Origin of the sequence: Rhodococcus jostii RHA1, from assembly GCF_000014565.1 — a bacterium.
Lineage (GTDB): Bacteria > Actinomycetota > Actinomycetes > Mycobacteriales > Mycobacteriaceae > Rhodococcus_F > Rhodococcus_F jostii_A.
The window spans coordinates 173015-288357 of record NC_008270.1 but is presented as its reverse complement, the minus strand read 5'-3'; the positions used below and the strand labels follow the sequence as shown (position 1 = coordinate 288357).

At 64.9% G+C, this 115343-nt stretch carries 96 protein-coding genes and 17 pseudogenes (2 of these 113 running past the window's edge); 63 read left to right on the top strand and 50 right to left on the bottom strand.

The genetic code is table 11. The features are described from left to right. From RHA1_RS42125 to RHA1_RS51255, 10 genes and pseudogenes are all read left to right on the top strand, one after another. A protein-coding gene (locus RHA1_RS42125) for a phenylacetate--CoA ligase family protein (protein WP_011600128.1) crosses the window boundary here: on the top strand, positions 1–767 show its 3' portion. It extends 580 nt beyond the left edge of the window; the window shows 767 of its 1347 coding nt (coding positions 581–1347); its start codon lies off the left edge, out of view; its stop codon occupies positions 765–767. Beyond that, positions 764–1456 (top strand): hypothetical protein, encoded by a 693-nt coding sequence (locus RHA1_RS42120; RefSeq protein WP_011600127.1) that lies wholly within the window; start codon positions 764–766, stop codon positions 1454–1456. The genes RHA1_RS42125 and RHA1_RS42120 overlap by 4 nt, the downstream gene beginning before the upstream one ends. Positions 1457–1466: 10 nt before the next feature. Then, positions 1467–3167 (top strand): AMP-binding protein, encoded by a 1701-nt coding sequence (locus tag RHA1_RS42115; RefSeq protein WP_011600126.1) that lies wholly within the window; start codon positions 1467–1469, stop codon positions 3165–3167. Further along, positions 3158–4027, top strand: a complete 870-nt coding sequence (locus RHA1_RS42110; RefSeq protein ID WP_011600125.1) for an SDR family NAD(P)-dependent oxidoreductase — start codon at positions 3158–3160, stop codon at positions 4025–4027. Before RHA1_RS42115 ends, RHA1_RS42110 begins: the two co-directional genes overlap by 10 nt. Before the next feature lie 28 nt (positions 4028–4055). Beyond that, positions 4056–5600, top strand: a complete 1545-nt coding sequence (locus RHA1_RS42105) for an AMP-binding protein (RefSeq protein WP_011600124.1) — start codon at positions 4056–4058, stop codon at positions 5598–5600. A 136-nt stretch (positions 5601–5736) separates the two neighbouring features. Beyond that, positions 5737–6104: pseudogene (locus RHA1_RS48345) on the top strand (2-oxoacid:acceptor oxidoreductase subunit alpha); the annotation flags it as partial. Continuing rightward, a pseudogene (locus RHA1_RS42095) lies at positions 6104–6990 on the top strand (2-oxoacid:ferredoxin oxidoreductase subunit beta); the annotation flags it as partial. The pseudogenes RHA1_RS48345 and RHA1_RS42095, both read left to right, overlap by 1 nt. A 415-nt stretch (positions 6991–7405) precedes the next feature. Then, complete coding sequence (locus RHA1_RS53900; protein WP_011600122.1) at positions 7406–8104, top strand: SDR family NAD(P)-dependent oxidoreductase; 699 nt, start codon at positions 7406–7408, stop codon at positions 8102–8104. A gap of 108 nt (positions 8105–8212) precedes the next feature. Beyond that, positions 8213–9475, top strand: a complete 1263-nt coding sequence (locus tag RHA1_RS42085) for a D-arabinono-1,4-lactone oxidase (protein ID WP_011600121.1) — start codon at positions 8213–8215, stop codon at positions 9473–9475. An 8-nt stretch (positions 9476–9483) separates the two neighbouring features. Next, positions 9484–9696, top strand: a complete 213-nt coding sequence (locus RHA1_RS51255) for a Zn-binding dehydrogenase (RefSeq protein ID WP_011600120.1) — start codon at positions 9484–9486, stop codon at positions 9694–9696. A gap of 7 nt (positions 9697–9703) precedes the next feature. Here RHA1_RS51255 and RHA1_RS42075 read toward each other — a convergent pair whose 3' ends face one another. After that, positions 9704–10390 (bottom strand): FadR/GntR family transcriptional regulator, encoded by a 687-nt coding sequence (locus RHA1_RS42075; protein WP_011600119.1) that lies wholly within the window; start codon positions 10388–10390, stop codon positions 9704–9706. Between the two features lie 125 nt (positions 10391–10515). On the opposite strand from RHA1_RS42075, the gene RHA1_RS42070 reads away from it, so the two are divergent. The 10 genes and pseudogenes from RHA1_RS42070 to RHA1_RS42020 all read left to right on the top strand — a co-directional run. Next, entirely contained in the window at positions 10516–11790 is a 1275-nt protein-coding gene (locus RHA1_RS42070; protein ID WP_011600118.1) for an amidohydrolase family protein, read from the top strand. 12 nt (positions 11791–11802) lie between these two features. Next, positions 11803–12159 (top strand): Rieske (2Fe-2S) protein, encoded by a 357-nt coding sequence (locus RHA1_RS42065; RefSeq protein WP_237727106.1) that lies wholly within the window; start codon positions 11803–11805, stop codon positions 12157–12159. Between the two features lies 1 nt (position 12160). Beyond that, positions 12161–13279 (top strand): amidohydrolase family protein, encoded by a 1119-nt coding sequence (locus tag RHA1_RS42060; protein WP_011600116.1) that lies wholly within the window; start codon positions 12161–12163, stop codon positions 13277–13279. Next, positions 13276–14259, top strand: a complete 984-nt coding sequence (locus RHA1_RS42055) for a PDR/VanB family oxidoreductase (RefSeq protein ID WP_011600115.1) — start codon at positions 13276–13278, stop codon at positions 14257–14259. The genes RHA1_RS42060 and RHA1_RS42055 overlap by 4 nt, the downstream gene beginning before the upstream one ends. Before the next feature lie 45 nt (positions 14260–14304). After that, entirely contained in the window at positions 14305–15822 is a 1518-nt protein-coding gene (locus tag RHA1_RS42050) for an MFS transporter (RefSeq protein WP_011600114.1), read from the top strand. Then, positions 15819–16604 (top strand): HpcH/HpaI aldolase family protein, encoded by a 786-nt coding sequence (locus tag RHA1_RS42045; protein ID WP_011600113.1) that lies wholly within the window; start codon positions 15819–15821, stop codon positions 16602–16604. The genes RHA1_RS42050 and RHA1_RS42045 overlap by 4 nt, the downstream gene beginning before the upstream one ends. Then, positions 16605–17081 carry a YybH family protein gene (locus RHA1_RS42040; protein WP_011600112.1) on the top strand — a complete coding sequence of 159 codons (477 nt, stop codon included), beginning with the start codon at positions 16605–16607 and terminating at the stop codon, positions 17079–17081. It abuts the gene before it with no gap. A 292-nt stretch (positions 17082–17373) separates the two neighbouring features. After that, positions 17374–17906 (top strand): annotated as a pseudogene (locus RHA1_RS48330) (SDR family NAD(P)-dependent oxidoreductase). Positions 17907–17914: 8 nt separating this feature from the next. Beyond that, on the top strand, positions 17915–19195 hold the full coding sequence (locus RHA1_RS42025) for an alpha-hydroxy acid oxidase (RefSeq protein ID WP_011600110.1): 1281 nt from the start codon (positions 17915–17917) through the stop codon (positions 19193–19195). Between the two features lie 83 nt (positions 19196–19278). After that, positions 19279–19554: pseudogene (locus RHA1_RS42020) on the top strand (DoxX family protein); the annotation flags it as partial. 293 nt (positions 19555–19847) lie between these two features. Here RHA1_RS42020 and RHA1_RS42015 read toward each other — a convergent pair. The 4 genes and pseudogenes from RHA1_RS42015 to RHA1_RS42000 all read right to left on the bottom strand — a co-directional run. Continuing rightward, a pseudogene (locus RHA1_RS42015) lies at positions 19848–20484 on the bottom strand (transposase); the annotation flags it as partial. A gap of 91 nt (positions 20485–20575) precedes the next feature. Further along, positions 20576–21503: pseudogene (locus RHA1_RS52710) on the bottom strand (Mu transposase domain-containing protein); the annotation flags it as partial. A gap of 40 nt (positions 21504–21543) precedes the next feature. Next, complete coding sequence (locus RHA1_RS42005) at positions 21544–23991, bottom strand: site-specific integrase (protein ID WP_011600105.1); 2448 nt, start codon at positions 23989–23991, stop codon at positions 21544–21546. Further along, the gene (locus RHA1_RS42000) at positions 23988–25208 is read right to left on the bottom strand and encodes a tyrosine-type recombinase/integrase (protein WP_011600104.1); all 1221 of its coding nucleotides are present in this window, start codon (positions 25206–25208) and stop codon (positions 23988–23990) included. The genes RHA1_RS42005 and RHA1_RS42000 overlap by 4 nt, the downstream gene beginning before the upstream one ends. Before the next feature lie 107 nt (positions 25209–25315). Here RHA1_RS42000 and RHA1_RS41990 point away from each other — a divergent pair. Next, positions 25316–26538 (top strand): IS3-like element ISRhosp1 family transposase gene (locus tag RHA1_RS41990; RefSeq protein WP_085996104.1). Its coding sequence is split into 2 segments (ribosomal slippage): positions 25316–25571 and positions 25571–26538, totalling 1224 coding nucleotides; the frame shifts between segments, so codons are not numbered across the junction. 69 nt (positions 26539–26607) lie between these two features. Here the strand turns inward: RHA1_RS41990 and RHA1_RS41985 are convergent. Continuing rightward, positions 26608–27280: pseudogene (locus tag RHA1_RS41985) on the bottom strand (transposase); the annotation flags it as partial. Between the two features lie 694 nt (positions 27281–27974). Here RHA1_RS41985 and RHA1_RS41980 point away from each other — a divergent pair. Both RHA1_RS41980 and RHA1_RS51045 read left to right on the top strand, forming a co-directional pair. Continuing rightward, a complete protein-coding gene (locus RHA1_RS41980; RefSeq protein ID WP_011598806.1) occupies positions 27975–29219 on the top strand; it encodes an IS256 family transposase in 1245 nt (414 codons plus the stop codon). Positions 29220–29263: 44 nt separating this feature from the next. Next, entirely contained in the window at positions 29264–29476 is a 213-nt protein-coding gene (locus RHA1_RS51045) for a hypothetical protein (RefSeq protein WP_041813614.1), read from the top strand. A 257-nt stretch (positions 29477–29733) separates the two neighbouring features. On the opposite strand, the gene RHA1_RS53895 is transcribed toward RHA1_RS51045, so the two are convergent. Then, entirely contained in the window at positions 29734–29934 is a 201-nt protein-coding gene (locus RHA1_RS53895) for a WhiB family transcriptional regulator (protein WP_423816311.1), read from the bottom strand. Between the two features lie 215 nt (positions 29935–30149). Beyond that, positions 30150–31232 carry a 2,3-butanediol dehydrogenase gene (locus RHA1_RS41970; protein ID WP_237727105.1) on the bottom strand — a complete coding sequence of 361 codons (1083 nt, stop codon included), beginning with the start codon at positions 31230–31232 and terminating at the stop codon, positions 30150–30152. A gap of 264 nt (positions 31233–31496) precedes the next feature. Here RHA1_RS41970 and RHA1_RS48305 point away from each other — a divergent pair, with 264 nt between their 5' ends. After that, complete coding sequence (locus RHA1_RS48305) at positions 31497–31874, top strand: hypothetical protein (RefSeq protein WP_148228541.1); 378 nt, start codon at positions 31497–31499, stop codon at positions 31872–31874. A gap of 61 nt (positions 31875–31935) precedes the next feature. Here the strand turns inward: RHA1_RS48305 and RHA1_RS41965 are convergent, their stop codons facing one another. The 8 genes and pseudogenes from RHA1_RS41965 to RHA1_RS41930 form a co-directional block, all read right to left on the bottom strand. Further along, positions 31936–32799, bottom strand: a complete 864-nt coding sequence (locus RHA1_RS41965) for an SDR family NAD(P)-dependent oxidoreductase (RefSeq protein WP_011600099.1) — start codon at positions 32797–32799, stop codon at positions 31936–31938. Between the two features lie 190 nt (positions 32800–32989). Further along, a pseudogene (locus RHA1_RS41960) lies at positions 32990–33947 on the bottom strand (alpha/beta hydrolase fold domain-containing protein). Then, positions 33944–34840 carry an NAD(P)H-binding protein gene (locus RHA1_RS41955; protein WP_011600097.1) on the bottom strand — a complete coding sequence of 299 codons (897 nt, stop codon included), beginning with the start codon at positions 34838–34840 and terminating at the stop codon, positions 33944–33946. Before RHA1_RS41955 ends, RHA1_RS41960 begins: the two are co-directional and overlap by 4 nt. Positions 34841–34879: 39 nt before the next feature. Then, positions 34880–36511: a DHA2 family efflux MFS transporter permease subunit gene (locus RHA1_RS41950; RefSeq protein WP_011600096.1), complete on the bottom strand. Its 1632-nt coding sequence runs from the start codon at positions 36509–36511 to the stop codon at positions 34880–34882. A gap of 68 nt (positions 36512–36579) precedes the next feature. Next, positions 36580–37654, bottom strand: a pseudogene (locus tag RHA1_RS53890) (IS110 family transposase); the annotation flags it as partial. Positions 37655–37946: 292 nt separating this feature from the next. After that, positions 37947–38546, bottom strand: coding sequence for a TetR/AcrR family transcriptional regulator (locus tag RHA1_RS41940; protein WP_011600092.1), 600 nt, complete (start codon positions 38544–38546; stop codon positions 37947–37949). A 307-nt stretch (positions 38547–38853) separates the two neighbouring features. After that, positions 38854–39648, bottom strand: coding sequence for a transposase (locus tag RHA1_RS41935; protein WP_167541016.1), 795 nt, complete (start codon positions 39646–39648; stop codon positions 38854–38856). A 258-nt stretch (positions 39649–39906) separates the two neighbouring features. Beyond that, a complete protein-coding gene (locus tag RHA1_RS41930; RefSeq protein WP_167541015.1) occupies positions 39907–40365 on the bottom strand; it encodes a transposase in 459 nt (152 codons plus the stop codon). Between the two features lie 40 nt (positions 40366–40405). Between RHA1_RS41930 and RHA1_RS41920 the strand changes: the two genes are divergently transcribed. After that, positions 40406–41628 (top strand): IS3-like element ISRhosp1 family transposase gene (locus RHA1_RS41920; protein ID WP_085996104.1). Its coding sequence is split into 2 segments (ribosomal slippage): positions 40406–40661 and positions 40661–41628, totalling 1224 coding nucleotides; the frame shifts between segments, so codons are not numbered across the junction. Between the two features lie 32 nt (positions 41629–41660). Here RHA1_RS41920 and RHA1_RS41915 read toward each other — a convergent pair. Further along, positions 41661–42671, bottom strand: a pseudogene (locus tag RHA1_RS41915) (ISNCY family transposase); the annotation flags it as partial. Between the two features lie 1701 nt (positions 42672–44372). Between RHA1_RS41915 and RHA1_RS41910 the strand changes: the two are divergent. The 4 genes from RHA1_RS41910 to RHA1_RS41900 all read left to right on the top strand — a co-directional run bounded on the left by RHA1_RS41910 (position 44373) and on the right by RHA1_RS41900 (position 46342). Further along, positions 44373–44705 (top strand): hypothetical protein, encoded by a 333-nt coding sequence (locus RHA1_RS41910; protein WP_050787655.1) that lies wholly within the window; start codon positions 44373–44375, stop codon positions 44703–44705. 263 nt (positions 44706–44968) lie between these two features. Then, positions 44969–45163 (top strand): hypothetical protein, encoded by a 195-nt coding sequence (locus RHA1_RS45190; protein ID WP_050787654.1) that lies wholly within the window; start codon positions 44969–44971, stop codon positions 45161–45163. 5 nt (positions 45164–45168) lie between these two features. Beyond that, complete coding sequence (locus tag RHA1_RS52705; protein WP_237727104.1) at positions 45169–45522, top strand: hypothetical protein; 354 nt, start codon at positions 45169–45171, stop codon at positions 45520–45522. Between the two features lie 538 nt (positions 45523–46060). Then, positions 46061–46342: a hypothetical protein gene (locus tag RHA1_RS41900; protein ID WP_011600084.1), complete on the top strand. Its 282-nt coding sequence runs from the start codon at positions 46061–46063 to the stop codon at positions 46340–46342. A 601-nt stretch (positions 46343–46943) separates the two neighbouring features. Here the strand turns inward: RHA1_RS41900 and RHA1_RS41890 are convergent. Both RHA1_RS41890 and RHA1_RS48275 read right to left on the bottom strand, forming a co-directional pair. Beyond that, the gene (locus tag RHA1_RS41890; protein WP_011600082.1) at positions 46944–47639 is read right to left on the bottom strand and encodes a DUF8020 domain-containing protein; all 696 of its coding nucleotides are present in this window, start codon (positions 47637–47639) and stop codon (positions 46944–46946) included. 577 nt (positions 47640–48216) lie between these two features. Continuing rightward, positions 48217–48576 (bottom strand): Zn-ribbon domain-containing OB-fold protein, encoded by a 360-nt coding sequence (locus tag RHA1_RS48275; RefSeq protein ID WP_237727120.1) that lies wholly within the window; start codon positions 48574–48576, stop codon positions 48217–48219. 2399 nt (positions 48577–50975) lie between these two features. Between RHA1_RS48275 and RHA1_RS50080 the strand changes: the two genes are divergently transcribed. Further along, on the top strand, positions 50976–52259 hold the full coding sequence (locus RHA1_RS50080) for a polysaccharide deacetylase family protein (RefSeq protein WP_050787652.1): 1284 nt from the start codon (positions 50976–50978) through the stop codon (positions 52257–52259). A gap of 39 nt (positions 52260–52298) precedes the next feature. Here RHA1_RS50080 and RHA1_RS41875 read toward each other — a convergent pair whose 3' ends face one another. The 4 genes and pseudogenes from RHA1_RS41875 to RHA1_RS51035 all read right to left on the bottom strand — a co-directional run bounded on the left by RHA1_RS41875 (position 52299) and on the right by RHA1_RS51035 (position 55420). Further along, positions 52299–52916, bottom strand: a complete 618-nt coding sequence (locus RHA1_RS41875) for a cutinase family protein (RefSeq protein ID WP_050787651.1) — start codon at positions 52914–52916, stop codon at positions 52299–52301. Between the two features lie 373 nt (positions 52917–53289). Next, positions 53290–53832, bottom strand: a complete 543-nt coding sequence (locus RHA1_RS53090) for a M23 family metallopeptidase (protein ID WP_081437596.1) — start codon at positions 53830–53832, stop codon at positions 53290–53292. Positions 53833–54815: 983 nt separating this feature from the next. Next, a pseudogene (locus tag RHA1_RS53400) lies at positions 54816–55089 on the bottom strand (hypothetical protein). Between the two features lie 190 nt (positions 55090–55279). Further along, positions 55280–55420, bottom strand: a complete 141-nt coding sequence (locus RHA1_RS51035; protein ID WP_041813610.1) for a hypothetical protein — start codon at positions 55418–55420, stop codon at positions 55280–55282. 1164 nt (positions 55421–56584) lie between these two features. Here RHA1_RS51035 and RHA1_RS41855 point away from each other — a divergent pair. The 4 genes from RHA1_RS41855 (at position 56585) to RHA1_RS41840 (ending at position 60168) form a co-directional block, all read left to right on the top strand. Continuing rightward, positions 56585–56785, top strand: a complete 201-nt coding sequence (locus tag RHA1_RS41855) for a hypothetical protein (protein ID WP_081437595.1) — start codon at positions 56585–56587, stop codon at positions 56783–56785. Positions 56786–58007: 1222 nt separating this feature from the next. Beyond that, positions 58008–58802, top strand: coding sequence for an IS5 family transposase (locus RHA1_RS41845; protein WP_081437594.1), 795 nt, complete (start codon positions 58008–58010; stop codon positions 58800–58802). Between the two features lie 491 nt (positions 58803–59293). Continuing rightward, complete coding sequence (locus tag RHA1_RS53080) at positions 59294–59422, top strand: hypothetical protein (RefSeq protein WP_272942791.1); 129 nt, start codon at positions 59294–59296, stop codon at positions 59420–59422. After that, positions 59419–60168: an MBL fold metallo-hydrolase gene (locus RHA1_RS41840; protein WP_011600070.1), complete on the top strand. Its 750-nt coding sequence runs from the start codon at positions 59419–59421 to the stop codon at positions 60166–60168. The genes RHA1_RS53080 and RHA1_RS41840 overlap by 4 nt, the downstream gene beginning before the upstream one ends. A gap of 162 nt (positions 60169–60330) precedes the next feature. Here RHA1_RS41840 and RHA1_RS41835 read toward each other — a convergent pair. Further along, positions 60331–61580: pseudogene (locus tag RHA1_RS41835) on the bottom strand (saccharopine dehydrogenase family protein). 647 nt (positions 61581–62227) lie between these two features. Beyond that, the gene (locus RHA1_RS51030; RefSeq protein ID WP_050787650.1) at positions 62228–62458 is read right to left on the bottom strand and encodes a hypothetical protein; all 231 of its coding nucleotides are present in this window, start codon (positions 62456–62458) and stop codon (positions 62228–62230) included. A gap of 647 nt (positions 62459–63105) precedes the next feature. On the opposite strand from RHA1_RS51030, the gene RHA1_RS45165 reads away from it, so the two are divergent. Next, positions 63106–63306, top strand: coding sequence for a hypothetical protein (locus RHA1_RS45165; RefSeq protein WP_050787649.1), 201 nt, complete (start codon positions 63106–63108; stop codon positions 63304–63306). A gap of 326 nt (positions 63307–63632) precedes the next feature. On the opposite strand, the gene RHA1_RS41820 is transcribed toward RHA1_RS45165, so the two are convergent. Together RHA1_RS41820 and RHA1_RS41815 are read right to left on the bottom strand one after the other, a co-directional pair. Beyond that, positions 63633–66905, bottom strand: a complete 3273-nt coding sequence (locus tag RHA1_RS41820) for a protein kinase domain-containing protein (protein WP_011600066.1) — start codon at positions 66903–66905, stop codon at positions 63633–63635. Between the two features lie 379 nt (positions 66906–67284). Continuing rightward, a complete protein-coding gene (locus RHA1_RS41815) occupies positions 67285–68787 on the bottom strand; it encodes a long-chain-fatty-acid--CoA ligase (protein ID WP_011600065.1) in 1503 nt (500 codons plus the stop codon). A gap of 571 nt (positions 68788–69358) precedes the next feature. Between RHA1_RS41815 and RHA1_RS41810 the strand changes: the two genes are divergently transcribed. Beyond that, complete coding sequence (locus RHA1_RS41810) at positions 69359–70033, top strand: TetR/AcrR family transcriptional regulator (RefSeq protein ID WP_050787680.1); 675 nt, start codon at positions 69359–69361, stop codon at positions 70031–70033. A gap of 143 nt (positions 70034–70176) precedes the next feature. Here the strand turns inward: RHA1_RS41810 and RHA1_RS41805 are convergent, their stop codons facing one another. From RHA1_RS41805 to RHA1_RS41790, 4 genes are all read right to left on the bottom strand, one after another. Continuing rightward, entirely contained in the window at positions 70177–71046 is an 870-nt protein-coding gene (locus RHA1_RS41805) for a mycofactocin-coupled SDR family oxidoreductase (RefSeq protein WP_011600063.1), read from the bottom strand. Between the two features lie 177 nt (positions 71047–71223). Further along, positions 71224–71694, bottom strand: coding sequence for a VOC family protein (locus RHA1_RS41800; protein WP_011600062.1), 471 nt, complete (start codon positions 71692–71694; stop codon positions 71224–71226). Then, positions 71691–73196, bottom strand: coding sequence for a CoA-acylating methylmalonate-semialdehyde dehydrogenase (locus RHA1_RS41795; RefSeq protein WP_081437608.1), 1506 nt, complete (start codon positions 73194–73196; stop codon positions 71691–71693). Before RHA1_RS41795 ends, RHA1_RS41800 begins: the two co-directional genes overlap by 4 nt. 48 nt (positions 73197–73244) lie before the next feature. Next, the gene (locus RHA1_RS41790; RefSeq protein ID WP_050787647.1) at positions 73245–73808 is read right to left on the bottom strand and encodes a cupin domain-containing protein; all 564 of its coding nucleotides are present in this window, start codon (positions 73806–73808) and stop codon (positions 73245–73247) included. Positions 73809–74082: 274 nt separating this feature from the next. On the opposite strand from RHA1_RS41790, the gene RHA1_RS41785 reads away from it, so the two are divergent. Together RHA1_RS41785 and RHA1_RS53885 are read left to right on the top strand one after the other, a co-directional pair. Next, complete coding sequence (locus tag RHA1_RS41785; RefSeq protein WP_011600059.1) at positions 74083–75093, top strand: alpha/beta hydrolase; 1011 nt, start codon at positions 74083–74085, stop codon at positions 75091–75093. A 73-nt stretch (positions 75094–75166) separates the two neighbouring features. Continuing rightward, the gene (locus RHA1_RS53885) at positions 75167–75397 is read left to right on the top strand and encodes a hypothetical protein (protein ID WP_202715262.1); all 231 of its coding nucleotides are present in this window, start codon (positions 75167–75169) and stop codon (positions 75395–75397) included. Here the strand turns inward: RHA1_RS53885 and RHA1_RS41780 are convergent. The 3 genes and pseudogenes from RHA1_RS41780 to RHA1_RS48240 all read right to left on the bottom strand — a co-directional run. Further along, positions 75310–75847, bottom strand: a pseudogene (locus tag RHA1_RS41780) (IS1380 family transposase); the annotation flags it as partial. The gene RHA1_RS53885 and the pseudogene RHA1_RS41780 sit on opposite strands and share 88 nt — an antisense overlap. 235 nt (positions 75848–76082) lie before the next feature. Beyond that, positions 76083–76544: a DUF3237 domain-containing protein gene (locus tag RHA1_RS41775; protein WP_011600057.1), complete on the bottom strand. Its 462-nt coding sequence runs from the start codon at positions 76542–76544 to the stop codon at positions 76083–76085. Beyond that, complete coding sequence (locus tag RHA1_RS48240; RefSeq protein ID WP_193384960.1) at positions 76541–77023, bottom strand: nuclear transport factor 2 family protein; 483 nt, start codon at positions 77021–77023, stop codon at positions 76541–76543. The genes RHA1_RS41775 and RHA1_RS48240 overlap by 4 nt, the downstream gene beginning before the upstream one ends. A gap of 286 nt (positions 77024–77309) precedes the next feature. On the opposite strand from RHA1_RS48240, the gene RHA1_RS41765 reads away from it, so the two are divergent. Beyond that, positions 77310–78344 (top strand): NADP-dependent oxidoreductase, encoded by a 1035-nt coding sequence (locus RHA1_RS41765; RefSeq protein ID WP_011600055.1) that lies wholly within the window; start codon positions 77310–77312, stop codon positions 78342–78344. A 271-nt stretch (positions 78345–78615) separates the two neighbouring features. Beyond that, positions 78616–78954, top strand: coding sequence for a hypothetical protein (locus tag RHA1_RS45155; protein ID WP_237727101.1), 339 nt, complete (start codon positions 78616–78618; stop codon positions 78952–78954). Positions 78955–79072: 118 nt separating this feature from the next. Here the strand turns inward: RHA1_RS45155 and RHA1_RS41755 are convergent, their stop codons facing one another. Then, positions 79073–79771 (bottom strand): IS6 family transposase, encoded by a 699-nt coding sequence (locus RHA1_RS41755; protein WP_148228566.1) that lies wholly within the window; start codon positions 79769–79771, stop codon positions 79073–79075. Between the two features lie 375 nt (positions 79772–80146). Between RHA1_RS41755 and RHA1_RS41750 the strand changes: the two are divergent. Further along, positions 80147–80615, top strand: a pseudogene (locus RHA1_RS41750) (Hsp70 family protein); the annotation flags it as partial. A gap of 88 nt (positions 80616–80703) precedes the next feature. On the opposite strand, the gene phtC reads toward RHA1_RS41750, so the two are convergent. The 7 genes from phtC to RHA1_RS41715 all read right to left on the bottom strand — a co-directional run bounded on the left by phtC (position 80704) and on the right by RHA1_RS41715 (position 86069). Next, a complete protein-coding gene (phtC, locus tag RHA1_RS41745) occupies positions 80704–81435 on the bottom strand; it encodes a 3,4-dihydroxyphthalate decarboxylase (RefSeq protein WP_011599098.1) in 732 nt (243 codons plus the stop codon). Further along, a complete protein-coding gene (locus tag RHA1_RS41740) occupies positions 81432–82673 on the bottom strand; it encodes an NAD(P)/FAD-dependent oxidoreductase (protein WP_011599099.1) in 1242 nt (413 codons plus the stop codon). The genes phtC and RHA1_RS41740 overlap by 4 nt, the downstream gene beginning before the upstream one ends. After that, complete coding sequence (locus RHA1_RS41735) at positions 82673–82867, bottom strand: ferredoxin (RefSeq protein WP_005256000.1); 195 nt, start codon at positions 82865–82867, stop codon at positions 82673–82675. Before RHA1_RS41735 ends, RHA1_RS41740 begins: the two co-directional genes overlap by 1 nt. Before the next feature lie 37 nt (positions 82868–82904). Continuing rightward, the gene (gene hcaB / locus RHA1_RS41730) at positions 82905–83711 is read right to left on the bottom strand and encodes a 3-(cis-5,6-dihydroxycyclohexa-1,3-dien-1-yl)propanoate dehydrogenase (RefSeq protein ID WP_011599100.1); all 807 of its coding nucleotides are present in this window, start codon (positions 83709–83711) and stop codon (positions 82905–82907) included. After that, on the bottom strand, positions 83708–84019 hold the full coding sequence (locus RHA1_RS41725) for a hypothetical protein (RefSeq protein ID WP_007297300.1): 312 nt from the start codon (positions 84017–84019) through the stop codon (positions 83708–83710). Before RHA1_RS41725 ends, hcaB begins: the two co-directional genes overlap by 4 nt. Further along, positions 84016–84567, bottom strand: a complete 552-nt coding sequence (locus RHA1_RS41720) for a 3-phenylpropionate/cinnamic acid dioxygenase subunit beta (protein ID WP_007297301.1) — start codon at positions 84565–84567, stop codon at positions 84016–84018. The genes RHA1_RS41725 and RHA1_RS41720 overlap by 4 nt, the downstream gene beginning before the upstream one ends. A gap of 71 nt (positions 84568–84638) precedes the next feature. Continuing rightward, positions 84639–86069: an aromatic ring-hydroxylating dioxygenase subunit alpha gene (locus RHA1_RS41715; protein WP_007297302.1), complete on the bottom strand. Its 1431-nt coding sequence runs from the start codon at positions 86067–86069 to the stop codon at positions 84639–84641. 190 nt (positions 86070–86259) lie between these two features. Here RHA1_RS41715 and ophR point away from each other — a divergent pair, with 190 nt between their 5' ends. Then, a complete protein-coding gene (gene ophR, locus RHA1_RS41710) occupies positions 86260–87066 on the top strand; it encodes a transcriptional regulator OphR (protein ID WP_011599103.1) in 807 nt (268 codons plus the stop codon). A 47-nt stretch (positions 87067–87113) separates the two neighbouring features. Here the strand turns inward: ophR and RHA1_RS41705 are convergent, their stop codons facing one another. From RHA1_RS41705 to RHA1_RS41675, 6 genes are all read right to left on the bottom strand, one after another. Further along, on the bottom strand, positions 87114–87779 hold the full coding sequence (locus tag RHA1_RS41705; protein WP_011599104.1) for an N-carbamoylsarcosine amidohydrolase: 666 nt from the start codon (positions 87777–87779) through the stop codon (positions 87114–87116). A gap of 75 nt (positions 87780–87854) precedes the next feature. Continuing rightward, positions 87855–88670 carry an ABC transporter permease gene (locus tag RHA1_RS41700; protein ID WP_011599105.1) on the bottom strand — a complete coding sequence of 272 codons (816 nt, stop codon included), beginning with the start codon at positions 88668–88670 and terminating at the stop codon, positions 87855–87857. Beyond that, on the bottom strand, positions 88667–89368 hold the full coding sequence (locus RHA1_RS41695; protein ID WP_007297306.1) for an ABC transporter permease: 702 nt from the start codon (positions 89366–89368) through the stop codon (positions 88667–88669). Before RHA1_RS41695 ends, RHA1_RS41700 begins: the two co-directional genes overlap by 4 nt. Positions 89369–89472: 104 nt before the next feature. Next, positions 89473–90285, bottom strand: a complete 813-nt coding sequence (locus RHA1_RS41690; protein WP_007297307.1) for an ABC transporter ATP-binding protein — start codon at positions 90283–90285, stop codon at positions 89473–89475. Positions 90286–90299: 14 nt separating this feature from the next. Further along, the gene (locus RHA1_RS41685) at positions 90300–91286 is read right to left on the bottom strand and encodes an ABC transporter substrate-binding protein (RefSeq protein WP_011599107.1); all 987 of its coding nucleotides are present in this window, start codon (positions 91284–91286) and stop codon (positions 90300–90302) included. A 646-nt stretch (positions 91287–91932) separates the two neighbouring features. Next, positions 91933–92667: an IclR family transcriptional regulator domain-containing protein gene (locus tag RHA1_RS41675; protein ID WP_041813146.1), complete on the bottom strand. Its 735-nt coding sequence runs from the start codon at positions 92665–92667 to the stop codon at positions 91933–91935. A 164-nt stretch (positions 92668–92831) separates the two neighbouring features. Between RHA1_RS41675 and RHA1_RS41670 the strand changes: the two genes are divergently transcribed. Genes RHA1_RS41670 through RHA1_RS41650 form a run of 5 tightly spaced genes read left to right on the top strand, consistent with a single transcriptional unit; the run spans position 92832 to position 98021 of the window. After that, a complete protein-coding gene (locus RHA1_RS41670) occupies positions 92832–94097 on the top strand; it encodes an aromatic ring-hydroxylating dioxygenase subunit alpha (RefSeq protein ID WP_011599110.1) in 1266 nt (421 codons plus the stop codon). Then, the gene (locus RHA1_RS41665) at positions 94094–94564 is read left to right on the top strand and encodes an aromatic-ring-hydroxylating dioxygenase subunit beta (RefSeq protein WP_005256013.1); all 471 of its coding nucleotides are present in this window, start codon (positions 94094–94096) and stop codon (positions 94562–94564) included. The genes RHA1_RS41670 and RHA1_RS41665 overlap by 4 nt, the downstream gene beginning before the upstream one ends. Beyond that, positions 94561–95577: a PdxA family dehydrogenase gene (locus RHA1_RS41660; protein ID WP_011599111.1), complete on the top strand. Its 1017-nt coding sequence runs from the start codon at positions 94561–94563 to the stop codon at positions 95575–95577. Before RHA1_RS41665 ends, RHA1_RS41660 begins: the two co-directional genes overlap by 4 nt. After that, on the top strand, positions 95574–96584 hold the full coding sequence (locus tag RHA1_RS41655) for a 2Fe-2S iron-sulfur cluster-binding protein (RefSeq protein WP_011599112.1): 1011 nt from the start codon (positions 95574–95576) through the stop codon (positions 96582–96584). The genes RHA1_RS41660 and RHA1_RS41655 overlap by 4 nt, the downstream gene beginning before the upstream one ends. A 57-nt stretch (positions 96585–96641) precedes the next feature. Next, the gene (locus RHA1_RS41650) at positions 96642–98021 is read left to right on the top strand and encodes an MFS transporter (RefSeq protein WP_011599113.1); all 1380 of its coding nucleotides are present in this window, start codon (positions 96642–96644) and stop codon (positions 98019–98021) included. Positions 98022–98806: 785 nt separating this feature from the next. Here RHA1_RS41650 and RHA1_RS50065 read toward each other — a convergent pair. Then, a complete protein-coding gene (locus RHA1_RS50065; protein WP_007297316.1) occupies positions 98807–99010 on the bottom strand; it encodes a hypothetical protein in 204 nt (67 codons plus the stop codon). A 15-nt stretch (positions 99011–99025) separates the two neighbouring features. Between RHA1_RS50065 and RHA1_RS53075 the strand changes: the two genes are divergently transcribed. From RHA1_RS53075 to RHA1_RS41625, 5 genes and pseudogenes are all read left to right on the top strand, one after another. Next, positions 99026–99352, top strand: a complete 327-nt coding sequence (locus RHA1_RS53075; protein ID WP_337464745.1) for a pentapeptide repeat-containing protein — start codon at positions 99026–99028, stop codon at positions 99350–99352. A gap of 120 nt (positions 99353–99472) precedes the next feature. Next, entirely contained in the window at positions 99473–100516 is a 1044-nt protein-coding gene (locus tag RHA1_RS41640) for an IS1380 family transposase (RefSeq protein ID WP_011600048.1), read from the top strand. Between the two features lie 494 nt (positions 100517–101010). Continuing rightward, the gene (ltrA, locus tag RHA1_RS41635; protein WP_050787644.1) at positions 101011–102483 is read left to right on the top strand and encodes a group II intron reverse transcriptase/maturase; all 1473 of its coding nucleotides are present in this window, start codon (positions 101011–101013) and stop codon (positions 102481–102483) included. Positions 102484–102596: 113 nt separating this feature from the next. Next, positions 102597–103043, top strand: a pseudogene (locus RHA1_RS41630) (IS1380 family transposase); the annotation flags it as partial. A 329-nt stretch (positions 103044–103372) separates the two neighbouring features. Beyond that, complete coding sequence (locus RHA1_RS41625; RefSeq protein WP_050787678.1) at positions 103373–104188, top strand: IS5 family transposase; 816 nt, start codon at positions 103373–103375, stop codon at positions 104186–104188. A 143-nt stretch (positions 104189–104331) separates the two neighbouring features. Here the strand turns inward: RHA1_RS41625 and RHA1_RS41620 are convergent, their stop codons facing one another. Beyond that, complete coding sequence (locus RHA1_RS41620; protein ID WP_011600044.1) at positions 104332–105486, bottom strand: IS30 family transposase; 1155 nt, start codon at positions 105484–105486, stop codon at positions 104332–104334. A 208-nt stretch (positions 105487–105694) separates the two neighbouring features. Here RHA1_RS41620 and RHA1_RS41615 point away from each other — a divergent pair, with 208 nt between their 5' ends. The 11 genes and pseudogenes from RHA1_RS41615 to RHA1_RS41570 form a co-directional block, all read left to right on the top strand. Continuing rightward, a complete protein-coding gene (locus RHA1_RS41615) occupies positions 105695–107335 on the top strand; it encodes a flavin-containing monooxygenase (protein ID WP_007295824.1) in 1641 nt (546 codons plus the stop codon). A gap of 37 nt (positions 107336–107372) precedes the next feature. Then, a complete protein-coding gene (locus RHA1_RS41610; protein WP_011600043.1) occupies positions 107373–108434 on the top strand; it encodes an alpha/beta fold hydrolase in 1062 nt (353 codons plus the stop codon). A 116-nt stretch (positions 108435–108550) separates the two neighbouring features. Then, positions 108551–108862 (top strand): EthD family reductase, encoded by a 312-nt coding sequence (locus RHA1_RS41605; RefSeq protein ID WP_005564687.1) that lies wholly within the window; start codon positions 108551–108553, stop codon positions 108860–108862. A 93-nt stretch (positions 108863–108955) separates the two neighbouring features. After that, positions 108956–109884, top strand: a pseudogene (locus RHA1_RS52695) (AMP-binding enzyme); the annotation flags it as partial. A 177-nt stretch (positions 109885–110061) separates the two neighbouring features. Further along, entirely contained in the window at positions 110062–111795 is a 1734-nt protein-coding gene (locus RHA1_RS41595) for a sigma-54-dependent Fis family transcriptional regulator (RefSeq protein ID WP_230990389.1), read from the top strand. A gap of 186 nt (positions 111796–111981) precedes the next feature. Continuing rightward, entirely contained in the window at positions 111982–112203 is a 222-nt protein-coding gene (locus tag RHA1_RS50060) for a hypothetical protein (RefSeq protein WP_148228534.1), read from the top strand. Positions 112204–112409: 206 nt separating this feature from the next. Then, a complete protein-coding gene (locus RHA1_RS52690) occupies positions 112410–112730 on the top strand; it encodes a hypothetical protein (RefSeq protein ID WP_237727100.1) in 321 nt (106 codons plus the stop codon). Positions 112731–112759: 29 nt separating this feature from the next. After that, positions 112760–113068, top strand: a complete 309-nt coding sequence (locus RHA1_RS52685; RefSeq protein WP_328286579.1) for a helix-turn-helix domain-containing protein — start codon at positions 112760–112762, stop codon at positions 113066–113068. Positions 113069–113119: 51 nt separating this feature from the next. Beyond that, positions 113120–114020 (top strand): annotated as a pseudogene (locus tag RHA1_RS41580) (alpha/beta hydrolase). A 36-nt stretch (positions 114021–114056) separates the two neighbouring features. Then, positions 114057–114854: an SDR family NAD(P)-dependent oxidoreductase gene (locus RHA1_RS41575; protein WP_011600038.1), complete on the top strand. Its 798-nt coding sequence runs from the start codon at positions 114057–114059 to the stop codon at positions 114852–114854. Positions 114855–114864: 10 nt separating this feature from the next. After that, positions 114865–115343, top strand: partial view of an SDR family NAD(P)-dependent oxidoreductase gene (locus tag RHA1_RS41570; RefSeq protein WP_011600037.1) — the 5' portion only. 319 nt of this gene lie beyond the right edge of the window; only the first 479 of its 798 coding nucleotides appear in the window; the start codon lies at positions 114865–114867; the stop codon falls past the right edge of the window.

Genomic DNA, 115343 nt, shown 5'->3' with positions numbered 1-115343 from the left:
TCGAGAAGTACGACGTCAGCGCCATCTCGCTGATCGGGCCGGTCATGGGTGAGCTCGAGCGCATCGCTCAGCACCGCGACCTGACTAAGACTTTCGCCTCGCTCAAGTTCGCCACGTTCGCCGGCGAACCGCTCGGCAGCCGGATGAAGGCCACCGTGCAGAAAGAATGGGGCGTGCGCCTGGTCATGTGGTCCAGCGCCGGCGACACCGGCACCGCCTGGGAGTGCCGCGAACACGACGGTTACCACCTGTGGGAGGACACCGTCGTACCCGAGTCGCTCGACCCGGTCACCCGCGCCGCGGTTCCCGACAACGAGGTCGGGGAACTCGTGGTCACCGACATCGATAACCTCGTGGCACCGCTCGTGCGCTTCGGCGCCGAGGATCTCGTGCGGTCCTCCTCCGAGCAGTGCCGGTGTGGACGCCACCACTCCCGCATCTGGCCGCTCGGCCGTTCGGGGGACGTGACCGTTGTGCAGGGTCGCTCGGTCATGCCAGTGGAGGTCTGGTCGGCGATCGAACAGCACGACGAGACCCGGGCGGCCGTGTTCCAGATCGTGCGTCCGCAACGCGAGGTGGACGAACTGCAGATCCGCGTGGGTTACAACCACGCGCGGACGACCAGCCTCGACGAGCTGCGCGAGCGACTAGCGGCCTCCGTCGAGAGCCATGTCGGAGTTTCCCCCATCATCGAGTTGATCGAAGAGGGCGACCTGCTCGCTCGCTCCACCTCGGCCGCCAAGATCCCAAGGATTGTGAAGGCATGACACGTCAGTCCACCATCGAGCGCGCGGCCCGACTCACGGGCAAAGGGCCGGCCATGCTCGGCCGCTTCCAGGTCGACGGTGATCCCGTCGACTTCACCGTCGGTGAGGAGGACCTGGACCGCGACACGACGTTCTGGCGTGGGGTGCTCGCCGGATACGGGGTGGGGCCCGGTAGCCGGATCGTCGTCGTAGGTAGTGTGCCGGACTCGCCGTGGCTGGAGCCGCCCAGGATGGCCGCCAACGCACTGGGCGGTTCGTACTCCAACGTGGACGCCTGGTCCTGGGACGCGCGCCGGCTCGACATGTACTGCCGTCGCCTGCCGGTCTCGCTTGTTCTGGGTCTCGGGCCCGAGACCGTGCAGGCCCTTGCCTCGCTCACGAACGTACAGGAGCGCCTCGGGCCGGTGCCGACGCTGCTGGCGCGGCCGGACGCTCTCAAGCCGCTTCGGGGAGAGGGGGTTACCAACGCCGGTGTCCTCGTCCCTCTCGGACCGGCGTTGGCCGTGACCCTGGCAGACGGCAGGGGAATCGCATACGACGAGTCCGAGTGGCTGATCGAGGCCGCGGACGGCGAACTGGTCGTCAGCACGCGGGGTCCCCGGCACACCCGGTTCGACCGCCAGCGGACCGGCGTGGCCGGCGCAGTCGTCGCCGCGGACGGCGGTTCCCGCCTCGTCCTCGGTTCCTGAAGCAGTCACGATGAAATCCATCTCCACCGACCCGATCCTCCACGTCGGCACGCTGCTCGAGGATCTCGCCGCCGCCCGGCCGGCAGACGTCGCGCTCGTGCACGGCGACACACGCCGGACGTGGGCGGATTTCAACGAACGAGCGGGTCGGTTCGCTGCAGCCCTCCTCTCCCACGGCGTGGAACCCGGCGGGACGGTCGCGCTGAATCTCTACAACGCTCCCGAATACCTGGAGTGCTTTTTCGGCACGCTGAAGAGCCACACCAGGATGGCCAACGTCAACTACCGCTACCGACACACCGAGCTGCGTCAGATTCTGGAGCGGGCCCAGACACAGGCGGTCGTGTTCCACGCGAGCCTTGCCGATCGCGTCGTGCCTGTGCTCGACGAGCTCCCCGGGCTTCGGCTTGCGGTGCAGGTCGATGACCTGGGCGGGGCGGACCTGCCCACGGCCGTCGCAGACCTCGAAGCCCTCCTCGCGAGCGCGGACCCGGTGCGGCACACAGGGTCCGAGCCTGGGGACTGCTATCTCAGCTTCACTGGTGGGACGACGGGGCAACCCAAGGGTGTTATTTACGACATCCCGCGGATGACCCGCAACGCGCTCGTTACCCGGGCGACGATCACCGGCGAGGAGATCGATGGGTCCGAGTCGCCCATCGTGACGTTCTCCCGGTTGCGCGAACTCGGCCGCACTCCGGTCTGTGTCCCGGCATCCCCTCTGATGCACAGTACGGGCTTCACGTTCTCCGCCATCCCCGTGCTGCTCGCGGGCGGCACGGTGGTGACGCTGACCGGCCGCTCCTTCGACCCCCATGAGCTGCTCGCCACCATCGAGCGAGAGCAGGTGACCACCGTCTCGATCGTCGGGGACGCGTTCGGTAGGCCCCTCGTACAGGCCCTCGAAACCGGCAGCCCCAGCGGTAGACCATACGACGTGTCGAGCCTGCGTGTGGTGGTCTCAGCGGGGGTTGCGTGGAGCGCGACCACCAAGGCCGGATTGCTCGCGCATGCACCTCAGCTTGTTCTGACCGATGCATGTGGCGCCACCGAGGGCAACACCTACGGGGTGAGCCGTCAACGCCTGGGCGATGAGCTGACCAGCGCCCAATTCAGGGCGTGGCCCGGGGTTCGAATCATCGACGACGAGCGGCGACCGCTGCCGTTTGGAGAGACCGGGCTGATCGCCGGTCCGGTCGCAACGACAGGTTACTTCGAGGACCCAGCGGCCACGGCGAAGGCCTTCTTCACCGTTGGTGACGAGATTCACGCCTGCCCCGGCGACCACGGCAAGCTCGCGGCCGACGGAACACTCACGCTGCTCGGACGCGACTCGTCGACGATCAACACCGGCGGCGAGAAGGTTCACGCCGAGGAGATCGAACTGGTTCTCCTCCGTAATCCGGCGGTTCTCGATTGCCTCGTCGTGGGGGTGCCACACGAGCGCTTCGGTCAGCAGGTCGCAGCCGTGGTGGCCGCCGCGCCCGGTCACACCCTGACCCGGGAGGGGGTACGAGAGTGCGTCAGCAACGCGCTCGCCGGATACAAGGTCCCGCGGCTGGTGCGGCTCGCACCGGTACCTCGGATGCCCAACGGCAAGCCCGACCATCCCGCCGCGCGGGCTCTGCTCACCGAGCCGGCAGCGGGACCTCAACAAGTCACACCCAACCGAATCGACGCTACACATCGCCAGGAGGCATCATGCGACTGAAGGACAAGACCGTAGTTATCACCGGGGCGGGCTCCGGACTCGGTCGAGAGAGCGCGCTGCTGTTTGCCCGCGAGGGAGCGAACGTCGTCGTCACCGATCTCATCGAGGCGCGCACCAAGAAGGTGGCCGCCGAAGTCCAGAAGGCGGGCGGGAAAGCCGTGGCGCTGAAAGCGGACGTGACAGTGGAAGCCGACATGGATGCAGCCGTCGAACTTGCGGTCGCCGAATTCGGTCGACTGGACATCATGTTCGCGAACGCCGGGTGCGCGCCTGAGGGCTTCGGCGCCATCCCTCTTTGGGAGACCACACTCGAGCAGTTCAACGCGGTCAACGCCGTGGTGATGACGGGGGTGTTCCTGGCCTCGAAGGCCGCCACCAAGCAGTTCCTGCGCCAGGGCGAGGGCGGGAACATCGTGGTTACAGGCTCGGCGGGTGGCATCATGGCCTACCCCGGCTTCTTCTCCTACGGCGCGGGCAAGGCGGGCGCACACCACCTGGTCCGCGCTCTGGGAAATGATCTGGGCAAGTATGGAATTCGAGTTAATGCTATTGCTCCTTGCCACGGTATGTCCGCGAACTTAGCGATGCCGCCTGAGGCGGAGGTGCTCGGTAAGTCCTACGAGGAGCTCGCCGCGGCAGAAGCCGGGGGCTGGGACCCAGTGGGCTCGCCGATCCCCCTGCAGCTCTCGACCCCGCCGAACCTACTCGACAACGCCTACGCGGTCCTGTTCCTCGCCTCGGACGAATCGCGCTACATCAACGGGGTGATTCTGCCCGCGACCGACGGTGGCAGCCTGTCGAAGGTCTCCATCCCATTCGACGACAACTGGAAGTTGGACCAGGAGGTCCTGCAGAAATAGTCCAAGACCGCACAAAAAGGAGTTAGAGATGTATGGACTCACCTTCGGTGACCTCGTCGGTGAGCACCGCCGGACCCACGGATCCCGCACGGCAGCCGTATGCGGCCCGATCCGCTACACCTACGCCGATCTCGATGAGCGCACCGACCGGATGGCGAACGCCCTGGCGGGCGCGGGCGTCATGGCGGGCGAGCGGGTGCTCTGGCTCGGCCAGAACTGCCACCGCGTACTGGAATTGATCCTTGCAGCGGCGAAACTCGGCGCGATGGTATGCCCGGTGAACTGGCGCCAAAGCGCCGCTGAGCTGGCCTTCGTCATCGACGACATCCGGCCCGCCGTCGTGGTGTGGCAGCGCGAGGACCTCGGCGACGCGGTGACCGCCGCCCGGGCCGAAGCTCAGCACCGTTCCGCGCGCTGGCTCGTCCACGACGAGGACGGTCCCGACTCGTACGAAGCATTCCTCGCCGGAGGCGCGAGCGGGGCCCCGGCGGTCGACGTCGGCGACGGCGACCCGCTGGTCGTTATTTACACCGCGGCTTTCGGCGGACGTCCGAACGGCGCCCAGCTGACCCACCGCGGCATCCTGACCCAGAACGCGAACTTGATGCGACTGGCGGACATGTGGCGGGACTACATCTACCTCAACGTCGGCCCGCTGTTCCACATCGGGACGCTTAGCTTAATGATGGCCACGTTCCACATCGGCGGGACGAACGTGTTCACCCGCCGGGCGGATCCGACCGAGGTCATGAATCTCATCGCGCACGAGCGGTGTCGCTCCGGTATGGTGCTCCCCCCGACGATTGCACAAATCGTCGAGCTCAACGCCGACCGGCACGCAGACCTCTCGTCGTTCGAGTCGAGCCTCACGATCCCGGGATGGTCGGAGATGGTGTCACCGGACGAGACCCCACTGGGTCGAACGCGATTCGGCGGCTACGGCCAGACCGAGGTCAGCGGGCTCGACGCCTACTCGGCCTATGGCGGGAGCGACTCGCTATCCACCGCGGGTCTGCCCACCCCGTGGACACGGGTCCGCATCGTCGACGAGGACGGGGCGGAGGTCCCGGACGGCGAGACCGGCGAAATCGTCTTCCTCGGCCCCATGGTGCACGCGGGCTACTGGAACCGGCCCGAGCTCAACGCCGAGCGCACCCGCTCAGGCGGATGGCACACCAACGACATCGGCCGGCGGGAACCGGACGGCAGCGTCGCCTTCATCGGGCCGAAGGTGCAGATGATCAAGTCCGGGGTGGAAAACATCTACCCAGCCGAGGTCGAGGCCTGCCTGCGCGAGGCCCCCGGAGTCCGGGAGGCCGCGATCATCGGCATCCCAGACGACCAGTTTGTCCAATCGGTCAAGGCCGTCATCGTCCTCGAGGAGGGCGCCGTGCTCGTCGAGGACGAGATCATCGAGCACTGCCGGACGCGGATCGCGTCCTACAAGAAGCCGAAGTCGGTCGCCTTCCTCGACTCGCTTCCCCGCACCACCACGGGCGCCGTCGACTACGCCGCGCTCGACATGAAATTCGGCGGAGGAGGCTACCCGGGGGGTGCGACCCGAAGCCAGTAAGGCAATTTTTTCGTCAACCTGCTGCGCGAGGGCGGTCCTGCTGGCTCGTCGAACAACATCGGCGCTTTCGATGGGTGTTAGTAGCACCTGCACAAGCGGGCACATGCAGCGAGGACGGCGTATCACGCCCCTTTCGGAGCAGCGTGGTGGCCCGTCGACGGGTTTGCCGACTAAGACCGAGCAGTCGGACCTGTTGCAGGCGATTTTCGGGCGCAACGGTGAGTGCCGGTCGCGGTGATCGCCCCCAAGTCGCCGGCGGATTGTTTCGACGCGGCGGTGGAGGCCGCCCGCATCGCCCTGGTGTACCGCACCCCGGTGCTGCTGCTCGGTGATGGGGCGATCGCGAACGGGTCCGAGCCGTGGTCCATCCCGAATGTGTCCGATCTTCCGGCGATCGATCCGGGGTTCTAATCGGCGACCGATCCGGACGCGCACGGGTTCGCGCCGTATTCGCGGGAGCCGGAGACCCTGGCGCGGCCGTTGGCGGTGCCGGGTACTCCGGGGCCGGGATCGGCTGCTCGAGCCGGTTCCCGTACTACCTGGACACCTACGGCATCCACTCCATCCACGGCGCGCCCCGTCCATTGCGACCGGTTTAGCGGTGTCGCGCCCCGATTTGTCGGTGTGGGTCGTGACAGGTGACGGTGATGCGCTCTCATCGGTGGTAACCACCTGATCCACGCGCTGCGCCGCAATGTGAACATCACATTCCGTTGTTCAACAACCGAATCTATGGCCGCACCAGGGCCAATACTCCCCTACCAGTGAGGTCGGGAAGGTCACCAAGTCGACGCCGATGGGGTCACTCGGTCAGCCGTTCAACACCCTCTCGCGCGCACTGGGTGCCGAAGCGACGTTCGCCGGCCGCGCCCTCGACAGAGACCGCAAGGGCCTGACCGAAGTACTGCGGGCGGCGGCCGAGCATCGGGGCTCGTCGTTCGTGGAGATCCTGCAGGACTGCCCGATCTTCAGCGACGGTTCCTTCGACGTGCTGTGCAAGGAGGACGCCGAGAACCACCTGATCCGGCTCGCCCACGGTGAGCCGATTCGGTTCGGTGCCACAGAAGAGCAGCCCGAGGGCCAGTTCTGTGTCGTACGGGACGGGTTCGGTCTCGCGGTGGCGAATACCGCCGACGTGGCAACGGATCAGATCGTGGTGCACGACGCGTACACCGACAACCCCGAATACGCGTACGCGCTGTCGCGGCTCTCGGATCAGAACCTCGATCACGTCGTGACCGGCATCTTCCGCCAGGTTGCCCGCCCCACCTACGACGACGGCGCTCGCGCCCAACTCACCCAAGCCGCACAAACCAGGCCGGTCAACGCGGACTCGCTGCAGAATCTGTTCACCGGCAAGGAGACGTTCCGCATTCGGCGAAGTCGGTGATTTCAATAAATATTGTTGGCGGCCAATAACTTCGGAATGCGCGCACAATCCCATCGCGATAAGAGTTCAAGTGTATCCAGGGGATTCATAAATCGTGCGTACACGTCTTTCCAAAGGGGTCAGCTCGGACGAATTCACCAACGCGCCTTTCTCCCAGCCTTGTCGAGCTCAGGTTTCCGGGTGGACCTGCAGTCCGACACCAATTATTGGTGAGCGGACCGGCGAGACGAGGTGCCGCCACGACACCGGTAAGTGCATCGGCATTCCGTGTTGCGGTCTACCGCAACACATCCAGATGCTGCTGGCTTGGCGCAGCCGCATCCGCGATCGACGACAATGAACAGGGCACTAATTCCAGCAGGTCAGCGCGTAAAGTCAGTGCCACTGTGACGTACATCCCATTTAGAGAGTGAGCATGACCGACAGATCAGCGATTGTCACCAGCGCCGCGGATGGCATAGGACGGGCGACCGTTCCGCCCCTCGTAGAGGCAGGATTTGCGCTTGCCGCCGTCGACATCGATAGGGACGGCCTGGATGGCACCCTCGACCTCGTCCGTGAGGCGGGCGGCTCCTGCGACGTCGCCATGGCGGACGTGAGCGACGCGGAGGCAGTGTGGTTCTACTTCGACCTGACAATGCGTACCCACGGCCGGATCGACGGATTCTTCAACGATGCCGGGCTGCTCGGTGCCCCCGATCGGATTACCGCGTACGACGAGGACTTTTCCGACCGGGTCGTCGCGGGCAACCAGCGCGGGACAATCCTTGGGCTGAAGTACGTGCTGCGCGACAGGGTGCGCCAGGGCAGCGACTCGATGGTCAACACCGCGACAATGGGCGCGCACCGCGGCGCTCATCGACATCGCCACGCACCGCGGCGCTCGACATCGCCGCGTCCGGGTCAAACGCGCTCCTGCCCGGCAACATCCGGACGAAGAACGCCGCAGGCGGGACCACCGGCGAAGAATCTGAGTCAGCGACCCGCAGGCCGTGACGTTCGTCCCGCAGAGCCGAGCTGCGAGCCTCCCAGATCGCCGAGCGCGTCCGGTTCCTGCTCGGAGATGAGTCCGCTCACATCACCGGTACCGCCATTCCAGTCGGCGGCGGGATGACCGCCGTCTACGGCAACTCAGCTAACTGCAAGCCCCAACCCAAGCCAGCCAGGTCCCACTGACCAAATGGCCCAACTCACTACCTAAGAGGCGAGAGGAACACCAACAATGACGTTGACTGGGACCAAACAGTCCACCGAACACTACCGTCCATGGTCGAACTGGGCGGGCAACATCACGTCCACCCCGGCGATCACCGTCACCCCCTGCACCGACGACGACGCCGTTGCCGCCGTCCGTGACGCTCGCAGTCGCGGCATCGGCGTCCGGGTGTGCGGGAGCAGCCTGTCCTTCTCCCCCTTGGTCGCGACCGGCGGCATGCTGCTGGACCTGCGCCACCTGACCGGCATCACCGGCGTCGACCGGGACCGGCAGCGCGTGCGGGTCCGCGCCGGCACCGTGATCCGCGACTTCGCCGCCGAGCTATGGACTCACGGTTTCTCCCTCGCGAACCAGGGCATGATCTGGAACCAGACCGTCGGCGGTGCGGTCGGCACCTCGACTCACGGCACCGGGCGCACGCTGTGCGGGATGTCTTCCATGGTCACTTGGGTACGGCTCATCGACGGCCGCGGCGAGATCGTGGAGATCGGGGAGGACGAGCCAGACCGGCTGCACGCGGTGCAGACCGCGCTGGGGGTCATGGGGATCTTCCTCGAAGTCGAGATGGCGGTCGTGCCTGCGTTCTACGCAGAGGAGAAGTTCCGGTTCGAGGCCTGGGAGTCCGCGGAGAGGAACTGGCTGACGAATATCGACGCCCACCGCAACCTCTCGGTGATGTGGCTGCAGAGCAACGCGGCGGCCGAGGCCTACAGCGTGCCCGTGCCGCCCGGCATGTCGCTGGCGAACCAGGTCCTGCATTTCGCGATCGACGCCATCGACCCCCTCCCGGAGTCGGAATGGTGCCAGGACATCGGCGCTCGCCGCGGACCCGCGTACGGCGTGCTGTCGGGCGAGAACATCGTCGACACCTTCTGCGAGCTCGAGTACATGGTCCCCTTCGACGACGGTCTCGAGGCCGTGCAACGGGTCCAGGAGCTGCTGCTCGGCAAGCACGCCGACCAGCTGCACCCGATGTTCATCCGCTTCATCAAGGCGGACGAGGCCTGGATGTCGCCCTTCTACCAGCGCGACACCGTCACCGTCTCGGTCGCCGGGCACCCCGGGGCGGACTACTGGCCCTTCTTCACCGACGTCGACCAGATCCTGCGTGAGTACGACGCCCGGGCGCACTGGGGCAAGCTTCACCTATTCGACCGGGATTATCTGGCACGGGTGTACCCACGCCACGGGGACTTCGTGCGGCTGCGCAAGGAGATGGACCCCGACGGCATGTTCCTCAACGACCACACCCGGCGGTTATTCGGCTGAGAACGCCAATGCACACAGCAAGACGGTACGGACCCCGCGACTTGAGGCTGTCCGACATCGCCGTACTCGCGGTGGCGGACGGCACGGTCAAGGTCGAGATCGCGTGGGCCGGGATCTGTGGCAGCGACCTGTCCGCCTTCGCGACGAACCCGAATCCTCCCGACGTCCCGGGCGGACAAGCGGCCGAAGTCAAGGTTCTCGTCCGCCCAGACGCGCGATGACCGATGCTCACGACCGTTCGTCCACGTCGATGTAATAGCGCTTGGTGTGCTCGAGAGTCTTCTCGAACTCGGCCAGCGCCCGGGGAAGATCGCGGTCGATTAGTGCCTCGCCGACCCTGACGTGGAACCCATGGACCTCGGGTGCCTCCGCGCTGCTGAGGTGCAGGGCGTAGAAGCGCATGTGGACGAGGGACTCGAGGACGTGGGTGAAGAGCTTCAGCGCCGGGTTGCCGGTAAGGGCACCGAGCAGGGTGTGGAAACCCTTGGAAGCGTTCCCGGGCGAACTCGGCGGCTGCCCGGCCACCTCCTGGTCCAGATACTGCTGCAACTGGCGCGCGTTCTCGTTGTTCATGCGGTCGACAACAAGGGGGATCAGCGACAGCTCGATGATTCGCCGGGCCTCGAGCAGATGCTCGGGGCGCACCCGGCGGAACGTCAGGTAGCGCACCGCCGACGCGACGATCCCACTACCGTCCGGTGCACTGACGCGTAGTCCTCCACTCCGCCCGCGTCGCATCTCGACCACGCCTTGGTACTCGAGGATGCGAATAGCCTCGCGGAGCCCCGCCCTGCTCACGGTGAACCGCTCCATGAGTTCCAACTCGGTGCCCAAGTGCATCCCGACCGGCCAGCCCTCGGCAACGATCGCGCGCGCAATCCGATCGGCCGTCAAGGCGCCCACCTTGTCCAGCATCGCCAGGTCCTCCTCCGAGATTTAATAGGACGTTATTTACTGCGTTATCACAAGTATACGCTGGTCATTGATCCCAACAGGAGCGCTTTAAAGCGCCGATGTTTTACCCGGAAAGGAGGTAGATCATGACCTCGACCCAACGCGAGCAGCTCGTCTTAGGTGCCGAAAAGCGGGTGACGACCATCGACACTGACACCCACCCCGACGTCGCTATCGACGTGATGATCGATGACATCCCGGAGCCCTGGAAGTCTCGCTACTACAACGAACGGGCTCAGGAGGTCGAAAACACACGGCTCTTCTACGCCTCCCCGACCGCCGCCCGCACGGATGCCCTGGTCACCGGGATGCGGCCGGGCGAGGACAAGCAGCTGTACACGCAGCAGGTGCTCCAGGAGAGCGACACCGACTATGCGTTCCTGCTCCCGCTGAGCCGGGCGAAGTGGTGGGACCCGGAATGGGAGTCCGCACGCTGCACGGCGACCAACACTTATATCGCCCGGGAGTGGCTGGACTCCGGCCACAACGCGCAGGGCCGCTACCGTGCCGGCATCCGCGTGTCCCCTGGAGACCCGGACGGCGCCATCGCCGAGATGAACAAGTGGGCGGGCCATCCGTACTTCGCGCAGGTCCAGTTCGCTCCCGAGGTGTTGGTGCACCCGGTAGGGCACCCGCTCTACCGTCCGGTGCTGCGCGAGGCCGCCCGGCTGGGTCTGCCGGTGGCCATGCACATCACCCGCGAGAGCTCGATGCAGTCGATGACACCTGTCGGCTACAGCAGCTACCACATCGAGGTCATGGGTTCCTGGTCGCACTACTACCTCGCGCACCTGGCCAGCCTCGTCTTCGACGGCGTGCTCGCCGAGCTGCCGGATCTGCGGCTTGTGTTCGTCGAGGGCGGGTTCACCTGGCTCGCCCCGGCGATGTGGCGCTTCGACCGATACTGGAAGGAACTCGGCGCCGAGGTCCCGAACGTCACGCGCCGGCCGAGCGAGTCGATCCGCGAACAGCTGCGAGTCACGACCCAGCCGCTGGAGGAGCCACGCAATCCGCGCGACCTCATCGACCTGATCGAGGCCGCCCAGCTGCAAGACGTCCTGATGTTCTCCAGCGACTACCCGCACTGGGACTACGACGATCCGCGCCATGTACGCAACCGGGTGCCCGCCGCCTGGCGAGACAAAATCATGTACCGCAATGCCCAGGAGCTCTACGGCCTCCCCGAGACCCGCCCGGTGGACGCGATCGACCTCGCCGCCGACCCCATGACGCGCTACCGGCACAGCCCGGTCGAGAAGCGGCTGGACAGCAGCGGCCGGTTGCGGCCCGCCGCCGCGGGCACCGCAGTCACCCGAGTCGTCACCTCCCGCACTGAGCACGACTTCGTGGGGGCGGACTAGATGCCTCCATCGATGAAGAGCCGCACAGTCGTCGCGCGGGTCGACGAGCTGCCTCCCGGGTCGATGACCGTCGTCCCGGTCGGCAAGTTCGGCGTCGGCGTCTACAACATCGACGGCACCTACTCGGCGATCGCCAACTACTGCCCGCACCGAGGCGGCCCGATGTGCGTCGGCCAGCTGACCGGCGAGACCACGGCTGGAGCCGCACCGTACTCGCAGGTTTTCTCGCGGCAGAACGAGTTCATCAAGTGCCCGTGGCACGGCTGGGAGTTCGAGCTGGCCTCGGGCCAGGCTGCGGCCGCCAACGTCCGGGTGCGCACTTACGAGGTCGTCGTCGAGGACGGCGACGTGATCCTGTTGGGAGCCTGACATGACCGAGAACGCACTGGTCATCGACACCTGTATCACCCCGTTCTGGCGCACCGAGCTGGAGCCGCACAGCTGGATGCCCGAACCCTGGGCGAGCAAGCGCCACCTGCCGGGGATCCTGCGTCAGATGTACTCGGCCCCGACAGGCATCGCGCCCTACGGCGAGTACCGCGACGCCGCCCGCCCCGCGGATGACGCGGCGGCCCTGCCGGGTTCGAGCATCGAAAAGGTCGTCGCGAAGCTGGATGCCGACGGCGCGCGGCTCGGGGTACTGGTTCCGCTGACCCGCGGCCCGCAGCCCGATCAGGACATGTCCACCGTGCTGTGTGCCGCCACCAACGACTGGCTGGCCCAGACCTGGCTCGGCGACGAGGCCGCCGCCGGCCGGTTCCTCGGCACCATTCGGGTCAACCCGGGCGACCCGACGGCGGCCGTCGCCGAGATCGAGCGGTGGGGCGACGATCCGCGCTTCGTCCAGGTCGGAGTGCCGCTGGAGGCCCAGCGTCCATATGGGCAGCGCAACTACTTCCCGATCTGGGAGGCCGCGGCGCGCCACCGGCTCCCGGTCGTCGTGCATGCCGATGGCGGAGCGACTGCTGGCTTCAAGCCGACCATCGCGGGATACCCGCACAAACACATCGACTACGCATCGCAGGAGTCGGTCAGTGGGCTCTACCACCTGGCCAGCTTCATCCTCGAGGGCACGCTCGAGCGGCTGCCCGATCTGCGGGTCGTCTTCGGCGATGGCGTGCACGACCTGCTGATGCCGTTCATCTGGCGGATGGACGCGGACTTCGCGATCTCCCGCCATGAGGTGCCGTGGGTGCCCAAGGAGACCGTCGAGTATCTCGACCGCTTCCGCTTTCGCACCAGCAGACTCGAGGGTCCGGAGGAGGCTAACCCGGCATGGCTGCGGCTGAGCCGAGCCGCCGAGCTACTGGTCTATGGCAGCAACTACCCGCACTGGACCAGCGGTTCACCCAACGAACTTCCCCTCGGACTCGAGGGCGAAGCTCGCGAGCGGGTGCTGTGGCGCAACGCCGCGGATCTCATCCGGCCCCGCCTCGAGCGCGTCGGACGCACGGAACTGGTCCCGGCTGCAGCTGGAGCCGACTCGTGACGGCGGCCGAGCTGTCCCCCGCCGCCCAGGCGGGCGAGTGGACCAGGACGCTCGTGGTCCAAGAGCGTCGCGTGGTTGGCGATCGCGTCGTCGAGCTGTGCCTCGCCGCCGAGGACGGCTCGGCGCTGCCCGAATGGGAACCCGGCTCCCACGTCGATCTGCTGCTGGCCTCCGGGCTGGTCCGCCAATACTCGCTGGCGGGCAGCCCGCAGGACCGGTCGACATACCGGCTGGGAGTGCTGCGCGAGCTCGACGGACGCGGCGGATCGGCCGAGGTACACGACACCCTGACCGCTGGGACGCCGGTCACCGTCCGCGGCCCTCGCAACAACTTCCCGTTGCTTCCCTCACCGCGCTACGTGTTCATCGCGGGCGGTATCGGGATCACGCCGCTGATCCCGATGCTCGAGGCGGCGAGCGCAGACGAGGCGGACTGGACCCTGCACTACGGCGGGCGCAACCAGGCCTCCCTGGCGTTCGCCGACGAGCTGGTCGCGCGCTTCGGCGCCCGGATCATCCTGCACCCGCAGGACACCTGCGGGCTGTTGCCGGTCGCGGATCTCGTGGCCGGTGCAGACGGCGCGCTTGTTTACTGCTGCGGACCCGAGCCGCTGCTGCAAGCGGTTCAGGCGGCCGGGGACGCCATCGGTCTTCCGGCCAGGGACGTGCACATCGAGCGGTTTTCCGCCCGAGAGGTCGAGGCCGCGCGGGCGGGGGCGTTCGAGATCGAGTTGACCTCCACGGGCGACGTGCTGACGGTGCCCGACGGCGGCACCATCGTCGACGTCCTCCGCGACCACGAGGTGCTCGTATTCACCTCCTGCGAAGAAGGTATGTGCGGCACCTGCGAGACCCGAGTGCTCGCCGGCACTCCCGACCACCTCGACTCTTTCCGCTCACCCGAGGAGCACGACGAGGACGGCACCATGGCTGTCTGCGTCTCTCGCTCGCTATCGCCAAGACTCGTCCTAGACATCTGACTGTCTGACTGCAGCCCCCAAACCACCGCTCCTTAGGAGTGCACTATGGACAGAGACGTCCGCACCACCACACGGCGCGCCGGCGCCGGGTCCGTCATGCTGATCGCCGTACTGATGCTCGCCGAGACCAACCACGCGTTCGAACAGAACATGGTCTCGATCGCCCTGCCGCACCTGTACGCGGACTTCGGCGACCCCGTAGCCGTCGGTTGGTCGATCACCGGCTATGCGCTCGTCGCCGCCGCCACCGCTGCCACTGCGGGACGGCTCGGCGACGTCCTCGGCCGCAGGATGGTCCTCGCGGGCTCACTATTGCTCGGCACCGTCGGCTCGTTCGTCGTGGTGTTTTGGCCGACGCTCGCAGGGCTCATCACCGGCCGCGCCATCCAAGGTTTCACTGGAGCCATTCTCGGCCTCGCTTTCGGCATCGCCCGTGAGCGGATGGGCGAGGCCAGGGCGGGCCAGGCCATCAGCCTTCTCGCCGGCACTGCGCTCGTCGGCGGAACCCTCGGTCAGCTGATCGCGGGGACCATGCTCGACCGGTGGGGCTGGCACAGCATGTTCTACTTCAGCGCAGCGCTCGCACTGATCTCGACGATCCTCGCCGTGGTCGTGGTGCCGCCGTCGCCCCGTCGCGGAACACTTCGAGATGTCGACTTCCTCGGCGGGACACTCTTCGCGGTAATCATCACCCTGCTGCTGCTCGCCTTCACCGTCGCTCGGGCGGGCGCGACGGGCCGTGTTGTCGGCAGTCTCCTCGCAGCAGCGGTGGTGATCGGAGCGCTGTTCTCATCCTGGTCGCTGCGGCACCGCAACCCCGCCATCGACCTGCGCGCCTTCCGAGTCAAGCGGGTCGCCATCGCGCACGCAGCGATGTTGGTCGCTTCCCTCGGCGTGATGTCGACCTTCGTCTCATTTTCGGTAGCGTTGCAGACCCCCTCGGTCGTGGGCATCGGTTTCGGCGCAACAGCACTGGTCACCTCACTGTTCATGGGGATCCCGAGCCTCATCGGCGGCGGAGTATTCAGCCCGCTGTCCGGGCGACTCGCCCGGCGCTACGGCGCCGGGGTCTCGATGCTGCTGGGCGCCTCCATCGTCGCCGTCGGGAGTGTCACGCTGCTGCTCACGAGCCGAACAAGCATCGGGCTGCCGGTCGGTATCGCGTTCACGATCTTCGGCGTCGGGGCGCTCTACGCCGCCATTCCGGTCCTGCTGCTACGGGCCACCCCCGAGGAGCGAACCAGCGAGGCCGGCAACCTGAACCAGGTCGTGAAGGCCGTCGGGCTCGCGGTCGGTCCGATCCTAGTGTCCGCGCTGCTCGCGACGAACGTGGTGCAGGTTGGCCAACGGCCCTTCCCCGCTCCGAGCGCGCACACCGCAGTGTTCATGCTTTCGACCGTGGCAGCGGCGCTGCTGATCGTCCTCTCCCTGGTCGCCATCCGCGTCGAGCGCGGTATCCCGCGCCGGGAGGGCGGCACCGCGCCGGATCCGGTTACCGACACCGAACGCGGCACCACGGCGAATCCGGTCAGCGGCACCAAGCCCGGCGCGGTTCCCGCATGAGCTCGCTGCCCGCGCCATTGACCACCTACGAACGCCTGGGCAATGGCCGTCGCTTCGGGGTCTGGCTCACCCGCCCCTCCCGCCACCTGATCGATGTAGTCGCCGGCGCGGGCGTCGACTACATCGGCATCGACTGCCAGCACGGAGCGGTCGGCGAGGAGAGCCTGCCCGAGCTACTCGCGGGCACGTGCGCGGTACCGCGAATCGTGCGCGTCGCCGACGCCTCTGTTCCCCGCATCGCCCGCGCCCTCGACAGCGGCGCCGACGGAATCATCGTCCCGATGGTCGACTCGGCAACCGACGCAACGGCCGCCGTCGCCGCAGTCCGCTTCCCGCCTCACGGGATCCGCAGCTATGGACCACTCGCCCCGCACCTGTCACGGGATCCCGCCAGCCTGGGCTCGGTCCCCCTGGTTCTCGCGATGATCGAGACCCGATCCGGGGTCGCGGACGCAGCCGCCATCCTGGATGTCGACGGCATCGACGGCATCTACATCGGCCCCGCGGACCTCGGCATCTCACTCGGCCACGGCCCCGGCCAGTTCCCGCCCAGTGGAGAGCTCCGCCCCATGCTGGCCGAGATCGCCGAGGCAGCAACCAGCCGCGGCAAAGTCGCCGGGGTCCACGCCGCCGCGGGGGCCATCGCGCCGGCCTTCCTCGACCTGGGCTTCGACCTGCTGACCCTGGGCACCGAGGACGCCCTTGTCCGCGGCGGTATCGCGGCCGAGCTCGCCCAAGCGGGCCGGGAACAGGGCGTGGGAGTCCGGAACGGGACGTACTGAATGCAGCACAACATAGCCGCCGACCGCCCCTCCGCCGATCCAGCCGAAGAGTGCATCCGCGAGATGTTCTCCCGATGGGAATCCCTCGACGCCGAAGCAATCGCGGAGCTTTGGGAGGACTCCTCCGATGTCACCTACCTTGTCCCGGAGCTCGACGCAGTACTGGTCGGACGATCGGCGATCGCCGCGCACCTCGCCCGCACCAGCACCCGTTTGACCAGCGCTCAGGTCGACGTCCCAGTCCTGGCCTGCCGACTCCTCGGCCCGGACATCGCGCTCGGGGTGCTCGCGGTGCGCTGGCACACGACGAGCACCGACTCTCCCGAGGCCCGCAGCACCGGAGCGCGCATCACGGTCGTCGTGCGTCGCCGGGAGCTGGACTGGCGAGTCGTGCATTACATGGAGGAGGCTTATCACTTCTCCCCCGGCGTGGACCATTTCGAGTTCCTCGACGACATCGAAGCCCCCTTCCACTAAGCACCAACACGAGGAGGACGCCACTGGGCTGGCCGCCTACAGAACAAAGTCGCGTTCATCAGCGGCGTGGCACGCGGCCAGGGTCGCGCTCACGCGGTCCGTATGGCGGAGGAGGTGCGGATGTCATTTTGATGGACATCTGCGGTCCGGCAGCGGCGACCGACTACCCCCAAGCCCCGCCGGACGAGCTGAAGGAGACGGTTCGCCTGGTCGAGGCGCTCGACCGGCGCGCGGTGTCCGCCCAGGCGGAGTCCGGGATTTCGAAGCTCTCGAGGAACTGGTCGCGAAGGAGATGGACGTCTTCGGCCGGCTCGATGTAGTCGTCGCGAACGCAGGCATCGTGACACGGGGTCGGTTCTGGGAGCTCAGCGCCGAGCGGTGGGCTTCCATGCTGGACCTGAACCTGACCGGTGCCTACCACACCGTCCGGGCCGCGGTCCCCGCGACGATCGAGTCCGGCCGAGGCGGCTCCATCATCTGCACGAGCTCCACCGCCGGATCAAATCGCTGCCCGGTCAGGCCCACTACAGCGCGGCCAAGCACGGCGTGGTCGGCTTCGCCGAGTCGGCTGCCATCGAGCTGGCCCCGTACCGGATCCGCGTGACCATGCACCCCTGGGGACGTCGACACCGCGATGGGCGCGGAGGGCGCACCGGTGTTCGCCGAGAACCCGAGCGGGCGCGGCGGCATTGGGCCAGTACCTGTTCGAGCCTCCGATCTCCTCACCAGAGGACATATCGAACGCGTCCTGTTCCTGGCCTCGGACAAGTCCCGAACGGTCACCGGTACACAGCTGACCGTCGATCACGGCGCACAAAGATCTAGGAATCCATATGCAGCAACACGACATGATCCGCCTCGCCCGCAACCAGGTGCGCGCGGACTTGCAGGCGCTCCCCGCAACATTACGGGCCAGGTTCTCGTCCGACTCCGCCGCCCGCCGGGCGATCGCGATCGCCGACTTGCGACTCGTGGCCCGACAGAAGTTGCCCCGCCCGGTGTTCGACTTCGTCGACGGCGCCGCGGGCGACGAGCTGACCGCGAATTACAACCAGGCGGATCTGCGGGCGGTGCGTCTGATGCCCAAGGTGCTCACGGGCGCAGGCCCGGCGGACTTGACCACGAGGGTCCTCGGGCAGCACCTTGACGTGCCGCTGATCGGAGCGCCCACCGGAATGACCGCGATGATCCACCCGGACGCCGAGGTGGCCCTCGCCCGCGCACTTACTGCCGGAGGCGCGGGTTACACCCTCTCGACGGGTGCGTCGCGACCGATGGCGGAGGTTGCAGACGCGCGCTCACGCGGCCCGCTGTTCTTCCAGCTCTACCTCGGCAAAGATCGGCACCTCGCGAAGGCGCTCCTCGACCAGGCCAGCGCACTCGGCTTCGGCGCGCTCATGATCACCGTGGACACGCCTACGACCGGCAACCGGGAACGAGATCTCCGGCACAAGTTCGCCACGCAGCGGATCACCGCGCGCACGCTGTTCAGTGGCGCCGCACGGCCGCGCTGGTCCGCTCGGTTTCTCGCCAACCCGGACGTCCTCTCCACCCGCGTGCTCACCGAGGCTGCAGGCGGCGGCGCGAGCCCTGCCGAGACTGCCCGGCTGATCCAGGAGCAATTCACCCCACTCCTGGATTGGGACGACGTCGCCTGGGTGCGCGACAACTGGTCGGGGCCGATGGCGATCAAGGGGATCCTCCGCGCGGACGACGCGCTTAGGGCCACCGACGCAGGCCTCGACGGTGTGATCGTCTCGAACCACGGCGGCCGCCAACTCGACCACGCCTCGTCCGCCGTGAGTGCCCTGCCCGCGATCGTCGACGCGGTCGGTGACCGGGTCGACGTCCTGCTAGACGGTGGGATCCGCCGTGGCATCGACGTCCTGACCGCGCTCGCGTTGGGCGCCAAAGCGTGCCTCGTCGGTCGGCCATTCATCTTCGGTCTCGGCGCAGGCGGCCGCGGCGGAGTCACGCGGGCCCTGGAGATCCTGACCACCGAACTGCACCAGGCCGTGACTCTGGCCGGCGCCCCGTCGGTGAGGGACCTCGATCGGAGCTGGCTGGCAACTGATGGACCCACTCCATTTCGGATCACCGGCACCTCCAGATAACGGACCGGTCGGCCCGTTGAACCACGTCCGGAAAGGCACTACACCATATAACGCAAAGGCTAGCGAAGCACCGCAGCGAAAGCATCGCCGGACGCGAGGTCGCGGCGCTGTTGCTCCGCGCAGCAGTCGGCGGAACCATGATCGCGCACGGCGTGAAACACGGGCGATCCCTCCCGGACACCGCCGGGTGGTTCAGGTCGATCGGCTTCCGACAGTCACGGCTCCAGGCCCAGGCCAGTGCCGTCGCCGAGATCGGCTCTGGGGCCCTCCTCGTGGCGGGCGCGGCGACGCCGCTCGCCGCGGCAGCCGTGATCGGCACGATGGGCGTCGCGGCCCGCCCCGTACACGCCGCCAATGGCTCCGACGCCCCCGACGCCACCGAGCACCTTTTCACCACAACCTGGAGAACAGTCCTGTGACCGCTGTGGACGGGGCCGAGATCCTCGCCACCTCGCACCTTTCGATGAACCAGTCCCTGACGCCTTCCTCGGACGGTGTGCTGTCGATCACCGCTCGCTTAGAATCCCGTGCGTCGACCCTTCCCGCAACGGGGATACTCGAAATATGTTTCTGCACTTGCATTTTCATTTCCCCCGGACTGAGTGTCGATCCCATCAACGTTCGTCCGTTGCAGATCCCACACGGTAGAGTTCGTGCTCGGCGTATCCGGCGATGGTTCCGGCGTAATGTCGACCGGCCGTTCGAGGAGCCTGCCCTGGCGAAACAACGCGCCGGCCCGCACCAGCGCCACCACCTGCGGGTCGTTGACCGGCCGCCACCGCGACTAGGCCGCCTCAATCAGCTTGTAGGCCATCGCCACGCCGGCTGTTCGCGAGCCTGGGCCCTTCGTCACTCTGGTCCTCAAACGTACAGTCGCGAAGATCGATTCGATGGGGTTCGTCGTGCGGATATGGCTCCAGCGCTCGGCCGGATACATGAAGTACTCGCGCAGCACGCCGGGCGTCGTCGACGATCTTCACCGCCTTCGAATATTTCAGGCCATGGTCACGTTCGAACGTCGCGATCGCCAGCTGCGCCTTGTCCATGTCCTCAGCGCTCACGATGTCCTCATCACCGCCAACGCAGCCGGATTCGCGAACTTTGCTAGTGAGACAAGAACATTGGGTTGCTTGCGAACCGGCAGCGTTGCTCGCGGGTCTCGGGGATGACCTCCCGCAACGCCCGCCAGAATCCCAGTGCCCCGTCCCCACCGCGAGCACCGGCGCGCGCATTCCCCGCCGGCGGCAGTCCCATAGTAGATTGGCCCAGGATTCGACTGATTCACGGTAGCAGAACAGCCCTCCTGTGGTCGATTTTGCAAGACGATCCTTGATGCTGTTGCAGCACAGTGACTTTAGATAACACTGCGTGTGGTCGGTGCTAGCATTCGGTGGCGCCGGCGCCCTCGGTTCCCTCGGTTTCGGCGAGTTCGGTCGGGATCGGGGCACCGAACCGGGCCCACCCGGCGGTGCCCTGGGCCAGGGACCGCGATTCGTCGGCCCGGTGGGTGCGATCCGAGGCGGCGCCGGCGGGGTGGGCGTCGAGGATCGCCATCAGGTCGCCCTCGGCGAAGCGGCCGTAGGCGGCGGCGTGCCCGAGCGCCCAGTCGACCCGTTCGGCGCCGAGCAGCTTGGCCAGCGACACCGCGTGCTCCATCTTCACGCGGATCTTCCCGGTGCCGGCCTCGGCGGCCTCACACAACCACAGCCGGGCACCGGCACCGATGTCGCAGAAGGCGCGTTCGGCGTCGGTTCGCGGGATCGGCTGACGGTCGAGGATCCCGGCCGGGGGCGGCGGGAAGTGCTCGTCGCAGATCTGCGGGAGCCGGGGCGGGCCCGCCGGTGGCGCGCGACCTCGACCGGCCCACCCTCGCCGTGGTGGACGACGACGATCCGCTCGGACGCCCCGGCGCCGTGCGCGCGGACGAACACCGTCTGCCCGCGCAGGGTGTGCGGCACCGAGTACTGGCCGTTCTCGAACGCGATCATCGGTGTGTTGTCCGGGGACCGTGCGGGTCACACCGCAGGTCACGGTGTGTGCGGCGGCCGGGACGGGGTGCAGGTGGAGGCGTTCTTCGGCGAGCATCTCCGCCGGGATGCGGCGGGTGGTGCGGTGGATGCGGGTGTTGACCTCGTCGCAGAATTCGGTGCAGGCGGCCTCGAGGTCATCGAAGCTGTCATAGTGGGCGGCGAGGCCCAAGGTCGGTGGGCACCAGGTCGGCCTTGGCGAGTTTGACGGTGTTCTCCACTCCGCCCTTGGTGGCCGGATCGGCGGGCAGGCAGGTCTTCACGACCAGGCCGTATTCTCTGAACTTGACGGGGACGGCTAGTTGGCCGTCTCGCCCTGAGTCAGGAATCCTTGGGGAGGGTCGGGTTTCCGAGTTCGACGGTCCCGGTGTTGAGGGTGCGTTTGTCGATTTGGGCGAGTTTGTCTTCGGCGGCGGCGAGGCTGACTTGGAGTCCTTCGACTTCGCCGAGCCAGCCTTCGCGGTTGGCTTCGGTGATCCGGGCGGCGAGGTTGTCGCGGATCTCGGCCAGGCGGGGTCTTTGGTCGGGATCGGGCCAGAGCAGTGAACATCTGACGCAGGCGTGCTCGTGAATGCACGCCGATCCGAAGGCCCGGCCGCAGGTTCCGATGGAGACCTTGCGTCGCTCGAAGTGACCGAGGAATTCCTGCCATTCCTTGTCGGTGGGGACGCGGTATTCGTCGGTGGGGCGCAGTGCCCGCCGCCGGGCGAGGAAGGCCAGGTGGGATTGGATGGCCTCGTCGGGATAGACCGCCTTGTAGCCGAGGGTGACGTTGATGTCGCGGTGGCCTGCGATAATCTGGGCGATGTGTGGTGGCAGCCCGTTGAGGATGGCGTCGGTGATGAACATCCTTCGAAAATCGTGGGGAGTGAACCGGATTGGGTCACCGGTAGTGGGGTCGTCCAGGCCGGTGTGGGCGAGAGCCGCGGTGAGCATGTCACGAATGGTGCTGGCGCTGATCGCTCGGTGTTCGTAGCCGTAGCGGCGCTGGAACAGCAGCGGCAGTGGCGGCGACCAGGCGCGTTCCCTGTCGTCGTAGGCGCAGACGAGCGGGACCGCGCCGGTGGTGCCGCGGACCCGGCAGATGATCGCGGAGAGCACGTCGGCGAGTTCGGGGCTGACCACCAGCAGTCGTTCGGTGTCGGTCTTGGACGGGGCGATCTGCAGCAGCGGCACCACCTCTCCGGTGGTGGGAAGCCGGTATTGGACCAGGCTGTGGTGGGACAGTTCGGAGAGTTCCTCGATGCGGATGCCGGTGGCCCGCAGCACTTCCACGGCGGCGAACGTCCAGAACGCGTGCTCTTCCTCCCGGCCGAGGTCCCGGCGTTCGCCGTTCGCCGAATCCTGCGCCCAGATCTTGGCGGCCGCCGAGCGTGTCGGGGCGAGGCGGATCAGCGTCTGCCCGGCGGCGGTGAAGGCCTCGCCGGGCTGGGTTCGGCGGGCCTCGTCGAGTATCGCCGCGGCGTCCTTGCGTCGCTGGTCAACGCTGCGGACCAGGACCGGCAGGACGGGCAGCCGCTCCCGGGTCCGGGCGTCCATGCGGGACTTGCGGTGACGCTTGTCTTTTCGCCTGTTGATCTCCTCGCTCCCGACCGGACACGGGGCGACCCACGGTCCCCAGCGGGCCGGGTCCTCGACGGCCCAGTGGGCCAGGTCGAGATAGAACGCTCGGACCGGGGTCAGGCATTCGCGGTAGTTGATCCGCGCGGCGGTGGTCTGCACCTTCTTCCCGTCGGGTGTCCGGATCGTCTTGGGGACGGTGCGCAGCCGTTGCTTCCAGGCGTCGGCGACCGCCGCGGACAGGTGGAGGCTGTCGATGCCCGGATGGTGACGCTCGAGGTCGGCCCAGAACAGGCCACCGAGATAGCCGGCGAGTGAGTGCAGGCTGGTGTAGTCCAGAACAGGCTGGCGTTCGCGCAGGTAATCGACCAGCAGATCCCGGATCGGACGGCAGGCCAGCCCGTAGCGGTCGATCATCTCCTCCGGCGTGCGCTGCCCGGCAGTGCGCAGCTCCCTCAGCGTCGCCGGTGCGTTCTCCGCGAAGACCCCCATAGTGCGCAGGGTCCGGTAGAACAGGTGGGTGGCACCGACCGAGGTTCCGCGGGCGTCGGCCTCTGCCTCGAGCAGCTCGAGGACATCGCCGGTGGTGACATCGGCCAGGGTGCCGCCCTTGGCGGCGAGTATCAGTGCGGCGCGGTAGGCGGTGCGAGTCGCCGCCGCCGGGGACACGTCCGGATCGGCCGAGCATAGCGCTCGCAGCCGCGCGAACCCCTCAGCATCACGGCACTGAGCCAGGACGTTGACCAGAGATCCGCCCCGGAAGCTGGCGGTGACCAGCCATGTCAACGACGGCCGGATGAGGTCGGCGGCCACCGCCGTATATAGCGCCCGAAAGAAGCAGTCGTGCAGCCAACCGGCAGGGTGGCCGTGATCGCGCAGCCATGCAATCGGGATATGCCGCCAGGACCGACCGTCGGCGTCGGCGCCGCTCGCCCGCCACCGGTCCTGCCAGGTTCGGCCCGGCTGCTCTGCCAACCAGTCCAGCAGCAGGCCCACCCCGGTCTTGTAGGCGTTCGGGTGTCGCTTGCCGGGCCTGTCCGGCGCGAACGGCGCACGCGTCAGCCGCGCCCAGACGGCGTCACGATCCTGTCGGATCGTCGGCCAGTCCGCCGCTGGGGGCCGGGCCGACGGGCGCAGCCGGGCCGACGGGCCGGCTGCCGTCCGCCCAGCCGAAACATCCCGGGGTTCTTCGACGCTCATGGTGGTCATCCGGCGCCGCCGAACAACACTTGCAGTGTCTCCGGCCGATAGCCAGGAGCGGGTGGCGGGGCCGCCCGCTCGGCCGCCTTCCGGTTCTGCTGCGCGTGGTGAGCCAGAATCCGCCGGATCACGTCTTGCTTGCGGGGCGTCAGATAGCGCTGGGTCGTCGTCAGCAGCGCGTGCCCGAGGACGAACTGCACATCGGTCAGCGGCAGTTCGGGGTCCTCGGCCATCCGATAGGCGGCGGTGTGACGCAGCGCGTGCAAGGTGACCGTGCTTCCCGCTGCGTCGACCGCCCGCTCGAACATGCGGTGCACCGCATGATAAGTCAACGGACGCACCGGGGTTCGAGACGTCCACCACAGCGGCTGCCGCCGCCCCTTGAGTGTCAGGCCGGCCATCTCCACCTGGTAGAGCCGCAGCCACACGAACGCATCGGTGGACGCCGGCAGCTCCTGCGCCTCCCGGCTGCCCTTGCGGATCACCGTGATCAGCTGCCGGCCGGGGTCGACACCGCCTTGCGTGACCGACAACAGCTCCGAGGCCCGCGCACCGGTGGAAACGTAGAAGGCGACCAATGCCCGATCCCTGTTCGAGGGAAGCCGGGCGAAGATCTCGTTGAACTCCGCGTCCGAGACGCTGCGGGGAATCCGGTCGGGCACCACCGGTCGATACCTACCCGTCCGCTCGTTGCGGTGCGGCTCCATCGGATTGTGATGGGCGTGCGCTCGTCGGCCCCGCCGCGACCGGTCCAGCGGGAACGGATTCACCAGCGGTCCGCTGCCCGCATCCAGGTGAAACTCGTAGAATCCGCGCAGCACCGTCTCCGAGTGCGCACGCACCGACGGCGCGTAAGCATCCCGACTCGACGACGGGTCAGGCACCTCCTGCGGTCTGCGCCAATGCGGGCGAGACGGCTTGCCCGCCACAAGCATCCAGCGGCAGAAATCGCGGGCCTGGGCCCGCGTCGCCCGGTTCCACGAAACCTCGATCGCCCACAGGAACCGGAACCACCGCAGCAGATCCATGCCATAGGAGCGGATCGTTGCCTCGGATCGGTCGGCCGCCTGCAGATCACGGAAGTAGGCCGACACCGCCTCCACCGCCGCCCCGGACGGATCGATCAGTCGGAACGGCAACCACGGGTCACCGGTCTCCTCCAGCGAACCGACCAACGGCACCGCCAGCGCCGCCAGATCCCGTGGCCGCTCCTCGTCTTCGTTCACAATCCGGACATTACCGAGCGATCCCGTCCCAGCCCGTCAACTGAGGCTGCCCCCTTGGAGTGGACACCCCTGACAATGGTTCTAGGAGAGCCAGGAGGGATGTCGAGGTGGGACGCCAGTCTCTGTACACGGAGGAATTCCGGAAAGACGCGGTCGCGTTGTACCGCGCGGCCGACGGTAAACGCACGTACGCGGATGTGGCCGCGGATGTGGGCGTCAGTGGCGAGACGCTACGGACGTGGGTCCGCAAGGACACCGCCGCCCGTAACGCGCGCTCGCAGGACCGCAGTACCGGCGCCGACGGGACCGAGGCGGACGAGCTCGCGCGGCTGCGCGCGGAGAACGCGCGGCTGCGCGGTGCGGAAAAGGAATGGCAGCTCGAACGCGAGATTCTGCGCCGGGCAGCCGCGTATTTCGCAAAGGAGGTGAAGTGAAGACCCGCCGCTGGGACTTCATCTCCGACCATCGCGCCGAGTTCGGCGTGCAGCGGCTGTGCCGGGCGCTCGGGACCTCCCGTTCCGCCTACTACAAGCACCTGATCACGGAGCCGGCCCGAATCGAGCGGCAGGCCGAGGAAGCCGCGACAGTCGCCGAGATCCGCGCAATCCATACCGAGCACCGGAGCGCCTACGGCGCCCCGCGGGTTCACGCCGAACTCCGCTCCCGCGGACGCAAGATCAACCGCAAACGGGTGACCCGGCTGATGCGAATCCACCACGTGGTGGGCAGGCACCTGCGCCGCAGCAAGCGCACGACCATCGCGGACAAGTCGGCTCCGTCGGTGCCGGATCTGGTGATGCGAGACTTCACCGCTACGGCTGTCGATACCAAGTGGTGTGGGGACATCACCTACATCCCGGTGGGATCCTCGTGGTTGTTCTTGGCCACGGTGATCGACATCTGCTCACGCCGGGTGGTGGGCTGGTCGATCGCTGACCACATGCGCACCGAGCTCGTCACGGACGCGATCGAGATGGCGGTGCGCACCCGCGGTGGTGACGTCGGTGGCGTTATCTTCCACAGCGATCGCGGATCACAGTACACCGCAGCATCTTTCGTCGATGTCTGCCGCCGTCATGGGATTCAGCAAAGTCGAGGACGGGTCGGGTCAAGTTACGATAATGCTCTCGCCGAGTCGTTCTTCCAAGGACTCAAGAGGGAGTGGCTGCACGGACGGAGTTGGACGTCGAAGTCGCAGGCACGGCTGGAGCTGTTCGAGTGGCTCTCGTACTTCAATCGACGTCGCCGTCACTCCGCCCTCGGATACCTCACCCCAGTGGAGTTCGAACAACGACTCATCGCGTCGTCTACGCTGTCAGTTGCCGCATGAAATCCGGTGTCCACTCTCAAGGGGCAACCTCACAACCTGGGCAAACGCGTGTCGTTGTTCAGTCAACGGGTAGTGCCGGGCGAACGAGACCACACCGGGGTTGCGGACGGCGACCGAGGCGATGTGTTCGGTGGTGACCATCTTCTCGTTGTCGGTGAGCAGATAGGTCGGGACACCACCGATCCGCCGGAAGATCCGGTCCAGGCCCGCGTAGACGGAGGGAGCGGTGCGGTCGCGCAACGGGATCACCACCCGGTGCCGGCACCAGGCCAGCCACGCGCACAGCAACACGGTCTTGGTGCCGTCGACGACCGGGGCGTCGCCGAAGTCGTATTGCAGCCACAGCCCGGATTCGGTGATCCTCCCCCACTCCGGGGGAGGTGCCCCCAGGCCTGTGCACCCGGGTGTGTCCGAGCCGGTAGGCGCGTTTGACCCGGGCCACGGCACGGCGGGTGGTGCGTTCGGTGCCGGTGAATCCGAGGGCGAGCAGTTTGTCGTGGGCGACGTCGGCGCGGACGCGTCCTCTCGAATGTTCGACCCATTCTTCGATTTTCGGTAGATATTCGTCGATCAGCATCGATCTCTTCTCCCGCGGTGGGGTCGGGACATCGGCGGTGTCGCGTTCGGCGACAAGACGGGCGACGGTGTGATGCGAGCACCCCGCCAGCGCGGCGGCGGCGCGATAGGACTTCGTCAGGTCGTAGGCGGCAAGAATTTCCATGGCTTCCTTGGCAGACTTCATGACGGCCTCTCCTCGAGGACTCGCGTTTCGGCGTGGTAGCACCGTCGAGCGAACGCGAGGAGGGGCCCGATCCGGGGAGGCGATCGGGGCGAGGATCAAACCTGGCTCGGAAGTCTCCGGGAAACCGGGGGAAGCTCAGTCCGCGGCCTCGGGGCCCTCGCCGCGAGCTGAACTTCTGGTCAGCCGCCACCCGCCGGGCTCGGGACGGCACCCGCGCAACCTGCGCGCTCAAACCGACCCAATCTGCCACCTACCGCGGGGCCAATCGACTCCGGTGTACCCAGGCAACGGTCCCGATTGGCAATACCAGACTCCTAGCCGAGAAGGTCGCCGAGACGCATGTGCTGCCGGAGAATCGGTGCGGCGGCTCACATGTCCGCTCGGATCCTGACCCCATTAGTATTGTTTCGGCGAGGGACGGCGGTCAGGGCTAATTCTGGCATTGACGCCGGCGAAGGAACCGCGACACCGCGCGAGACGTAGGTGCAACTGCATGCGTTGGGGGCAATCGAGTTAGCGTCTCGTTGTCATCATTCGCGGTGTGGCGCGGGTAGCGGGTACACCTCGGGGTTGCGTCCATGAAGATGGTGTATGAAGCGGTTCCGCATCTGACCGGCGTGTCGTAGCCAACGAAGGTGGCCATCGCGTGACTCTTCGAGAGACCTACCAAAGTCACTCGATGAAGGACCACGCGATGACCAGTGCCCACGATATCGACCTGCAGCAGATCCTGACCGACCGACTCACCGGGGCAAGCCCCGACCTGCTGCGCGAGCTGCTGACGATGTTCATTCACACCCTGATGGGCGCCGAGGCCGACGCACTGTGCGGCGCCGGCTACGGACAACGCTCCGAGGAGCGCACCAACTCGCGTAACGGATACCGGCACCGCGACTTCGACACCCGCGTCGGCACCCTCGACGTGGCGATCCCGAAGCTGCGGTCCGGTTCGTACTTCCCCGATTGGTTGCTCGAGCGTCGCAAACGCGCCGAAAAGGCCCTGACTACCGTGGTTGCCACCTGCTACCTGCTCGGGGTCTCCACCCGGCGGATGGACCGGCTCGTCGACACGTTGGGCATCACCGGCCTGTCCAAGTCGCAGGTGTCCGTGATGGCCAAGGACCTCGACACCCAGGTCGAGGCGTTCCGCAGCCGCCCGCTCGATACCGGGCCGTACACCTTCGTCGCCGCCGACGCCCTGGTGCTCAAGGTGCGGGAAAACGGTCGGGTGGTGAATGTACACACCCTGGTCGCGGTCGGCGTCAACGCCGAGGGCTACCGCGAGATCCTGGGCGTGGATGTGACCTCGTCCGAGGACGGTGCCGGCTGGCTGGCGTTCTTCCGATCGCTCGTCGCCCGCGGTTTGGGCGGGGTGCGGTTGGTGACCTCCGATGCGCACGCCGGGCTGGTGGCGGCGATCGGTGGGACCCTGCCGGGCGCCTCGTGGCAGAGGTGCCGAACCCATTACTCGACAAACCTGATGGCGGTGACCCCGAAGGCATCGTGGCCTTGGGTGAAGACGTTGCTGCACTCGGTCTACGACCAACCCGACGCGGATTCTGTTCATGCCCAATATGATCGAATCATCGGCGCACTGTCGGAGAAGTTGCCGAGGGTCGCTGACCACCTCGACGCAGCACGACCGGACCTGTTGGCGTTCACCGCATTTCCCAAGCAGATTTGGAAACAGATCTGGAGCAACAATCCGCAGGAGCGCCTCAATAAGGAAATCCGCAGGAGAACCGATGTGGTCGGAATCTTCCCGGATCGTACCGCCCTGATCCGGCTCGTCGGTGCGGTCTTGGCCGAACAACACGACGAGTGGATCGAAGGGCGCCGCTATCTCGGCCTGGACGTTCTGGCCCGTTCCCGCAACGACAAGCCCACCGACAGCAGCACCGAGTCCACCGAGGAGGTGACACCGGCCTTGACTGCCTGACTCACCAACGAGGAGTCACGCGATGACCCTCGTACACCACCCCCATGGACTTGACCCACCTCGGCGAGGTGTCGGGGGTTCGCATCATCGTTATCTTCCTGGAGCGCCTGCCCGAGCCGTTCGATGAATCGTTTTCTCTGCATGCCAAACCTGACGAAGATCTCGTCGTCTGGTGGTCCGCCGAAGGGGACCCAGGTGGAGGCGAAGTCGATGAGAGCTTCGGCCTCCTTAGTTCGGCGTGGTTGTCCCTCCCGTAGGCACTGAGCGGCACTCCGTTTCTGACGCCAGCGCCGATACCTACGAACTTCAGATTCTATGTCGTGCCCCCCATCAGAGACAGCATTGTCGACTGTCTGACGCGCGCGTACCGAAGTCGCCGTAGGGCGTGTTTCACTGATGGGTTGGGGCATGATCATCACGGTTCCGTCTTTCGGATTGTTGTTTGATTGACCCGGTTGTTGGTGCGGGTGGACCCTTCGTGTCCGTGCGGGTCGACGTGGGTTGCGTTTAGTGGTCAGTTGCCTCGGGCGTAACCACCGGTACCGGCGTCGTTCGGTACCGGTGGCGTTCGTGTGTGTGGGGCAGTCCGTCCGGATGCCTTCATTTTCACCGGATTGACCGCGTACGCGGGGCACTCGGGGCGTACCGGGCAGGTTCTACATATGGTTTTCGAGGCCGCTTCGTCATGCGTGCCGGAGTCGGTCGTTTCATCGATCGTGAAGTACAGCGCGGCTTCGGCGGAAGTACTCCCGCAGCAGGGAACTCAATTTGTTGGCGAGCTATTGGCGGTTCCACGCCGCATCCTCGCACCGAACGTCTCTTTGCTCTGTGAACTTCGAAGGGTTGCGGTTGAACGCTCGGATAGACCTTCTCGGCGAGGCCTGCCATATAGCTCCGGTACGGATATAGCTATGAAGGGGCCACATATTGCTATGAGGGAGACACGAGAATCTTCACCTCGGTCGTACGTCCCTCGCCGAGAAGGTGTTTGATTCCAGAGTCGAGCACATCCGACAGTTGAATTCGGCTACTGATGAGCGCATCTGGCGTGATCCGGCCATCAACAACGGCATCACGGACGTCGGAAAAATCCTGGGCGGTATAGGCGAAACTGCCGGTAAGCACCTTCTCCTTAGTGAGGAACGGCATTACATCCGTCGGAACGTCGCCATGGAAGCTCGCCAAGATCACCGCACGCCCTGCCGTGCACAGCGCATCGATGGCAGGCTGCAGCGTAGCCTTGCCGATCCCGGAGGCCTCGAACGAAACATCGGCGCCGCGTCCACCGGTCGCGTCGCGGACTGCGGCGACGACGTCTGTTTCCCGGGGGTCGATGACCAGGTCAGCGCCGACTTCTGCGGCGAGCTTCTTCCGCGCTTCGCTGGGCTCGCTGACGATGATCTTCGATATGCCCTGAGCTCGCAATGCCAGTACTGTGCTTAGGCCGATCGGACCGGCGCCCACGACGAGTGCGGTTCCATCCTTGGGAATCTCCGCCAATTTGACGGCGTGCCAAGCGACGGTAAGCGGTTCGATCAATGCAGCGATCTGTGCATTGAACCCCGGCGGGAGCACATACGCGTGGTCTGCGGGCACGACTACGCTCTCGCTGAATCCGCCACCCCAGCCGTTGATTCCGATGAAAGCGAAGTTGTCGCACATATTCGGATGCCCCGCCTGGCAGGAGGGACAGGTGCCGTCGGCAAAATTCGGGCGAACCGCCACCAGGTCACCCACCTGCACGGTTGTGACGCCCTCTGCGACTTCGGTGACATACCCAGAGAACTCGTGTCCGAGTGTATGAGGTCCTGTCTCCTGCATGATCGGGTTCGAGTAGTCGAGGGGGACTGGCGCAGTTTCGAACAAGGAGAGGTCCGACCCGCAGATTCCGGCCCAGGCAACTTTGACCTTGACCGCTCCTGGACGCAGTTCTGGTTCCGGAACCTCCTCCAGCCGTGCATCGTGTTCACGATAAAGCCGAAGAGCGAGCATACTGGTAACAACCTTTCTCATTATCAAACGCTTGACCAGCGCATCGGGTATCAGCCTGTACTTCTATTCTTGAGGAGGTCCTGGTGCCTCTCGCGAGACGAAGTGTCTGAACAGCCTCCACCGTACAAAGTGGTCCAGATCATAAGCAGTGTCCTGTTCTGGCTTATCCCCATCCTGGGTGCTGCTTTGTATGGCCGATGGTTGCGGGGACGAGCGAGTTGGACCAGGCCCCTGGCTGTTCCCGGCACTGTCGCCTGGACGGCGTCTTTGTGGGTTCTCAGCACGGTGGACGAGAACACCGGGGTGGGCGTGATCCTGGGGCCTACCTGGTCATGTGCGGTGCCCACGCGGGCCGCCGCCTACCTGTCACGCCAGCCTGCCGGGAAAATGATCTACCCGCTCGTCCGCGAGCTGGCCGCCGACGGGACTCCCGAAGCGGCGGATGTGACGGAGTCCTGGGGATCACAAGGGAACCGTATTACCGGTGGTTCGTCGGCTCAGTCACCGACGCCGAATTCGACCATGCATATCGGGCGAACGCACTGCTCGACGCCCGCCGCGGGGACCGAAGAATTCGGCTACCGATTTCTCCCAGGCTGCGTGACCGTATCTGACCTGCCCTACGGTCTGATCATTCGGCAAAGTCGCGACGGGCGGCCATAACGCCGCTACGCGATCGCGCGCAGAAGCTTGGCGGAAGAGTTTGTGCGCGCGATCGATCATTTCAATCGAGATCGAGGCGGGGATGCGGCGATCCGTAGACCTCACGCAGTGATTTCGGGTCGAAGCCGGGAAGGTCCGACACACCGTATCGCTCGCCCAACTCAGCAGCGATCAGCGTCTTGCCCGTCAGCGTCATCATGTCCGGATCGTCCCAGACAGCGTTGAGGACGCGCCCACCATACCGCGGGCTTTCCATCCCCATGCCTTCGAAGACCTCTTTGGAGTCGCCAAGGACCTCTTCGCCACGCTCGGTTCTGACGAAGCCGGGCCACAGCGAAACGGCGGCGATGTTCAACGGCGTGAATTCATCCGCATAGGACGCCGCCAGTTGGTCCAGCCCGGCTTTCGCCGCATAGTAGGCCGGATCATGGATCTTCGCGTTGCCGTAGAAGGAGATGTTCACGATCAGGCCCCGACCGCTCTCGATCAGCAGAGGCGCTGCGTAATAGGTCGCGACATGGTGGCAGCGCAGCCCCACGTTGATGATGTCGGCAAAATTGGCCGGAGCTTCCCAGAAAGGACGCTTGCCCATCTCGTCGTGCATCGACGCAGCATTGTTGACCAAAATATTCAGGTAGCCACTTTCCTCCCTCACTCGCTCGAAGAGAGCGCGAATATCGTCGTCCTTGGAGAGATCGCATGCAACGGCGATGCCGTGTCCGCCGACAGCGGTGACTTCAGCCGCCGTCTCGTGGATCGAGCCGGGCACCGGTCTGCCGCCTGCCGACACCTGGCTACCGCTCACGGTGGTCCGGCCGACGATATAGACGGTCGCGCCGCGCTGGCCGAGTTCGAGCGCGATGCCCTTGCCGAGCCCCCGACTGGCGCCCATGATCACCGCCACCAAGTCCTTCGTGTCTTCCATGAAAGTTCCTTCCAACTTTGGGATTTCGGGCCCAGGCCTGCACGCCGCTCGAGGTCAGAGGACGGCGCGCAGTGCGTCTGTCCGCGATGTCGTCGGGTGGCCGATCTATCTTGTTCAGGGTGCGAACGGATGAATCCAGATCGCCCGCCGCGTCGAGCGAAGCGAGTTACTCCGTGAATATGGTGAGGGTTTATCGGCTGCTGAGGTGGCGAGCCACCACCCATCCGTCACGTGCCGCACGCGCTGCGCGCGAAATGGCGGCATCGGGCGTCATGAAGTCGAAACCGTGGATTCCGCCCGCCCACACGTGGAGTTCCGCCTGGACTCCCGCTGCCCAGAGGGCGCTGGCGTATGCGACGTCTTCATCTCGGAAGACCTCGGCGGATCCGCAGTCGATGAAAGCGGGAGGAAGCCCGCTGAGGTCCACGGCGCGGGAGGGAGCCGCGTAGATGGAGACATCGTCGGTGCCGCGGCGGTCGCCGAGTAGGGCGGTCCAGCCCATGCGGTTGCTGTTCCGGTCCCACGGCGGCATGCCCTCGTACTGCGTGGTCGAGACCGTGCGGTCGCGGTCGTCGATCATCGGGCCGATCAGGAGCTGACCCGTCAGTCGCGGGCCGCTTCGGTCGCGCGCCAGTAGCGCGGTGCCCGCGGCGACCCCGGCACCCGCGCTGGCGCCGACGATCAAGATTCGGTCTTGGTCGCCGAGGTCGGCGGCGTGCTCGGCGATCCAAACGAGTGCGGCGTAGCTGTCCTCAACCGGATACGGGTCGGGGAATTCGGGCGCGAGCCTGTACTCGACGGTCACCAGACGGCGTCGTGTTTGACGATCCAGGGGAGCATTGCGGCCAGCCCGGTCATGCGAGTCCCGGCCACCATCCCCCCTGCGTGCACGTGAAAGATTCCGGCTCCGTGGGCTGCGTGAGTCGCCCGGGCGATGATGCTCACGATGATAGGAGCTCCTTCGAATCCCTCGATCGTGACATCTCTCTGTGCTCGGCGATCGTCTCAGGGGTGACGTCCGTCGGACCACCCCGGCGCATCATCGGTATCATCTCTGGGGTCATCGATGCAGGCAGTTGCTCGGCGAGGGCCGAGAGAGGTTCCTTTAGAGCGGCATCGACGGGCGGTCGTGCGGTGTGGTGAGTCATGGGATGTCCTTCGTATTCGTCGCGGATCCTGCAGCCGAGTCAGAACCAGCGCGCAGGACGTCGTGAAGGGTCGTCGTGGGGCGGCCGATCATCCGGCCCAGGGTGCGGTCGGTCGAGTCGAGGTCACCCGCGGCTATCGCTGCGTCGAGCCGCGTGAGGACTCCCACGGTGTGGGCATCGAGTCCCGCGGCGGTCAGTCCTTCGCGAAGCTGTTCCACCGTCAGGGCGCGGTAAGTGACGGGGCGGCCGAAGATTTCGGTTGCCGCAGCGGCGATGTCGGCGTAGGAGAACGCGGTGTCACCCGAGAGCTCCAGAACCTGTCCGAGGTAGGAGTCGTCGAGGATCGCGGCGGCGGCAGCGTCGGCGAGGTCGAGCCGTGTCGCGCCGGCGATGCGCCCGTTTCCGGCGGCAGCCGCGATGACGCCGGTCTGCCGTGCTTGCATGAGGGGTCCGAGGTAGAGCTCGGTGTAGGAGTTGTTCCGCAGGATCACCGCGGGAATGCTCGTCGCGGCGATCGCCCGCTCCGCGGCCGCGTGGATGGGAGCCAACGGAAGAGCGCTTTCGCTCGCGCGGTAAACGCTCGTGTAGGCGAGGGCCTGCAGGTCGGCGGCGGCGGCAGCTGCGATGACTGCATCGTGCTGCGTGACAGGTGTGTCGGGTTGGGAGACCGACACGAGGACGAATCGATCGATTCCTTCGAGTCCCGCGCGAAGCGTGGTGGGGTCGTCGTAGTCGAATGCCACGGTCCGGATGCCGCGCGCCCGCAGATCATCTAGCCTTTGCGGCGAGCGAGCACCGGCCACGAGCTCCGAGGTGGGGACGCCACGTGCGATGAGGCTATTCAGGATGAGTCGGCCGAGGCGGCCGCTTGCGCCGCTGACGAGGATCGTCATGAGCAGTCCTTTCGAGAGGATGGATGAGAGATGAAGCCGTCAGGTGACGTTCTCGGTCATGGCCGGGTTCGTGGATGAGGGACGGCGGACGAAGAGCGTCACGAGGACGTTGAGGCACGCGATGACGAGCCCGGCGGTGAACGCAGCCTGCGCTGCAGACACGGATTGTTCGAGAGTCAGTGCGCTCGTGGCGCCGGAGTTCGATCCCAAGGTGTACGCGGAAATCAGAACGGCTGTTCCGGCGGCGCCGCCGAGCTGCTGCGTGCTTCCGAACGCGGCACTGCCATACGGGTACAGAGCCGGGGAGAGGGCAGACAACGCAGCCGTCGTCAGCGGGGTCCACATCAGGGCCTGTCCGACGAACATGATGATGTTGGCGGCGACGATGTAAGCGGTCGGCGTGTCGGAGGTCACCCGCGTCATCAGTACGAACGAAATTGCCACCGTGATGGCGCCGGAGATGACCAGCGGCCGGGGCCCGACACGGTCGTAGACCTGTCCACCGATGGCCGAGACGATCGCCACGGTGATGCCTCCTGGAATAAGGAGCAGTCCGATGTCGAGCGGTTCGAGTCCGCGGATGCTGCTCAACACGAGCGGGTAGATGACCCCGGCTCCGAAGGCGGTCAGGGTCAGACCGAGCATCGCGGTCAGCGGGATGACGAAGCCTCCAGCTCGGAAGATGCGGAGGTCCAGCAGCGGCTCCCCGTTGCGCTGTAACGCCGACTGGCGGAAAGCGAATGCGGCGATTCCCACAACACCTACGAGGATCGGCATCAAGGGCGGCGTGCTCGTGTGCCCGGCGATCGATTCGCCCATGGTTGCGAGTCCGTAGACGAGTGCTCCGAACCCGATGACGGACAGCAGGACGGAGAGAAGATCGACCTTGCCGGGCTCACGAGTCGTGCTGTTCTTCAGCTTCACGGCCCCGAGCGCAAGTCCCAGCAGGGCAAGGGGAAGCATGCCCAGGAACAACCAGCGCCATCCCAGCTGGGACAGGACCAGACCCGAGATGCCGGGGGCGAGAGCCGGACCGACGGCAGTGACGACGACAACCATCGCCATGAACCTGCCGCGGCGCTCGACGGGCACCAGCCGCATGGTTGTCGACATCAGCAAAGGAAGGAAGATCGCGCTTCCGGCGGCTTGGACAATCCTTCCGGCGAACAACAGCCCGAATCCGGAAGCTGCTGCGCCGAGCGCCGTTCCTACGATGAACAGTGTCATCGAGGTCAAGTAGATCGTTCGCAGGTGGAACGCGCGCATGATGAACCCGGTGGTCGGGATCAGAATCGCCATTACAAGCAGGTAGCCCGTGGTGAGCCACTGGGCCGTTGACGCGTTCAGCTCAAGATCGTTGATGAGGGTCGGGATAGCTACGCCGAGCAGCATCTCGTTGGTAAGCACGATGAACGCTGAGGCCATCAGGATGCCGAGAACGAGTTTCTCTGCGCGGGCGAACTTCTTGTTACTGGCGGATGCCGGGCTTATCGTCGTACCCCCAGCAGGGGTACGTGGGGTTTCGGCCGTCGTTCCCGAGTCGGGAAGAGGGGAGGCGGCGCGTGAAGTCATGCGAGTACTCGCTTTCTGGAGAACGGGCACCCGTCGAATCAACTGCGTGCAACGTAAACGGGGGGTGCCCCCATTAATATAAACGGGGGATGCCCCCATTTTGCAAGTTCAGCGTCTGAATGAACTTTTGCTGTCAGCGAAAAGGTCTCCCAGGGCTCGGGGAGTCCAGCGGCGGCCTTCGGGGCGTGATAAGACCAGGCGGTCGTTTCGTCGAAGCAGTGCGGGTCTTGAGGCATCCGTGGAGGATGCCGACGAGCCGGTTGGCCAGCCGCCGCAGAACCGAACCGTGATCAAGACTGCGGTCGCGCAGTTTGCCGTAGTAAGCGCGGGCACCGGGAAGTCTGCAACGCCGAGAACGCCTGTTAGTTCAGCGCATCGACGAGCCGATCGCCCAAGGCCGAACCGGCCCACAACGACCTTCTTCTTACCGGAAGCCGAAGTGATCGGACTAGTACCGGCATGGTCTTGAGCGCCTTGGCGGTGACGTAGCGGCTGCGGTCGTCACCGAACTCGCCGAGCACCCGGGGACCGAGCAACGATCCCCCGGCTGAGACAAGATGATCTCAGCATCTTCGGTGCCGGCCACAGTGCGCATCGACCCGCTCCTGCAACGCCGTGATCTCGGTATTCAGCGTGGTCAGCACGGCCACGGCAGAGTGAGTGGCCGCATACGCGGCGGTGACCTCCGCCGCCCGACCCAGGTGCTCACCGCACAACGCGCCTTGGACCCGATCGGCCTTGGCCTCGATGTCGCGGTGGCGGGCCTCGCGCAGCGCGGCGGTGATATGGCCGCGTGTCAGTCGCGCCGCCGAGACGGGATCGGGGGCCTTGCCCAGCAGCTCGAGGGCATCGACTTCCGTCGAGGGCGTCGAACGCCTCCAACGCGGCCGGGAAATACTCACGCAGTGCATGCCCGCAACCGCTGGGTGTGGCGGGTGCGTTCCCAAACCGAGGTCATGTGCGCCCGGGCAACGACCTGATCGCTTCGGCCTCAGGACTGTCACCGGCTACCGGCCGCTGCTGGCGCGAGTCGGTGCGCATCATGTCGGCCAGCACGTGGGCGTCGGGGATCGCCACCTCGGACTCGTCGGCGCCCCACCGAATTGGTCCCCGATCAGCCATGCAACCGCGCGATCTCGGCCGCTCCTTCCGGCGACAGGCTTTGCTCAGCCTGTGCCCGGCTGCATCCATCAGTTCGATATCGTGATGCTCGTCCGACCAGTAGTCTCCGACAAACATCAGCCTCGCCACCCGTCCTCGCTGTTCACCGCCACTACGCCTGGCAGCGTGCGGGAAACCATCAGCAAGCTGATGAAGCAGTGCTCCGGTGGCACGATACCCGTCAGCGATTCCGTTCTTCCGGCGGACGGGCAGGGGCACGGCCCTTTTCAGGACTCGTGTCCAGGGGGCTCGAATGCTCATCTGTCCGCCGCTACCGGTGGCGAGTCTGCCGTATGGCCGGACCCGCTGAGTCTCAGATTCTCATTACGGGCTCGGGTGTCGATAGGAGCGCTGCTCGTCCGGCGCTCCGGCCTCAACTCCGTTCGGCTGCGGAGACTCTGGTGTAGCCATTCGCGATCAGCCCGCGAAGTCGCCGAGGGGATGAATGGTCTGAAAGAGCGGCGTCCCGGACCCAGCTCACTGCCAGTGCGGCGAGGAAAAGATCGCGGCCTCGCGCAGTGGGCGATGCCTTGCCGTCGCGCTGGGCGGCAGAGAGAAACTCCTCGGTGTAGTCGACGAAGCCTTCGCACGTCAGTGCGAGAGGGTTGTGCTCCTCCACGAATGCGTTGCGCAGCGGCTCCGGAAGTCCGTCGAAGGCGGTGAAGTAACTCTCCAACGCATCCAGCCACTGCTCGAGCGCCACGCCGCTATCGGCAACAGTCTTGATACGCGCGCGCTCTTCATCAATCCGGACATTCCGGCGCTGCAAGAGTTCGGCGAGCAGGGCATCTCTCGTCGGGAAGTGGCGGTAGAGCGTCGCCGAGCCCACTCCGGCGCTACGCGCCACTGTCTCCAGGGACGCATTCACTCCGTGATCGGTGAAATGCTTCTCTGCCTGACTGAGGATCTCTGAACGGTTCCGCTCCGAATCGGCGCGCGGGCGACGATACTGCCCTCCGTCAGTAGACTTCACCGCGCTCACCTCCCGCTTCGCCAATCCAGCCAACCCGCAACCGCTGAAAGCGGCCCTCTCAATGCGGAAAAGATACCTCCGCTCTTCGCAGTTTAGAAACCCGAGCACTGGACCTGCTCCTAGTGCTGCTCTAGGAGGCCGCTGAACAAGACGGTTCTCGGGGACCCGGCGACAGGCGGAATTCTCGAGGGCGTGCGCATGTGAACGCCGGATCGTGGTTGTTCAGAGCTCGCCGGACCGTGACAGGCGGTAGCGGTGGTCGGTGGGGCCGGTGATGTCGTCGGTAGGCGCCGGTGGGACCGCCGTTTCAGGTGGTCTGCGGTGTCAGGGCCCAGATTCCTGCGGTTCGGACGAGGCCGCGGCCGACGAGGGTGCGCAGGCTGAGCCCGGCGGTGCGGCGCGTGAGCCAAGCGTGGTCCTTCTCGGTGCCCCGGTAGCGGAGTTTGAGGCGGCGGCCGCCGCGGCTGGCGATCTGGGAGACCACGCGTTCCACGTTGGGTCGGTTCTGCTGGTGCTTCTCCCGCAGTTCGGGTTTCGCGGCCCAGTCGGCGCGGGCCCGGCGAAGCAGAGCATCGCGTTCGTGCAGATCGAGGGTGCGACCGGATTTGGAGGTGGTGCAGCGCGCGGAGAGCGGGCAGTCGCGGCAGAGCGCGCCGAAGATCACGTGGCGGGCCTTGGTGATCGGGCGGGTGTTACCGGCCGGGCAGGTCACCGTCCCCGCCGGCTCGTCGACCGTGAAGTCGTCGACGGTGAATCCGCCCTCCACCGCCGCGTGCAGCGGCTTGGGCTTGATCACCGCGTCGTGCCCGGCGTCGTGCATCGCACCGCGCAGATCCCCTGTGCCGTAAGCGGAATCGCCGTACCCCTCTCGTGCGCCGACCCCATCCGCACCGGCCTCACCGAGGCGGGCCTCGGCGTCCGCGGCCAGGAATTTCTCGGCGACACCCGGATCGGAGTTCTCCGTCCCGGTGGCCTTGGTGAGTGCCTCGTCGGTGATGATCCCGGTCTCCGGTTCGGCCGCCACATGCGCCCGATACCCGTCTCGGCGGGCCTCGGGCGACTTGCGGGTGTGCCGCGATTCGGGGTCCACCGTGGAAATCACCCGATCGGGGGCGACCCTGCGGGCGGATGCGCCACCGCCCATCGGTGCCGTCGGACCCCTCCGTCAGCTTCGCTCCCGCGGTGCAGTACCGGTGCGCCACCTCGGCCACCGAATCGATCGGGGTGAGCCCATCGAGCGTGCCGTGCCACTTAGCTTAGCTACTTCGACCTGAAAAACGAGGCGCCTTGGTGAGCATGATTCGGCCGTTCTCGGCCGGTCGGGATTGGGTTGGCCGCAATTCCCCCCGATCGGCGCCTTTCACGCTGCCAGGGTGCTGATCTTGACCAGGTTGTGCGCCAGGACCCCGTGGCCGACCCAGATCTTGGCGCCTTCGGTGCTGTCGATGCGGGTGCGGTCCCAGCCATATCCACGTTTGAGGGCGCTGATTCTGCCTTCGACTCCGGTGCGCCACTTGATTGTTCGTCGGAACGCCGGGCGGTGTTCCTCGGCTCGCCGGTCAGCTGAGGGTTTGCCCTTGCGGGGGATGACGACGTGGCGCACGCCGAGGTCACGGAGGTCGTCCTCGACGGCTTTCTCGCCGTAGCCGCGGTCGGCGGTGACCGTGCGGGGTGGCCGGCCGGCGCGTGTGCGGACCCGATCCACGGCTGGGGCCAGCTGGGGTGCGTCGGCCGGGTTGCCGCGTTCGACGTTGTGGTCCACGATCACGCCGTCGTCGCCTTCGACGAGCTGGTGAGGCTGCCCCCTTGGAGTGGACACCCCTGACAATGGTTCTAGGAGAGCCAGGAGGGATGTCGAGGTGGGACGCCAGTCTCTGTACACGGAGGAATTCCGGAAAGACGCGGTCGCGTTGTACCGCGCGGCCGACGGTAAACGCACGTACGCGGATGTGGCCGCGGATGTGGGCGTCAGTGGCGAGACGCTACGGACGTGGGTCCGCAAGGACACCGCCGCCCGTAACGCGCGCTCGCAGGACCGCAGTACCGGCGCCGACGGGACCGAGGCGGACGAGCTCGCGCGGCTGCGCGCGGAGAACGCGCGGCTGCGCGGTGCGGAAAAGGAATGGCAGCTCGAACGCGAGATTCTGCGCCGGGCAGCCGCGTATTTCGCAAAGGAGGTGAAGTGAAGACCCGCCGCTGGGACTTCATCTCCGACCATCGCGCCGAGTTCGGCGTGCAGCGGCTGTGCCGGGCGCTCGGGACCTCCCGTTCCGCCTACTACAAGCACCTGATCACGGAGCCGGCCCGAATCGAGCGGCAGGCCGAGGAAGCCGCGACAGTCGCCGAGATCCGCGCAATCCATACCGAGCACCGGAGCGCCTACGGCGCCCCGCGGGTTCACGCCGAACTCCGCTCCCGCGGACGCAAGATCAACCGCAAACGGGTGACCCGGCTGATGCGAATCCACCACGTGGTGGGCAGGCACCTGCGCCGCAGCAAGCGCACGACCATCGCGGACAAGTCGGCTCCGTCGGTGCCGGATCTGGTGATGCGAGACTTCACCGCTACGGCTGTCGATACCAAGTGGTGTGGGGACATCACCTACATCCCGGTGGGATCCTCGTGGTTGTTCTTGGCCACGGTGATCGACATCTGCTCACGCCGGGTGGTGGGCTGGTCGATCGCTGACCACATGCGCACCGAGCTCGTCACGGACGCGATCGAGATGGCGGTGCGCACCCGCGGTGGTGACGTCGGTGGCGTTATCTTCCACAGCGATCGCGGATCACAGTACACCGCAGCATCTTTCGTCGATGTCTGCCGCCGTCATGGGATTCAGCAAAGTCGAGGACGGGTCGGGTCAAGTTACGATAATGCTCTCGCCGAGTCGTTCTTCCAAGGACTCAAGAGGGAGTGGCTGCACGGACGGAGTTGGACGTCGAAGTCGCAGGCACGGCTGGAGCTGTTCGAGTGGCTCTCGTACTTCAATCGACGTCGCCGTCACTCCGCCCTCGGATACCTCACCCCAGTGGAGTTCGAACAACGACTCATCGCGTCGTCTACGCTGTCAGTTGCCGCATGAAATCCGGTGTCCACTCTCAAGGGGCAACCTCACTGGGTCTTGTGGCCGAACTCGACCGGTTTGCCGAGCCGTCCCTTGGCGATGGGCCGGGCGTCGGGGTCGTGCAGGCTGACTCGCCGGGTGGCTCCGTCCGGGGTCTGCCCGGCCAGCCGCTGTCGGGTCTGCGCGGTGATCTGCCGGGTGGCGGTGACCAGGTCCTCGAGGTCGTCGATGGCGCGGGCCAGGCGTCCGCGCCGGCGGCCCGCGGCCCCGTCGTGCTCGCCCTGGGCCTTCCGGGCTGTGGCCTTGGCGCGTGCCCGGCGCAGCGCGTGTTTCGCGTTGGTCAGCAGCCGTTCGGCATCGGTGGCGGCGGTCTCGGCCAGGTCGGCCAGCTCCCCGGTGGTGCGCCGGACCGCCGCCAGGGCCTCGTCGCGTCCGGCGGCGCTGCGCGACCGCAGCTTGAAACCGATCGAGTGCGCCCGCTTGCCCGCTGCACGGGATCGGTCCCGGACCGTGGTGCGTGTCGCTCCACCGGCGGCCTGGATCCGCTTGCCCGTGACCGCGATCCGTCGGATTGCCTTGGCCAACAAACCGGAGTCGGTTGGGTAGGACACGTTGCTGGGCACCACCGTCGTGTCGGCCCGCAACGTGGTGGTGCGCAGCACCTTGGCCTCGGTCGCCTTGGCCAGCAGCGCCTCGTTCAGCCCGACCACCGCCGCCGCGCCACAGCGGGTCGTCAGCTTCATCAACGTCGTCGGGTGCGGCACCGACCCGTCCAAGGGAATCCGGCAGAACCGCCGCCAGGTGAACGAGTCGCTCACCTCGCGACACAGGCTCTCGTAGCCGAGCCGGTAGCGGAACTTGAGAAACATCAACCGCAGGTAGGTCTCCATCGGAGTCGACGGACGACCGATCCGCGGGTCGAAGTACGGAACGAACGGTGCGAAGAACGCCGGATCATCCAACAGCCCATCCACTCGCTCGAGCTCCGCGGGAAGCCGCAGCAACTCCTGCGGCAGCACCGACTCGAACAACGACGGTTGATCGCCTACGGTACGGAACACGATCGCCTCGATCCCTTCTAGCCCAACGGGTTGAGGCCATTCTCCCGTTCCAGGACTGGCTGATCACGCACCGCCACACCCCGACTTTTTCAGGTCGAAGTAGCTAAGGAGGGCTGATACATCCGAGGGACGGCGCCTGGGCACGCTCTTCACAGGCCGTAGACGGCACACACCACCGGTCAAGACCGTCCAGCTCCGCCTCGGCCGGCTCCCAGACCGTCACAACACCAGCGCGCTGCTATCGGTGGTCGCGGCGGTACTGCTCGGCGATCTCGTCAGCTTCCCGTGCCAGCCCCCTCCACCTCCTCAACGCCAACCGACAGCAGATCCGCCCATCGGCACTGCGGCCCGCGGACACACCACCGCCAACCCGAAATCCGACAACGTCTGCCACAGCTACTCACCCGCGGACGACCCCATGCCAACCATTCAACCGCAACACACCGCACTTACAGGAGGTCCAGACCAGCCAGTCCGATCTCGAACACCGGCACCCACCGCGCGCTGGCGCACCACACTCCGACCATCTCCCTTTTGGCCGAGCGGCGGATTTCAGGAGGCTCGTTACCGGCCGAATCGATCGGTCAGGCGCCGAATCCACCCCCGTCAGACCCAACGCCCGGACTCGAATGCGCGTTGCCTTGAATCGGCGAGCTTGCACCGACGGCCGCCAGCCGTAAATAGAGCCCACCAGAGAAAGGCATGTGGCGTGGGTCACATTCCAGCGAACATAGCTTGCGGCGGTTCTACCATCTCCCCGTACCGGAACGCGAAGGAGCAGGTCGATATTCCGATACCGCGCCAGCCAAACCTCCACTGGCTAGCAGTGATTGGTGCACACCGGTCTGCCTTGATCCGTAGCTCCGATCGATGCTTTCACACGCAGCAAACGTCCGAGGAGACATCAGCGAGGCCCAACACGTCCGAGGAGACATCAGCGAGGCCCAACACCCAGGTACACCAACGCGGAATCGCACCGCGCGGCCCGAGTACGCCTCTTCCCGGACGTGCACCGCGTGACGAGCGCGGTCAGGGCTCACGCGGCGGGTAGCTGTTACACGTCCCGACGAGACCCGGCCGGAGCGGACTTCACTCCGGCCGGGCCGCTTCGGCTCACCAAGGCTTCGCCGCATCTCGGGAGACGTCGGACGCGTATGTCACAGCGGTCGAGATGTTTCAGATTCCGTTTATGCTCCACCTGCGGGCTCGGCGTCGAGGGCTCAGCCCGCCCCGCACCAACAGCCGCGCATTCCCGGCGACGTCGTCGTGGGTTGACCACCTTGTGCGATAACGCATTTCACGCATGCCACCGCACCACAACCAGACCAGTCTGACGTTTTTGGTGGTAGGTTTGGGCGGTCAGTTGTCACATGATCTCGTGGACAGCTCGGGCACCCGGACCGTTTCGCGCGAGGGGTGGAGTGCGGATGCCGCCCGAGGTGCAGGTTGGGTGGCACACCACCACAACCGGCGCCGGGACAGGTAATCCGCCGAGACGCTGGCCGGGGCTCACACCGATCCCACTGTGCCAAAACAGGTATGTCTCCCGGTCATCCGGCCGATGCACCACGCCCCGCAGCAGGGCAGGATGTGACCTGCCACACACCACCACACCGCGTTGCCCGGACACCGCCGTCGCCGCCCGCCGTCACGATTCGGACCGGATTCCTCGCATCGAGCTCAGGGAAGGTGCCCGCACCGATGAAGGCAGAACCGATGACCTGCGATGACTACATCACCGCCGCGTTCTCTCGTGATTTCGTCGCGGAGGGATACGACCACGACACCGTCGAGCGCATCCATCACAGCGTTTTCGACGAATGGATTCGTGCACTGGCCCAGTCCGGCCTGTTCACCAACCACGCCGTCGCGAACGCCGCGCACCGCTGGAAGGACAATCCGCATTCGCTGCTCGACGCCCTGCTCGCGGACGCCGACGAGATAACCGTCAAGCGCTACGAGATCGCCTGGCACGCGCTGGACCGGACTTCCCATCTCGGTTTTGGCGCACCACCCGCCGCCGAGTACGCATGACCACCCACCGCCGCGGATCGGCGGCGGCGAGACTACGACGCCCCGTCCCCACCTCGTCGACGACCGGGGCCGGCCGGGGGCGTCGTTCCGCCCGGGCACCGACACCTCAGAGCATGCCGGCCACGCACGCGTGCCCCACCACCGTCGGGCGCGAATGAATACACCCTGCACCGCCAACCGGCGGGCTCCACGAAGCCCACCCCACCCGCGGACCCGCCAATTTCCCATACACCGGACCACAGAGCACACCGAAAAACGAGACCATGACCGCCAACACCTATCCCACCGTCGAGACCATCCGATTCGGCCCCCACGGCGGCGAATGCCGCTACTGCGGCCACACCGTCCGCAAGGACGACGCCGGCTACCGGCACACCACGACCGGGCAGTACCGATGCGACCCATCCAGCCGAGCCGAGAACGAAACACGTTTGTCCGACAGTCTGATTCGGAGCTGATCGCGATGCACCAACAGCAGCGGCACACCAGCCCGATGGGCAGAAACCCGCCGTCACCCCTCCCTGTCACACACACCCTCAGCGGCGGGGCCATCGCCGTCGCGGCGATCGCGCACGCCGGGGATGCGCGAACGATGCTCGAGGGATTCGACCGCTTCCGCGACGCGGCCGAGGTGTTCGATGCCTTCGAGGCCCCCGGCGACCACCGGTCCTGCCCCCAGGCGGCCCTGCTGTTCGACAGCCTCACCGACGATCTGATCGAGGCCGCCCAGGCGACCGGCACCGGCGACGAGAGGTTGGAGCACGACATGTCGGCAGTGATCGACGCCGCGATCTCCCGCCCGCGCCCATCGCTGTGAGGACCACCGCCTCCCCACCGTCCGCGGCTGGGGGTCGATTGGCCGAGTCGCCGATGACACATCCCGAGGCGCTCACCCGAGGTGCGGCGTGTGACCACAATGCCGCGCGCGGAACGTAGACCCCCGTTACCTCACCGCGGAAGATCCGCCGACCTTCGGTCGCCTTCTCCCGCATCATCACCGATCTCCATGACCGAGATCCTCGGATCATCACGCGACATCCATGACATTCCGCGTCGACGGCTCGGCGACTCGTCACACCTCAGGAGGCCACCCTGTGGTTACGCGGAACCCCACCATCCCCGATCGTCGGGACGCCGCGGCCGATGCTGTTCGCGCGCGACGTCCTCGCGGTGCTGTTCGGCGTCGTCGCGGTGGGCCGGCCGGGCATCACAGTGCAGGCTCTGGCGATGGTATTCGGATCTACTCAATCCGGGAAAGGCTGACCCCAATCCCAGGGCCCTGCGAGGCCGCGCCGCATGGGGGACATGCCGAGTAGCCACGGGCATCACGCCGCCGCCGACACGGTGACGCTGCCGTGGCCCGACACCACGGCCCTCGCGGCGCCTACGTGCTCGCGACCTCCACGATCCGCGCCGGGATGGTCGGCGCGGTCGGCGCACTCGAGCTCGAGACCACATTGGGCGGCCAGGAGGAATGGCAGATCGCGGCGTACCTCCCGCTAGTCCTGCTCGGTGTGCTGCCGCTCGCACCGCGCGAGGGCATCATGGGAATCGTGCGGCTGCTCGGGACGTACGCCGTCCTGTTCGGTACGACACTGACCATCGGCCCCCGACGACTCCGCGAACGCCCCGAGTAGACCGACATCGTGTAACGATCGTACCCCGGGTGTCGAGCTGACACCGACGGTCGATAGACAACCCGGGGGGCGGTTCGCAGGAAAAATGACGGCGCCGGGAACTGCGCGGCGACAATCCCCAGCATTCGTCGCACACGATCTGCGGCTTCGCCCCGCAGGCGGACGGACCCGCAGACGATCGAGAGCACGATCGCTTCTCCGGCGCATTCAGATAGCACCCGACCACGTCGGTCGCCTTCGCCACCAGCTCCGGATCGGCGGCGATACTCGAACGCGCCAGGGCGGGACACCATACTCGCCCCCCAGCTTGACCACCACCGCAACGCTGATCCCCCGATACCCCACCCACATGACGTGAGCCCCAAAGCGTGACAACGAGTTTCCTCGGCGGCCGATGCAAAGATCGCCGTGCTGATCGCCATGATCGAGGAAGCGGGGCCGGCCGGACACGGTTCGTCCGGCCCTGCCCACATACCCCGCTCGGCCGAGCGTCCACGCCAGGAGGTCACCGTCGGACGCGACACCCCAGCGACGCAATCCACCCACGGCGGAATCTCAAACCCCACACCGAGTGGACGACGAACAGCCGGTTCGCACTGTGCTACTTCTTCGGTGCGGGCGGCTGATTGAGGACTTGCATGAATTGGGGGACGTTGGTGACGGCGGCTCCGAGGCCGCCGAGCGCGGTTCCCGCCAGTCCGGCGCCGGACCCCAGGAGCAGCGCGCCCCCGACACATCCCGCGATGGGGCCCGCGCCGAAGAGCATGGCGGCGGGCGCGGAGACCACACCACCTGCTATCGCACCGAGGACACAACCGCCGACCAACCCGGTGGCGGCTCCCAGGAAGCCTCCGATCGCGGAGGTCAGCGAGATGGGAGGTTGAACGGCACCGACCGCCGCCGGCAGGTCCACGTCGTGGAGGAGAAGATTTCGATCGATGGGCGTGGCGGCCGCGGGGGCGGTGTTCGTTGCCAGGATCGCGGTATTGCCCGCGAGGTGTGCATCGACCGGGTGGGCGACACCGTCTACCGCGAGGGACAACGGTATCGACTCGACCACCACGCCTTGATCGTTGCGCACCACGAGACGGTTGTTCTCCAGGGCAAGTGATCCCGACGCGATACGGACGAGGACACGATTCCCGTCCCGAGTGACGGTCCAGTCGACACCCTGCCCGGTGGACTGAACATTCGCTGGGACGGCAGTTACGAGGGGAGCGGCCTGAGCAGTCCCGGCGGCAACCCCGACGGCGCCGATGGTGAGGGCCGCGATAGCGGCAAGTGTACGGATCTTCATGGTGGGAGATGGTCCTTCTTGTTATTCAAGGCCGGGCTGGGTCGATGGAGCGGATGGGACTGCACCGGAGGGGTGCGACGACAGGGCGCCGCGTACGGATCAGATTTCTGAGTTCGAGAGCGCGAGGCCGGTCACCGACCGAGGAGATGCACACGGACACAGACTAATAGAACTGCCGCGCGAGCGTGTCTCCGAAATCGTCCAGGTTGTGGATAGAAGCGGAATTGTGTGTTCGCTTGTGGTGGCGGCTCCTTCTGAGGCAGTTATCTGTTTCGTGTCGAGTCGGAACACGTTGTGAACTGGCGCCGTTCGAGATCCAGATTCGAATCAGACAACAAGGGGTACAGCGGCGCCTTTCGTTACTCGCGGTCGTCCCCCTCTGCTCGGGGCAGGATCCGCCGCGCCGTTGACGGAATCGACTGGTCTGCGGGATCACATACTCAGCCTGCCGACCGTCTACCTCGGGTCGTCCCGCGGCTGGATGGAATCTTCATCACCGTTCACGATCAACGACGTGCTCACGCTGACCGTCTCCATTCCGGGCATGGGATCGATTGCGGTACATGCCGTTGTGCGATCAGGCGGCATGGGCCCACCGCACGGCCGAAACCGCGTTACCATCGCCGCCCGCCCGGTCCATGCCTTCGCTCACCTCGAGGGCGAATACCGGAAGCCTCTGCGTGCGTTCCTTCCGCTGAACAACCACCCGGCTGTGCCGCATCGGCGCTTCGCCCACAATCCAGGCATACAACCACGGTCCCGCGTCGAGTGCGACGATCGCGACGAACGCAGGCACATCCTCGTCGCTCGACCGACGATGTTCTCCCTCCACCGCCCTCCACGAGACGACGGTTCCGAATCCACTCGCCGCAACCGGCGACAACTCGGTACCACCACACGCCCGACAGGTCAGCGGCAAAGGCGAGAACAGCGTCATACATTCGTAGCAGCGCCACACCGAGAATGTCATCTCCGACGGTGCGGACGTCGCCAGGAGATGCTGATGGTCGTGCATCGCGGTCCTTCGGGCAGTGAATGCGGCACATCGAGGGTGTCTCCCCGGTAGTACCCGCCGCCACCGCCGAAATACCCATAGAGGTACCTGTCTCCCGCGAGTCACGAACCGAAAACTGCGTGGCGGCCGGCGCTGATGCCGTGCATCCGGGGCATCGAGATATCCCACAAGCAAACCCGAAGGGCAGTCGCCTGCCGAGGACACGCGGCGGCTCGGCGCGTCTCCGAACATCCGGTCCACGTCGGTGGCCGGGCACTGTTCGAGTAGATAACAGCGAGATATGGCTCGGATAACAAACCGGTCTCGCTGTTCTTGGGTGCGGCACAGCTACCCTCCGCGCGCCACCGATCACCCGCCAGGAACATCTCAGTCGCATGACTTTCGGCTTCAACCGCACGATGTCGGAGGGTCACACCGGACGATCGTGCACCGACACCCGGGGCATCACGGTCACCGGCGCACACCAGGAAATCGGGGCGCCGCGGCACTGGTGTCGGCCCCGGGTGGGGAGTACAACTTGCAAGCGAGGCAATTTTGTTACCTGGCGCACACCTGATTGTGACCTCGGGGCACAGACACCCCGTCGGATCTTCGGCGGATAAGGAGGAACGTGCCGGTGGCGACGTCTCCGGTGGATTCACCGTTTCCGCTCGGCGAGTCCCCCACAGCAATCGACACACGTCGGGCAGGCCGGCACCGTATCGACCGAAGCGCGAAGGGAACCTGACGTGTCCGTGGACAGCGTTCGTCTCGGCCGGACCCCAACTCCGGCCCCGTCGGCATCGTCGGCGGACCTCACGGCAGGCCGCGCGCACCCACGGATACCCACCTCGTCCCGGTGCGGCAGTCCCGACCAACGAGATCCCCAGCGGCCGATCGGACCCGAGCCGGCGCACGCCCGAATCGACAGGCCCTGCACGCTGGATCGGACTCGTCGAGAACGGATCACCACCATCTTGTCGCGCTACCCGCCGACGCCACCCCGGCGAGCAGCCAGACCCCCACACGGCAGAGGCCACCACGGGCGACGGATGCGCCCGGGGCCCGGATACCGGTGGCGTCGGGCGGCGCTGCACTGGGCGCCCCTCGTCGTCGCCGTGGTGGGCGTCTTCGCCGGCATGCGGGAAGGGGGATCCCTTTTCGATACGGTGTTCTACCTGTTCCTCGGCGCACCATCAACCCATCGACTCCTGCTTGCGCTGCGCCAGGTCCGAGCATCCGTGCCCGACACCAGCATCGAGCCCCCTCCATGCACGCGGTCAACAGGCGCCGGCGATCGACCCCGCCCGCGCCGCGACACAGGACCGAAGCCGCACCCGTCCCAGGTGAGGGTGCGGGTGCCGTAACCCCTCCGCCGGCAACGGTGCCCGACGCCGGCACCGACCCGGAGGCAGGCACCTTCAGGCACCGAAGGATGCGCCCGAAAACCGCCAGCACCCTCGGGGACAGGTCGGCTCGGACATCCTCCCCGGGACCGATATGTCCGCCCTGTCAGAAGGACACGGTCCAAACGCGCCATTCGATATTGTCGATGCCGACGATCGTTGTTCCGCGCGTTCGCCTGTCATCGAATACGGCTGCACCATCGGCCCCGCGTGGCCCTGGCGGTCACGACCCACCGCTCGGGTGCATGCCTGATCTCGTGACCACAGGCCGACCGCGGGCTCACCCGCCGATCGGATTACAGCCCCACCACCGGGAAACCAGCAAAAAAAATGTATGTGCGGTAGATCACATCACCGCGATGCGAGGGCGCACGGGCCTACCATTTTCCTCGCACCGGTCCACACCAAGTGCAGGTTGCCGGTGCAATCCCCGCCAGTCAAACCCCCACTTGCTGGCGGGGATTCGGCACGCACCGTGGCACCGAGCGGCCCCCGAGCCGGTTGAGGATTTCACCCGCAGTTACGTCCACAGGAGGCGCACCGGCCAGGCCAACCACTGCAGTGCACCGAATGCGGAACCCACTACACCGTCCCCTCGAGCACACCGCCCCGCCCCGATGCGCATCACGCAACGGGGTGCGCTCCGGGGCTCACGCGTCGGTGTCCTGTTACTTCCCGGCGAGGCCCGGCCGAAGCGGAACACGCTCCGACCGGGCCGCTTCGGCTCATCGGGTGGTCGTCACCGCTCGAACGCGGGTGCCGCACACTCGGCCAGGGCCCGCCCCTGGCCCTGGCCCTGGCCGGAGCGCCGCCCGCGACCACGGCATGAAACATCCCGCCCCCTTCTCCACCCGCCCACTTTCCCGGTGCCACCACCGCGTTCACCGTCCACGTGGCACACGACGACCATCCCGCTCACGAAAGGCCCCAGCACCCGTGGTGCCCACACGACACCGAGCCCACACCCGCCGAACCGTCCTGCTCGGCCTCGTCGGCGGCAGTGTGCTCGCCGCGCTCGACAGCTACACCCACACCCAGGTGTCGGCGGCGGCTCCGATCCCCGGCCTCCCCGACGGCCCGATCCCGGACACGGCGGCGCCGGTACCGGCGCCGCTCGCTCCCCCACCGGCAGACCCCGCGGCACTGGCCGCCAAATACGCCACCGCGATCCCGCACGAAAGGGGTACCGCCGTCAGCGGAGTGCACACCCGCCTCGCGGCCGCGGGTCGCCGCATCGCGCTGACCATCGATGCGTGCGGTGGCCCGAACGGCAGCGACGTCGACAACGCCCTGATCGCCCTCCTCAACCGCGAGCAGATCCCCGCCACGTTCTTCCTCAACGGCCGCTGGATCGACGCGAACCCGGCCGTCACCGCCCAACTGGCCGCGAACCCACTGTTCGAACTCGCCAATCACGGCACCCGCCACCTACCGCTGTCGGTGACCGGCAAATCCGCCTACACCATCACCGACACCCGCTCCGCCGCCGAGGTCGTCGACGAAGTCCTGACCAACCACCACCGCCTGAACGCCATCACCGGGACACCACCCCGATGGTTCCGCCCCGGCACCGCCCACTGCGACGACGTCGCCGCCGCCCTCGTCCGAGGCATCGGCGAACAAGTCGTCGGATTCACCGTCAACGGCGACGCCGGCGCAACCCTGTCCCCGGCCGCGGTGCACTCCGCCCTCACCACCGCCAACCCCCGGGTCCATCGTGATCCTGCACGGCAACCACCCCGAAACCGGTACCGCCGAGGGCCTCGCGTCAGCGCTCCCCCAGCTCCGAGCCGCGGGAACCGAGTTCGTCACCCTCACCGGTGCCGACGGCCTGGCACCCTGAGGACGACTCCGCACCCCGACACCGCGCCCGACCCCACCCAGCGTGCCGCACACCCGACCCGCGCTGCGACCGACTGTCAGGGTTGCCGTGTCGAGCACGATCAGCGCGGCGGAAACCTCGACCGGGCAGCCGAGCCTTGTGCTCCCGAGTACCCCCGCACCCGCGCCGCGCCCGGCGATATCGACGCCCGCCCCTGCCAATCCCGTGTTCATCATCTCGCGCACGATTCCGGCAGCCAGAGGGACGGACGGTACCGATACACGGGGATGGACGGACGCCGCCCCGCCCGGCCACCGACCTCGGCTACTGGGGACGCCGGCACGCCCCATGGGACAACACCGCGACCGCGGCTTACGATCGCTCCGTACCCGACCTGATTCAGATGCGTTGTTGCCTCTCATCTTCTGAGGACGGTGCTACCGGAAGATGGCCCCCTCGGCATCGATTGGGTATGCGTTCACATCGAAGACATAATCGCCGTGCACACCACGGAGATATCCAGCCCAACTGGCGCCGCTGTTGCAGATGTGATCACCGCCGTTGATACGCACGTTACATACCTGGAGCGCGGGCAACCCACCGTAGTCGTTGTTCGCACCGCCGAGGGCCGGCACCCATCCCATATCGGTAGCTGCGAATCCCCGGCCGCCACCCGGGCCGGCCGAAAGCTTGGGATCACCGATCAGGACGATGCTGGCCCTGCCACGGAATTCTCTGCCGTTCTCAGCTGCCCACAGATGCACGACCGCTGCACCACCCGAGAAACCCACCGGGTGGATGAAGTCTCGCGGGCACACTCGGGCATGAGCATGTATGAGGCGGTTGAGTTCTTTCACGCCGGACCGCGTGTCAAACGAGTTGTACCCGACGCGCTGGTCCTCGTTGAGGAATCCCACCGAGTCGTTATCGGTCAAACCGCCCACGACGACGTCCCAGGTGCCCCGACACGGTTCCGCGGCCGAGGCCACCGTGGGGGCCACGGAAGCACCACCTGCAGTGAGGCCCAACGCCGCGAGTGCGGTGCCCACTGCCATCGCGGACCTGCGAATCATCTCTCTGCCTCGCTGTTGTGCCACATGTGTGACGGGCTCGATTACTTGGATGGAAATGGTCGGGAGCGGAAAGTACGCCGCCTCGCGGTTCGCTCGTTCCACCGGAACCAGCCCAACCCCTGCGACGCAGCGGGAAGGCTGGGCGGGTTCGTGGAGCCGAGCGAACCGCTGGCGAGTGTTCCCAGGCTGTCGTCTCGGCCAGTCCGGTTGGCACGCCGATGGCCAACCCGGTGGCTTGCGCATCGCGGCGGCCTATTCCTCAGTTCTGCACACGCATTCGACGTTTGAGGCGAAACCAGGCTGGGCGAACAGAGCATCCTTTTGCGGGCGCGGGCGTGGGGGAATCCGGTTCGGATCAGGATCGGATGTCGCTCGACCCTGTGTCGCACGCACCGACCGAACGCAGGAAGGTCACGGGGTTGACCGCACCACCGCGATGAATGCGCAGGTGCAGATGTGGACCCGTCGAGCTCCCCGTGTTGCCGGTTGCGCCGATCGCCTCACCGACATCGACGTGATCCCCCACGCCGACCCACGTTTCGGACAGGTGACCCATCTGAATCTGCTCGCCGGTATCCGCTTCCAGCTGGATGTAGGTCCCGTATCCGCCAGGATCGTTCGGTCCCGCAACCGAGACCGTCCCGGAGGTCGGCGCATGCAGCACGGTACCCACCCTGACGGCGAAGTCAGTACCATCGTGACCGACGTGGAACCCCTGCGACACTGGACCATCGACAGGCCACTCCCAGCCGCACCCTCGGGGCGTCTCCCACGCGTCGTGCGCACTGGCCGTACCTGATAGCGCTACTCCGCCGATCGTGGCGAGAGCACCTGCCCCGGCGACAATTGCGATCACACGTCCTGCGGTAGAGACACTCTGGTCCCTGTGCTTACCCATGATTGTTTCCTCAGTTGGTCGAGATGGTGAAGTACAATCTCGACCAGGCAACTGCACCTGCGGTGCGTCGCCGCGTACGGTGTGCAGTGACAGCTTCCGTCAAACGAGACCTCTATAACATCTCGGCAACGGATGCTACGGGCAACGTCCGAATTACGTGTTCATATACCTATTTTCGAGAATCAGGTAGGTTTCCGCGCCCTGTCGTACCGACCGGTACGCGCCGAAACCTGCTGGGGTGCCGGAGTTCGGGAGGATCCTGTCGCGGCCGTGATCGGGTGAGCGACAACCGTCTCCTGCTGCTGGCGCTCCGCGACCCCCTCCGGGGGTCACCTGGATCGGAGTCGAGTCGGTCGGTCAGGTACCGAATCGCCCCTGCCCCAACGCCGGATCCCGGGCGTCCTTCCCGGACCGGCGGGCTCCGATCATCCGCCACCGCTCACCCGAAGAACCTATGTGTCATGGATCACATAACCGGGAGGCGCCGCGCCGGCGGATCTACCATTTCCCTCGCACCGGCACACATCACGTGCAGGTTTCCGATTCCATCACCGGCAGCCAAACCCCCACTGGCCACGCAGGATTGGCCCACACCCGTGCACCGAGACTGTCAGCGCCCGTGGAGACACAAGCCAGGCCAACCCCCCGGGTGCACCGACGCGGACCTGCACCGCCCGACTCGAGCGCGCCGTTCGCCCGACTACGCATCGAAATGACGAGCGCGGTCGAGGCTCGCGCGCCGCAGTGTCTGTTACACGCCCCGGCGAGGCCCGGCCGGAGCGGAATACACTCCGACCGGGCCGCTTCGGCTCACCTGCACTGCACCGCGTCTCGGGCGCCATCGAGTGCGTACGTCACGGGTGCCGCGCGATCTTTCTGATTCCGTTGATACTTCAGACTCGGGCTCGACGTCGGCAGCTCACCCCCGTCCCGCACCATCAGCTGCGCACGCAGCACTCGCGCGGTCCCGGTCCACGCCGTCCTCACCCGACACAGATCAGTACACCCACGACCACCACCACGATCAGCGAGGCGCCGCCGCAGATCAGCCACGCCCGCGTTGCGAGCTGCCGCCACCGATCGCACCGATCGTCCACGTCCGCGACCGATCGACCCACGTTCGCATCGGACGCCCCGCGACCCCGACAGGCGGCGGGCCTTCACATCCGCCCGCGCCGCCACACCGAACGAGACGGGAACCACGACCAGCGCCACCACCAATAGGCCGACCATCGCGCGTGTACCCGTTCCGAGCATTCGCCGTTCCTTCCACACCACCGGGGCGCCGGGCGCAGGTGCCGCGCGTCGATCACCGATCCCGGACCCACGGGCACAACCCATTTCCCCGTCAGCTCAATCACCGAACTACTGCCCGGATGATGCACACACGACGACGCACGGGATCAACCACCGGCGCCGGCGCGACGGACCACACGTCACCACAAGCTCACACGCCGGGCATCGGAAAATTCCACACCGCCACCACAACCACACCCATGACCAACCCCGCGTAGAGAACGGTGCCAACCACACTGACCCGCAACGCATTGCGCAGATCAGCGACCAGGTTCTCGGTGATCCGTGCCATCACAACCCTTCTCTCACGTGCCGGGGTTTTCCGACTGCCACATCGGTGATGATGCACCACATACAGTGGACCGATTTCGACACCAGCACATCGGCCGAAATACCGACACCCATACCTACCCGCATCCGGGTCCTGAGGTGTGGGTCTCGACTCAGGTTGCAACCGAACACCCCCGAGCGCCAGGCTTCTCCCACAGAATTCTCTGTGTTCTACGTCACACCGCCGGGTGTCGGAACTATGCCACCCACGCATTTCGCTGCGCCGTCACAGATCACGCGGGGGTCTCCGCCCCGGTCACAAGCGGGATCAACCGGGGCCAGTGGCCGTCAGTGACAACGGTAGGCGAGCAGGCTCCTGCAACCCTCGACTGCGCGGACCGCCCGGAAGGACTGCCGGACATGCTGTGGCACCACATAATCCGCCAACACTGCAGGATCCTCTCCCGATCAATCGATGCCGAATCCCGCCAGCCAGCCGAAGCAAAGCGGACCACACCGATTCCGGCACCGCCGACACCCGTTCGCAGGCTCGCGTCGATCGCAGGCTCAGCCGCGCCCACCGGATAGTTCACGCACCGCAGGCAACTCCGAAATCGCACTTACTGGTCGGTAATTCGGAGCTGCCGGAATCTATACGACGGCATGACGTCGGGACGCTGCGCGAGGAATCCCGATCACATTCCCTGGGCTTCCACACTCCTGCTCACGAAAATCACTGATGCGCCGCTCGTCACTACATGCACGTTGACCGTGTAGCGCCCCTGCCAGCTGATACCCATCGGTGGCGGGGGCTGCGCCACAAACCACCCGGCGTCGCCACCCTCACGCGGACACCCCTTGGCGCGGGAACTCCCGACCGACGTCCCCGATCGTGCCATGCTCGGTCCGGCGCGCATACCACCGCGCGCCGACACCGGTCTCTTCGCTGCTCGGGTCAGGGCGCCGACCCATCGGCGCACCCGATACCGGCGACCGACACGCACATGAACAAGTCGAACTTCTCTGTCCGCCAAGAACGGTCGTCCACGTTCGGGACGCCACGTGCGGCGCCGACACCGACATCCGGCCGGCACCGCGGACCCCTCCACGGCTGTCACCTCGTGCGGCCGGTCCTCTGGACCGGTCCAGTACCGGTCGCTCATGTCGCTGCCCTACTGTGTCCCCGGTGAGTATCGAACGAGTGTCACTGGAGCTGCCGACCGACTCGGCTCCACAAGACGTGGAGGCACAGGCCGTTGCCCAGTTGCGGTCCCAGGGCATCCACACCTGGTCCGATCTGTCCCTCCAGACGATCCTGACCACCGATGAACCCGGAGTCAACAGATACACCTTCACCTACTGGATCGATGACGACGACCGCCACTGACCGCCCAGCGACACCACCCACTCGCACACGATCGATCTACGGCAGACCAGAAACCAGGACGCATCCCTTCGAGAGCACCCATCCCCCGCACGATCCACCGTCGAGGTCCGGGTACCTGCCCGCCCGCACCCGCTTCGGCGGCGTAATCGTCGACCACACCACCGACCCCACCCGTCGGCGCCCGCCCGAACCCGTCGGCGCCCGCCCGCACCCGGACCCGCGCCCCCGGCACGATTCCGCCATGGTTCCTCCTCGGTGTATCGGGCATGGGCATGATCGTGGCCTACCCACAGACCGTCGCCCGCGCGACGACCCCGCCGGATTGCGTGGATACGTGCGACGAAGCAGTGCCCCACCAAATACGGGCGGCACGCACCTCAGTTCGCTACCTGTGCACCGCGCCCGCCTGCGGTGCGGCGCACCACGGCGACCATGGCCCCGTGGTCGGTGCATCCCGCGACCGGTCGGGGTGCCAGGTGTCCAGGTGGTCAGCGTCGCTCGCAGCTTCCGCACCCCGAGCCCGGACAACACCTCGAACGAGTGCGCCCGCATCCCGCCGGACCGCAGTACCTCCACAGTCTCCGATTCGTCGTCGACGAACGCCGACAACCACGACCCGACGGCCCGACAATGACCGGCCTTCACCTCGACGGCGGCGCGGTGATCGCCGCCAACCCGGTGCAGCAACGCCCGTCCCGGCGCAAATCCGTTCTCGCCGAGCCAAAACCGGGTCTGCTCCGCGCACGAGACCGGCCGGGTCGTCGAATACACCACAACGAACCCCATCCCGGCCACGGCCTCCACCAAATCCCGGCCCGGTTCGATGACCGCGGCCTGCCGACCTGCGCGAAGAACCTCTGCCACGCCTGCCGGCGGCTCCCACCTGAGTCACCAACGGTCAACAGGTGAGTGAATGCCGACAGGTCCGCCAACCCACCGTCGAGGTCGAACATCACCACCCGCTCGCTACCGCTCACCGCCCCGACCCTAGCCACCTGGCCGACAGACATCCCAGCGCCACGCCCACACCGACACACTCCTCACTGAGAACGCATTCGAGAACTCGTGACGACGGGCCGTGCGCTCTGGAGAGGTAGGGGTGGGCTTCTGGTTGGGTCAGGGATGAAGAGTCGCTGCCCGTACCCAGGAGCCCACCATGTCAGCATCGTCCATCGCGCCGTGTCCGTCGTGCCCACCCTGCTCGCCGGGGCATCGGTGTGCGGTGTATTCGTCCTCCTCGCTGACCGACGAGCAGTGGGCGGTGCTGGAACCGATGCTGCCGCCACCGGGCAACACCACCGGTCGTGGTGGCAGACCCGAAAAGTATTGCCGACGGCTGATTCTGGATGCGATTCTCTACGTGGTTCGTGGTGGGATCGCGTGGCGGCAGCTGCCGGTGGAGTTCCCGCCCGCATCGACGGTGTATGGGATCTTTGCCCGCTGGGTCCACGCCGGGGTGTGGCGACGCATCCACGACGCGCTGCGCGATCGGCTGCGTGTGCGCAGCGGTCGGGACCGCTGCCCGACCGCGGCGATCATCGACTCGCAGACCGTGCCCGGCGCCGACACCGTGCCCCGATCCCGTCGCGGATGGGACGGCGGGAAACGAACGAACGGGGTCAAGCGCCACGTCGCCGTGGACGTGACCGGGCTGCTGCTCGGTGTGGTGGTGACCGCCGCGTCGACCCAGGACCGCGACGCCGCCCACCGGCTGCTCGCCGCACTGCGCGGCAGCTTCTCCACCATCCGACTCATCTGGGCCGACGGCGGCTACCCTGGACGACTGCTCAGTTGGGCGAAAAGCGGTCTTGCCCTTCGGGTCGAGATTATCAAACGCCGACCCGGCAGCACCGGATTCCACGTGCGTCCCCGGGTCTGGGTGGTCGAACGTACCTTCGGCTGGATCGTCAAGCACCGTCGGTGTGTCCGCGCCTACGAGAATCGACCCGACCACCACGAGGCCGTCATTCACATCGCCATGATCGGTGTCATGATCCGACGCCTCGCGCGGGCGTGACCAGTTTCCGAATGCCTTCTCAGTGAGAACGACCTGCCTCGTCAGGGAGCCGATGGACTCAGTGCCGACTCGCCGGGGCAGTGACGGCACGCGGCATGGCGACGGCCGTTGCACGTCCCGACATGGCCGTAGACGTAGACCGCCCGTGCGACCATGAGCTCCCACGGCGCCACACGTGGCCCGACCGCATGCCAGGCATCGGGCAGGAGGCTACGTGCCGCCGAAGTTGAGAAGAAGTGCCCACAGTCACATCGCACGAACTCAGGCGCCACGACCTCCTCATGCCCGTCCCCGCCGGTCACACCGAAACCGCTGAGCGGAAAAGTATTCCAGATCTGGTGCCGTCGGGTAGTCCACACCGCCGGTTGCACCGACACAGCGACACGGCCATCGCACAGCGACGGATCCGACCCCTAGCCACCGCGCCAACCCCTCGCCACCTCGACCACGTACCCTGCCCGCTGGAGTAAGCACACAGGAGGAGAGACTGCATGGGGGTCGGATCGGTGCACGAAACGCTCGTCGACGACGACGGAATGGACTACGGCCGGATGTCGCGCGCTCAGGTCACGACAGACGCGCGACAGGGCTTCGGCAGGCCGGAAGAGGTCACGCGATGAGGCCCGTCGAAATCGCGGACGGCGTGTTCTTTGTGCACTCCGAGATGGTCAACTGGGTGCTGCTCACCGACGGCGACGCGTTGACCGTGATCGACACCGGGTACCCGGGTCAGCGTGGCGAGGTCGAGGAATCGATCCGGGCTATCGGGCGGGACCCGCACGGCATCGAGGCCGTGCTCATCACCCACGCACACGTCGACCACATCGGCAGCGCACAGTATCTCGGCGACACCTACGGGGCGCCGGTACTGGTCCACCCCGACGAGGTAGCTCACGCCCGCCGGGACTGCCACGAGGTCGCAACCCCCTGGGACGTGCTCAGCAATATCTGGGCACCCGGAGTCCTGCCGTGGGCGATCAAGCTGATCCGCCTGGGCGGCACGGCCAAGTACGGCATCGACTCCCCCACCCCGATGCCCGTACCCGGCGCCCTGACCTGCCCGGGTGCCCCGGTCCCGGTTCTCGCGCCCGGCCACACCTCCGGACACACCATCTACCACCTTCCCGAGCGCGGTGTGGTGATCTCCGGGGACGCCCTGATCACCGGGCACCTGACCTCACGGGTCTCCGGTCCCCAACTGCTGCCGCAGTGGTTCGACCACGACCGCGGCACGGCCGCCGAGTCGCTGCGCATCATCGGAGAGTTGGACGCCGACATTCTCCTGCCCGGACACGGGCCGATCCATCGCGGCTCCGTCGCCGAAGCGGCCGCAACCGCACGAGAACGCGTCGGCGCCGCGCGGTGAGGAGCGGATCGCACTGACGCGAGAACTCCATTCCCGCAAGGTCTTCGCGCACCACCTGGCCCGACGAACGGCTACACGTCGGACCTGACTACCCTCATTGCACGTAAGGCTGGCAGTGCGTGCCATCGGAAGGCTTTGGGTGGGCGAGGTCTGCGAGGCGCATCAGAGCTTGCGCGCGGAAATCTCCACCCCTGCCCCGCGCAGACGTTCGACGATCACGTCACCGAGCGCGGTCGCCGGGGTGAGGACACCGGCCTCGTCGGGGAGCCGGTCGCGGTCGAGCACCAGACTCAGCGCCGACTCCCCCAGCAGGACCGCGGTGGCCCGGTATCCGGGATCGCCCTGCGCCGCCACCCGGGAGGTGTACCGGGCGCCGGTCGTGGTGGTGGTGTAGATGTCCATCGCGAAGTAGCCGTTGCGCTGCGTCTTCTCGCTGGGGCCCTCGCCGGGGGCGGGGAGGATGCGGTCGAGGACGTACCGGGCGGGCCGAACGCTGAGACCGAGGACGAGCCCGCCGAGGACGGCCGCGACACCGGCCGCGTAGACGCGGGACAGGCGCGAATCGCCGACGCTCATCACCTCCCGGTACGTGAACGTCCGCCCGTACGCCCAGTTTTGGAGGGCGTTGCTGCGCCGCACGGTGCGGGTGTTGTAGGAGCCCATGACGAACGGGGCCTTCCATCCGCGGACCTGCGGGGCGATGTCGGTGCCGTCGACGACGGCGACGTCGGATTGTCGGCCGAGGTCGGGTTCTTTCGTCCGGTCGGGGCTGAGCGAGTACGGGGAGGCGGCGAGGCGGCGAGGCGGCGCAGTGTCGCATCGCCCCGGGAGAGGTCGATCTGGGTGCGCAGCGAGTCGATCGTCCCGCCGGAGACTCCGCCGCTCAGCGACGCGACCAGGGTGGTGTCGGTCAATTCCCCGGCGCCGTCGGCTCGGACTTTCTGGTGCAGTACGTGCACGCCCAGATCGGAGGGAATCGAGTCGTAGCCGCAGGAGTGCACGATGCGGACACCGTTGGCGCGGGCCTTGTCGTGGTGGGCGTCGATGCTGGCCCGGACGAACAGCACCTCCCCGGTCAGGTCGACGTAGTCGGTGCCGGCCGCGACGGCGGCGGTGACGAGTTCGGTGCCGTACTTCGCATAGGGCCCCACGGTGGTCGCGACAACCTTTGTGCGGGAGGCGAGTTCGGCGAGCGCGACGGCGTCACTGGATTCGGCGAGGATGATCGGCCAGTCGGCGGCGCGGGGCCCGAGCGCCGCGCGGGTGGCCTCGAGTTTCGCGTGTGACCGTCCGGCGAGAGCGATCCGCACACCATCCGGGGCGGTGCGTGCGAGGTAGTCGGCGAGCAGTCTTCCGACGAACCCGGTGGCTCCGTAGATGACGAGATCGAGTTCACGTCCGCTGTCAGTCATGCGCGGAAGCCTACAAGCGAAGCGGATCAGACAGAAGAGGTAGATGTAACCCGGGGTAACCACATGTCGGGGGCGGTGGGGTGAACGCCCTCGGACCGAAGCGAAGTGGACGTGCCATAACCCCGGGTCAAGACCCGTTTCAAGGCCTTTGTCTGCAGATGGCAACGCGCACTCGGTGAGTCGTCTGGTTCCGCATGGGTGTGGCCCGGCATCGGGGGGTGATGCCGGGCCACTGGGGGGTGTTCTGCGAGCAAAATCTGGGGGGATGCTCAACAGAACGACCCCGAGTTTACGGATCGGCACCGACAGACGAGTGCGCGGACGCGACACCCGCTCAGCAGACGGGCTTGCGCACCGGATCAGGGCGGGATCGCACTGCCAGACCCGAGGCTGGTGGTAGGGCGGCGCCCAGAGTTCTCGGTCGCCGCTGCTGGGCACCCGCAGCCCTCCCACCCCACCAAGCACTGGCCTGGCCCCAACGGGTTTGCCGTTGGGGCCAGATGGCGCCGATTGGCGCAGTTTTCGCACACCTGTTCGAGCGAGTGGTAGCCTCGGCACTGCCCCGCTCGGAGGGTTCGGGTGTGTCTGCCCAGCAGGTTCCCCGTTCGAACATCGGGGCACAGAGCGTGGTGCGGGTCGGTGGGGCTTTATGCCCGGGAAGCATCGGCCCGCACCTCGTCCGGCCGCCGCTCAGCGATCGCGGGTGAGCGCCCGGCGAGAAGTGCGGTTAACTCTTCGGCGTAGGCGACCTGTTTCCGCAGTGTGCGGCAGCTTCCCTCGGCGCGGGCACGCATTCGGACAGAAATGCGTGCTGCCGCCTTGTCCTCGACAGGCTGGTCCGCGGCCAGCATCTGCAGGGATTCGAGGAGCTGGCGCATCTAGGGCGCCGGTGTTCCGACCCATTTTTGTCAGAGGGACGATCTACGGTGACGATCGCGACGAGCAACAGGTCGCCACTCACTGCCCAGACCGGTGACCCGTTCCCGGTCCTGATCTGCGGGGTTCCGCAGATTGGTGTGTGGCGGCCTGTTGCTCTGTACACGATGCGGCTGCGGGGCCGAGTCGACGATCGACCTGCTGTCTCCGGCACCTCCGCGGTGCGCGCCTCGACGGATCTGACGGGTACGAACGGACTCGTCGGACACTTCCGAGGCCGCACCGCTACCTGCAGGGTTTATCCCAGTCGTTGCTGGTCCCGTTCCCGGATCATTTGGTCAGCCAGCTGGTACACCGCCACCTCGTCCGGGATTCCGACGTTGATGGCGGCCTCGCGGGCCGCGAGGAACGCCCGGACCTCCTCATCCCCCTGCCTGCGGTCTCGGTACAGGAACCTTGGGTTCGTGCGGTGATCGCAACACCACTGATCAAAGGGTGTTGCACATGGCGAAATATTCTCATCGGATGGTTCCGGAGATCTTTCAGACGTTCTGGTCGGGGATGGCGGCGGGTGAGTTCATCACGGGCGCGGCCGAGATGCGCATCACCGAACGCACCGCCCGCCAGTACTTCGATCACGACACACCTCATGCGAGCGGCGCGGCTCATCGAGAACACCGCCGACCTCGTACACCAAGGCTGCCCACTACCACCAGACGTCGCCGAAGACGTCCGACCCCACCTGCACAAGACACTCCGCGAAGACGCCGCCCGGCTCCGGGCACTGATCCCCGACACGGGCCGACGGTCCGGCTCCGGCCTGTGGGCGGTACCCGACGATCCATCGTGACGGGCGCGGGCGCATTCGTACCGGCAGAATCGATAGAAGCGCAGACGTGTCCGTGAAGGACTGATCCTTGATGCGGCGCCCCACAGCGATACGACCATTTCTGCAGTGCGTGTCTGCCAACTATGCTGGCAGACAATACTTTCCATTATCCGGTAAGTATTATTATGTAAACTATGAGGTTGGTTTTTCGCATGGCTTGCGAATACGACCACCCGCGTAACACTCCTCCGCCGCAGTCGCTGAGAGGTATTTACCTGAACGCTGATCGACCAACGTCACGAATTTTCCGGGTGCCTGTAGAGACTGAGTGCCCATACCAAAGCATGTCAGGGCATGGTTCGCCGTGATTCCACCACCCATGCAGCGATCTGGGCACGCGAGGTGAAGCCCAACTTGGCAAGAAGGTGTTCGATGTGCCCCTGCGCGGTACGCACAGATATCGTCAAGCGGGACGCTATCTCTCTATTGGTCAACCCCTCGGCGACCAACTCGGCAACCTCACGCTCCCGCTTAGTCGGACCGGCCTGTCCAGTGGTCGGTGTGTATGACGCCGGACTTTGCTCACCGAGTGCGTAGGCGACCGCGGACTCCACTCCCAGCTTGTTCCCTTTTCTCTGAGCCGCGGCAAATACCTTTTCGCTCAGCGCCCTCCGAGTATCCCGTTCACATCTCTCGCGGTACTGGACCAACCCAGATACGAACATCGGGGAACTCCCCATGGCATTGCTGAGGTTTTCTGCAGCTGAGGTCAACACCACGGCTCGTTCGAAAGCACCTTCCTCGGCAGCGATCCACGCGAGTGCTTGTAGGCACATGCTGATGACGAGCCGCTCATTGACTTTCCGAGCAGCGCGGAGCGCCTGTTGGAGTAGCTCGTTCGCCCGTTCGGTATTGGCGTGTCGCCACACCACTACGGCCAGGGCCCACAGCAAGTACGACCGATGCACTGCTTCACCGTGCTCTTCGGTGACCGCGAGTGCACTCTCGTAACACTCGATGGCGCGCTCGGTGTGATTGAGCAACTCGTATGCGAACCCGAGACCCTGTAACAAGAGGATGTGGAGGGCAAGTGCGCTTGGAACGGCGGCGTAGGTTGGTCGTGCGGCTTCGAAATGGATTTGTGCATACTCGACGTCGCCGCCGTAAAAGGCCCGGTAACCTTCGGCAAGGTCGATGTGCGCCTGCAGCAGAGGATCGGCCGATCGATCGGCAAGTGTCCGTCCTTCTTGGATCAGGGTGATCGATGCCTGCAGGTCGCCCTGCACTCCGGCCATCACGCTGGCCCAGAGTATTGCCTTGGCGCGGTCAACGCCTACGGTGCGGGGCGACTGCGCCAGGAGCCGATCGATCCAGCGCCGTCCTTCGGTCAATAAACCGCGCGATAACCAGAGAGGGAACAGCGCTGCGGCCATGCCGAGCCCGGACTCGGGATCTTCGGAGAGGCAAAACTCGTGTGTCTGTCGGAAGTTCGGCAGTTCGGCGACCAATCGGGTCAGCCACTCGAGTTGCCGCGGACCGACCCAGTCAGCCTCGGCGTCCGAGGACAGCTGCACGTACCAGTTTCGGTATCGGGTGCGCAGCTCGGAGTAGTCGGTGTCGGCACGGATCTTCTCCCGGCCGTAGTCGCGCACGGTCTCGAGCATCCGGAACCGAGCGACCGGAGCCGACTGTTCTCGAATGAGAATCGACTTGTCGACGAGAGAGGTGATGGTGTCCAGGAAGTCGTCAACGGTCGGGTCCTGCCCGAAGATCTGCTCGGCCGCATTGAGTTCGAAGCTACCTGCGAACATGGACAGGCGAGCCCACATCAGTTGTTCCAGGGGGGTGCAGAGGTCATAGCTCCAGTCGATGCACATCCGCAGGGTCTGTTGCCGTGACGGAGCGTCTCTGCGTCCGCGAGTCAGGAACCGGTAGCGGTCGGTGAGTCGCTGCAGAATCTCATCTGGGGAGATCGCCCGCAGTCGCGCCGCGGCCAGCTCGATCGCCAACGGCAGGCCGTCGAGGCGCTGGCATATCCGGGCGATGGTCACCTTGTTGCCGTCGATGACCTCAAAGCCGGGCAGGACCGCGGCGCCCCGCTCGGCGAACAGTGCCACCGCGTCGTTTCCGGGCAGCCGTCTCGGCAGATGGTCGGCGTCGGGTACCGCAAGCGGGGCGATCGGCAGCGCTATTTCGCCGCTGATACCGATCGGCTCCCGGCTGGTCAGCAACATCCGCAGGCCCGGGCTGGTGCGGAGCAGCGCTTCGGAGAGTTTCGCGACCACGTCGAGCACCTGCTCGCAGTTGTCCAGAACGAGCAGTACCTCGCGCGGGGCGAGGAATTCCGTGAGGACCTCAAGAATTGGCCTCGCGGCTCGGTCTCGTAGACCCAGCGCATCCGCCACCATGGCTACGAGAAGTGAGTCGTCGCGCAGCTCGCCCAGCTCGATCAGGAACACACCATCAGCGAAACGCGATTGCGTTCGACCGGCGACTCGCAGCGCCAGACGGGTTTTGCCCACACCTCCCATCCCGGTCAAGGTCACCATGCGGGTCGTCGACAGCAGGCTAGTGACCTTCGCCGTCTCTTCACGACGGTCGATGAAGCTAGTCAACTCCAGCGGCAACGTCCCTGGACGGCCCGGATGGGGTGGCGCATCATCGTGCGGTGGGTGCGCCGGTGGCGTGTGACCCGAGGCGCTGTCGTCGGTTTCGTCGTGAAAGGTGCGGCCGGCCATCTCGTCGACCGGAAAGCCGTGCTCGTATTGCAGGTGCCGCAGCTGCTGACCCAGTTTCTCAACGGATGGACGACCGGCAGGATCATTTGCCATCGCGGCCTCGATCACGGTGCTGACATCGTCGGCGATGCCGTGCTCTCGCGGGTCAGGCGTCGGCGCGGTGGTGATCCGAACGAACTGGGCGACCAGTTGCTCACCACTCCGGCGCTCGAACGCGGCGTGCCCGGTGGCGGCGGCGAACACGGTCGCACCCAGACCGTACACATCGGCGGCCGGACTCGGTGCGCCACCGGCAATGACCTCGGGTGCCGTGAAGGCCGGCGATCCGGTCACAACTCCGGCGGTGGTTTCGAATCCGCCCGAAATGTGCGCGATACCGAAGTCCGTCAACGCGGGCTCCCCGTAATCGGTAAGCAAGATATTGGCCGGCTTGACGTCACGATGGAGGATACCGAGGCCGTGCGCGGCTTCGAGGGCACCAGCGATCTTGACGCCCACGCGCAGCATGTCCTCCAGCGTCAGCGGACCCCGTCTTCGGATCCAGGCATCGAGAGAGTCATGGGCATAGAAGGGCATGACGATATAAGGCCGGTCGTTCTCAGTTACTCCGACCTGCAGGACGTTAACGACATTGGGATGGCCAGTCAGCCGACCCGCGGCACGCTGCTCACGCAGAAATCGCGCACGGCTGTTCTCGTCGAGGTCCCCGGTCAGCACCTTCACGGCCACGGTGCGATCGAGCGCAGTCTGCCGACAGCGGTAGACGACCCCGAAACCCCCGTGCCCGATCTCCGCGGCGTCGGCGAACCCGGCCGCCGCCAAGTCTGCGGCGACCGACCCGGCCACATCCGGACGGGTAGCGTAGGGATCAAACTCAATCATGAAGGCCCTCGGTTTGCCGAACCGTGTCGATTGTTTGTCCACTCGAAGTTACTCGTCCCGCTTCGACCCGTGCAGAGTTAGCCGATGCCGCCGCACCTCGATGTCGTAAGAACGGAAAGGACGAGTTCCGAACCTGAGCTTCACTCGCGAAGGCACTTGTCAATTGAGGAACGGACCGCCCTTGCTCTCGCGTTCGTATGCTTACCGAAACGGCGCCGAGGGGCGCAGAGTTCGGCAAGCCACCCGCCCCGCCATACTGACCATCAGCTGCGGTCGATAGTTCGAGTGGCGCGGAAGGGTGTGCGGTGATCAGTCGGGCTGCGTGCGGCGCCGCGCCTGGCGACGGACGTGCCGGGCCATGAGATGCGCTCTGTTAGAGTCAGCCCACGGTCGGCGGATCAACTTGCCTGCGAAGAATTTTTCCGGTCGGTCCTTTCGGGAGGCTGGGGACGAACCAAATCTGCCGGGGGTACTTGTACTCGGCGAGCCTGGCGCGAACAAACTCGATTATCTCAGACGGCTCGACGTGCGCTCCGCGTTTGAGCGATACGGCAGCTCCGATTTCCTCCCCGAGATGCGTGTGTTTGATACCTACAACAGCTGCCTCGGCAACAGCTGGATGCTCGTACAGAACCTCTTCCACTTCGCGTGGGTACACGTTGTAACCACCCCGAATAATGATGTCCTTTTTCCGGTCAACGATGCTGTAGTAGCCATCGCTATCTCGTGTGGCGATGTCTCCTGTGCGGAACCAACCGTCGCTTATGGCCTCCGCGGTGGCAGCCGGACGAGCCCAGTAACCCTTCATCACGTTCTCACCGCGAATTTGGATCTCTCCGGCCTCATCACATCCGACAATTTCGTTGTCGCCGTCGTCGACTAGCCGCAGCGTGCATCCGCGCACGGGAATCCCGATCGTGCCAGCTTTGCGTGGGTGTCCGGGCTGGTTGAAACAAGCAATGGGTGCGGTCTCAGAAAGTCCGTACCCCTCGTAAATCTCGCATCCGAATCTTTGTTCGAACGCCTTTAGGACCTCGACAGGCATCGGCGCCCCCCCTACGATGCAGCAGCGAAGATGGGATAGCTCGACGGAGTCGGCCTCGGGAGAGTTGAGCATCGCGGAGTACATGGTGGGGACCCCTTCGAGCACTGTAACCTCATCTCGAACCAGAACACGCAGGGCTGATTCCGCATCAAACTTGGGGATCAGAGTCAGGAGCGCTCCTGACTTCACCGCGGCATTCAGCCCACAGGTTAGGCCGAACACGTGGAACAGTGGCAGGCACCCCAAGATGACGTCACTGGACCCGGTCTGAATCAGAGTCTCAGCAGTCGTCGAAGCATTGGTCGACATATTCTCGTGGGTGAGTTCCGCTCCCTTAGGACTCCCCGTCGTCCCAGAGGTATAGAGAAGAACTGCGGTGTCGTCACGGCTACGCTCCACAGGTTCATCGATCGGGTTCCCAGTCAGATCAGCGTCGCTCGGACCACGGTCGTCGACCAACAGCGCGGGAATCTTCTTCGCTAGTGCGGCTTTCGCAACCAGATCCCCGCGAGACCGCGAGCCATAGATGAGAGCCATCCCAGAATCGTCCAAGTAATATGTGATCTCACGCTCCTTGAGCATGGGGTTGATCGGAACTGCGACGGCGCCCACCATCAGAATCCCGTAGAAGATGACCGGAAACGCAGGGACGTTCGGCAGTACGATGCCGACCCGATCGCCGGATCGAATACCTCGCGAACGCAGGTCGCCCGCCACTGCCGCAGCGGCACGATAGAACTCTGCATAATCCAAGGTGGTTTCATCAAGCCGGATCGCGGGTCGATCGCCCAGTAGCCGAGCAGTCTCGACAAGATTGTTCGCAAGATTTGATGACATCGAAACGACTTCTCCTGGATTGGCGTTGGCGTCAGGAGGGCTACGGATGCGCCAGCGCTTCGGGAAGTGAAAGAGCGTCGCGCAAGTGAGCGTACCGACCTGAATTACGAGTTACTACGCGAGCGGGTCTCGCCAGCGTGCCGATGAACGTTGCCCGTCGTGGTTCACATACGTACAATAGACGATGTGTCGAGTATAATCAACGTACAGTCGAGGCACTTGGCCAGTTGCTTGCCTACGCAATGAGGACGAGGGCCGACTCGACGCTGCGCCGTCGGTGGTTGACGCTCGCGCGAGCCGAGGACTTTCCACGGAAAGTACATGGATTGCCGAGTGGCGAAATGGGTGCCGAGTCACCAATTCCGCACCAGTCTTTGACTATCAACATGACCATTAAATCGGTATCTGTATTGCAACTTGGTTAAGACGGGACTGGGAATTTGCCCCCGATAGTTCTACCGAACTGCCGTGCAATCCGAGAGGCCATCTCGGGCGATGCAGCATGGAAAATCGTGGACGGTCACCGCACCCCCGGCTACATATGCAGGTTGAACTAGCCTACTCTGTAGGCATGGCGACTTCGTTCTCAAACGGTCTCAACGGATCCGAACCCCGGACTGGTAGGCGCAATCTCAAGGGTGACAGGCGCGAGCAAGCAATCCTCGAGGGCGCATATGAGATTCTGCGCACCGAGCCGTTGCGGAACGTTTCGATTGATGACCTTGCCAAGAGAGCGGGTTTGTCGCGTTCATCCTTCTATTTCTATTTCGAATCTAAATGGCAGGTTCTTTCGGCGCTTCTATCGAGTGTGACGGCCGATGTGTTCACTGCATCAGCAATGATCTTCGAGCGACCTCCCGGGATTTCTCCTGAGGCTGCAATCGAGCATGCAGTGTCGGAGGTCATGGTCGTGTGGGAGCGGCATGGACACGTCCTGCGCGAGGTCGGTGATGCAGCGGCGGCCGAACCCACTTTGGGGGCCCAGTGGGACAAAATACTGGGTCGTTTTGTCGATGCGGCGGCCGCTGCGATCGAGCGCGACAGAGCTGCGGGTGTGGCTCTTGATGGACCACCGGCTCGTTCACTGGCGGCAGCGCTCATTTGGATGGGCGAACGGAACCTGGGACTTATGAGCATGCGAAGCGAGAATGCAATTCGCACCGAAGACATGGTGGAGACGGTCACCACAGTGTGGCTTAGAACGGTATTCGGTTTGGAATGGAGAGGCCGCTCGAAGAGCGATTAGTTTGGGTCGTTCAGAGCAATCGCAGCGAACTGGTTAAAAAAACCGGTTCGCTGCGATCGATTTGTTCTATTCAGCTTTGTCGCGCATGGAAAATGCGGACTTCAGGAAGTGGGTTCTCTTCCAGTCGAAGATAGGTCGAGTTGTCACTGTGGTTGATCGGCGGCCATCTTTGCCATGTTCAGTCCCGGCATCAGCATATGGCCACCATCAACGTGCATCTCGAGTCCGGTTGTCCATCGAGACTCGTCGGACGCAAGCCACAGCACCGCTTCGCTCATGGCGCGTGGTGGCAGCAACCCGACATCGCGAAGGGCAGACCAGTACTTCGCGCCTTCGAGGTCTTCTTTCACACCCTGACCGGGGCCTTTACCTGCACAGAGATCATACCCGCCCTGCCAGTCGAGGGCTGGAGTATCAGTCGGCCCCGGGAGCAAGATATTGACTCGAATTCCGTACTGACCGAACTCGAGCGCAGCGCTTTTCGCCAGCCCGATTACGCCGTGCTTCGACGCGACATAGTGGGCGTAATGGGGTGACCCTTCTACGCCGTTGCCGGAAGAGGTCACGATGATCGAGCCGCCGCCCCGTTCCGTGATCGCCGGCGACACTGCCTTCAAGGTGCGCCACACTCCGGTGATGTTGACGTCCAGAACAGCTGTGAATTCGTCTTCAGGAATGTCGTGGAACGGGTGTACGGTCCAGATCCCGGCGTTGGCGACCGCAACGTCCAGACCACCGAATGCCTTTACGCCGTCAGCAACCAGTTTGTCGAGCGACGACTGCTTCCGGACATCTCCCTCGTGTGCAATGATTCGTCGTCCCAGTGCTTCGACCTCTTTGACAGTGATCTGGAGGTCATCAGATGATCCGGTCGGATACGGGAGTCCGGTGTCCGGCGGACAGTCGATGGCGAGGATATTGGCGCCCTCCTCAGCGAGCCGGATTGCGTGTGCCCGTCCCATTCCACGTGCCGCACCCGTTACCAGGGCGACCTTTCCGTCCATGCGTCCCATTGGTCTCTCCTCTTGTGAGTGTGCATCGGATTGGTTGTGCATCCCGGTGATCGGCGTACCGGGTACCGGGTGACCACTTGTGTTCGTTGACTTGCCTAATGGCGGTGCAGTTCTGGCCCCGGTTTCTCCCCCACATTCACAAATGGTGGAGACCGTCGGGAGGCAACGTTGGCAGCGCTACGGTGTGCTTTCCGTCGGGGTGATGAGCTGTAGCAGTATGTCGATTCCAGGTGGCTCGGTCCATACATGCTCTGAGTCGGCGATGCGGAAAGGAGCTCCGATCGGGTCCGGTCGTCCGGGCCCGCGGATCGTGCATCCAGCGAGATCGAGCTCGCTCGCGTTTCCGTCGAACCGCAACGCAATGTGGTCGAGCTTTGCCGAGGCTCCACCCAGCGCGAGATCGCGAACGTCCGGATCGTCGATGGTGTATAGCTCGACATTGGCCGACGCTATCGCGAGAAACGTCGCGCGGATGGCGAGAGAGGGGGCCTCGAAAGTGTGCGCGATGCTGACGTTGAATCTGCTCTGCCAACGTGTGGTGGCCAACTCGAGGTCGCGGACGAGTATCCCCACATGATCCAGCCGCGGAGTGCCCTCTTCCCGAGCATCTTCGGAAGGCGAGGATGGGGAGAGATCGATCATCGTCATTGATTCCTCGCGGCGACGAAATGCGGGGACACGCCCATTCGGGGTTCAGTCCAACGTTGGGTGACCACCTTGGACTTGGTGTAGAAGCGATAGGCATCGTAGTTGAGTCCGTCATCGCCGAACCGCGAGTCACCCCAACCTCCGAATCCGAACCAAGAGATCGGAACTGGAATGGGAACGTTGATCCCGACGCTTCCGGCCTGGACGCTGTGAACGAATCGGCGACCGGCCACTCCACTTGCGGTGAAGATGGTCGCACCATTGCCATATGGGCTGGCGTTCACGATGCGAAGTGCTTCGTCGAGATCATCGACGCGGACCACACTCAGAATCGGTCCGAACACCTCCTTCTGATAGAGGTCGCTGTCGACGCTTACGTTGTCGACCAAGCTCGGGCCGATAAAATAGCCGGCTTCGGACGCTATGTTGACACGGCCGTCTACAACGACGTTTGCGCCTTGGCTAGGTGCCGCCTCCAACGCACCTCTGACTCGTTCGATGGCGACCTCTGAGATGAGCGGGCCCATGTCGGTGCCTTCGTCATTCCCCGGTCCGGTACGGAAGGCGGTGGCCCGCTCCGCGGTCTTGGCAACTAGCTCGTCCGCGATTTCCCCGACCGCTACCGCGATGGGCACGGCCATGCATCGCTGACCGGCGGCGCCGTATGCAGCCGACGCCAGTGCGTCCGCTGCTGCGTCCAGGTCGGCGTCAGGCATGACGACCATATGGTTGTTCGCTCCACCCAGTGCCTGCACCTTCTTGCCGGCAGCGGCGGAACGGCTGTAGATCTCACGCGCAACCGGGGTCGAGCCCACAAAGGAAATGGCAGCGACGTCCGGGTGGTCGATCAGCGCGTTCACCGTGTCAACGCCACCGTGCACGACGTTGAAGACACCGTCGGGTAGCTCGGCTTCGGCGAGCAGTTGCGCCAGCCGCACCGAGGCGGATGGCACTCTCTCGCTTGGTTTGAGCACGAACGAGTTACCGCAGGCGATCGCGGCCGCGAACATTGACACCGGCACCATGATGGGGAAGTTGAATGGGGTGATACCAGCACACACTCCGAGCGGCTGGCGGAACGAGTATGTGTCAACTCCCCTGGAGACCTGTTCTGCGTACTCACCTTTGAGGTGCTGCACTACAGATATCGCAACTTCGACAGCCTCGACAGAACGGGCGACCTCCCCTCTCGCGTCTGCGAGGGTTTTCCCCTGCTCCGAGGTGATGATCGATGCAAGCTCGTCACTGTGCTCGAGCATCAGGGCGCGGAAGCGGTGCAGAGTCGTCGCGCGGACGGGGGCCGGGGTCGAAGCCCAGGCCCCCGCAGCGCTTCGGGCGCTGGTCACAGCCGTGTCGACGACAGCAGCGTCGCCCAGCTCAACAAGCCTCAGTACGTGACCCGTGGCTGGATCGACAACCTCCGACCTCCGCCCGTTCGTCGAGCCGGAGGGGGCGCCAGCGATCCAGTGCGGCACCGTTGCAAGATGGACATCGTTTGTAATCACAGAAACTCCATAGTCACGAAGAGGCGAGTTGATGATGTGGGCCGCTTAAGCTTTGGCGTCCCGGGGGTGCGGCAACTCGGGGAACATCTCCAAGCCATAGTTCGTCTTGAGATTCTCCACCTCTGCGGCTAGCTGCTCCGGAGTGCGCAATTCGCGATCGCGCGCTTCGTAGAAGTACTTGTCGATGCCGCCGCCGGGCTCGAATCCGCTGCTGTCGGGGCCCGGAACGAAGATCACGAGGATCCGCGCCTCTTCTCCGACGACCTCGTAAGTATGCCGCTGATCCTTGCGCCCCCAAACGAATTGACCCGCGCCGGCATTGTAGGACCCGTCTTCGGTGTGGATCTTGATTTCACCGTCCATCACGAAGAAGCCTTCCTCTTCGCGGTGATGGATGTGCCAGACCGGCTCGGTTCCGCGAACCCAGTTGGTCTCGATGATGATCAGCTGGCCATTGGTGCTTTCACCGGTCGCATGAATCCAGAAATCTACACCGGTCATGAAGTCGCCGGTCATGTTGAAATGCACATCGCTGCGGTGGGAGACGTAGCTCTCCCCGTCTCGGTTTGTCGTCGGCTGAATCTGGTCGACATCGGACTTCGTGACCATGAGGGCCCCTTTTTCGTTGCTTGCCGTGGTGATGAGTGACGTCACGGCTCGGACATTTTTGAGACTAGACTCACAGTCGATAAGAGTCAACACTCTGTCGGATTTCGACAAATCTGCAGTTCAAAGGGATAATCCGGGTGCAGGCCGACGCGCGGCCAGGCCACTGGTGCGCGCATAATCGACATAACGTTGACGAGGACCAACACTAAGTGCAAAGTTGGAACACCGACGTGCGACCCGACTAGTCGACGGTCGTACGCCCCTGACAGCAGCAATGGAGGAGACGACTGGTGAGTCCGCTACGAAAGCGCATAGGTGCCGCGACGAAGATCCGTGCAGGCCATTCATGAGCGATCTGCACCCTCAGGTACTCGAGTTGCTGGCGTCCCTGTCAACGAATCCACCGGCGCAGCCGTGGGAAGTGTCCATCACCGCGTACAGGGCGGTCGGCGAGAAATTGATCGGGTTGGCAGGTGATCTCAATCCACATTGCGACGTGAGGGACTTAGAGATTCCCCTTCGCGGGAGGGTCCTCAATGCCCGGAGTTACTCTCCCAAAGGCACAACCGGGGCAGCGCCGTGTGTCGTGTACTTCCACGGTGGCGGTTTCGTCAGGGGCAGCCTGGACTCTCATGACCGACTGTGTCGCGAGTTGAGCGTCCAGGGCGCTCTCCGCGTGATCTCGGTGGCGTACCGCCTTGCGCCCGAAAATACCTATCCGAGCGCTCACGCCGATGCGATCGAGTCGTTCTGCTGGGTGGCCGATCATTCTGATGAACTGAGAATTGACGGCGAAGCACTGGCGGTTGCTGGAGACTCCTCTGGGGGAATGCTCGCAGCGGCGACCGCAGCGACTCTCAACGCACGTACAGACGGTGCGTCGGTCAAGGCGCAGGGACTTCTGTGCCCAGTGCTAGATCTGACCTTGAGCAGTGACTCCGTGAACAGATACGGATCGGCGCCTCTTCTTTCGCGTGCCGCACTCGAATGGTGTATCGATCAATACGTGCCCAACGTGTGGCTTCGAAAGTCACCGGAAGTCTCGCCGTTGTTCAGAGTGAATCTGAACAACGCCCCGCCTGCGCTCATCATCAACGCAGAGATCGATCCAGTCTCAGATGATGCCAGTCGATATGCCTCTAAATTGCGCGCTTCGGGCGTTGCAGTCGTCCATCGCGAGCATGCGGGCATGCCTCATAGCTTCTTTCTACTAGCCGGCGCGGTTGACGAGGGCGAGCGTGCTATTACTGGCTTCGCGGAGGGGTTGTCGAGGTTGCTGCGCTAGATGGGTCGAGCAATTAGGTACGCCGTCATCACTCATCACAGAGGCTCGGTTTCGCTTAAGCCTGAATCCGTAGATGCGTGATTTCGGTGATTTCCGGATCGAATTTGTTGATGTCGTCGGCGAGTTCTTGTTGGTGGGCGCGGCTGATCTGCTGACCTGGTTGTCAGCTCATCCACGTCGTTCCTTGGTCGAGGCCGGGGCAGCCGCGGTGTCCGGTCAGGCCACTTCCGATAGTTCGTATCCGATGACGTTGCGCCAAAGCATTTTGCATTGGTCCTGCCGTGGCCAGTGGATGGTCAGGTGAAGTACTGGTTTGCGTGCTGGTCTGGCGAATCGGACGGGGACGTTGACCGTGCTGGTCTGGCGAATCGGACGGGGACGTTGACCAGGTGTCGGCGCACGTGGCACCACGGGCAACGGCGTGACTTCCTCCGCAGAGGGTGCCCGCGGCGCGCAGCAAGTTGTGCGTGATCGCTGCGCAGAGCACCCAGGCACTGTTCGCGCCGAAACGCCCGGAAGGAACGTGCGCGAGTGGCCCGTCGATCAGATCCGCGAACACCGTTTCCACGATCGCGTGGTTGCGATGGACGATGTCGGCGTCGACGATCGGCAGGTCGGAATTGGTGAAGAACGGGTGATAGCGCCACACCGGGAACATCGCATCCGGGTAATTGACGTCCTTGACCCGGTGCACGATCAGGCGGGCGGTGACCCGGTAGCGGCCGGAGAACGCGGTGTACTCGACCTCGGCGACTCACAGTGCCTTTCCGTACGTGGACAATCGTGACCTGAGAATCTTGATTGTCTCACTGAGGGAGGCGCTTTCGTCATTCACGCGCCGTCAAACCCGCTACAACCTCCATGGATTCAGGCTAAGTGCGAGGCTTACTTGGCGGTCTATGCCACGCTTTCCAATTTCGCCCGTAAGCGGCGGGCCGCACCTCACACTTTCATGTGATGTGCGGCCCGCGGCTGCAGTCCCGTTCGTCCTACTGCAGGGCTACGCGAAAGACCTGAAACTCGATGACGGGTCCGGGGGTAATTCGCCCCTGTCCCACGAAGATGGTCTGGTTGACCCAGCCGTACCTGGCGTCCCCGCACTCAAGGCGGGGAGTAGTGACAAAGTAGTGGTCGCCAAAGTTCGTGCTCGAGTCCCCGCCGGTCAAGGCGGATGCAGCGGCTTCGGTCACCTCAACCAGGCCCTGGTAGCTCATGTAGATGACGGCACCATCGTCGGTATTGAACTGAGCGCGCACATCCAGCCGCCCGAATCCGTCATCTCCAGCCAGGAGCCAGTCACCGCCGCCGATAGCTGCTGTACCGCTCAGTCGATCACCCTTTACGGTGCCGCCGGTAACGGGGAGGACCTGCCGCACGCCGTACGGCCCAGGACCGACGACCTGCGGCTCAGCGAGTTCTGCGGTGTACGAAAATTCCGGGATGAGCTTCACTTGCTTACCTCCAGGCCTGCGGCTGCCATCACCTGGGACATACCCTCCGCAATGACTTCGACGCCGAAGGCTTGTTCGACGATATTTGGATCGAAGTACTCGCGAATCAAGACCACCTTGCCGCCTCTGATTCGCATGTGTGTGCAGTACGTGTTCGCGTACACGTTTCCGTTCTGCGTCACGGTCGCCTTCCCGTGTAGCTCGAGCACAAACAGCTCGGGATCTGTCGTGTCGTGCACAACCAACGAGTCGATCTTCAGGTCGGGCACGGACTTGAAGAACCAGTCGATGAAGTGGCCGATGAGTTGGCGGCCGGGGACCGTCTTCGCGAGCGGCTCAGGGGCGAACGGCATCTCCCACACCGCATCTTCGGCGAACCAGTCTTTCCAAGCCGCCAGCTCTTTCCCGGTCGGTGGCCCGCTATCAAGGTCTCCCCAAAAACCATCCACTACCTTGCGATTCTCTGCTTGTGTACTCACAGTCGCCTCCTTGGTGGGCTCTGGCGGCGACTGATACGCCAGCCGCCGTAGCATCAAAGAATGCCCGTCCTGTCGGTGATAGTCAACAGTGTGTCGACACCAATCTGCGGCAGCCGCACCGATTCTTCGCCGCAATGTTTGGACAGTGTGTTGATTATCGCCGACTGTGAGTCTAATCTCAGGGTGGTCGGCCAGGATCGGCTGGACAGGGTGCCCGCGAAGCCGCATTCCGGCGGGCTCGAGAGGCATTCCGCTGTGGCATTTATGCGCCCCTTAAGGAGATGTGATGAGTACTTTGACCAACCGGCTCTACCGATTGCGGAGTCGTCCGGAGGGGGAAGTAACCGCCGACAATCTTGAATGGTTGGAAGAGCCGGTTGCCGAGATCCTGGATGGGCAGGCGCTTATTCGAACGCACTACTTGTCGGTCGATCCCACGAATCGTGTGTGGATGAGTGCGATGCGTTCCTATATCCCTCCGGTCGAATTGAACGCCGTCATGCGCGGGGCCGGTGTGGGGCGGGTCGTCGCCAGCCGACGGGACGATCTTCCTGTCGGATCGTTTGTTGTGGGATTGACGGGCTGGCAGGACTATTGCGTCGCTGATGCAGCGAGTGAAGACATGTCATTCACAGTCCTACCCGATCCTCTACCGGCCCCTCTCCCCGCGTTCGTTGGGGTCCTGGGCCATACCGGAATATCGGCGTACCTCGGCGTTGAGTTCGGCGATCCTAGACCGGGAGAGACTGTCTTTGTATCCGCCGCGGCCGGAGCCGTGGGCTCCATTGCGGGTCAGCTCGCAAAGCAGCGGGGGGCCCGAGTGGTCGGTATCGCAGGTGGCGCCGAGAAATGTCGATATCTGGTAGAAGAGTTGGGGTTTGACGCGTGTATTGACCGACATGCTGGTGACTGGCAGAAGCAACTCGACGACGCCACACCTGAAGGTATCGACGTGGACTTCGAAAATGTTGGCGGCGAGATCATGGACCACGTTTTCGGCCGACTGAATATTGGGGCGCGAATCACGCTCTGCGGGCTGGTTTCCGAGTACAACGACTACAATGGAGATAACGCCCAACGCGGCCTACGTAATGTCAGTCAGCTGCTTATGCAACGCGCTACTCTACGAGGATTCATCGTTTTCGATCACGTGGATCGGTACGCAGAGATCATCGGACAGCTGTCGCAGGCTCTCAGCGCCGGCACCCTGCACTCCGCGGAGACCGTGGTCGACGGTCTCGAGCATGCGAGACATACTCTCAACCGCAGTCTCGCCGGCGAGAACCGAGGGAAGGTCGTGGTCAAGGTGATCACCGAGTGACCGAACGACGGTAGATGGCTGGGGCTCCCAGTCAAGTCGCGCCAGGATCACCTCACCCTCATCGACTTGTCTGGCGATGTCCTGCTCGGCTGGCGGTAGAGCACTCGCGCGCCCCCAGCCGCTTGCACCAGTCCTCCTGGAACGCATTCCACTTCCTCTTCTCGGCGGACGCCGCAAATCACGCATCGGTCGCGCCGACCCGCCGGCTAGGCCACGGTCACCACCATTCTCGAACTTAACGCCGACCGAGATCGACACCACGGAGAACCAAATGGATACCTACGACCACGCGTTGTTGGACTTCGCCCTACGGTGGAGCGCCTATGGTGGCGGTGACTATTACATCTTCACTGAGTTCGGAATACCCCCCAAAATATTCTACCAACGTGTGCTGTGGATGGTGGAAAAGCGGCTCGCCTCCGGCCTCGACCTGACCATGAGACAGCAACTTCGGGAACACTGCCTCGCGAAGTTGACTTCGTTTCAAGAACCGCACTATACAAGCCGACGCAGCAGCATCGTGGAGAACTGGCCGCCTGGCGGCCGCACCGAATGGCGCTCACCGCAACCGCACGCATCGGCACACCCAGAAGCCCCAATCAACCCGTGACTGCGCGCGCCGGCTTCAGCGACTACCTCACGCGGGGCACTGTCACGTTAGTCGAAACGCTCAGCAGTGAAGCCTACTTGGGACAGGCTTTTGCGGGACACCTTCGGGCCGTTCACTTTCAGGTGCCGGAATCGGTCGCGGTGACGTGCTGCCAGACCGCGAAGCGGTCGGTCATCTCGGTACGCCATTCGGGCGCCGAGAGTCTGTGCCGGTTGGGCCGGAAATGCGGTGAGATGCCCGAGAAGGCGGACAGGAATCGTTGCGCATGCGCGGGCGATTTGAAGCGCTTCATCGCACGTTCTCGCTGCCTGGTGGGTTGATGTGAGTTCTCGGCTCGATTGTTCAAATACTTCGACCGGCGATGCTCGACCGAGGCCAGCATCTCGCGGTGCACCACCTGGTAGCTGGCGAGCTTGTCGGTAATGATCACCCGCGGCACGTACCGCAGCCCCTTGAGCAGCTTGCGGAAGAACTTTTTGGCTGCCTTCGCGTTTCGGCGGGACTGGACCAGCACGTCGAGTACGTTGCCGCCTTGGTCGACCGCCCGCCACAAGTAGTGCAGTTTGCCGTTGATTCGGATGAAGACCTCGTCGAGGTGCCATTTGTCACCGGGCCGAGCCCGCCGCCGGCGCAGCTGATTGGCGTAGGCCTGCCCGAACTTGGCGCACCACCGCCGGATCGTCTCGTAGCTGACCGCGATACCGCGTTCGAGCATCATCTCCTCGACCTCACGGAAGCTGAGCGGGAACCGGAAATACAACCACACGCACTGGTTGATGATCTCGACCGGGTAACGGTGGCCTTTGTACGATGGCATTGGGGTGGTCACGCCACATTCTCCCAGTTTGCCGCGTTCAACAACGTGACAGTGCCCTCCCGCGCCAATCGTCGCCACGTACCTGCTGGATCGCACCGGATCCTACGGCGCCGTCGCGCTGTTCATGGTCGCAATGTGCGCCATCTCCGTCGTCTGCGTGATCGCCATGCGGGAGACCTACCAGCAAGATCTGTCCGACAACGACGAAGCCGCGGGACAGGAGCGGTTGTCACCGACTTCCACGTAGGCGGCTTCGCCGCCCGTGCGCCCCTTTTACTGACTTCTCCGTGGGTCGGGTCGAGTAACTGTGGTCACCCCCGAGGCTGAGTGTCGCGAGCGCGATAACCGGTCTCGGGGGCGTGGGGCCCGCAGTGTCAGCAGACCCATCAACCCGTACTGGTCTTCGACCTCGGCGGCGGCACCTTCGATGTGGGCCTGCTCGACGTCGGCGAGGGAGTGGTCGAGGTCCGTTCCACGGCCGGCGACTCCCACCTCGGCGGCGACGACTTCGACCGACGCCTGGTGGACTACCTCGCCGACGAATTCCAGCGTGCGGAGAATATCGATCTGCGCAAGGATGCGCGGGCGTTGCAGCGCCTCTTCGAGGCCGCGGAGAAAGCCAAGGTCGAGTTGTCCTCGGTGACACAGGCCCAGGTCAACTTGCCCTTCGTCACCGCTGACGCGAACGGTCCAAGCACCTCACCACCACGATCATGCGACGAAGTTCGAGGATCTGACGGCGGATCTGGTGGAACGCTGCCTCGACCCCGTGAAGCAGGCGATGAGTGACGCCAAGGTCACCGCCAACGACATCGACGAGGTGATCCTGGTCGGTGGTTCGACGCCCCCGTGTTTAGACGCCGCACTCGTAGGGAATCAACACGCACGTGTCTCAAGTAGGTTGACAATTACCGTCGGTACCCACGATTGGCCTATACCGTCGCTGCGCGTGCGACCTCGTGTCGCCAGACTGCGCCGGTGTTGAAGTTGGCGCCCAGGTCGGGAAGATCCTCCCAATCGGCGTCGTCGATGTCGACGAGCGTGCCACCCGCGCTCACGACAGCCAAGGACATGCGCGCCAGCTCTTCCAGGCTGGCGGCCTGCAGAACCGACTGTTGCACCGACGACGCGACGGAGGTGATGCCATGTCCGCGGCAGATGACGACGGGTCGATCGCCCATCGCCGTCACCATTTCCTTGCCGAGTTGGGTGCTATGAATCAACACTGCGCGGCGGTACACCGGCACCCCACCCCGCGCGAGAACTGCACCGGGGATGTCGTAGGCCCCGTAGATGGGCCGCAGCGAGATACCCGCTAGGTCGGCTGCAACAATCGACGGGGGGTGCAGGTGCGCTACAGCTCGGATGTCCGGCGAGGCCCGCATCGATTCGACGTGAACGGGCAACTCCTTGGGTACCTGATAGCCGTTGTCGAGTTCACCTGGAGCGCCGGCTGTTCCGTCGAACCGTACGAGTCGAATGTCGGACGGGCGTGTATAGGCCACGCCGGTGTCGTCTGCACTGCGACACCTGATGAGCAGAAGGTCAGGGGAGACTCTGAAGCTGATGTGGCCCAGGATGCCCTCCATCAAACCCCGGGCAGCGGCAACCCTGCACGCCTCGGCTACGACGACCCGTGCACCCTCGATATCCGTCTCGTTCACGTGGTTTCCTTGACCGTGGTGCGGGCTGATACCGTCATTGCCTCGAGACGTGCCGCAAACTCGGCATATTCGACCCCGAGTGCGATCGCTTTGCGGGCGGTGACAAGCGCTTTCGGCCAGTTGACGACGACGACCCCGGTCAGTCTGCCGTTCTCGTCGGGGTAGCAGACCGCGAACCGAGCCTTGTTCGTCACCTCGCCGATGACAGTGTGCGTCGACGAGCCCACCAGTCCGACCGTCTGTATCTTCCAGTCGTACTGATCACTCCAGACGTATTCGACCGGTTCGTGGCGTATCTTCTCGTCCGGGCGAGCGATGTTCCGGGCGACCACGACGGCTTGCTCCACCGCGTTCGTCCAGTGCTCGAGCCGGGTCGAACCGCCGCGTCGGGTGTTGTCGAACCGGCACACGTCGCCGACTGCGTAGATGTTGTCGTGACCGATTGCACGGCAGTACACGTCACACACCACACCATTGCTCACCTCGAGACCGGAGGACTCGAGCCAGTCGTCGTTCGGTATCGCCCCGATACCGACGACCACCGTGTCGGCGGCGAGCGTCGACCCGTCGGACAAGCCGATCGCGAAGGACCCGTGCTCACCGTGCACGGACTCGACACCGACCCCGAATCTGGTGTCGACGCCGCGACGCCGATGGAGGTCGATGAACAGCTCGCCGATCTCCGCACCCATCACGCGTGCCATGGGCACGGGTTCTGGATCCACCAGCGTGACGCGCATCCCGAGTTCGACCGCGGTTGCCGCGGTCTCCGCGCCGATGAAGCCGCCGCCGATAATGACGAGGTGGTCGGTGGTGCCGAAATGGCGGCGTAGTGCGCGGGCGTCCGCGGCTGTTCGTATCACGTGCAGGCCGTTCGGCGTTCCCCACGGTGACGGTCGGGCGCGAGCGCCGGTGGCGAGCACCAGGTTGTCGAACGCGACCCTCGTACCGTCTGCGAGTTCGACATCCTGGTTTGCCGTGCTCAGCCGTATGGCTGGTTGGCCCAACCGAAGCTCGAGATCGAGTTCCCGAGCCTGTTCGGTGGTCAACAACGTAATCTCGGCCATCGTAGAGTCACCTGCCAGGATCGACTTCGACAATGGCGGCTTGTCATAGGGCAGTTCGCCTTCGGCACCGATGAGAATGATGGCGCCCGGATACCCTTCCGACCGCAGTGCCTGTGCAGTTCGGACACCACCGATCGATGCGCCGACGATGACCGTGGTCGATTCCGGCATCAGTCTTCGATCCAGAGCGCGGAGACCGGGCAGGAGCGGGCAGCACTGTCGACGCGTCCCCGTTCCGATTCGGGGACCTCCACACTCAATAGTTCGACGACACCGTCGTCGTCGATGTCGAAGTAGTCGTCGGCAGCGACGACGCAATTGGCATATCCCTGACATGCACCAAGATTCGCTTTGACGACAGCCATCGCGGTTTCCTCTCTTTCCGAACTGGTCGAACTCGTATCAGCGGGTCGAAGGTTTGGGGGCTCCGATTCCGAAGCCGCCGTCGGGATGCGTCGCGCCTGCGGTGATTCCTCGGGATCTGTCGGAAGCGAAGAAGACGAAGCTCCACGCGTGGTCCTCACCTGAGAGGGCCACGTTGAGCGGTGTCCGCGCCGCCAACTCGTTTGCACGATTCGGATTGTCGTCGAGTCGATCGGCGTCGCGTCCCAGGCTCGCCAACCCGCGCAGGTCGGTGTTCAACGTGCCGCCTGGGGCGACTCCGTTGACGCGAATATCTGGGGCGAGCTCGTAGGCCAGGGTGGTGACCAGCCCGCGTACGGCAAATTTGGATGACACGTAGAGCACTCCGCCTCGTCCGGGATAGAACGACGAGGCAGACTCCGCCAGCACGATCGACGATCCGCGGTGCTTGCGCAGTTCCGGTACGGCGGCCTTGACCGAGTGCATGTGGCTGAGCACGTTGGTTCGGAACATCTCGTCGAACGCCACGTCGAGTGTGTCCGCGGGGATGTCCTCTATGCCCTGGTAGAAGTCGAAGATCCCGACACAGTTGACCAGTGTGTCGAGCCCTCCGAACGCGGCGACCGCAGCCGCGACGGCAGCGTCGTTGTCCGCCGCGCGTGTGGCGTCACCTTCGATGACCGGTACCTGGGGTAGGTGTTCGCGCAGCACTCGACACTTGTTCGGGTCACGCTCGAGTACCGCGACGCACGCGCCTTCGGCGAGGAACGCATCGACGACTGCTCGCCCGATCCCCGAGCCCCCGCCAACGACAAGTGCCCGCTTGCCGTCGAGCCAGCCAGTCATTCGTTGTCTCCCTCTGCGATCAACGGAGCAAACATGTTTCCCACCATCGCGGCGAAGGTGGCCGGGTTCTGCCAGGTCAGCGCCTCGAGTTCCAGCGGGTCCACACAGACCCACTGTCCGGACTTCGGGGCGTGCACCAGCAGCCGTACGCCGTTGCGGGTCGCCACCTTGTGCACGTTGACCTCGGCGAATTCGTTGGCGATGGTCAGCGGATCACCGACGGCACCAGCCAAGAGCTGCGCGAACTCGTCTGTGGCACGGCGCGCGGCGCGTGCGTCCTGCTCCTCGCCGTCCCACTGCAAGCTCATAGGAACACCGCGAGATTCTGCATCCGCATCACGGACTCGTCGACAAAGATGGTGCGTCGTGCGAGCTTCCATTCGTCACCGACGCGCCTGAGCAGATCCTCGCGTCCACACGAGACGAGTGCCGACTCATTGACATCGCCTCTGCTGCGGAACAGCAATTCGGCGCTTTCGACGACGAGGTGGTCCTCGGCGTCGGTGAGGAAGGTCCGGATGTTGGTGATGTAGTGGCGCAGTCGTGACGGGGGATCCTCGGTCCACGCGTGCTCGGTGACGAACCGCGCGACCCGCCGGCTCAGCGAATACTTGTTCTCATCGAAATGTGCCATTCCTGGTGAGGTGTCGAATCCCGAGTTGAGCGCCGTGGTTACCCGAACCGGCATGAGGTAGTGGATATCGTCGGTGATGTTGTCGAGCCAGGTTTGGTATTCCTGTGCGTCGAGCAGATATGCCTCGTCGATCAAGAATTGGTGCGCGTCCAGGTGCCGTCGATCGTCGAATCGCAGCGGAGTTCCGGTGCGCGTGACGCGCGATGCATGGTCGCCCAGCACGGCTTGTTCCGAATAGGTCGAGCCTTCACCTACGCGGCTGTAACCGGTATTGGTAGCTCGCACAGAGGTGGTCATGCCAGCACCGCCCCGTTGACAGTCGCGTCCTTGCTGTGGTCGCAGCTGCCGTTCGTCGGAGTCAGCGGCCTGATTCCGTCTGGATTGTCGGTTCCCACCGATGTCGGCCCCACCTCCAGTGCCGGCTTTTCGAGGTAGTCCGCCCACATTTCGAGAAGTTTGCGCTGGTTGGCCTCGTTGTATCCGACCTGCGCCGTCCCGGGGCCGTGGAACTCGTCGGCGGTGAGCTCATCGGAGACGCGTGTCCCGTCCTCGAGCAGACCCATGCGACTGTTGAGTAACAGGCGCCGCGCCATCGATCCTGCGGAGGTGTTCGTCAGCGACACCCAGTTCTCGACATCGTCCTGTTCGAACATGCCGGTGGATCCGAAGCACATCAGGTATGCCTTGTACGACTTCTTCTTGAATTCTTCCGGCGCGCTCCGGTCGACCGCGAAGAAGGACAACACCTCGGTCTCGTTCTCACTGATCGGTTGCCAGAGTCGAATGGAGATGAACGGCAGAACGTCGTCGCCGTCCTCGACCTTCGGCCAGTTGTGCACGAAGCTCAGGTTCGGAAACACCGATGCTGCCGAGATCATGAAGCCGTCTGCGCCGATTACTCGCTGCTGCTCGTCCGACCACACCTCCTTGGCCCGGTCGGTCATCTCCGCGGTGTATCCCACGTACTGCATGCGCTCGTCGAAGGTGCCGTCTGGCAACTTGTACGTCGTTCCCCCACCTGGTCCTGCCCAGTAGGTTGCTCCGTCCTTGCGCTTCTCCGCTTTCGGTTCGCGGAACAGGCCGATCTCGACGACCGAGGTGTGTGTCTGCGGCGTGTGGTACATGTCGCCCGCGAAATTCTCGGCTCCGATCTTCCAGTTCGCTTTGACCCTCCAACGCTGCGGGCCCCGTACCTCGAGCCCCGACTCGCTCTGCTTGGTGTAGTAGTCGAGGTAGAACTTGAAGTCACCCAGATAGTCCGACAGCGATTCCGCGTTCGGATCCATATTGATGAAGATCATTCCGTTGTAGCTGTCGAGATTGGGTGCAGGGAGGAGTGTCTGGCCCTTCTTCTTGAAGCCCTCCTCGCCCCCGTACGCCTCCTCGTGGAACGGCAGTCCGATGATGCGGCCGTCGTTTCGGTACGACCAACCGTGATAGGGGCAGCGAAAGTTCGACGCGTTTCCCATTTCCGCGCGACACACCTGCATCCCGCGGTGCAGACACATGTTGAACATCGCCCGAATCCCCCCTTTGGAGTCGCGGGAGATGATGAACGAATCCTCGAGCACCCGGCGGACAACGTAGTCCCCCGCCTGCGGTACCTCGGATTCGTGCGCGACGAACAACCACGATCGACTGAAGACGGTCGCCTTCTCACGCTCGAAAATCTCTTTGTCGTTGTAGATGTGCGCCGGGATCATGCCGCGGCGAATGTCTTCCATCGCTTGTGTGTGGTGGGTCGTCCGGGGTTCCAAGGTTCATTCCTCTTCGATCGACGATGGCGGTCTCTCTGCTATGCAGAAGCGCCTTCTGTTAGCTAGATGTTGCTCTCTTCAGTCCGACGAGTCAACCCCCTGCGCGTACGCGGATTCCACCCGCTGGCAGGTCGACCGCACACCCGACCTGACACGTATGCTCTCTGCTATGCAGAACCACGGTCCACGGCAACAGGCGCCGGAGGCGACACCACCGCAGTACCCGATCGAATCCGTCGACAACGCACTTCGTCTGCTGTTGCTGCTCGGTGAACAGACCGAAATTCGGCTGACCGAGGCGAGCCAGTACCTCGGAGTTGCGTCGTCGACGGCTCACCGACTTCTGGCGATGCTCCAGTACCGGGGCTTCATTCGGCAGGATCCGGCCAGCAAGGCCTATCGTCCGGGCCCAGCGCTGACGGGGGTCGCGTTTGCGATTTTTGCCAGGCTCGACATTCCTCAGACGGCGGCACCGATCCTGCGCACCCTCAGCGAGGAACTGCGTGAAACTGTCCATATCGGGGCACTCGACGGTCGAACCGTGCGCTTCATCGCCGCCCTGGAGAGCCCATCGGCAGTCCGGGTTGCGTCCCGGTTGGGCAAGGTCATGCCAGCGCACTGCACGTCCACCGGGAAGGCCATGCTGGCGGAACTTTCCCTCGACGAACTGCATCAGCTGTACCCGACCGAGGAACTGGAACAGGTGACTCCCCAGTCCATCAGCACGCGGACCGAGCTCGAAGCCCAACTGGAAGAGGTCAGAAGGAACGGGTACGCGGTCAACCGGGAGGAATCCGAGGAAGGCGTTGCCTCCGTGGCCGTCTCGGTCCCGACGAACGCCCCCGGCATGCGCCTGGCAATGAATGTTTCAGCGCCCAAGCACCGCCTGCGCCCGGCACAGGTACGCAGCATCGGCCGCGCCCTGACGGACGCGGCTGATCAGCTAGCGGCAGCGCTCGGGTGAGTGTCCGGTCCACCCAGCGAGGTACGTTCTCGCGGGCACTGTGACCGTCAACTCGACGACGGAACGCTCTCGAGGTAGGCGCTGGCCTCGTCGAGTCCGACGACGTCCCCGTATTTGGCGTCGATATCGAAGAGGCTGGCAGTGTGCGGTAGTGCCGCCCGGTCCCCCACTGCGTCCTCGACCACTATGGTGTGGAACCCGTACGAGCAGGCGTCTACCGCGGTGGCACGAACACATCCGCTCGTGGTGCAGCCCACGATGATCACGGTGTCGATCCGGCGGCTGATCAACCGAGCGGCCAGGTCGGTGCCGAAGAAGCACGATGCGTACTTCTTCACCAATGTCGTCTCACCTGGCTGTTGTTCGAGCCGCTCGTCGATCTCGACCCATTGACTGCCCTCGACCAGATACTTGTTCGAGGGGATCTTGCCGATCCAGGCGCCGGCCTCTTGGAGTTCCGCGTCGTAGGCCACTGTGGAGAAGATGATCGGCACCTGGGCCTTTCGCGCGAGCGCGAGGAGAATCTTCGTTGCGTCGATTTGGGTATCGAGGTCACCTGCGAGCGGCGAACGGCGATCGGTGAAGCCCGTGATCAAGTCGACCACCACCACTGCCGGCCGCACGCCGAAGCCGATGCGGCCGCCCAGACCTTTCTCCCGGAATTCGGTGCGCAACCGCTGGTATTCCTCTGCTGCGGCAGTCAGGGCGCTCATCAGTGTCCTCCGGAAAATGGGTGTGGGCATGGGCCGGAAAGGCCCACTGCCGATTCGAATAGTTGCGTGCGGCGATCAGTTGACCGCGTCGGTGATCTTCCGTTCGATGGCCCACAGGGCGATGTTGCCCACCAGCGCCATCGAGACCAGCAGCATGATCACTCCGTACATCGTCGGCAGATCCAACTTGCCGTACGCAAGCATCGCCATCTGCCCCAATCCTGCTCTGGTCGCGAAGAACTCGGCGATCAGTACATTGATGAAGGCAATGCTGAAGCCGATTCGGATACCGACCATGAGAGAGGGCGCCATCGCGGGCACCACGATTTTGCTCATTGCCTGAAGCGGACTTGCACCGGTGGCCCGGCCGAGTTTCAGCAGGATGGGGTTGATGGCGCGTACTCCCGCCGCCGTCGAGACGATGATGGGGAACACCGCGGCCAATGCGGCCATTGCCGACTGTGCTCCGAGTCCCAGGCCGAAGATCTGCAGCAGGATCGGAAAGAAGATTACCCGTGGTATGGCGAAGGCACCCGCGATGATCGGATCGAACACATCACCGAGAAACTTGCTTCGCCCGATGATGTATCCAGTCGGGAAACCCACCGCTGTTGCGATGACGAATCCGAGTCCGACAGCACTCATCGTGGCATTGAGATTCCTGTAGATGGAACCGTCTGCGAACAGTCCCCATACCGCCGACATCGACGCGCCCGGGGACGGCACAAGTTCGCTGGTCGCTGCAATAAGCGCCCAGACACCGATCAACCCGATGACGATGAGTATTCGCAGGACGTTGTCGGCCCACCGCTGTGACAGGCGGAACCGCTGTTCCGTATTCTGTTTGCCTGCTTCACCTTCGGTTCCGGCGCTGAGCGTGGTGGCGTTCACAACATGTCCCTTCGAATGGCTCGTTCAGCCAGGCCGAGTGCACTGTTCACTGCGATGCTGAAGACCACGACAATGGCAATGTAGGCCCACATGTCCGCGACGTAGAGTTCGCGGTACATAAAGCCCGCACGAAACCCCAGGCCTTTCGAGGCCAGAATGAACTCCATCGCGATGGTGCCGATGACTGCATAGATGAATCCGAGCTTGATCCCGGGAAAAATGAGCGGCGTGGCGGCCGGGAACAGCACCTTGAAATATTGCTGCCGGCGCGAGGCATCGACCGATCGCGCCAGCTTGTGCAGCACCGGTTTGACGTCTCCGAGCGCCACCATCGTGGTCAGCGCTATTGGAATGAGGGCCATCGTGCTCGCGATGACGATGATTGGTCCCGCGTTGAGTCCGAGCACCGCGACCAGAATCGGGTAGAACAGCAATGTCGGCATCGCGTACCCGGTGACGATGAATGGCTCGAGGACTCGGCCGACGACCCGGACCCTCCAGAGCAATACCCCCAGGGGCACCCCGCCGAGCACGCCCAGTGCGAACGCCGCCAGTATGGTCACGCTCGTCCGCGTCAGATCGGTGACGAAGTGGGTGCTCGGGATGATTGCCGCGACGTGGGCGAGTATCTCGGACGGCGCGACCATCTGATTGCGGTCGATCCAGCCGGTTCGCGTTGCCGCCTCGAGCAACAACACCAGAGCAACCAGCATCGTCCAACGTACGACGCGTGCCCGATGTTTCGCTCGTCGGAATCCCAACCTTGGCGTTTCGTGGAGGGCCGCCTGCGGCGAGGTCACAGTCATGCGGCATCCGTCCCGTGCCCCAGTGTCTTAGCGGCCTCTTCCTTGATTATCGACCACAGGTGATCCTCGAGTTCCTTGAATCTGGCCATGGCGTGTGTGCCGCTCGGGCGTGGACGAGGGAGCCCGACGTCGATCACCTCTCGGACCACCGATGGACGTGCCGACATCACCCAGATCTGATCCGACAGATAGATCGCCTCTTGGATGTCGTGAGTAACGAAGAGCACCCGATTGTGGGTCTGCTCCCAGATCTTCAAGAGCTCGCGCCCGATGAACTGTCGCGTCTGCTGATCCAGAGCGCCGAACGGTTCGTCCATCAACAGAATTCGAGGATCCGTGGCGAGTGCACGGGCGATCGCCACGCGTTGACGCATACCTCCGGAAAGCTGCCCTGGCCGGTGCTTCTCGAAACCCTTCAACCCGACCAGTTGGATCATCGCACGCGCTTTTTCCAGGCGCTCGTCCTTGTCGACGTGCTTGATCTCCAACCCGAAAGCCACATTGTCGAGAACACTCCGCCAGTGCAGCGTCGAATCTTCCTGAAACACCATGGCGGTGTCCTTACGGGGCCCTGTGACAATCTCCCCATCGATGGTCACCCGTCCACGTGAGGGAACAAGTAAGCCACAGGCCATGTCCAGCAAGGTGCTCTTTCCGCATCCACTCGGACCGATCACCGATACGAACTGGCCCTCCGCGATCGATGCCGTGACGTTACGCACGGCCTCGGTCCGCCCGGTGTCGGAATCGAAAGTCATACCGATACCGTCGAAAGAGACGTTCTTCGATTCGACTTGTGTAGTGGTCATGTTCTCTTCCCGCCTTATAGTTCGACTACAACTGAGTCAATATCGACCTTGCCGCCGAGTCGTCCGGCCTCGACGCCCGAGGCCACGACCGCTTCGAGTTGCGGGCGCGCGAAGTCGAGACTGAAGAAGCCTCGCGAATTCTCCAACGCCGCCAGAGCGATCTCGGGCTTGTACTTGATTGTGCGGCCATAGATTTCGGCCGCTCGCTCGAGATCCGTATCGATCATCTCGATACCGCGACCCACAGCACGCATCCACCCCGCCAAGACGTCCCGATTCTTTTCGATGAACGGGGTGGTGGCACATAGGCAGGTGTCCGACCAGTCCTGGACGTAGTCCCGGGATCGCCAGATCACCTTCGCGCCGGTTTCGGCGATGATGCGCTCGGACAGCGGGGACGCAGTCCACGCGACATCGACAACGCCCTGGGAGGCGACGGTCCACGAATCGCTCGCGGATCCGACGCTGAGCAGCTCGACGTCGACGCCGGGTGTCAAACCCGCCAATCGAAGCGTCTTCTCGGCGAAGTCGGTCGAGTTCGATCCCGGGCTGCTCACACCGATGGTGCGGCCCCGAACATCTTCGATCGTGTTGATCGGGGAGTCAGCGGGGGCGATGAAGTCCACAGATGCCGCGGTGTAGACGTTCCCGAACGCCTTGACATCGAGTCCGCGCTCCACGGCGATGAACACCGGAATCGTCGCCGAAGTGCCGAATCCGATCCCGGAGCCGATTCCACGCACGGTGTCCAGCCCACCCGGGAACTGAACGTTCTCCAGCGCCAGCATCTCTTCTTCGTAGTAGCCCTCGGACGCTGCGATCAGAAACGGGGCCGAATGGATCAGGCTCGCCAACCCGGTGATGGCGACGTCACCTCGGTAGACGCCGTCCCTACCTCGGGACTGGGTAGCACACCCTGCGCCGGCTCCCACAGCGAGGAGACCCCCGAGAGCCGCCGTTACTCTCATGAAATCCCGCCGGCTCAGCGAACTACTGCCCATATCGACCCGATTCCTTCTGTAGTCCCGTCACACCTGGCCCCGAAAGTGAAGCACATCACGCGACTGTTGTACAGAAGCTAACTCTGGTCTGCAGAGAGACAGTGTTGCGGGTGTCTCTAAATGCCACACTGCACCGTGGGTGCGCAGAACCTCGCGCTTTCACGATGATTGGGCGGAAGTCCGCCCCTGCGACACAGCCCCGTTCCCAGCCAGACCCAACGGGTCACGGCTCCATCCCCGAGGTCTGGTGGCGGAAAGGCTGACCGTGGTGTTCGTGACGGCGTCGGCCGACTCGATGTACCCGATCGGCAAGTCCCGCGAACCTCCGAAGCACGTGGGGTCCTGGCGCTGCTCGGTCTCCCGGTTCCGATCGCCGTCGATCATCGCACTCGGCTCCGTCATGTCGCCTCCGTACCCGCATAGGTCCTGAAAGGCTCGGCCCTCCTGTGCGCGCTCATGGCCGCCTCGCTGTTGCCGGCGTCGGTTTCGCCGCCCTCATGACGTCATCGGCCACGACAGACAATGACTCCAGCACAACCGAAGTCACCTCCCGCAGGGGAGCCCCGCATGCGTCGACACAGACACGCTGGGAGCGTCGCATCCCTCTCCGTACCGCGGGGGTGTGAGTTGCCGTCTGGGTGGGATCTCACAGAAGCCGGCCGAGTCTTGCTGCGTACTTGTTCAGTACGGGCACGGCTGCCTCACGGATGTCGTGCAGGGTGGTTCTGGCTGTGGACGCACTGACACTCATTGCCGCCACGGTTTCGCCCCGGGCAGTCCGCACCGGTACGGCTATCGACAGCATGCCGAGTTCGATTTCTTCGTCGGTGCAGGCCACGCCGCTCTCCCTCGCGGTCAGGATTCGCTCGCTGATGGCATCGACATCGGTCAGTGTCTTGGGTGTGCGCGGCTGCGGGTGGCATTCTCGGAGGTAGTCGTCGAGTTGCGTCTCGGGAAGTCCGGCCAGCAGTACTCGACCGGTCGCGGAGCTGTGGGCGGGCAGTTTGGCGCCGACCCGGACTCCGGTCGCGACGATCCGTGCGGCCTCGGCGCGGGCGACGAACAGGGAACACCCGTCTTCGAGAACCGCGAGCGACACCGACTCGCCCAGCGCATCGCGGGCCTCGACCAACTGCGGCTGGGCAAGTTGCGGCAGTGGCGCGGTGTCCAGATAGGCCCCGCCCAGCCGAAGCATCCTGGGTGTCGGTCGGAAGTTTCCGTTGTCGTGGGTCAGGTAACCGAGCTCGACGAGAGTGAGCAGGCAGCGGCGCGCCGCGGCGCGGGAGGTGTTCGTCCGCTGAGCGGCGTCGGTGACGGTCAGTTGCGGGTGGCGGATGCCGAAGGCCTCGATGACCGCCAGGCCCTTCGCCAGTCCGGCCATTCCCTCGGGAGCGCGGGCAGCACCCTTGACACTTCCCTTATCGTCCGGCTTAATTGTTCGAGAATTGCTCATATGTTCGTTATACGAACAGCCACGGGGCTTGTCAAGTCCCGCCGAGCGAGTTCTCTGATGTCCCGACTGGTTGTCCAGACTGAGGAGAAATTATGGAAAGCAGCGTTGTCGACACGGTCCGCGAGACCCAGGCGGATTGGACCGACGACCTCACCCGGGTGCCGTATCGGGTGTTCCAGGGCGAAGACGTCTACGCGGCCGAGCAGACCAAGTTGTTCCACGGCCCGTACTGGAGCTACCTGTGCCTGGAAGCCGAGGTAGCCGGCCCGGGAGACTACTGCTCCACCTTCGTCGGCGAGACACCGGTGATCGTGGCGCGCGACCGAGACGGTGAGCTCTACGGCTTCGAAAACCGGTGCGCCCATCGCGGCGCCCTACTCGCCCTGGACGACCGCGGAAACACGAAGGACTTTACGTGCGTCTACCACGCGTGGAGCTACAACCTGCAGGGCGATCTGACCGGAGTAGCATTCCAGGACGGAGTCAAAGGCAAAGGCGGAATGCCTGATTCGTTCTGTATGGAGGACCACGGACCGCGCAAGTTGCGCATCGCCGTACTTCACGGCCTGGTTTTCGGTAGTTTCTCCGATGACGTGCCTGACATCGAGGACTATCTCGGCGAAGAGATCACGAGTCGGATCGCCCGTGTCCTCGCGGGGCGCACACCCGAGATCATCGGACGCTTCACACAAATCCTTCCCAACAACTGGAAGCTGTACGTAGAGAACGTCAAGGACTCCTACCACGCCAGCATCCTGCACCTGTTCTTCACGACCTTCGAGCTCAACCGACTGTCGCAGCGCGGTGGGATCATCGTCGACGAGAGCGGCGGTCACCACGTCAGTTACTCAGCGATCGACCGAGACGCCGAGAAGGACGTCGCGTACTCAGATCAGAACATCCGGTCCGAAAGCGCCTACACACTGGCCGATCCAACCTTGCTCGAGGGGTTCAGCGAGGTCGGTGACGATACGACGCTGCAGATCCTCTCCGTCTTCCCGGGCTTCGTGTTGCAGCAGATCCAGAACTCCGTGGCTGTGCGCCAGATCCTGCCGACCGGGGTCGAACGAACACGGCTGAACTGGACGTACCTCGGCTTCGAAGAAGACACGCCCGAGCAGCGGGAAGTACGACTCAAGCAGGCCAACCTCGTGGGCCCCGCAGGCTACATCTCGATGGAGGACGGCTGTGTCGGAGGGTTCGTGCAACGCGGAATCGCAGGTGCGGCAAGCCAGTCCGCCGTGCTCGAAATGGGAGGCAGTCTCGCCGAATCCAGCGAAAGCCGTGTCACCGAAGCATCGGTCCGCGGCTTCTGGAAGGCATACCGGGCCGCGATGAACCGACAGGAAGAGGCATGAGCGTGAACGACTTCCAGCGAATCGGCCGCGTGCAGGCCGACTACTCCCGCTGCATCGACGAGGGGCCGCTCGAGCAGTGGCCGGACTTCTTCGTCGAAAACTGCATGTACCGGATCACCACCGCACAGAACTACAGCGAAGGCCTGCCCGCCGGACTGGTGTGGGCCAACACTCGCCGGATGCTGGTCGACCGCGTATCGGCGCTGCGTGAAGCCAACATCTACGAGCAACACACCTACCGTCACATCCTGGGCCAGCCCTCGGTCCTGGAAGAGAACGGTGACGGTATCCATGCCGAGACCAGCTTCCTGGTGGTGCGGGTGATGCGCGACGGCCAATCCGACATCTTCGCCAGCGGGCGGTATGTCGACCGGTATGTCGACGTGGACGATCAGTTGAAGATTGCCGAACGAGTCGTGGTGTGCGACAGCACCAACATCGATACCCTGTTGGCGCTCCCGCTATGAGTGGGTCCCCCCCGCGGGTCCTGCTCACGATCGGCGATCCGAATGGAATCGGCCCCGAGCTCGCGGTGAAGGCCGTCATGGCAGCGCAGGAGCATCCCGCATTCAATCCGGTCCTGGTGGGCGATCGATGTGTCGTCGAGCCGCTCGCCCACCGGGCAGGCATGACGGTCCGCGAGACAGCCGACGGCTTGGCCACGCCCATGGCCGATGTCGTCGACCTGCTTCCGGTGCCCTCGCTGCCCGCCGGGGCCTTCGCCCCGGGCCGGGTGACAGCCGAAGCCGGGAAGGCGACGGTGGCGTACCTGGAACGGGCCGTGCGCTGCCTGCAGGGCGGCGGAGCCCGCGGCATCGTCGCGTGCCCGCACTCGGAAACCGCGGTCAACGCCGCCGGCATCTCCTTCGACGGATATCCGAGCTTGCTGGCCGAACTCGTCGGCGCGCGGCCCGATCAGGTGTTCTTGATGTTGATCGGTGCCGGTTTGCGCATCGTGCACGCAACGTTGCACGAATCGCTGCGGGATGCGCTTGGGCGCCTCACGCCCGAGCTGGTGCACGGGGCGGCACGTGCCGCGGTGGAGACGTTACAGGCGCAGGGCATCCCGTCCCCGCGCATCGGCGTCTTCGGCATCAATCCACACGCCGGCGAGGGCGGTTTGTTCGGTGACGAGGACCTGCGGGTGACAACGCCAGCGGTGGAGCGGCTGCGCGCCGCAGGGATCGACGCCTCGGGACCGGTCGGGGCCGACCTCATGCTGGCAGACCCCGGCTTCGACGCGTTCGTCGCCATGTACCACGATCAGGGCCATATTCCCGTCAAACTCCTCGCTGGGCGCAGCGCAGCCGCGATGACGATCGGCGCCGGAGTGCGGTTCTCCAGTGTCGGCCACGGCGCGGGGTTCGACATTGCCGGCAAGGGCACAGCCGACCCGGATGCGGTAGTCGGGGCGTTGCGACTCGTCGGCGCCGCCGAAACCCACATGTCCGCACCCGGCCCCTTTGGAGCTACCTCATGACCTACACAGTTACTGTCACCGGAACGGACATCAGCTTTCCGTGCGAGCCCGATGAGAGCGTGCTCGACGCGGCGGAACGTTCCGGATACGCGATCCCGTACTCGTGCCGCAAAGGCGTGTGCTCGAGTTGCGAAGGCGCACTCGATGCCGGCTGCCTCGATGTGCGCGGCTGGGGGATGTCGCAAGGCCCTCAGAGTGGAGTGCTGTTCTGCCAGGCCCGGCCGAGCACCGACACCTCGATCACGCCCAAGCGGATCACCCAGCAGGACAGGGTGATACGCAAGACCCTGACCGCAAAGGTCCATCGGATCACCCGTCCGTCGCCCGATGTCACGGTGGTGCAGCTGCGTCTCCCCACCGGGGTGCGTGCGAAGTTCGCTGCCGGGCAGTACCTGAAAGTCTTTCTCGACGACGGTGACAGCCGGAATTATTCGATGGCGAATCCGCCGCATGAGAACGACGGAGTGCAGCTGCACATTCGTCGGGTGCAGGGTGGACGCTTCTCCGATGAGGTGCTCGGCGGGCTCGAAAAGGGAACCAGACTGAGGATCGAGCTGCCCTACGGCGAGTTCTCACTGAACCCCGACTCGGACAGGCCGGTCATCTTCGTCGCCAGCGGCACCGGCTTCGCCCCGGTCAAATCGATCATCGAGGACCACCTCAAACGTGGTGGAGAACGGTCCGTGCACCTCTACTGGGGCGCACGAGGACAGGGCGACATCTACCTACCCGAGTTGCCCGAGAAGTGGGCCTCGGATCCGGGTCGTGTCTCATTCACTCCCGTCCTGTCACATCCCGCGGAGGACTGGACCGGACGCACCGGGCTCGTTCATCGAGCGGTGCTCGAGGACTACGCGAACCTCAGCGACCACGAGGTCTATGCATGCGGAAGCCCCGCAATGACCTCGGCGGCACGCGAGGATTTTGTCCACGAGGCCGGTTTGGCGCCAGACAATTTCTATTGCGACGCCTTCGTACCGTCGGGCGAGCCCGTTGTCACCGCGTGATCCGCTACCACAACCACATCATCCGGGCAACCGGGCATCAGATAATGTGAGGCAATCATGTCCTTAGCACCATCGCGCGTGACACTGCCGGATTTCATCGATTCGCGGCCAGTGAGTCGATACCAGTACATCGTGATCGCCCTGTGTGGGGTGGTCATGTTCATCGACGGCTTCGACACCCAGAGCATCAGCTACATGGCGCCCCACATCGCCGAGGAGTGGGGCCTGTCGAAACAGGTGCTCGGGCCCATCTTCTCCGCCGCTCTCGCCGGTCTCATGGTCGGCTATCTGGCGCTCTCGCCGCTGTCCGAGCGGTTCGGCCACCGCCGGATGATCCTCACGAGCACGGTCATCTTCGCGCTCGGCACGTTGGCGGCGGCCTGGTCACAGAACGTCACCGAACTGATGGCGTTGCGCTTCATCACCGGAATGGGGCTCGGTGCCGCCGCGCCGAGTGCCATCGCACTGACGGGCGAATTCAGCCCCAAGCGTCTTCGAGCAACCTTCGTCCTGGTGATCTATTGCGGCTTCTCCCTCGGATTCGTCGCGGCAGGGCTGGTCTCCGGTTGGCTGATCCCGATCCTCGGCTGGCGGTCGGTACTCGTCGTCGGCGCAGTAGCACCGCTGCTCCTGCTCCCGGCGTTGCTGCGCTACCTGCCGGACTCACTCACCTCAATGATCAACCGAGGCGCGGAGCCCAACAGAATCCAGGCGATCTTCCGCAAAATGGATCCCGCCCTCGCCGTCGGCCCCGACATCACCTACGAGGCCGAGAAGCGGACCGACGGACAACGCACTGCACTGAGGAGCCTGTTCACCCGTGACCGGGTCTTGGGAACCCTGCTGCTGTGGCTGGTCTTCGTCATCAACCTCGGCGAGTTTTACGCGCTGCAGAGCTGGCTACCGTCGATCATGACGAGCCTGGACTACGACATGGGTACGGTGGTCACCGCCACCACCCTCACGACTGTCGGCGGCATCGCCGCTGCATTTGTCACCGGGCCCTGTATGGACCGACTCGGCGCGTACGTCACCCTCGGAACCGTTTATGTCGTCGGATTCGCATTCGTTGCGCTGACCGGTGTCGCCTTTACGGCGCCGTTGTGGGTCCTATTGACGGCCAATTTTTTTGCGGGGGTCTGCATCAGCGGTGGACAGAAGAGCCTCATCGCGCTGTCCGCGGTGTTCTATCCGACACCGATGCGGTCCACCGGGGTTGGATGGGCGTTGGGTGTTGGCCGCCTCGGCGGCATCGTCGGGCCGATCGCGGTCGGAGCGGCACTCGGCATGGGCTGGTCCGCCAGTGCAGTCTTCTACGCAATGTCAGTCCCCATGCTCGTCGCCGGAGCTGCGGTCTTCCTCCTCGGCCGCTGGGTCCGAAGCGACAATCACCCCGATCGCAAGTCGGCAGAAAGTCATTCGCTCGCCCGCAAGTAGTGTGGATCGGCAACACCGGCCGGGTGATCTCAAGGCCTGCGATCTCCAGCTGGGTCGGCTACCACGACCGCGGTGCACGGGCAACGCGCTGCCACCCCGCCTGGGCGATGTCACCCCCTTCGTGATCTCGCGGCCGTCCAGTCCGAGACCGAGCTCGCCGAACCGTGGGAGGGCGGTACCGTGGATACCGAGGACATTCTGGGCCGAAACCCAAAGACCCGGCCTCGGCGTCGAACCTCGGATTTCGCGTTCACCGCCACACCCCAAGGGCGAAGATCTGCAAACTGTTCGGCCGCCCGGCCTGGACGGCACCCGGCGCTGTTCCAGGCCCTCGACGGCCCGAGTTCTGGTGGGTCATCGCAAAAGTACAAGACGTCAACCTTTTGAAAAAGTGGAGTCGGCGGACGAACTCCATGGAACCCGCAGTTCGTCAAGTCAAATGAGCACCCAGTTCCGTTCCCGGGACGCCTCGCAGGCCTGAAAATGGGGTCGGGTCGCCCGCCGACGCCGACGTTTTCTTGGGAGTGTAAGCCCGTAAATAAGCCTGGCGCCGGGGCCCGACCTTGGAAGGGTCACGCACTGTTGCTTCGAGCACGCCGGTCAGAATTTCGGATTCCCTCGACCGAGGCCCCCAGGCGGCCCGCCCGTGGAGAGTTCCGACGCGACTGGAGGACAAACAAAGTGGAGCCGGAACTGGAAGAGATTCCCGACGATGATCACGAGTTGGTGATCGATCGGGTTGCTGCGATCGATGTGGCCAAGGCGGCGGGCAAGGTGGTGGGACGTCAGCGCCGCCCGATCCCCGTCGCCGGCGCACACGTGACGGTCGCTTCAGCGCGTCGAGGACGGCGACGTCCTCGATGGTGGAGGGCACGGTATTCCTCGTGGTCGGCGATCTGCCGCATCGTCTTGCGCAGGATCTTGCCCGAGCGGGTCTTGAGCAGCGCCTGCACTACCGTCAGCGACGCGTCCGGGAACCACCGGTACATTCGCCTCCCCCTCGTATGTCGCTTGCCAGGGTGATGGGACCACCTCGTTGCCACGAGCATTGGACCATCCGTAGGTGTCATCGAGCATCGCCTTCTGAACTGCCAATGGGACTGCCCCGGCTCTGGTTGACACCCGCGCAACCACCGAAGCCAGATCCACAAGAGCAAAAAGCGCGCATTGCAATATTGAGTGCGATCCGGAAGCGCCCTCGGGGAGACCAAAATCGCTGGGCGGGTTGCCGATTCGACTTGTCATCTGCAGACCTACCATCTGCAGACCTGTCCGGCGCGGACCTGCTCAAGGCAACTTTGACCCACGCGGACCTGACTGACGTGTTTTAGCCTGAATTTTTCGTGTGGGGCGATGGATCAGGGTGTGTGCATGAGCGAAAGTGCCTGTCCTGCACGGCATAATGGGACTTCTCTACGGTTCCACAATGCCGACGGGAAGGCACTTCGCAGGTGAAGAGTATCGCAGCGGGTCCACGGGTGAAAGTATCGGCCGACGGACGGGGCGTGGTGTCGCATGCCGGTGTGGGGATGCTGCGGGAAGTGGCGGATCTGACGGGGCTGTCCACGCAGGTCACGGCGGTATTGGCCGATACCTACCGCGGGAAATGGGCGTATGCGCCGGGTTCGGTGTTCGCCGACCTGGTCGCCGCGGTGGCGGACGGTGCCGACTGTGTGGACGTCGCAGCACGAAGTTGTGCCGGCCGCATGCATGTGTTCGGCCCGTCGGCGTCGACAACGACGATGTGGCGGCTGGTCGATGAGCGTATCGATGCCGACCACCTGCCCGGGATCCGCGCCGCGCGAGCGCAGGCCCGGGAGCAGGCGTGGGAAGCAGGGGCCGCCCCTACCGCCGCGGAGTGGTTACGCATCGACGTCGATGCCACCATCACCCTCGACCATTCCGAGGGCAAGGAGAACGCGGCTGCTACCTGGAAGAAGACCTATGGTTATCACCCACTGCTGGCCTTTCTGGACCGGCCCGACATCGCCGGCGGTGAGGCGTTGGCCGGGTTGCTCCGTCCGGGGAATGCGGGAAGCAACACCGCAGCCGACCACGTCACCGTCCTCGGGTGGGCACTCGAATCGCTGCCACCGGCGTATCGGCCCGATCCGACCGACCCCGCCGGGCAGAAGATTCTGGTGCGCAGCGACTCGGCCGGGGCGACCCACGGATTCGCCGACGCCTGCCGCGCCGCCGGGGTGGGGTTCTCCTTCGGCTTCGCCGTCGACGACCGTGTCCGCGAGGCCACCGAAACCCTCAACGCGAAGGCGGCGTGGATGCCGGCGATCGACTCCGACGGCGAAATCCGCGACGGCGCATGGGTCGCCGAGGCCACCGGCCTGGTCGGCCTCGACGCCTGGCCGGAAGGAACCCGATTGATCCTGCGCAAGGAACGCCCCGTGCGCCGTGAGGCGCTGTTGATTCGAATGGAGGTGAAAGACCTGCATCGCCGATCCTGTCGCAGCCGGACGGTGGAGCTGAGGGCAGCCTGATCCGGGTGGTGCCGGGGAGGGCGGGAAGCAGCCCTGACAAAGCCGGGACGTGTCAGCACTGCCAGATGGTGCGGGTCCGGCGAGCGGGACGGAAAGGAGTACGAGAGGAACCGGCGTTTACGTCTCTTCATCTTGCACCGGCTCGAATCTGGCGGATCTGGGCCGGCAGCGGTGCGCACCCACCGAGTCGTCGGTGGGGAACTCCTAGGTCGGATAGGTCGGCTGGCCGGGAGACCACGGTGAAATTGCTGCGGGGTAGCCGTGGTGATGCCGCAGGGACAGAGTCGGGCTCCTCCTCCGTCGAGCGAACAACAGTGAACACGGGAACCATCTCGGTCTTACCGACCTACGGGCATCCGGTCCGTGGGGACGGTTGGGCGCACCGACCGCCGATCAGGTCGGGATGGGGCGGAGCCGTCGTAGTACTCCGAGCCGGGGAAAGCCCGACACATGGGGAAGGGCGGCAGCGGTATCGAGAAGGGAAGGAGACTGTAATGCCGAAAGACGCGGCGGTGAACATCGTCGCCCCGGACATCGCGGACCCACCGGGCCCACGTGCTCGGGTATCGGGGATGCAGGCCAAGCTTCACCATTGGGCGGCGGCCGATTCCGGCCGCAGGTTCGATGACCTGTTCAACTTCGTGCACGATCCGGCCACATTGCGTGTGGCGTTCGAACGGGTTGCGGGCAATACCGGCGCGAAGACTCCCGGCGTCGACGGTATGACCGTCGCCGACGTGGAGGCGAGTGTGGGGATGTCCGGATTTCTGGACGATCTGCGGACTCAGTTGAAGGACGGCTCGTTTCGTCCGCTTCCGGTGCGGGAACGTAAGATTCCCAAACCGGGCGGCAGCGGGAAAGTCCGGAAGCTGGGGATTCCGACGGTTGCGGATCGGGTCGTTCAGGCGGCGCTGAAGCTGGTGCTGGAACCGATCTTCGAGGCCGACTTCCTGCCGGTCTCCTATGGGTTTCGGCCGAAGCGGCGGGCGCACGACGCAGTCGCGGAGATTCAGTATTTCGGCACCAAGGGTTATCGCTGGGTGCTAGATGCCGACATCGAAGCGTGTTTCGATTCGATCGAGCACACGGCTCTTATGGGCCGTGTACGAGAACGGGTCAAAGACAAGCGTGTGTTGCTGCTGGTCAAGTCGTTCCTCAAGGCCGGAGTGATGAGCGAAACCGGCCATCACGAGGACAATCCGACCGGCACGCCGCAAGGTGGCATCTTGTCGCCGCTGTTGGCCAACATCGCCCTGAGCGTGCTCGATGAGCACGTTCACGGGCCGTGGCAACCGGGCGGCGCTATGAGCACCCCGACAGGTCGCGCTCTCCGTCGTAGGAGAGGCCTGCCGAACTGGCGAATCGTGCGCTACGCGGACGATTTCGTCGTGCTCGTGTTCGGTAGCTGCGACGATGTGAACGACTTGCGCGAAGAGATCGCTGATGTGATCGCGCCGTTGGGGCTTCGGTTCTCCGAATCCAAGACCCGAGTGGTGCACATGGGCGAGGGGTTCGACTTTCTCGGGTTCCGCCTCCAGTGGAAACGCAAGAAAGGGACGGACAAGTGGTACGTCTACGTGTTCATCGCCGACCGGCCCCTCCGGTCGCTGAAGGACAAGATTCGTGCCGTGACGAGCAGGCTGTCGCAGCAGCCACCAAGGGATGTGCTGATCCGGCTCAACCGGATCATGCGCGGCTGGTCCAATTACTTTCGGTACGCGGTAGCCAAGAGTGTCCTGCAATCCCTCGCCATCTTCGTGTGGCACAGGATTGCTCGCTGGTGGATACGGCTGCATCGGTGGAGTTGGACAGATCTTCGACGGCACCTCATCGGCCCTCACGGGACGTGGAAGATGCCGTCGGCGGACGGGGTCGAACTGTTCAATCTCGGCCGGGTACCGACTGCACGATATCGGTACCGCGGCAGTAAGATCCCGAATCCCTGGGCAGTGGCTAACCACGCTTGATGGCAGAGACCGTGGAGAGCCCGGTGCGTGGAAACGCGCACGCCGGGTTCGGCGAGCGGCTCGCAGAAACGGGCCGGTGGTGACACCGGTACCGCGCTGCGGGCCGACTCAACCACCCGGGGGCACAGCTGCGGTTCACCGATTCCGACGGGCACCGGATCACCGGGTTCATCACCGACACCCCCACCGGTGTGGTCCCCGGTGGGCTGGCCGGACTGGAGCTTCGGCACCGTCAGCACGCACGGGTCGAGGACCGGATCCGGCAGGCCAAGGCGACCGGGCTGCGGAATCTGCCGTGCCACCGCTTCGACGCGAACGCCGCCTGGCTCGAGACCATCCTGGCCGCCACCGACCTGGTCGCCTGGGCGAAGCTGATCGGCTTCCCCGACCACCCCGATCTGGCCCGCTGCGAGATCGACACCTTCCGCTACCGGGTGCTGCACGTCGCGGCCCGCATCACCCGCGGGGCACGGGCGGTCCGGGTCCGGATCGATTCGAGTTGGCAATGGGCCCAAGCCATTGCCGCAGCGTGGTGCCGCATCCGGACCGCGTTCACCTGATCGCGGCCACCCGCTCCTACGACGCACGAAAGGCAACCCGGCCGGTGGAACCGGGCACCCACCCGAGCGACATCGGGCACACACTCACACCCACACACCAGAACCAGCCCGCACTATCACATCCCAGCCAAAACCTACTCACCTGTCAGGTGGCATGAAAAATTGAGGTTAGAGCGCATCTGAAAACTCGGGGTGATCGGCGTGTGACTGGTGAGGAATGGGTGAACTCCTGGTAGGTCAGTAGGTCTTACGCCACGACCCGACCAGGAATTCACTTGCCATCATCGCTCATCGCACTGTGTCCGTCATGCCCTACCCCGGATCCGGGGATCGGGCATCGGTGCGCGGTCTACTCGTCATCCTCGGTGACCGATGCTCAATGGGCGATTCTCGAACCACTGCTTCCTCCACCCGGCAACACCACCGGCAGCGGTGGTCGTCCCGAAAAGCACTGCCGCCGTCTGCTACTCGATGCGATCTTATATGTCGTTCGAGGTGGGATCGCCTGGCGGCAGTTGCCGGCGGAGTTTCCTCCCGCGACCACGGTGTACGCGATCTTCGTCCGCTGGGTCCGCGCGGGAGTATGGCAGCGGATCCACGACGCGCTGCGCGATCGAGGGCGGGTCCAGGGCGGCGGCCACCCGTTGCCGTCCGCGGCGATCGTCGACGCCCAATCGGTGCAGGGCGCCGACACCGTGCCCCGGTCGAGTCGTGGATACGATGCGAGAAAGAAGACGAACGGCCGTAAACGGCACATCGCTGTGGACTCGAACGGGCTGCTGCTGGCGGTCGTGGTGACGATGGCCGGGATTCAGGACCGTGACGGCGCGTTCCGGCTGCTGGCTGCGTTGCGCGCCCAGTTCTCGACAATCAGCCTGGTCTGGGCGGACGGTGGCTATGCCGGACGGCTGATCGACTGGTCGAAACGAGTTGTGTCACTGACGGTTCAGGTCGTCAAGCGCACCGACGATGTCAAAGGGTTCAGGGTTCTTCCCCGTCGGTGGGTGGTCGAGCGGACCTTCGCCTGGATCTGCAAACACCGCCGATGCGTCCGCGACTACGAGACTCGACCCGACCACCACGAAGCCATCGTCTACATCGCCATGATCGCGACCATGTCACGCCGACTCGCCCGCACAGCGTGACCCGAGCCAGAGTTTTCAGATGCACTCTTACACCGACGAAACGGTATAGCCAGCCGGTTTCACTCCTCCACCGAGCCGCGTAGCACCGACCGAACGTTGGGGCGATCGGTTCCCGGTAGCGGAACGGCGGATTCTGGCGGTCATCACAACAGCAGTCGTTCCATCTCTTCGATGGGTGTGCGAAATTCTAACCGTTTCCGGGGACGCTCATTGAGTTGCCGTGAGACCCACTCCAGGTCCGCTTTCGAGTGCACACTCAGGTCCGAACCTTTGGGGAAGTACTGACGGAGAATGCCGTTCGTATTCTCGTTGGTCCCGCGCTGCCAGGGTGCGTGTGGATCACAGAAGTAGATGTCGATCCCGGTGGCCGCGCTGACGCTCTTCCAGTCCCGCATCTCCGAACCCTGGTCCCACGTCAAGGTCCGGCGCAGGCTCGTGGGCAGCGTCTCGAGCTGTTCGGTCAACGCGGGCGCGGTCTGCTCGGGCTTGTATCCGTCGGGCAGATGAACGAGCATGACGGTGCCGGTCGAACGTTCGACGAGTGTGCCGATCGCGCTCAGATTCCGTTTGCCGACAATGAGATCACCCTCCCAATGTCCCGGTACTGCACGGTCTTTCACGTCTTTGGGGCGGTCCGCGATGTTGGCCATATCGGGGATCCGATTCTTGCGCTGGCCGGCCTTCCGACTGGGCCGGCGCAGCCCACGTCCGGTCCGCAACGATCGAGTGAGGGTGTGTTCGAGTCCGCCGCGGGAGGGTTGGTAGAGCGATTGGTAGATGGTCTCGGTGCTCACCCGCATCTGTGGATCGTCGGGGAAATCGAGTCGGAGGCGGCCCGCGATCTGCTCGGGTGAATGGCGCTCGGTCAGGGATTTCTCCACCGTCTCACGTAGCGACGGATTGATGGCGAGCTTGGACGGCTTGGGCCGCGAGGCCCGATGGTAGGCGGCTGCGTGAGCCGATCTGGCTCGGTACCGCCCGGACGGCTCACGATTGCGGGCGATCTCGCGTGAGATCGTCGAGGGACTCCGGTTCAGGGTTTTCGCAATGTCACGAAGCGTGTGACCTGCGGCGATGCCGATGGCGATCTCTTCCCGTTCCGCGAACGTCAAACACCGGCCCTTGAGGTTGCGGCCACGCCGGGGACGCACCCCACCGCATGCCGCAAGCCACCGAGCACCCTGCTTGCGATACGAGCCGGCCGCCTCGGCCGCGTCCGTGATGAACTCACCCGCAGCCATCCCGGCCCAGAACGTCTGAAAGATCTCCGGAACCATCCGATGAGAATATTTCGCCATGTGCAACACCCTTTGATCAGTGGTGTTGCGATCACCGCACGAACCCAAGGAACGCCTACCGGGGCACCGTCCCGGAAAGGGGCGTTCACCGGCATAGGCAGTAGCTTCCGAACACGGGCCTACCGAACTGTCCGAAGCTGGGACAGTTGGCGGTGGCGGTTGTCACAAAAATGACTTCTCAGTGACCTGAACCACAGAAAGGTATGAGATGTCGACTACGGCTTCTGCGCCCACGGAAACTTCGGCAACGGAATCGCTCGAACTGGATGCGCTGATCATCGGCGCGGGGGTTGCCGGTCTGTACCAGCTGCACCAGCTCCGCGAACAGGGTCTGCGAGTGCGGGCCTACGACACCGCCGGCGACGTCGGCGGCACGTGGTACTGGAACCGCTATCCCGGTGCGCGCTTCGATTCCGAGGCGTACATCTACCAGTACCTGTTCTCGGAAGAGCTGTACAAGAACTGGAGTTGGAGCCAGCGTTTCCCCGGCCAACCGGAGATCGAGCGCTGGATGCATTACGTCGCAGACACCCTCGACCTTCGCCGCGACATCCAACTGTCCACCATGATCACCAGTGCGCACTACGACGAGCGGGCCGACAAGTGGATCGTGCGGACCGATCGCGGCGAGACGATCACCACCCGGTTCCTGGTCACCTGCAGCGGAATGCTCTCGGCTCCGATGTCGTACGTGTTCGAGGGCCAGGAAGAATTCAGCGGGCCGATCTTCCACACCTCCCGCTGGCCGAAAGAGGGCGCCGATCTCGACGGCAAACGTGTCGCCGTCATCGGCGTCGGTGCCACCGGCATCCAGGTGATCCAGACCGTGGCCGACAAGGTCGAACATCTGAAGGTCTTCATCCGCACACCTCAGTACGCCCTCCCGATGAAGAACCCCACCTTCGACGAGTCGGACGTGGCGGCGTACAAGAGCCGGTTCGCCGAGCTGAAAGAAACATTGCCGAATACGTTCAGCGGCTTCGAGTACGACTTCGAGCACGTGTGGGCGGATCTGACACCGGAGCAGCGCAACGATGTACTCGAGGAGATCTACGAGAACGGCTCGTTGAAGCTGTGGCTCGCCTCGTTCGGTGAGATGTTCTACGACGAGGAGATCAGCGAAGAGATCTCGGAGTTCGTTCGGCGCAAGATGCGCGCACGGCTCCAGGATCCCCACCTGTGCGACCTGCTCATCCCCACCGACTACGGCTTCGGAACACATCGTGTGCCGTTGGAAACGAACTACCTCGAGACCTATCACCGCCCGAACGTCGAGGCCATCGGAGTCCGCGACAACCCGATCACCCGGATCGTGCCCCAGGGCTTGGTCCTGGCCGACGGAACGCTGCACGAGGTCGATGTCATCGTGATGGCCACGGGCTTCGACGCCGGCACCGGATCTTTGACGCGGATCGACATCCGCGGGCGCGGCGGCCGGGCACTGAAGGACGACTGGAATCGCGACATCCGCACGACCATGGGCTTGATGGTGCACGGCTACCCCAACATGCTCACGACCGGTGCCCCTCTGGCGCCTTCCGCGGCACTGTGCAATATGACCACCTGCCTGCAGCAACAGACCGAGTGGATCGCCGAATGCATCCGGTACATGCGGGCGCACGACCACACCGTCATCGAGCCGACGCTGGCCGGTGAAGACGAGTGGGTCGCCCATCACGACGAGACCGCGAACGCCACGCTGGTCTCGAAAACCGACTCTTGGTACAACGGCGCCAACGTCCCCGGCAAGCCTCGGCGAGTGTTGTCCTACATCGGCGGAGTCGGCACCTATCGGGAGAAGACCCTCGCCGCAGCGGCCGCCGGGTACAAGGGTTTTCAACTGAGCTGATCCGACATCCACTTCATCGGCCCAAAGGAGGACGACAATGATCGAGAACCCGTACTACACAAACGAATTTCATGGCGATTACGAACTGATCGGCATCGGACAGCTCGACTTGGAGGAAGGCGGTTCCATCCCCGACTGCCAGCTGGCGGTGGCAACCTTCGGCGTATTGAACGAGGCCAAGGACAACGCGATCCTCATCCCGACGTGGTATTCGGGTACACACCAGATCTGGCGGGATGTCTACATCGGCCCCGACCACGCGCTCAACCCGGAGAAATACTTCATCGTCTGCATCGACCAGATCGGCAGCGGGCTGTCGGTCTCCCCACATAATGCCGCCGGCGCCAACGCCGGTATTGCGATGTCGAAGTTCCCGCACGTCCGCATCGGCGACAACGTGGTCGCGCAGGAGCGACTGCTGCGTGAGCACTTCGGCATCGAACGCCTCGCCCTGGTGACCGGCGGGTCGATGGGCGCCCAGCAGACCTACGAGTGGGCGGTGCGCTTCCCCGACAAGGTGCTGCGCGCCGCACCGATTGCGGGCACAGCACAGAACACGCCGGGCGACTTCCTCATCGCCGAGGCGATGCGCGAAGCGATCCAGTCGAGTCCGGGCTGGAACGGCGGGGAATACACCTCCAACGAACAGGTCGTCGACGGGCTCATCCGGCAGGCCCACATCTGGGCCATCGTCGGATTCTCCACCGAGTTCTGGAAGCATGAGGTGTGGCGGGCGATGGAGTTCGACTCCAAGGAGGCGTTCCTGAGCGGATTCCTCGAGCCCTACTTCACTGCGATGGACCCCAACGCGCTCCTCACGCAGTCGTGGGCGTGGCAGCGCGGTGACGTCGCCCGCCATACCGGCGGTGACCTGGCGGCAGCACTCGGCCGCATCACCGCCAAGACCTTCGTCATGCCCATCGACGAGGATCAACTGTTCCCGGTCCGGGACTGTGTCCCGGAGCAGGAATTGATCAAGAACAGCGAACTGCGGGTCGTCGAGGACACCCTTGGTCACTTGGGTCTGTTCGGTGTTTCACCGACCTACATGCCCCAGATCGACCGGCACCTCGGGGACCTCCTCGACATCGAGGTCTGAAGCCGGGCCGGGCGCGGCGTCGAGCTTGATCGACACAGCCAGCTCATCCGCCGCGAACCACCCGGTCGCCCGAGTCCAATAATCCTGCTGTCTGACAACCCTTTCGGAGAAAATCGATGCATCATCTGATCGTCTGTTACGGCCACCCGGACGAACCCGCGTCCTTCGACCAGTACTACAGCACCACCCATCGCCCACTGGCCGACAAGATCCCCGGTGTTCGCACCTGGCACGCCGGCAAGGTCAGCGCCCTCGACCAGTCGCAGGCGCCCTACCACCTCGTTGCCGTCTTGAGCTTCGACTCCCGGCAGGCACTCGACGACGGACTCGCCTCACCCGAAGGGCAGGCCGCCGCCGCCGACATCGGAAACTTCGCCACCGGCGGAGCCACCCTGTTCGTCACCGACGACTTCATCCCCTCCGCCTGAACTGAGGCCGCGCGCATCCCGGACCGTGAACGCCCCGCGGTCCGGGATGCGCCGTTCGGTGGCTCCGCCAACCACCCGTCACACGCAATGTCCGCTCTCTGGCGGGTCATTTCCGAATACGGAGCGAAAGCCCTGTTCACCGCCCTACCGCGCTGCGCGCGGTCAGAAAGGTGGATCCCGAGGCGGCCGAGGTGGCGCACTACGATCTGTCGAAGTTTCGGTCATTGTTCCTGGCCGGTGAGCGGCTGGACCCGGAGACCTACCGGTGGGAGCAGGCCAAGTTGGGTGTACCGGTGGTCGACCCCTGGTGGCAGACCGAGACCGGATGGCCGATCGCGGCGAGCCTGCGCGGGTTGGCACCGATGCCGATCAGGCCGGTTCGCCGTCGGTGCCGGTGCCCGGGTACGACGTGCGGATTCTGGACGAGGACGGCACCGAGATGGGGCCCGGTCAGGAAGGCGCGGTCTGCCTGAAGCTGCCGATGCCGCCGGGCACCTTGCCCACCCTGTGGGGCGCCGACGAACGGGTATGTCGCGTCCTACCTGACGCGGTTCCCTGGCTACTACCTCACCGGTGACGGCGGATACCTCGATGATGACGGCTACCTGTTCGTGATGGGACGTACCGACGACGTGATCAACGTCGCCGGGCACCGGCTCTCCCCTGGGTTGATGGAGGCGGTGCTGGCGGCGCACCCGGCGGTGGCCGAGTGCGCGGTGATCGGCGTGGCCGACCGGTTGAAGGGTCAACTGCCGCGCGGGTTCGTGGTGCTCAAAGATGGAATCGACATCGATCACGACACGCTGCAGGGCGAGTTGATCGCCGCGATGCGTCGAGACATCGGCGCCGCGGCAGCCTTCCGGCAGGTGACCATCGTGGAGCCACTGACGAAAACGCGATCGGGCAAGATCCTCCGCAAGTCGATGCGGGCCATCGCCGACGGCCACGACGAGCCGGTCCCCTCCACCATCGAGGACCCTGCGGTGCTCGACGCGCTGAGACCGACGCTCCGCGGCGAATAGCTCGGCGCTGCGAATCCGCAGTGCCGGCATCCGCCCGGACGGTCGGTCGCGGGTCGACCCAGGTTTCCGATGTCCTATTCTGGGACACTCAGGGAAAGTGACCTGCGACACAGTAGTGGGGTGAGTCGGAGACACCAGGACGGAGATTTGATGGACAGCGACCCTAGGCGGCGGCGAGTGACTACCGATCGTCGCCCCGCTTCATCCCTGTCCGCAACGGACGAGGTCTCCAGCTTCATCGCCCAGTCGTGGCAGCGATCTCGTCAGGCGGGCGTGGTGCCGGACGGTTCGAGCCCTCCTCGTCTCCAGTTCGTCGAAGACCTCGACCTGCGTCGCCGACTGGTGCAATGCGCCTCACCGATCCTCGATCGCCTGCACGACGACCTGTCCGGAATGTCACTCAGCGTCGCGCTGACCGACGAGCATGCCCAAGTCATGCTGCGGCGCGACAATGATCCTGTCCTTGCCGCCAAGCTCGACAGCGTCTATTTCGCGCCCGGGTTCAACTACTCCGAGGAACTCATCGGCACCAATGGCGTCGGCACCGCCCTCGAGACCGGCATGGCCGTCTACGTCGACGGCCGCGAGCACTTTCACGAGGCAATCCACGATTTCACCTGCGCCGGCGCGCCCATCCACAATCCGATCCTCGGACGTGTCGAAGGATTGATCGATATCAGCGGTCTCGCCCGAGAGGCGAACCCGCTGATGCGTCAACTCGCGCTCGGGGCTGCACGGGACGTCGAGTCGGCACTGCGTTCGACAGGATCGGCGAAACAACAGCTCGTGCTGGGAGAGTTCCTCGCAGCCTGTCGACGTCGACAGGTCGCGGTGTACTCACTGAGCTGCGGCGTCTTCATGTCGAACACCATCGGTTCTCGCCTGCTCGATCCGATCGACGAGGCGTTCCTCCGCGAGGAAGCACATTCGCTGCTCGGCCCCTCGCGGATCACCCAGCTCGCCCTTCACCTCCCCTCGGGCGGCACCATCACGGTCAAGCGCAACATCATCGAGGACGGTGCCGAGGTCGCGGGAGTGATCCTCGAAGTCGAACGGCCTCCGCACCCCAGGTCCTCGACCACGCACCACCGCAGCCTTCCTGCGCTGCCCGGATCGACCGGATCCTCACCGCAATGGACCCGGTGCAGCAGGGAGCTGATCTCCCTGGCATCCACCGATGCCAACACGATCCTGCGGGGAGAAGGTGGAAGCGGCAGGCTCACCCTTGCGCGCGGGGCACATCTGTACAAGAACCCCCAAGCACCGATTGCCGTCGTGGACTGTAACCCCACGGAATCCGTCGAGGAACGCCTGAGAAGCGCGCTGGATTCCGCCGCCACCACCGTCGTTCTCCGCGATATCGACCTGCTCGACGCACGCCTGGACCAGGCCGTCTCCGATGTGGTGTCCGCCGATCAGCGCAGCTATCCGGCACGGTGGATCGTTGCCACCTCGTCCACCGACGGAGATCGGCTCCTGCACTCCGCCCTTGCTCGCAACTTCACCACGACAATCGATGTCCCCGCGTTGCGACACCATCCCGGCGACGTACCGGCAATCATTCGAATGTGCTTGGGGCAGCTCGCACCTCACCGCGACGCCGACATCCCCGACGACGTGTTACGGGTGCTGAAGAAATACCACTGGCCGGGCAACATCACCGAACTCGTGGACACGCTCAAGCACGCTCTGCGCGCCAAGCCGGCGGGGGTGATCACCGCAGTCGACCTGCCACCCGCACTCAGTTCGGCGCCTCGGCGAACGATGACGGCGATGGAGAGCGCCGAACGCGATGCCATCGTGGTGGCGCTCCGCGAATGCGGCGGCAACCGCGTGGCAGCCGCGAAATCACTGGGGATCGCCCGGTCGTCGCTCTATCGAAAGATCGACACCTTCGGCATTCACCTGTGACCTCCTCGGCGCAGGCTCATCGGTCCAGACATCCGGTGTCTCGACGCCGGAAGTCGACGATCACGACCGAGGGTGTCGTGAATCTTCATAAACCTGTCCCGCTGGTTCTAGTTTCGCCGCACCGCCGGGCAGAGAGTGTGACAGCAGCGCTCAGCAGATCGCAGACCGCGACGGCAGGGCAGTACCGTGGATCACCTGATCCCGGGTGGGCAATGCGCCCCGCGGAATGGAGAAGACGATGACAGCACGAGACGACGAATACCGGCTCCCGAACTGGCGGACGACGAAGCCGCAGGCGAGAGGGTGCAGCGGTGGGAGCAGATGCTGTCCACGACCCACCTGCCGTGGTCGGTGACCGTTCCCGACGACACCTCGCGGCCGTTCGACGCCTACGTTCGGCGCTGGTGAATCGATGATCTGGCGCTCGTCGATTGTGAATGCGATCCCTGCTCGGGCACTCGGCAGCGCCGTCAGGTGGCAGACACCGACGGGGAGTTCTTCGTCGTTCTGATCAACCGGGCCGGCCGGGAAACCGTCACCCAGGATGACATCACCGTCAATGTCGGACCAGGCGATGCCGTGGCCTGGGACAGCACCAAGGCCGCCCGATTCGTGTGGGAAAAATTGTCCAAACGGAGTTTGATCCCCGGGCCGCGCTCGATGAGGTAGGCGGCAAGGCGTGGGCGCATCCCGGGGTCACGCTGCGCGGAGACTCGCCGGCAAGCCAGCTGCTCACCAGCTACCTCGACACCCTCGCCAGCAGCCTGCCCCGGTTGAGCCAGTCCGCCGTCGCCGCGGCCCGCAACGCCACTCTCGAACTGCTGATCGGCGCCGTCCGTCCAGACACCGTCGACACCCCTCCCCGGGCAGCGGCCCGGCTCTGCGCGACGCCATCGACCGGTTCATCGAACAGAATCTGCTCGACGAGCACCTGAATCCCGGTGCGATCGCCGCCGCTCACGGAGTGTCCGTGCGCACCGTCAACCGCCACCGGCCAGACCGTCAGCGACACCATCCGCATCCGCCGCCTCGCACGCGCTCGCGGCGAGCTCATGGACCGGGCAAGCCGATCGGTGCCATCGCCACCAAATGGGGTTTCTCGGACGGCCCCCACTTCACCCGCACCTTCAAGTCGACCTACGGCACCACCCCAAAGGAGTTCCGGGAGGCGTACCTCGCCAAAGGTGGCGCAACGATGCAACAAGATGTCCCGCGTGTTCACGGTCTCACTGACGGACTGATTGAGACTGGAGTCCCACCAGCCCAACGGTGAGCTGCAGTACTGCTTCTGGGCTGGGATTCCACCCACTGAAGGAGATCAACGATGACGCGCCGTGATATCGAGTTCAGCGCAGAAGGCACCACGCTCCGCGGATGGTTCTACACCGCAGACGATTCCGTCGGTGCACGCCCGACGATCGTGATGGCACACGGATATTCCGCGGTCAAGGAGATGTACCTGGACCGGTACGCCGAGGTGTTCGCCGCGGCGGGACTCAACGCGCTCGTCTTCGACAACCGCAACTTCGGTGCAAGCCACGGATCGATCCCCGCCAGGAGATCGATCCGTGGCAGCAGATTCGCGACTACCGGCACGCCATCACCTTCGCCACCACCTTGGCCGAGGTCGACTCCAACAACATCGGTTGTGGGGCAGCAGCTATTCCGGCGGCCACATGCTCGTCGTGTCCGCGCTCGACCGCCGCGTCAAGGCCGTGGTGAGCCAGGGGGCCCTGGTCGACGGCTACCAGAACCTGCGTCGTTTGGTGCGCCCGGACTTCATCGAGGGTTTCCGTGAGCAGTTCGACGCCGACCGCCTGGCCCGATTCAACGGTGAGGCGCCGGCGATGGTGCCGGTGGTCGACGCGGACCCGCACGCTCCCTCCGCGCTGCCGACTCCGGACTCCTACCAGTGGTTCACCGAGGGCCACGAGACGATTGCGCCGTCCTGGCGCAACGAGGTGACCCTGCGCAGCGTCGAGATGCTCGGCGAATACGTGCCCGCCGACTACATCGCCTACATCAGCCCGACCCCGCTGCTGCTGTTGCCGGCTGTCAACGACGTGCTCACCCCGACCGATCTGGCGATCGCCGCCTTCGAGAAGGCCCGCGAGCCCTAGCGGATCGAGATCCTGCCCGGCGGGCACTTCGACATCTACACCAAAGGATTCGAGCAGTCGAGCTCCCTGGCCCGGGACTGGTTCGTCCAGCACCTGGCCCACTGATCCGGCTCTGACCCACAACATTCGAGGAGTGCAGTGATGGGAAACCGTCTGCAGAACAAGATCGCCGTCGTCACCGGATCCAGCTCCGGCAACGGCCGCGCGATCGCTTTGGCGCTGGCCGCCGAGGGCGCGACCGTGGTGTGTTCGGACGTCCGCCGTGAGGCCCGCGAGGGCGGCTACGAGGAGAACGCCAACGTCCCCACCGACGAACTGATCGTCGCCCAGGGCAAATCGCAGTATATCGACGCCGACGCCGGGAATTATGCGTCGATGGACAACCTGGTCACGACCGCGGTCAACAGCTTCGGCCGTCTCGATGTGATGGTCAACAACGCCGGCATCTTCACCGGGCTGCACACCATCGTCGACGAGACCGAAGAAGACTACGACCGCACCATGCGGATCAACTCCAAGAGCGTCTGGCTCGGCAGCAAGTTCGCCATCGCTCAGATGCTCACCCAGGATCCGGTGGACGGCTCCCGCGGATGGGTGGTCAACATCGCCTCGATCGGTGGTCTGGTCGGCCTGGCCGCCGAATCCGGCTACTGCGCCGCCAAGGGTGCGGTGGTCAATCTGACCCGCCAGCTGGCCGTCGATTTCGCCGCCGAGCGGATCAACGTCAACGCCGTGTGCCCCGGCTTTCTGGCCACCGCCATGGTGCGCCCGTTCCTCGACGACCCGGAACTGAACAAGGCGCTGCACGCGAAGTCGCCGTGGCCCGAACTCGGCACCGTCGAGGATGTCGCGCAGGCCACCGTGTTCCTCGCCTCCGGTGACGCCCGCTGGGCCACCGGATCCCTGCTGACCATCGACGGCGGCTACACCGCCCCCTGATTGGAGAACCATGAACCGCCTACAGAACAAGGTCATCGTTGTCACCGGATCGAGTTCCGGTCTCGGCCGCGGCATCGCCAAGGCCTGCGCCACCGAAGGCGCCAAGCTGGTCATCAGCGACATCCACGAGCAGCCGACCACCGGAGGCTTCGAGGACGACGCGGCACCGACCACCGCGGAGTCGATCCAAAAGTCCGGCGGCGAAGCGATCTTCGTCCAGGCCGACGTCACCAAGTCCACTGAAGTGGCTGCACTCGTCAAGCAGACCGTTGCCGAGTTCGGCCGCCTCGACGTCTTCATCAACAACGCCGGGATCTTCCGCGCCGGCAAGCGGCTGCACGAGTTCAGCGAGGCTGACCTCGACGTGTGCTTCGACGTCAACGCCAAGGGCACGTTCTTCGGCGCCCAGGAAGCAATCAAGCAGTTCCTGACCCAGGGCGACGGCGGCAACATCGTCAACATCGTCTCCACCGCCGGGCTGCAGGGCCA

Bases quoted from the DNA above. Each gene is read 5' to 3' on its own strand.
- RHA1_RS42120 (WP_011600127.1), top strand. From the start codon at position 764: ATGACACGTCAGTCCACCATCGAGCGCGCGGCCCGACTCACGGGCAAA.
- RHA1_RS42115 (WP_011600126.1), top strand. From the start codon at position 1,467: ATGAAATCCATCTCCACCGACCCGATCCTCCACGTCGGCACGCTGCTC.
- RHA1_RS42110 (WP_011600125.1), top strand. From the start codon at position 3,158: ATGCGACTGAAGGACAAGACCGTAGTTATCACCGGGGCGGGCTCCGGA.
- RHA1_RS42105 (WP_011600124.1), top strand. From the start codon at position 4,056: ATGTATGGACTCACCTTCGGTGACCTCGTCGGTGAGCACCGCCGGACC.
- RHA1_RS53900 (WP_011600122.1), top strand. From the start codon at position 7,406: ATGACCGACAGATCAGCGATTGTCACCAGCGCCGCGGATGGCATAGGA.
- RHA1_RS42085 (WP_011600121.1), top strand. From the start codon at position 8,213: ATGACGTTGACTGGGACCAAACAGTCCACCGAACACTACCGTCCATGG.
- RHA1_RS51255 (WP_011600120.1), top strand. From the start codon at position 9,484: ATGCACACAGCAAGACGGTACGGACCCCGCGACTTGAGGCTGTCCGAC.
- RHA1_RS42075 (WP_011600119.1), bottom strand. From the start codon at position 10,390: ATGCTGGACAAGGTGGGCGCCTTGACGGCCGATCGGATTGCGCGCGCG.
- RHA1_RS42070 (WP_011600118.1), top strand. From the start codon at position 10,516: ATGACCTCGACCCAACGCGAGCAGCTCGTCTTAGGTGCCGAAAAGCGG.
- RHA1_RS42065 (WP_237727106.1), top strand. From the start codon at position 11,803: ATGAAGAGCCGCACAGTCGTCGCGCGGGTCGACGAGCTGCCTCCCGGG.
- RHA1_RS42060 (WP_011600116.1), top strand. From the start codon at position 12,161: ATGACCGAGAACGCACTGGTCATCGACACCTGTATCACCCCGTTCTGG.
- RHA1_RS42050 (WP_011600114.1), top strand. From the start codon at position 14,305: ATGGACAGAGACGTCCGCACCACCACACGGCGCGCCGGCGCCGGGTCC.
- RHA1_RS42045 (WP_011600113.1), top strand. From the start codon at position 15,819: ATGAGCTCGCTGCCCGCGCCATTGACCACCTACGAACGCCTGGGCAAT.
- RHA1_RS42040 (WP_011600112.1), top strand. From the start codon at position 16,605: ATGCAGCACAACATAGCCGCCGACCGCCCCTCCGCCGATCCAGCCGAA.
- RHA1_RS42025 (WP_011600110.1), top strand. From the start codon at position 17,915: ATGCAGCAACACGACATGATCCGCCTCGCCCGCAACCAGGTGCGCGCG.
- RHA1_RS42005 (WP_011600105.1), bottom strand. From the start codon at position 23,991: ATGACCACCATGAGCGTCGAAGAACCCCGGGATGTTTCGGCTGGGCGG.
- RHA1_RS41980 (WP_011598806.1), top strand. From the start codon at position 27,975: ATGACCAGTGCCCACGATATCGACCTGCAGCAGATCCTGACCGACCGA.
- RHA1_RS51045 (WP_041813614.1), top strand. From the start codon at position 29,264: ATGGACTTGACCCACCTCGGCGAGGTGTCGGGGGTTCGCATCATCGTT.
- RHA1_RS41970 (WP_237727105.1), bottom strand. From the start codon at position 31,232: ATGAGAAAGGTTGTTACCAGTATGCTCGCTCTTCGGCTTTATCGTGAA.
- RHA1_RS41965 (WP_011600099.1), bottom strand. From the start codon at position 32,799: ATGGAAGACACGAAGGACTTGGTGGCGGTGATCATGGGCGCCAGTCGG.
- RHA1_RS41955 (WP_011600097.1), bottom strand. From the start codon at position 34,840: ATGACGATCCTCGTCAGCGGCGCAAGCGGCCGCCTCGGCCGACTCATC.
- RHA1_RS41950 (WP_011600096.1), bottom strand. From the start codon at position 36,511: ATGGGGGCATCCCCCGTTTATATTAATGGGGGCACCCCCCGTTTACGT.
- RHA1_RS41910 (WP_050787655.1), top strand. From the start codon at position 44,373: ATGAAGGCAGAACCGATGACCTGCGATGACTACATCACCGCCGCGTTC.
- RHA1_RS45190 (WP_050787654.1), top strand. From the start codon at position 44,969: ATGACCGCCAACACCTATCCCACCGTCGAGACCATCCGATTCGGCCCC.
- RHA1_RS52705 (WP_237727104.1), top strand. From the start codon at position 45,169: ATGCACCAACAGCAGCGGCACACCAGCCCGATGGGCAGAAACCCGCCG.
- RHA1_RS41890 (WP_011600082.1), bottom strand. From the start codon at position 47,639: ATGAAGATCCGTACACTTGCCGCTATCGCGGCCCTCACCATCGGCGCC.
- RHA1_RS48275 (WP_237727120.1), bottom strand. From the start codon at position 48,576: ATGACGCTGTTCTCGCCTTTGCCGCTGACCTGTCGGGCGTGTGGTGGT.
- RHA1_RS41875 (WP_050787651.1), bottom strand. From the start codon at position 52,916: ATGGCAGTGGGCACCGCACTCGCGGCGTTGGGCCTCACTGCAGGTGGT.
- RHA1_RS53090 (WP_081437596.1), bottom strand. From the start codon at position 53,832: ATGGGTAAGCACAGGGACCAGAGTGTCTCTACCGCAGGACGTGTGATC.
- RHA1_RS51035 (WP_041813610.1), bottom strand. From the start codon at position 55,420: ATGGCACGGATCACCGAGAACCTGGTCGCTGATCTGCGCAATGCGTTG.
- RHA1_RS53080 (WP_272942791.1), top strand. From the start codon at position 59,294: ATGGGGGTCGGATCGGTGCACGAAACGCTCGTCGACGACGACGGAATG.
- RHA1_RS41840 (WP_011600070.1), top strand. From the start codon at position 59,419: ATGAGGCCCGTCGAAATCGCGGACGGCGTGTTCTTTGTGCACTCCGAG.
- RHA1_RS51030 (WP_050787650.1), bottom strand. From the start codon at position 62,458: ATGCGCCAGCTCCTCGAATCCCTGCAGATGCTGGCCGCGGACCAGCCT.
- RHA1_RS45165 (WP_050787649.1), top strand. From the start codon at position 63,106: ATGCGAGCGGCGCGGCTCATCGAGAACACCGCCGACCTCGTACACCAA.
- RHA1_RS41820 (WP_011600066.1), bottom strand. From the start codon at position 66,905: ATGATTGAGTTTGATCCCTACGCTACCCGTCCGGATGTGGCCGGGTCG.
- RHA1_RS41815 (WP_011600065.1), bottom strand. From the start codon at position 68,787: ATGTCATCAAATCTTGCGAACAATCTTGTCGAGACTGCTCGGCTACTG.
- RHA1_RS41810 (WP_050787680.1), top strand. From the start codon at position 69,359: ATGGCGACTTCGTTCTCAAACGGTCTCAACGGATCCGAACCCCGGACT.
- RHA1_RS41805 (WP_011600063.1), bottom strand. From the start codon at position 71,046: ATGGGACGCATGGACGGAAAGGTCGCCCTGGTAACGGGTGCGGCACGT.
- RHA1_RS41800 (WP_011600062.1), bottom strand. From the start codon at position 71,694: ATGACGATGATCGATCTCTCCCCATCCTCGCCTTCCGAAGATGCTCGG.
- RHA1_RS41790 (WP_050787647.1), bottom strand. From the start codon at position 73,808: ATGGTCACGAAGTCCGATGTCGACCAGATTCAGCCGACGACAAACCGA.
- RHA1_RS41785 (WP_011600059.1), top strand. From the start codon at position 74,083: ATGGAGGAGACGACTGGTGAGTCCGCTACGAAAGCGCATAGGTGCCGC.
- RHA1_RS53885 (WP_202715262.1), top strand. From the start codon at position 75,167: ATGCGTGATTTCGGTGATTTCCGGATCGAATTTGTTGATGTCGTCGGC.
- RHA1_RS41765 (WP_011600055.1), top strand. From the start codon at position 77,310: ATGAGTACTTTGACCAACCGGCTCTACCGATTGCGGAGTCGTCCGGAG.
- RHA1_RS45155 (WP_237727101.1), top strand. From the start codon at position 78,616: ATGGATACCTACGACCACGCGTTGTTGGACTTCGCCCTACGGTGGAGC.
- RHA1_RS41755 (WP_148228566.1), bottom strand. From the start codon at position 79,771: ATGCCATCGTACAAAGGCCACCGTTACCCGGTCGAGATCATCAACCAG.
- RHA1_RS41740 (WP_011599099.1), bottom strand. From the start codon at position 82,673: ATGCCGGAATCGACCACGGTCATCGTCGGCGCATCGATCGGTGGTGTC.
- RHA1_RS41735 (WP_005256000.1), bottom strand. From the start codon at position 82,867: ATGGCTGTCGTCAAAGCGAATCTTGGTGCATGTCAGGGATATGCCAAT.
- hcaB (WP_011599100.1), bottom strand. From the start codon at position 83,711: ATGACTGGCTGGCTCGACGGCAAGCGGGCACTTGTCGTTGGCGGGGGC.
- RHA1_RS41725 (WP_007297300.1), bottom strand. From the start codon at position 84,019: ATGAGCTTGCAGTGGGACGGCGAGGAGCAGGACGCACGCGCCGCGCGC.
- RHA1_RS41715 (WP_007297302.1), bottom strand. From the start codon at position 86,069: ATGGAAGACATTCGCCGCGGCATGATCCCGGCGCACATCTACAACGAC.
- ophR (WP_011599103.1), top strand. From the start codon at position 86,260: ATGCTCTCTGCTATGCAGAACCACGGTCCACGGCAACAGGCGCCGGAG.
- RHA1_RS41705 (WP_011599104.1), bottom strand. From the start codon at position 87,779: ATGAGCGCCCTGACTGCCGCAGCAGAGGAATACCAGCGGTTGCGCACC.
- RHA1_RS41690 (WP_007297307.1), bottom strand. From the start codon at position 90,285: ATGACCACTACACAAGTCGAATCGAAGAACGTCTCTTTCGACGGTATC.
- RHA1_RS41685 (WP_011599107.1), bottom strand. From the start codon at position 91,286: ATGGGCAGTAGTTCGCTGAGCCGGCGGGATTTCATGAGAGTAACGGCG.
- RHA1_RS41675 (WP_041813146.1), bottom strand. From the start codon at position 92,667: ATGGCCGGACTGGCGAAGGGCCTGGCGGTCATCGAGGCCTTCGGCATC.
- RHA1_RS41670 (WP_011599110.1), top strand. From the start codon at position 92,832: ATGGAAAGCAGCGTTGTCGACACGGTCCGCGAGACCCAGGCGGATTGG.
- RHA1_RS41665 (WP_005256013.1), top strand. From the start codon at position 94,094: ATGAGCGTGAACGACTTCCAGCGAATCGGCCGCGTGCAGGCCGACTAC.
- RHA1_RS41660 (WP_011599111.1), top strand. From the start codon at position 94,561: ATGAGTGGGTCCCCCCCGCGGGTCCTGCTCACGATCGGCGATCCGAAT.
- RHA1_RS41655 (WP_011599112.1), top strand. From the start codon at position 95,574: ATGACCTACACAGTTACTGTCACCGGAACGGACATCAGCTTTCCGTGC.
- RHA1_RS41650 (WP_011599113.1), top strand. From the start codon at position 96,642: ATGTCCTTAGCACCATCGCGCGTGACACTGCCGGATTTCATCGATTCG.
- RHA1_RS50065 (WP_007297316.1), bottom strand. From the start codon at position 99,010: ATGTACCGGTGGTTCCCGGACGCGTCGCTGACGGTAGTGCAGGCGCTG.
- RHA1_RS53075 (WP_337464745.1), top strand. From the start codon at position 99,026: ATGTCGCTTGCCAGGGTGATGGGACCACCTCGTTGCCACGAGCATTGG.
- ltrA (WP_050787644.1), top strand. From the start codon at position 101,011: ATGCCGAAAGACGCGGCGGTGAACATCGTCGCCCCGGACATCGCGGAC.
- RHA1_RS41620 (WP_011600044.1), bottom strand. From the start codon at position 105,486: ATGGCGAAATATTCTCATCGGATGGTTCCGGAGATCTTTCAGACGTTC.
- RHA1_RS41615 (WP_007295824.1), top strand. From the start codon at position 105,695: ATGTCGACTACGGCTTCTGCGCCCACGGAAACTTCGGCAACGGAATCG.
- RHA1_RS41610 (WP_011600043.1), top strand. From the start codon at position 107,373: ATGATCGAGAACCCGTACTACACAAACGAATTTCATGGCGATTACGAA.
- RHA1_RS41605 (WP_005564687.1), top strand. From the start codon at position 108,551: ATGCATCATCTGATCGTCTGTTACGGCCACCCGGACGAACCCGCGTCC.
- RHA1_RS41575 (WP_011600038.1), top strand. From the start codon at position 114,057: ATGGGAAACCGTCTGCAGAACAAGATCGCCGTCGTCACCGGATCCAGC.